An 87275-nucleotide genomic window follows, 5' to 3' on the forward strand; every position below is an offset into this window, starting at 1 on the left:
ATCCCGGGTACGCCGGGTCTGCAGCACCGCATCGGCGGGCTGGAGAAGGCCGACGGCAAGGGCAGCATCTCCTACGACCCGGACAACCACGACCGGATGGTCCGGCTGCGCCAGGCCAAGATCGACGGTGTCGAGGTGCCCGGTCTCGAGGTCGAGGACCCCGGCGGCCACGCGGACGTGCTGGTGCTGGGCTGGGGTTCGACGTACGGGCCGATCGGCGCCGCGTGCCGGGCGATCCGCAAGAGGGGGCAGTCGATCGCGCAGGCGCACCTGCGGCACCTGAACCCGTTCCCCGCCAACCTCGGCGAGGTGCTGGCGCGGTACGGGACGGTCATCGTGCCGGAGATGAACCTGGGGCAGCTGTCGCTGCTGCTGCGCGCCAGATACCTGGTGGACGTGGTGTCGTACACGAAGGTGGCCGGCACGCCGTTCATGGAGTCGGAACTGGTCGACGTGTTCTCCGAACACCTGGGCACGACGTTGGCGGAGGCGGCCTGATGACCACTGTGGACCTGGAACTGGGGCTCAAGCCGAAGGACTTCAAGTCCGACCAGGAAGTGCGCTGGTGCCCGGGCTGCGGGGACTACGTGGTGCTCAACGCCATGCAGTCGTTCCTGCCGTCGCTGGGGCTCAAGCGCGAGAACATCGTGTTCATCTCCGGTATCGGGTGCTCGTCGCGGTTCCCGTACTACATGAACACCTACGGCATGCACTCCATCCACGGCCGCGCCCCGGCCATCGCCACCGGTCTCGCCGTCACGCGGCCGGACCTGTCGGTGTGGGTCGTGACCGGTGACGGCGACGCGCTCTCGATCGGCGGCAACCACCTGATCCACGCGCTGCGCCGCAACGTGAACCTCAAGATCCTGCTGTTCAACAACCGGATCTACGGGCTCACCAAGGGCCAGTACTCGCCGACGTCCGAGACGGGGAAGCTGACCAAGTCGACGCCGATGGGGTCGCTGGACCACCCGTTCAACCCGCTGTCGCTGGCGATCGGCGCGGAGGCCACGTTTGTCGCGCGGACGTTGGACAACGACCGCGCGCAGCTGACGTCGATCCTCACCGCCGCCGCCCAGCACCGCGGGTCCGCGCTGGTGGAGATCTACCAGAACTGCCCCATCTTCAACGACGGCGCCTTCGACGTGCTCAAGGAACCGGGTGAGAAGGAACAGCGCCTGATCCCCGTCGAGCACGGGCAGCCCATCCGGTTCGGGCCGGACCGCGAGCACGCCGTCCTGCGCAACGACCGCGGCGGCCTGGAGATCGGGCCGTATGACGAGAACAGGGTGGTCGTGCACGACGCGACGACCGACGACCCGGCCTACGCGTTCGCGCTGTCCCGGCTGTCCACACAGGACCTCGCGCACACCGTGACCGGGGTCTACCGCAACGTCGACCGGCCGACCTACGACGACCAGGCCCGTGCGCAGGTGAGCGCGGCGACCGACGCGAAGCCCGCCGACCTGCGGTCACTCCTCCGGGGTCGCGACACCTGGACGGTCGGCTGAGCAGCGCAGCCACACCGGACTCCGCGTCCCCCACTCCCATTCCCGGTACGCGCGCACGACCAGCGCGTGGAACCGCCGCCGTGCGGCCGGGCCGGCGTCGACGAGAACGACCGCCGGCCTGAGGCTGCGTGGCACGCCCTGATGCGTCATCTCGGCCTCCTTCACGCGCTGTGGCCAGGATGCGAGCCGCGCCTCGAATCTCGCTCGCAACACGGATGAGAACTCGCGGTAGCGGTCCCTTTACCACGAGTGGCGATGATGAGGACCGGCTGTCGAGCGGCCTTCCAGCCGCATTCCAGCGGCGGTGAGGAAACTCACAGGGAGCCCTGCCACTCGAGCCACTGGAGGGAGCGGAACCATGGTGGAACTGAAGATCTGGACGACACGCCAGCGGTTCAAGGTCGCCGCCCTGCCCAAGCGCGTCTACGAGCTGGTCGCCGACATCGAGGGCTGGCCAACGGTCTTCGACACGGTGGCCACCGTCGAGCCACTCGGGATCGAACGGGCCTGCGAGCGGTTCCGGATCGTCGAGCGGTCGGGGAACTCCTGGGTCTCGGTGCGTGAGGCGAACCCGAGGCGGCTGCAGGTGCGGTACCGGCGGACCGACGCCCCGACGCCGCTCGAGTCGATGGCCGGCGTGTGGCGGATCGAGCCGAAGGCGGTCGGGGTGGTGGTGGCCCTCGACCACTACTTCAGCGTCGCGGACGACGACGCGGAGACCGCGGCCGAGGCGGGGCGGCGGATCACCGCCATCGGCGCCGCGATGCTCGGCTCGCTGCGGCGGACCGCGGAGTTCGGCGTGGTGACACACCACCTCCCGACCCCCGCCGACCGAGCGGCCCAGGAAAGGAAGGCCTCATGACCTCGTTCGCAGATCTGCCGGTCGGCTCGGTCGACGTGCTGCCCAGCCGCGCCGCGGCGAGCTGGCCCGACCGCGCCGCGCTGCGCACGTCCAGCAGCACGGTGACGTTCGCCGAGCTGGACCGTGCCGTGTCCCGGCTCGCGTTCGGGCTGCGGCAGCGGCTCGGTGGTGACGGGTTGACCGTCGTCGTGGCCGCGCTGCCCGGCACCCACTTCCCGACGGCGTTCTACGCGATCGTCCGCAGCGGCAATGTGGCGGCGCCCGTCACCCCGGACATGCCCGCCGACGCGTTCGCCGATTTCCTCGCGGTGACCCGGGCTCGGGCGGTGGTGCTGGGACGTGCGATGTACGAGCGGGTCCGCTCGGTGCTGCCGGATTCGTTGGAGCTGGTGCTGCTGCTGGACGCGCCTGCCGAGCCTGGTGTGCTGACGTGCGCCGAGCTGTCGACCGGTGGGTCGTTGCTGGTCGAGCCGCGTGACCGGGACGAGCGGGCACCGGCTGCCATCCTGTCCGGGCTGGTGACGCACGAGGCGCTGAAGGTTCGTGCGGCCGCCGTGAACCTGACCGCGGACGCGGTGATCCTGACCACGACCCCTTCGTACGACCCGGTCACCCTGAGCGCGGCGCTGATGACGGGCGCGACCCAGGTGTTGTCCCGTCACGACGACCTGCCGGCCTACCGCCCGCCCACGCACGTGTTGACGGAAGCGGGTTTGACGGCTGCCTGACCTCGCGGGCTCGCGCTGCTCGGCGCGAGCCCACGACGGTGTGGTCTCAGGGCTGGAGGATCTTGTCGTCCGGGGTGTCCGCGAACAGTGAGTCGATCTCCGTCGCGTACTTCTGTGCGATGGGCTTGCGGCGGAGCTTCATGGTCGGGGTCAGCTCGTCGCCGCCCGGCTCCCACGTCGACGGGAGCAGTCGCAGGCGCTTCACCTGCTCCACCCGTGCCAGCTTCTGGTTGCCTTCCTTGACACCGGCCAGCACCGCGGCGCGCAGCTCGGGGTGCTCGACCAGCTCGTCCGGTGACGCGCCGCCGAACCCGTGCTGTTTCGCGAAGGCCGCCGCCGAGTCGGGGTCCAGCACCGCGATCGCCGCCACGTAGGGCCGGTCGTCGCCGATCGCGACCACCTGGCCGACCAGGGACGTCGCCGCCTTGATCGCGTTCTCGATGTTCGAAGGGGACATGTTCTTCCCCGACGCGTTGATGATCAGTTCCTTCTTGCGGTCGACGATCCTGACGTACCCGTCCGCGTCGACCTCCGCGATGTCGCCGGTGTGCAGCCACCCGTCGGCGTCGATGGTCTCCGCCGTCTTCTCCGGGTCGTTGCGGTAGCCGCGCATGATCGTCGGGCCCTTGGTGAGCAGCTCGCCGTCCTCGGCGATCTTGATCTCCATGTCCTTCACCGCGCGGCCGACCGTGCCGAGCTTGGTCTGCCCCGGCGCGTTCGCCGTGGTGGCGCCGCCGGTCTCGGACATGCCCCACACCTCGTACACCGGGATCCCGAGGCCCCAGAAGAACTCGAGGATGTCCGGCGAGATCGCCGACGCGCCGGACGCCGGGCCGGTCACCTCGTCGAGGCCGAGCTTGTCGCGCAGCTTCGCCAGCACGAGCTTGTCCGCGACCCGGTGCTGCGCCGCGAGCACCGGCGGCAGCGGACGTCCCGCCAGCTTGTGCCGGGCCGCCTTGACGCCGGTCTCGATGGCCCAGGTCGCGATCCGCCGCTTGGCGCCGCTCGGCTCCGCCGCGAGCCCGACGTCGATGGCCGCCTTCAGCTTCTGCCACACCCTCGGCACCGCGAAGAACGAGTGCGGGCGCACGTCCTGCAGCGCCTCGGCGAGCTTGGTCAGGTCGGCGACGCACGTGACCTGGATGCCGAACAGGATCGCGAAGTACTGCGCGGTCACCCGGTCCGCGATGTGCGCGGCGGGCAGGTAGGACAGCACCCGGTCGCCCGCGTTGGCGTTGAACAGGATCCGCACCGCGTCCGCCTCGGCGATCACGTTGGCGTGGGTCAGCTCGACGCCCTTCGGCGGGCCCGTGGTGCCGGACGTGTAGATGATCGTCGACAGGTCACCCGGCTCGACGGCCTGCCACGCGGCGTCGAAGTCGAAGTCCGGGTCGCCCTTGGCCTCCAGATCGGCCAGCGTCAGCACACCGTCCACATCGGACACGTCGTCCACGCTCACGATGTGCTCGACCCCGCCGCCCGCCTCCTGGACGCGGGGCAGGAACCGCTCGTCGCAGAACACGACCTTGTTCCCCGCGTTACCGAACAGGTACGCGATCTGCTCCGGCGTCGAGGTGTTGTAGATGGAGAACGGCGCCGCGCCGAGGTGCAGTGCGGCCGCGTCCACGAGGTGGAACTCGGGCCGGTTCGCGAGCATCAGCCCGACCGTGTCACCGCGCTTGACGCCAAGCGCCGCGAGCCCCGCGGCGAGCTTGCGCACCCGCTTGTCCCACTCGCGCCAGGTGATCTCCGTGGCGCCGCCGGGCGTGCGGATGATGACCTCGTCCGGTGTCTTCTTGACGAAATCCTGGAACGACGCGCACAAGGTGCGGTGCAAGGACGTGCGGTGCGAAGACGTCGTTTCGTTCATGTGCCACGCTCCGATGCGCCGGGGTCGGCTCCCGAGTAGGGCGTGATCGTAAGCACCAGTGATGGTCCACGTCCACGTCGAACCGGGCATTGACGACAAACGGAGGCTACTGTCACTATTGGCGACCGGTCAATAACGGTGTGCCAGAAACTTCGCGGCGGCGGCCTCGGTCACGCGCGCAGACGCGCGGGGCCCGCGTGGATCACCCCTGGTCGGTGCGCCAGGGCAGGTGGTCCGGCAGGTCGTCCGGGACCTTTCCAGTCCACTGTGGATCGCGGCGTTGCAGGAACGACATGATGCCCTCGACGGTGTCGGGGTTCGCCGCGCTGCCCGCGATCAGGCGGGAGTCCAGCCGCTGCACCGGGAACGGCGAGTCGGTCTGTGCCGCCCGGTAGAGCATCTGCCGGATCACCGCGACCGACACCGGCGCGGTGGTCCTGATCAGCTCGCGCGCCAGCTCGTAGGCCTTGTCGAGCACCTCGTCCGGCTCGTGCAGTGCGTGCACCATGCCCGCGGCGAGTGCCTCTGGCGCGTCGAACACGCGGCCGCTGACCATCCAGTCCATGGCCCGGCCCAGCCCGACGAGCCGCGGCAGGAACCACGTCGACGCGCCTTCCGGGTACAGCCCGCGCCGCGAGAACACGAACCCGAAGCGCGCGTCGGTGGCGGCGAGCCGGAAGTCCGCGGGCAGGATGATCGTCGACCCCGCGCCGACGGCCGCGCCCCGGATGGCCGCGATGACCGGCTTGTTCATCGCGAAGATCCGCATCGAGCACCGGCCCGCCGGCTCGTGCCACGTCTCGGCGTTGTCCGCGGACAGGTCCAGCCCACCCGCCGACAGGTCGGCGCCGACGCAGAAGTCCTTGCCCGCGCCCGTCAGCACCGCCACCCGTACGGACCGGTCGCGGTCGGCCTCGTCGAACGCCGCCGCCAGCTCGTCCGCCATCGTGACCGTGTAGCCGTTGCGGGCCTCCGGCCGGTTCAGCGTCACCGTCGCGATGCCGTCGGACACCGCATAGCTCACGTGTTCCACAGCGCTCACGTTAGTGCTGTGTCGGGGTTGTCCTCGCCGGGCGGGCTTTGCCTCCGGCGGCTCCTCGCCAGAGGGGCTGGTCTCCCGGGATGGCCGGCAGCCTCGGGAGTGGTGTGTGTGGCTCGCGCCCCGGCGCCTGCGCGCCTTCCGCGCTTCCGCGTTTTCCGTGGCGCCGGTGGTGCTGTGGAGCGCACCGGCCGCGGCTCGTCACGCCAGTGCCATCACGAGCAGATCCCGGCATGCCGCCCGGAGCTCGTTCTCACCGCCGCCGACGCGCGTCAGCTCGTGCAGCGCCAGCCCGTCGAGGTGGGCGACCAAGGTCCGGCCGCGCCGCTCCGGTTCGCTCGCCCCGGCCGCCGCGATGGTCTTCTCGGCCATCAGCCGGAACATCGTGCCGTACTCGAGCATCTTCTCCCGCAGCTCCGGGCGCCGCGTCGACTCCAGTGTCAGCTCGAAGCGGGCGAGCGTGCGTTCGCGGCCCACGGTCAGCCACCGGCGCATGACCGAGGTCAGCAGGTCGGTCAGCGCCTCCAGGTCCACCTCGCCGCCCCGGTCTGGCACGTCGCCGACGTCGAGCGCGTCCAGCTCGGCCATCCGCGCGAGCGCCGCGAAGATCAGCGACTCGCGGGTGCGGAAGTAGTACGAGGTGGAGCCCTCCGCCAGGCCCGCGATGCGGTCCACCGCGCGGTGGGTGAAGCCACGCATGCCCTCGCGCGCGATGGTCGCGATCGCTGCGTCGGCTATCACAGTTCGCCGGTCTGTCACGCCTTCACTCTACGGGTGTAGAGTCCACTACATCTGTAGAGGAGGGGTGTCATGGAAGCGGTAGTGGCAGGCGGGGGCATCGGCGGACTCGCCGTGGCGGCGGGGTTGAGCAGGCGTGGCTGGGACGTGACCGTGCTGGAGCAGACGTCGGAGTTCGGCGTCGTCGGGTCCGCGATCTCGTTGTGGCCCAACGCGTTCCGCGCGCTGGACACGGTCGGCGTGACGCTGGGTGCCGAGCGGCTCGGCGCCGCGGGCGGGCTGCGGGACTGGCGTGGCGGGTGGATCGTCCGCATGGACGACGACGCGGACGCGGTCGCGCACACGGCCAAGGCCGTCGTCGCGCACCGGCACGACCTGCGGACCGCGTTGCTGGCGCGGGTGCCGGACGCCGCGCAGCTGCCGGGGGTGCGGGTCACGGGCGCGCGGGTCGAGGGGGCCCGCGCGGTCGTCGAGCACGACGGCGGCGAACTGTCGGCGGACCTGCTGATCGGTGCCGACGGAGTCCACAGCCCGGTCCGGCGGGCGTTGTGGCCCGAGGCCGCGCCCGCGAGGTACTCGGGGCAGACGGCGTGGCGGCTGATCCTGCCGCGCCCGGAGATCCTCATGGGCGCCGGTGTGGCGATGTGGGCCGAGACGTGGGGGCCGGGCGCGGTGTTCGGCATGTTCCCGATGGCCGACGGCCGCGTGTACTGCTACGGCACGGGCACGGTCCCGCCGGGCACCCGCGGCCCGGACGGTGAACTGGCCGAGCTGCGGCGTCGCTTCGGTGACTGGTGCGAGCCGATCCCGACGATCCTGGCGGGGGCGACCGAGGAACAGGTGCTGCGCAACGACATCTACTACCTGCCCCGGCTGCCTGCCTACGTGCGTGGCCCGGTCGCGTTGCTCGGCGACGCGGCCCACGCGATGACGCCGAACCTCGGCCAGGGCGGCTGCCAGGCCCTCGAGGACGCGGCGACGCTGTCGGTCGCGGTGGAGACACAGCCCGATCTGGCCACCGCGCTGCGGCGCTACGACGCGCTGCGCCGCCCGAGGACACAGGCCATGGGGCGGAAGGCGTTGATGAGCCGGGACGTGTCGCACCTGTCGTGGCCACCGGCGAGGTCGGCCAGGAACGTCCTCCTGCGGGCCATGCCGAAGTCGGTGTTCATCAGGTCGCTGGCGCAACCGTTCAGCTGGCGCCCGGAGGAGGGTCTGGTCCGCGGTTAAACCGCGTGGCGGGCCGCCGCGGTTCGGGGATACTCCCGCCATGTTCCACGAACGGGCGATCGCCCACGTCACGACGTTGTCCTCGGGTGCGCCCGCGGACCCGTCGTGGCGCGTGACGCTGCACTTCCACCCGGACCGCCTCGTGGCCGGGGAACCGATCCTGCGGCTCATGGCGCGCGACAAGGTCTACCGGTCGCAGTTCGAGACCGGGACCAGCAACGGCGGTCTGACCGCACACCCCGGCGGCGACCGCTGGCGGTGGGAGAGCCGGATCTTCGACGGCGCCTACGACGACGCACCGGCCGAGGAACGGCCCAAGTACGGGTCGCTGAACTTCCGCGGCCGCCTGGTCGGCGGGTCGCCGCGCTTCGGCTCGGCCCACGTGCGCCTGCGCCCGCACACCATCGACCGGACCACGTTCTGCTACCCGGACAGCGTGTTCGAGCCCGCGCACTTCGGTGTGGGGGCACGGCTGACCACGCTGGTCGCCATGGCCGAGGCGGACGACAAGGACGCGCTCGACGACTACGTCGAGGCACACGTGCACGGCGTGCTCGACCTCGCGGCGGACGTCGAGGCCCTGGTGCTCGACCCCTGCTACCGCGGCACGGAGATCGAGGCCGCGGCTCAGGCGCTGGCGTGCCCGGTCGAATGGCACGGCGGCTTCACGCTGACCACCACCGAACTGCGCCGCCACCCCGGCTACCGCGGCCCGGAGTTCGTGGCGCTCGGCGAGTCCATCGCCCGCGACGGCCTGCTCGACCCCGGGGTCATCGGCGACGCGTCCCGCACCGGCGCGCACGACGAGCAGGCCCTGAAACGGGTCTGGCACTACGTGGCCCGGTTCGGCAGTCCGGAGATGTAACACCGATCGCACCGGCGGTGTGGTCGGCTGTGCCGCGTGGACCTGCTCGCCGATACGGCTGCCGAGGTGCTCGTGACGGGAGTGGTCGCCCTCGTGGTGGTCACCTTCAGCGAGCTGTGGCGGCCTGCCCGCAACGTGATCACAATCGTGCACGAGGCGGGCCACGCGCTGGTCGCGGTGCTGGCGGGCAGGCGGCTGTCGGGGATCCGGCTGCACTCGGACACGTCCGGGCTCACGCTCACCAGGGGCAAGCCGTACGGGCCGGGCATGGTGTCGACCGCGCTCGCCGGGTACGTCGCGCCGTCGCTGCTCGGGCTCGCGTTCGCGGCGCTCGTCGGGGCCGAGCTGACCGCCTCGGTGCTCGTGGTGTGCGGGGTGCTCCTGCTCGGTGTCCTGGTGATGGTGCGCAACGTGTACGGGTTCTTCTCCGTGCTGCTGACCGGCGCCGTGCTGTTCGGGGTCGCCTGGTGGACCAGTCCCGTCGTGCAGGCCGCGTTCGCGCACCTGATCACGTGGTTCCTCCTGCTGGGTGGTGTTCGTCCGGTCGGTGAGCTGCAGAGCAAGCGGCGGCGCGGGTGGGCGCGGGACTCGGACGCCGACCAGCTCGCGCGGCTCACCGGGACGCCCGGCCTGTTGTGGGTGGGCATGTTCTTCTTCGTCAACCTGGGTGCGCTGGCACTCGCGGCAATGTGGTTGTTGGGGTGAGGCAGACTTGGGACATGACTGTGGTGTCCGAGTCCGTTTCGTCCGTTGTCGCCTCGTGTGCGTCCGCCGCGTACCGCGCCGCGCCGTCCTTGGCCGCGGCACCCGACTCGGCGATCGACGGTGCGCTGTCGGCCATGGCGGCCCGCCTCCGGTCCTCGGCCGACACGCTGATGGCGGCGAACGAGGCGGACGTGTCGGCGGCCGAGTCGGCAGGCATGAGCGCGGGCCTGCTCGACCGGCTGCGCCTTTCCCCGGAGCGCCTCGAGTCGATGGCCGCCGCGCTGGACCTGCTCGCGTCCACGCCGCACCCGCCGCGGTCGGAGTTCGTCCGTGACCTGCCCGGCGGCCTCAAGCTGTACGAGCGCCGCCGCCCGGTCGGGGTCATCGGCGCCAACTACGAGGCCCGCCCGAACGTGACGGTCGACGTCGCGTCGCAGCTGGTCAAGTCGCGCAACGCCGGTGTCCTCCGCACCGGTGGCGCGGCACTGAGCTCGGCGACGGCGCTGCTCGAGTCGGTCGTGGCCCCCGCGCTGTCGGCGGCGTCCCTCGACCCGGCCGCGATCCAGCTCGTGCCCACGCCGGACCGCGCGGCCGCGTCGGCGCTGGTGGCGCAGCCCGCCCACGTCCCGCTGGTGATCCTGCGGGGGAGCGGCGACACGACCCGCACGCTGGGCGAGGAGGCCGCGCGCCACGGCGTGCGCACACTGGCCCACGCCGACGGCGGCGGCGTGCTGTACGTGGACGTCGACGCGGATGTGTCGCGGGCGCTGTCGCTGGTCCGCGAGAGCGTCGACCGGCTGGGCGTGTGCAACCGGCTGAACCTGCTGCTGATCCACTCGTCGCTGCACGACTCACTGCTGCCCCGCGTGGAGTCGTTGCTGGCGGACCTGAAGATCGCGGTCTCGCTCCCACCCCACAACCACCCGATCGGGTACGAATGGGCCCTCGACTCCGACCGCGAGGCGACGGTCACCGTGCTGCCGGTGACGTCGGCACAGGAGGCCGCGGAGGTGGCGAACGCGGAGACGTCGGGCCTGGCGGCGTCGATCGTCACCACGTCCGAGCCCACGGCGACGGCGTTCATGGACGCCTACACCGGCACGGGCGTCTTCTGGAACGCGACGACCCGCCTGCTGGACGGCTTCAAACTGCTGGCCGTCCCGGAGACGGGCATCAACATCGACAAGGTGCCCGGCCCCCGAGGCCCGGTCACCTACCCGGACCTGTGCCTGCGCCAGTACGCCATCGTCCCGGCCTGACTTCCTGGGGTGTGCCCTCCGGGGCTCCTCGCCGGAGGGGCAGGTCTCTGGGATGGCAGGGAGCCCCTTGGTGGCGGGCTTCCGCCCTGTGCTCGGTTCACCTTCGTGCCGTGAAAGGCGCTTTTCGGGGCTGTGGCGGTGTCATGAAGGGCCCCTTCATCACACCGGGCGTTACGAAGGGGTCCTTCATCACGGTGAGCGCAACGAAGGGGCCCTTCATCACAGCGGACGTTATGAAGGGGTCCTTCGTCGCGCCGGACGTTACGAAGGGGTCCTTCGTCGCATCGAGCGCAACGAAGGGGTCCTTCGTGGCATCGGGCGCCAAGACCGAGTTGTGCTCGGTGACGACACCCTCCGCGTCCGGCGGCTGCCGATCTGACCTCAGTCCCGGGGCTCGGCCAGGGACTCGCGGTGGATGACCTCCGCAGGCACCTCTTCCACGCGAGGTGACGGCTGCGGTGCGTCCAGCGCCATCGTGATCGCCCGCGCGCCGATCTCCACCAGCGGCAGCCGGACCGTGGTCAGCGGTGGGGTGACATCCCGCGCGATGGGCATGTCGTCGAAGCCCACCACCGACACGTCACCCGGCACCGACAGGCCCCGCTCCCGCAGGGCCGACAGCGCACCGATCGCCATCGAGTCGTTCAGTGCCACGATCGCCGTCAGGCGAGGGTCCGCGTCCAGCAGGGCGGCGGTGGCCGCCGCGCCGCCGTCGCGGTCGAACTCGGCGTAGGCGATCCGCTTCGACGGCAGGGTCCGGTGGTGTTCCCTGGCCGCGCGCCGCAGCCCGGCCAGCCGGTCCGTCGTCGTGGTCAGCTGGCGCGGGGCCGCCACCACACCCACGTGCCGGTGCCCGGCCGAGAAGACCGCCGACCCGATCAGGTAGCCGCCCTCCTCGTTGGCGGGCATGACCGCGTCGCCGGCGAGCTTGTGGCGGCCCACCACCGACACGCGGCCGCCGGTCGCCATGTACGCCGACAGCTTCGCGTTCAGCGACTTCGTGAACGCCGGGTCGTGGTAGCCCGAACCGGCCAGGATGATCGACTCGACCTGGTGGGCACGCAGCAGCTCGACGTACTCCAGCTCACGATCGGGGTCGCGGTACGAGTTGCAGATGATCACCAGGCGCCCCTGCTCGGACGCCACCCGCTGCAGACCACGCGTGATCTCCGCGAAGTACGGGTCGGACACGTCGTGCACGATCACGCCGACCGTCGTCCGGTGGGAGCGGGCCAGGAGCTGCGCGTGCGCGTTCGGCACGTACTGCAACTCCTGCACCGCGCGCAACACCCGCTCGCGCAGCTCCTCGGACACGATCTTGGGGCTGCCGTTCACGATCCGTGACACGGTCGCAGCGGAAACCCCGGCCTTGCGCGCCACATCGGCAAGCGTCGCCATTGCCAGACCTCCGCCGTTGACACCCAATACTCTGCCCGCCTAGCGTCAGGCTACTAGGGAAAGCCCTTTCCCCGCGCCTGGAGGCGTGATTACCGCCAGTGTCCATTGTGCGGCCCCGCAACAGCAAGGCCGCCACGCCGAGGGGTACCGATGCGTGATCCACTGCCCGGCGCGGTAGGCGTCTCGAAACTCTGTGTGTACGACACCGCGACCCCCGACGGCCTCCCGGGCGGCACCCCCCACCTGCACCTGTGCTGCACCGAGGCGTACGTCGTCATCGGCGGCACCGGAGAGGTCCAGACCCTCTCCGGTCAGGACGGCTTCGCCGAGCACGAGCTGCGCCCCGGCACGGTCCTGTGGTTCACCCCCGGCACCATCCACCGCCTGGTCAACCACGGTGGCCTGGAGATCATCGTGCTGATGGCCAACACCGGCCTGCCGGAGGCGGGGGACGCCGTGCTGACGTTCCCGCTCGACGTCGTCCGCGACCCCGAGCGCTACGCCGAGGCGGTCAGCCTGCCGGACGGCGGCGCCCCCGGCACCGACATCACCACCGCGTACCGCCGCCGCGACCTCGCCGTGCGGGGCTTCCACGAGCTGCGCGACGGCGGCAAGCTCGACGAGTTCTACGAAGCGGCGGTGCGGCTCAAGCAGCCGCTCCTCGGCGACTGGCGCGAGCGGTGGGAGCAGGGGGCCCGCGAGGCCGCGGAGCGGACCGGCCGCCAGATCGCCGCCCTGATCGACAACGACCCGGCCCACCTGCGGGAATCCCGGGTGAGCACGAAGCCGGTGCCGGACGAGGTGGGCCGACTCGGCATGTGCGGGCTCCTCAACACGTACCGTTACGACTGATCACAGGAAAGCCCTTGCCTCCGCCGGGTTCGGACAAATAGCATCCTAGGAAAGCGCTTGCCTGGCAAAGTGGCCCTCGGCGGGAGGACTTTCGTGCGCAACCGGAGACGCGTCATCACGTTGGTAACGGCCCTGGTGCTCGGCCTGGTCGCGGCACCGTCCGCGGTGGCCCAAGCCCGCTTCACCGTGCTCGTCTTCTCGAAGGTCAACGGCTACTACCACGACTCCATCCCCGCCGGTCAGCAGGCGATCACCGAACTGGGCGCCGAAGAGGGCTTCGAGGTCGTCGTGAGCGACGACGCGACCCTGTTCACCGACGCAGGCCTCAGCCGCTTCGACGCGGTCGTCTTCAACAACACCAACGGCCGCGACGGCGCCATCCTCGACGCGAACCAGCGCGCGGCCTTCGAGCGCTACATCAGGGCGGGCGGCGGCTACGCGGGCATCCACGCCGCGAGCGGCACCGAGTACGACTGGGCCTGGTACGGCCGCCTCATGGGCGCCTTCTTCGACAAGCACCCCGCCATCCAGCCGCTGAAGGTCCAGGTCGACGACCGCGCACACCCGTCGACCAGGGAACTGCCGCAGACGTGGGAGCGCACCGAGGAGCCCTACGACTTCCGGAGCAACCCGCGCGGCGGCGTCCACGTACTCGCGAGCTACGACACCCGCAGCTACACCGGCCACACCATGGGCGCCGACCACCCCATCTCGTGGTGCCAGAACTTCGAGGGCGGCCGCTCCTGGTACACCGGCCTCGGGCACGCCGCCGCCGACTACGGCGACCCCGCGTTCCGGTCCCACATCCTCGGCGGCATCGAATGGGCCGCGGGTGCCGTGCCCGGTGACTGCGGCGCCACCGAGGACGACCGGTACGTCAAGACCCTCCTCGATGGCGACACCGACGACCCGCTCGCCATGGAGATCGACAACTCGGGCCGCGTCTTCTACATCCAGCGCGGCGGGCAGCTGAACGTGTACGACCCGAAGAAGGGCTACAGCCACGAGGCGGGCAGGTTCGACGCGTTCGTGCTCCACACGCACGGCATGCACGGCCTTGTCCTCGACCCGCACTTCGAGGACAACGGCTACCTCTACGTCTACTACTCGCCACGCACCAAGGGCGTGAACCGCCTGTCCCGCGTCCGGTTCGACGAGTTCACCAACACCGTCCGCGACGAGAAGGTCCTGCTGGAGTTCTTCTCCCAGCGCGAGATCAACGCCCACGAGGGCGGCGGCATGGCGTTCGACAGAGAGGGCAACCTGTACCTGTCGACCGGCGACAACGTCGACCCGTGCTGCGAGGGCTTCGCCCCCATCGACGAGCGCGCCGGCCGGAGGAACCAGGACGCGCAGGGCACCTCGGCCAACACCAACGACCTGCGCGGCAAGATCCTCCGGATCCACCCCGAGGACGACGGTACCTACACGATCCCCGAGGGCAACCTGTTCCCGCCGGGCACGGACAGGACACGCCCGGAGATCTGGGTGATGGGCCTGCGCAACCCGTACCGCCTGCACATCGATCCGGAGACCGGCTGGGTGTACTGGGGCGAGGTCGGCCCGGACGCGCAGAACGACAACGCGCTGCGCGGTCCCATGGGCTACGACGAGTTCAACGTCGCCAAGGAGGCGGGCAACTTCGGCTGGCCGCTGTGCATCGGCCACAACCGCGCGTACGTCGAGTACGACTTCACGACCGGCCAGTCCGGCCAGCCGTACGACTGCGCGGGCGGCCCGGCCAACAACTCGCCCAACAACACCGGCCTGACGAAGCTGCCGCCCGCGCAGCCCGCGTGGCTGCCCTACCCGTACCGCGTGTCCGACGAGTGGCCAGAGCTGGGCACCGGCGGGCGGCTCGCGATCGGCGGCCCGACCTACCACTACGACCAGGAGCTCGAGTCGGAGACCAAGTTCCCGGAGTACTACGACGACACCACGATCATCGCCGACTGGACCCGCAACGCGATGTTCGAGGTGAAGCAGGACGACGGCGACGGCGGCACAGCGGGGAACGCCGTGTCCCTCAACAGGTTCCTGCCGCGCGGCGGTTTCCTGCGGCCCATCGACATGGAGTTCGGCCCGGACGGTTCGCTGTACGTCATCGAGTGGGGCACCAACTACGGCGGCTCCGGCCGCGGCGACCCCAACTGGGACTCGGGCATCCACCGCATCGACTACATCCGCCCCGGCGAGCGCGCACCGATCGCGAAGGCGTCGGTGAGCCCGTCGTCCGGGAAGGCCCCGCTGACGGTCCGGTTCACCGACAAGTCGACCGACCCGGACGGGCACGCGCTCACACACGAGTGGGACTTCGACGGCAACGGCACGGTCGACTCGACCGCCGCGAACCCGACCCACACGTTCACCGAGAACGGCACGCACCTGGCCCGCCTGATCGTCACCGACCCGACGGGCCGCCGGGAACCGGTGAACGTCAAGGTGACCGTCGGCAACACCGCGCCGAAGGTGACGTTCCAGTCCCCGCGCGACGGCGAGGTCTTCGACTGGGGCGTGCCGATTCCCTACCGCCTCAGGGTGACCGACGCCGACGGCGGCGTGGACTGCGAGGAGCCGCTCGTCAAGGGCGGTGTCGGGCACGCACGTCAGGTGCACGTGGTGAGCCAGGTCCGGGGCTGCGCCGGGGAGCTGGTGCCCTCGATCGTCGACGGGCACACCGCGGCCGACGACCTGACCTACGTCCTCGACGCGAGCCACACCGACACGGGACGGCCGAAGCTGACCGACCGCGCCACGGTCACGTTGCAGCCGCGCCGCAAGGAAGCCGAGCACTACGACCGGTCGAACGGCATCCGCGTGGTCCGCAACGACGCCGGCGGCGGGCTCGTCTCCGGGGTCTCCAGCGGTGACTGGCTGTCCGTCACCCCGGTGAACCTGAGGAACGTGGGCAGCCTGACGTTCCGGGTGGCGAGCAGCGCCAACGGTGGGACCATCGAGGTCCGGTTCGGCGCCCCGGACGGTCCGCTGCTCGGCTCGGTCGCGGTGCCGGTGACCGGTGGCGGCCAGACGTGGACCGAGGTGACCGCCCCGGTCGTCGACCCCGGGAGCACGCACGAGTTGTTCCTGGTAGCGAAGAATCCCGGCGCGACCGGGGACCTGTTCAACGTGGACTGGTTCGAGTTCGGCTCGCGGAGCGGAGCGGCGGAGCGGGCGCCGTCTGGACTGACGAGCACGGAGGCCCGGCGAGGAACGAGTCCTGGGTCTCCGCGCGCAGGAGGGAAGACGGCGTCTAGCGGAGCTGCGTAGCGACATAGAAGGCAGAGGAATGATGACAGTGACCAACGAGACCCGGGCCGATCCGGCACCCCCGACGCCGGCCCGTGAACCGGTGCGGAGGATCGACATCGGTACCCGGCTGCTGCGTCTGGTGGACGCGATCTGGCGGCCCGCCGCACTGCTGGCGCTGATCTTCGTGGCGTGGTGGGTGATCACCGCCCAGGGCTGGGTGGCGGACTACCTCGTGCCGACGCCCGTGCAGGTGTGGGAGCGGACGACACAGGACTGGTCGTCGCTGATGTACCACTCCTACGTCACGCTGTACGAGACAGTCGTCGGCTTCCTGCTGGCGAGCGTGCTCGGTCTCGCGACCGCCGTCGCGATCGCGTACTCGAGGACGCTGGAGCGCACGCTCTACCCGATCGTCCTGTTCGCACAGGTGATCCCGAAGATCGCGATCGCGCCGCTGATCGTGGTGTGGTTCGGCAACGACCTCGCCCCGAAGATCATCCTGGCGGTGCTGATCGCGTTCTTCCCGGTGGTCGTGTCGGGGGTCGCGGGCCTCCGGTCGACCGATCCCGAGTTGCTGGAGCTGTCCGCCACCATGGGTGCGAGCCGGTGGCAGACGTTCCGCAAGATCCGTTTCCCGAACGCGCTGCCGCACCTGATGGCGGGCGAGAAGGTGGCGGTGACGCTCGCCGTGGTCGGTGCGGTGGTCGGCGAGTTCGTCGGCGCCAGCGAGGGCCTCGGCTACCAGCTGATGATCGCGAACGGCAACCTCGACGCACCCCTGCTGTTCGCCGCGCTGATCCTCATGTCGCTCATCGGCATCCTCCTGTTCGTGATCGTCGAGGTGCTGGAGGCGCTGCTCATCCCGTGGCACGCCAGCCGCCGGTCGGCGACCCCGCTCACCACTTCCTGAAAGGTCGAACTCGATGAAGCGTTTACTCACAGGAATAGCCGCGGCAGCTCTGCTGGTCGCGGGCTGCGCCCCGAGCGGACAGGACAGCGGTGGCTCCGGCAACACCGAAGCTCCCGCCGACGCCACCGAGGTCACGTTCACCCTCAACTGGGTGCCCTACGGCGAGCACGCGCCCTTCTACTACGGGATCCAGAAGGGTTTCTACGCCGACGAGGGCATCGACCTGAAGATCGAGCCGGGCAGCGGCTCCGGCAACACGATCAAGGCCGTCGCCCAGGACCAGACGATGTTCGGCTGGGCGGACACCCCGCCGCTGCTCAACGCGATCACCTCCGGCATGCCGGTCAAGAGCGTCGGCGTGTTCCTGCAGAAGGGCCCGTCGTCCGTCGAGTTCCTGTCGGACAAGGGTTTCAAGTCCATCAAGGACCTCAAGGGCAAGCGGGTCGGCGGCACCCCTGGTGACGCCATGTACGCGACGTTCCCCGCGCTGCTGGCCGCGAACGGCATGCAGCCCTCCGACGTGACCGTCGTGAACATGGACGCCGCCAACAAGATCGCGCAGCTGGCCGAGGGCCAGGTCGACGCGATCATGGGCTTCTTCCACGACCAGGGCCCGACCATCGAGGCCCGCACCGGCAAGGAGGTGGACCACCTGCTGTTCGCCGACTCGGGGCTGAACCTGCTCGGCACCGGCATCGTGGTCAGCGACGAGACGCTGTCGTCGCAGAAGGACCTGGTCGGCAAGTTCGTCCGGGCCACGCAGAAGTCGTGGGCGGAGGCCGTGAAGAACCCGGAGGACGCCGCGAAGGCGATGGTCGACCTGGCGGAGAACGAGCCGCCGGAGGAGGTGCTCGTCAAGCAGCTCAAGCTCGCGGAACCGTTGCTGCAGCTGGACACCGCCGGTGCGCCGGGCGTCAACACCGAGGACCAGTGGACCGACACCATCGGCATCATGGCCGACAACGCGGGCCTCAAGGACGCGGGAGAGCCGTCGAAGTACTGGGACGGCAGCCACGCCGAGAGCGACGGGTCATGACGAGCGTGCTCACCGGGACCGCCGTCGACGTGAAGAACCTCTCGGTGCGGTTCCGTTCCAAGCGGTCCAGCACCACCGCGCTCGACGACGTCACCATGCGGGTCGAGGCAGGGGAGTTCATCTCGATCGTCGGCCCGTCCGGCTGCGGGAAGTCCACGCTGCTCAAGGTGGTCGCGGGTCTGGTGAAGCCGAGCGACGGCCAGGTGTCGCTGTTCGGCGACGAGGTGAAGGGCGCGCAGCGGAACATCGGCTTCGCGTTCCAGCGGGCCGCGCTGCTCGAGTGGCGCGGTGTGCGCAAGAACATCCTGCTGCAGGCCGAGATCCGCGGCATCGACAAGGCGAAGGCGGCCCGCCGGGCCGACGAGCTGATCGAGCTGACCGGCTTGGCGGGGTTCGAGAAGGCGTTGCCGCACGAGCTGTCGGGCGGCATGCAGCAGCGGGTGGCGTTGTGCCGCGCGCTGCTGCACGAGCCGCCGGTGCTGCTCATGGACGAGCCGTTCGGCGCGCTGGACGCGCTCACGAGGGAGCAGCTCAACGCCGAGCTGAACAAGATCTGGCGGGAGACCGGTACCACGATCCTGCTGGTCACGCACTCCATCGCCGAGGCGGTTTTCCTCGGCACCCGGGTGGAGGTGATGAGCCCGCGCCCGGGCAGGCTGATGCGGACCCTTCCGGTCGACCTGCCGAGGGAGCGGGACTACGCGCAGGTGATGACGGACCCCCGGTTCGGCTCACTCACCCGCGAGATCCGCCAACTGCTCGGCGCGCACGAATCTCACTAGAAAACGAGGAACATCGACATGACCGACAACGCCGGCCGCCGGACCATCGGCATCGTCCTCAACGGCGTGACCGGACGCATGGGCTACCGCCAGCACCTGGTCCGCTCGCTCCTGGCCATCCGCGACGACGGCGGCCTCCCGCTGCCGGACGGCACGGTGGTCTGGCCGGAGCCGGTGCTGGTCGGCCGCAACGAGCGCAAGCTCGCCGAGATCGCGGAGCGGCACGGGTTGTCCGACTGGACGACGGACCTGCACGCCGCGCTGGAGCGCGACGACGTCGAGATCTACTTCGACGCGCTCACCACCCAGCGGCGCGAGAAGGCGATCAGGCAGGCGATCGACGCTGGCAAGCACATCTACACCGAGAAGCCCCTCGCCATGGACCTCGCCGGCGCGCAGGAACTCGCGCGTGCCGCCGAGGCGGCGGGGGTGCGCAACGGTGTGGTGGCCGACAAGATCTTCCTGCCCGGGCTGCGGAAGCTGAAGCGGCTCGTGGACGGCGGCTTCTTCGGCCGGGTGCTGTCGGTGCGCGCCGAGTTCGGTTACTGGGTGTTCGAGGGCGACTGGCAGTCCGCGCAGCGGCCGTCCTGGAACTACCGGGCCGAGGACGGCGGCGGCGTCGTGCTGGACATGTTCCCGCACTGGCATTACGTGCTGGAGAACCTGTTCGGCCCGGTCCGCGCGGTGCAGGCGACGATCCGGACGCACATCCCGCGCCGCTGGGACGAGAACGGCGACGAGTACGCGGCCACCGCCGACGACGCGGCGTACGCGATCTTCGAGCTGGACGACGGCCTCGTCGCGCAGTTCAACTCGTCCTGGTGCGTGCGGGTGTTCCGGGACGAGCTGGTCGAGTTCCAGGTGGACGGCACGCACGGCAGCGCGGTCGCGGGCCTGCGCCGGTGCCGCGCCCAGTCCAGGGCCGCCACGCCGATGCCGGTGTGGAACCCGGACGCGCCGCCGTCGGTGGACGCGCGCGGCGACTGGGCGGAGGTGCCCGACAACGAGCACTTCGACAACGGGTTCCGCGTGCAGTGGGAGCGGTTCCTGCGCCACGTCGTGGCCGACGAGCCGTTCCCGTGGGACTTCGCCGCGGCCGCCCGCGGTGTGCAGCTCGCCGAGCTGGGCCTGCGGGCTGCGACCGAGGGCAGGCGGATCGAGATCCCGGAGCTGACGTGACCGCCATCGTGTTGCCGGGCGGGGAGCGCTACGAGCTGCGTGGCGCTGCCCCGTCCGGTGCCGGGGTGTCCCCGTCGACCAGCCGGATCGCGTACGCGGCCGCGCACGTCGTCGCGGATCCCCTCGCGGAGAACGTGCCCGGCGCGCCCGCGGTGGTGGACTGGGACGCGACGCTGAAGTTCCGGCACCACCTGTGGCGCCACGGGCTCGGCGTCGCGGAGGCCATGGACACCGCACAGCGCGGCATGGGCCTGGACTACCCGGCAGTGCGGGAGCTGGTGCGCCGGGGTGCGGCCGAGGCCAGGTCGGTCGGCGGCCGGATCGTGGCCGGGGTCGCCACCGACCAGCTGACCGGTCCGGCGACCGTCGCACAGGTGCTCGACGCGTACCGGGAACAGCTCGCGGACGTGCTGGAGGCGGGTGCGGTGCCGGTGCTGATGTGCAGCAGGCACCTCGCGGCCGCCGCGAAGGGGCCCGACGACTACGTGTCGGTGTACTCGGCACTTCTGTCCGAAGTGGACGATCCGGTGCTGCTGCACTGGCTGGGCCCCATGTTCGACCCGGCGCTGGCGGGTTACTGGGGCTCGGCGGATCCCCGCGCCGCCGCGGACACGGTGCTGGCGCTGCTGAAGGACCACGCGTCCACTGTGGACGGCATCAAGATGTCGCTGCTGGACGACGAGTTCGAGGTCGAGCTGCGCGGCAAGCTGCCGTCCGGTGTCCGGATGTACACCGGCGACGACTTCAACTACCCGAGCCTCATCGCGGGCGACGAGCACGGCCACTCCGACGCGCTGCTGGGGGTGTTCGCCGCGCTGGCGCCGCTGGTCGGCCCGGCGCTGCACAAGCTCGACACGGGTGACGCGGCCGGGTTCCGTGCCGCGCTGGACCCGACGGTCCCGCTGGCCCGCCACCTGTTCGGCGCGCCGACGCAGTACTACAAGACGGGAATCGTGTTCCTGTCGTGGCTTTCCGGCCACCAGGACCACTTCGTCATGGTCGGCGGCCTGCAGTCGGGCCGGTCGGTGGCGCACCTCGCGAAGCTCCTGGTGCTGGCCGACGAGGTGGGACTGCTGCCGCACGCCGACCTGGCCGCGGCGCGGGCACGATCGTTCTTCGCGACAGCAGGGGTGGCGCAGTGAGGCCGTTCTCGTTCAACCAGGCCACCGCGAAGTACTGGCCGCTCGTGGACGTCGTGAAGGGCTGCGAGGCGGCGGGTGTGCGGTACGTGGGCCTGTGGCGCGAACCGGTCGAGGAGTACGGCCTCGCGCGGTCGGCCCAGCTGGTGCGCGACGCGGGCCTGACCGTCACTTCCCTGTGCCGAGGCGGGTTCTTCGGCGCCGACGACTGGTTCGACGACAACCGCCGCGCGCTCGACGAGTGCGCCGAGCTGGGTGCGCCCGCGCTGGTGCTGGTGTGCGGCGGGCTGTTCGGCCGTCCGCTCGTCGAGGCACGCGCCCGGGTGGCGGCGGGCCTGGAGGCGCTGGCCCCGCACGCGCTGGACGTGGGCGTGACCCTTGCCGTGGAACCGATGCACCCGATGTTCGCCGCCGACCGCAGCGTGGTGGCGTCGCTGGCGGGGGCGCTGGAGCTGTGCGCCCCGTTCCCGGCGGCGGCCGTCGGCATCACGCTGGACACCTACCACGTGTGGTGGGACGAGCAGGTCCTGCCGCTGATCGAGGCGAACGGCGACCGGATCGCGAGCTTCCAGCTCGCCGACTGGGTGGTGCCGCTGCCCGCCGACGTGCTCGTCGGCCGGGGTCTGCCGGGCACGGGACACGTGGACTTCGCGCCGCTGGTCAAGGCCGTCCTCGCCGCGGGCTACGACCGCCCGATCGAGGTGGAGGTCTTCAACGAGGAGCTGTGGCAGCGCAGAGGAGAGGACGTCCTCCGCGACACGATCGCCGCGTACGAGTCGGTCATGGGCATGGCATCCTCGACCGGGTGAGCTACTCCAACCAGGCGTTGCCGCGCGAGTTCAGGATGGTGGGCGGCGGCTTCGGCAGGATGGCGCTGCCGTACGTGTTCCTGCTGATCTTCTTCGCCGTGGTCATGCTGCTGCTCGGTTCGGTGTTCGGCGGGCTCGTGGGCGGGATCATCGCCGCGGTCGTCGGTACCGGCGCGCTGGTCGGTGTCCTGTACGCGAAGTTCAACCGGCTGAAGCAGGGCACGACGGTCCGCTTCTCCGAGTACGGCGTGGAGCTGAGCGACACCCTGGGCTACCAGATCCGCCTCAACTGGCCGGACATCACGCGCATCGGCGAGGTCAAGAGCCAGATGTCGAACCCGACCGCGATCGGCGCCGAAGGCGGCCTGCAGGTCGGCGCGGGCGCGGTGCGGACGCAGGGCATCATCGGCTGGGGGCACCGGGTGCTTCCGCCGAACGCGCCCGGCTGGATGCGGCAGCAGCTGGCCATGGCGCCGGTCCACCCGCACGACGGCCGTCCCGAGGTGGCCATCCCGTTGAGCGGCATCGACCCGAACTGGATGCAGGGCGCCATGGGGCAGTGGGTGCGCATGTACCGGCCGGACCTGTTCGGCGGCTACCCGCAGTACGGCTACCCGCCGCGGTGACGGTCAAGGCGGCCGGTCTCGGCATGCACGCCGGGGAGCAGTGGCTGTTCCGCGGCCTGGACCTGGACGTGGCGGCGGGCGAGTGCCTCGTGCTCGTCGGCGACAACGGCAGCGGCAAGTCGACCGTCCTGCATCTGCTGTACGGACTCCGCGCCCCGTCCGAGGGCACGATCGAGGTCGCGGGCGAGGAACCGGACGAACGCGCGGTGTCGTTCCGCCGCAAGGTCGCGGTCCTGCTCGACGACTCCGAGCTGTTCGTCGAGCTGTCGCCTCGGCAGCACCTCGAACTGCTGCTGACCTCGTTCGACGCGGACGGCGCCGTGGCCGACTGGCTCGCCGCCGCGGGCCTTTCGGAACGCGCTGACGTGCACGCCTACTACCTGTCCGCCGGCCAGCGCCGCCGCCTGCTGCTGCTCGGCGCGGTGGCCAGACCGCACGAGGTGCTGCTGCTGGACGAGCCGGAACGGGCCCTCGACGGCCAGGGCAAGGAGTGGCTGGCCGAGTTGGTCGAACAGGAGCGCGCGGCGGGCCGGACGGTCGTGCTGGCGACGCACCACCCCGCGCTGCTGGAGGTGGCGGACCACGTGGTGCGCCTCGGATGAGGGCATTCGCCCGCCGATGGCTGTCCGGCGACGAACGCACGCTGGGCGCGTTCCTGGTGGTCGGCGTGCTGACGATGGCGTTCTTCCGCCTGGACACGCTGCGCGCCGAGCTGGGGTCCGGCGCCGATCCACTGGCATTGCTGGTGGTAGCCACGGCCGTCACCTGGTGGTCACTGCTGCCCAGATCCTTCGTGTGGCGCGACCCGGCGGACCTGACGTGGCGTGACAATGCCGACACCCACCGAGCCCACACCGACCGAGCGGCGATCGTGTCGCAGCGGTTGACAGGCCACTGGCTGGGCCGCGTGCTGGTGCTGGGTTACCTGCTGGCGGTGCTGGCAGCCGTAGTGGCGGCACCCTTGCTGTGGGTACTGGCCGGTTCATCCGTGCTGGTGGGTGCCGCGTTCCTGGCGCTGTCGGTGGTGCGGACGGCCCCGGCGCGGCTGGAATGGGTGGTGCCGCTGGTGCTGGCGGGCGCGGCCGTGGCGCTGGAGCCGGGCCCTTCGCTCCTGTTCGTGACGGCAGCGGCACTGCTCGTGGCCGGCACCTTCCTGTTCCGCCCCGGCACACCGCCGATAGCCGACGCGAGCAGGCAGACGCTGGTCGACGGGTGGCGGGACCGGGTGCTGCGGGTGAGCGGCGTCCAGTTCATGGACCTGGCGCTGATGCTGCCCGCCGCCCGCCCGGCCGGCGGGCTCCGGCTGACGAGCGGCCTCCGCCTGGCGTGGCTGGGCGTGCTGGGCCGGACACGACACGTCCCGACCGCGGTCCTGCTGGCGGTGACCGCGGTGGCGGTGCACAGAACGTTCCCTGCGCTGCCGGGCCTGCCGGTGTTCGCCGTGTTCGGCTACGCGTCACTGGTGCCGCTGGTCGCGGGCCTGGGGGAGCTGTGGCGCTCCCCGGGCCGGCGCCGGTGGGCAGGACTGGGCGACGTGGCACTGCGGTGGCACCACCTGCTGGTGGCAACGGCCCTGGCAGCGGTGTGGGCCGTCCCGGTGTGGCTGGCGGGCGGCTGGACCGCGGAGGTGCTGTTCACCGTCCCGGTACTGGCCGCGGCCACGATCCGCACCATGACCCGCCGCCCCCCGACGTACGACAACCTGATCCCGGTCGACACCCCGATCGGCGCGCTGCCCCTGCGGCTGATCGCCCAGACACTCCGCGGCCCCGACCTGGGCGCGGTGGCGCTGGTCCTCATGGTGGGCACACCGTGGTGGGCAACGTCGCTGGTGGCAGCCGCGGCGATGGCCATGGCCGTCCTGCGCTGACCGGGTGATGCCCTGAAGACGCTTTCGGGGCGTTGGGCCTGGTTGGGGTGTTCGCCGGTGGCTTGTGCCCTCCGGGGGCTCCTCGCCGGAGGGGCAGGTCTCTGGGATGGCCTCTCGGTTTTGCAGTTCTTCTTGCGTTGGGTGCGGGTCTGCCTGCCATCCCGTCGACCTCCCTACGGGCTATCACACCGGCTCAAGGGGGCGGTTCCAGCGTTTGGCGCCGGTTTGGGTTGTTGGTGCCCCCTTGAGCCGGTGTGATCGGGCTTCGCCAGGTCGACGGGATGGCAGGGAGCCCCTTTGCGCGGGCTTCCGCCCGTGCTCGGTTGGCCTTCGTGCCCTGAAAGGCACTTTCAGGACGTGGCCCGATGGCATGAAGGGCCCCTTCATCACACCGGGCGCAACGAAGGGGTCCTTCATCACGGTGAGCGCAACGAAGGGGTCCTTCATCACACCGGGCGTGACGAAGGGGCCCTTAATCGCACCGGGCGCAACGAAGGGGTCCTTCATCCCACCGGGCGCTACCGGCGGCCGACCCGCCGTGCGCCTCCGGGGACGTGCACGGCGCACCGGGAAAGGTGGTGACCGTCACCGCGGCTTGCGTACTGATCGACATGGCGGGATGGTGTCAGCGCGAACGCCGCCCACGCTCGGCATTTACCCACGCCAGCCCAACCGCGCCGGGCAGATACGCGCGGGCTACGATCGCCCGTGAATCACGGTAAGGCGTGGTTGCAGACTCGCAGGAGGCATGGAGTGACGGCAGTAGCCCCGAAGCCGATCGCAACGCGGCCGTACCCGGCGCGTCCGGCAGCCAAGGGTTCTTACCTGCTGCAGCTGTTCCGGGAGACCGATCCGAAGAAGATCGGCGTGATGTACCTGGTCACGGCGTTCGCGTTCTTCATGATCGGCGGCGCGATGGCCATGCTCATCCGCTCCGAGCTGGCGTTCCCCGGGCAGCAGTTCCTCTCGCAGGAGCAGTACAACCAGCTGTTCACCATGCACGGCACGATCATGCTGCTGCTGTACGCGACGCCGATCCTCTTCGGCTTCGCGAACTTCGTGCTGCCGATCCAGATCGGCGCGCCAGACGTCGCGTTCCCGCGCCTGAACGCCTTCTCGTACTGGCTGTTCCTGTTCGGCGGCATCATCGTGATCTCCGGCTTCCTGACGCCGGGTGGCGCCGCCGACTTCGGCTGGTTCGCCTACACCCCGCTGTCGGACAAGATCCACTCGCCCGGTGTGGGCGGTGACCTGTGGATCGTCGGACTGATCCTGTCCGGTCTCGGCACCATCCTCGGTGGCGTGAACATGCTGACCACCGTGGTCTGCCTGCGTGCGCCGGGCATGACGATGTTCCGGATGCCGATCTTCGTGTGGAACATCTTCATCACGTCGATCCTGATCCTGATCGCGTTCCCGATCCTGACCGCGGCGCTGTTCGGCCTGCTGGCGGACCGCCAGCTCGGTGCGCACGTGTTCGACCCGGCCAACGGCGGCGTGATCCTCTGGCAGCACCTCTTCTGGTTCTTCGGCCACCCAGAGGTGTACATCGTGGCGCTGCCGTTCTTCGGCATCGTCTCCGAGATCTTCCCGGTGTTCAGCCGCAAGCCGCTGTTCGGCTATCGCGGCCTGGTCTACGCGACCCTGGGCATCGCGGCCCTGTCCGTGGCGGTGTGGGCGCACCACATGTACGCCACCGGCGCCGTGCTGCTGCCGTTCTTCGCGTTCATGACGTTCCTCATCGCGGTCCCGACCGGGGTGAAGTTCTTCAACTGGATCGGCACCATGTGGAAGGGACAGCTGACCTTCGAGACACCGATGCTGTTCAGCGTCGGCTTCCTGGTCACGTTCCTCTTCGGTGGTCTCACCGGCATCCTGCTGGCCGCGCCCGCCATCGACTTCCACGTGTCCGACACCTACTTCGTGGTCGCACACTTCCACTACGTGCTGTACGGCACGATCGCGTTCGCGACCTTCGCGGGCATCTACTTCTGGTTCCCGAAGATCACCGGCCGCTACCTCGACGAGGGCCTCGGCAAGCTGCACTTCTGGACCACGTTCCTCGGCTTCCACGGCACGTTCCTCGTGCAGCACTGGCTGGGCAACGAGGGCATGCCGCGCCGGTACGCCGACTACCTGGCCAGCGACGGCTTCACCACGCTGAACACGATCTCCACGATCGGCGCGTACATCCTCGGTGCCTCGACGCTGCCGTTCATCTGGAACGTGTTCAAGAGCTACCGGTACGGCGAGATGACCACGGCCGACGACCCGTGGGGCTACGGCAACTCGCTCGAGTGGGCCACGACCACCCCGCCGCCGAGGCACAACTTCAAGGAGCTGCCGCGGATCCGGTCCGAGCGGCCCGCGTTCGACCTGCACTACCCGCACGCCATCGAGGACGCCCACCGCGACAAGTACGTGGGTGCCTTCAGCGGCAAGCACAAGGCCGCGTTGCCGGACGCCCCGTCGGAGAAGCTCTCCCACGCGATGGAGGACGAGCCGTCCGACAAGCCTGACAAGCCCGTCGACAGCGACTGACGCCCGGTGACCCAGCCACCCACGAGCACGCCGGTCCTGATCACCGTGACGGGACCGGACAAGCCGGGGGTTTCCTCGGTGCTGTTCGCGGTGCTCACGCGCCACGGTGTCGAGATCCTGGACGTCGAGCAGGTCACGATCCGCGGTCAGCTGGTCCTCGGGGTGCTGGTCGGTACCGACCACGACCCGGAGGGCCTGCAGGAAGCGGTCGAGCAGGCCATGGCGACCGTGACGATGCACGTCACCGTCGAGGTCGGCGCCCAGGCGCAGTCCTCGGCCCGGCTCGGCTCCAGCCACGTGCTGGTGGTGCTGGGCCGCCCGATGCCGGCGCGGGCGTTCGCCGAGGTCGCGCGCAGGCTCGCCGCGCTGGACGCGAACATCGACGCCATCCGCCGCGTCGCCGACTACCCGGTCACCGGCCTCGAGCTGCGGGTGTCGGTCGCGCAGGACACGCGGGACGCGGACGCCGAGCTGCGGTCCGCGCTCGCGGACGTGGCCTCCCGCGTCGGCCTGGACATCGCGGTCGAACGCGAGGGCCTGACCCGCCGCGCGAAGCGGCTCGTGGTGTTCGACGTCGACTCGACCCTGATCCAGGGCGAGGTCATCGAGATGCTCGCGGCGCACGCGGGCTGCGAGGACCAGGTCCGCGAGGTCACCGAGGCCGCGATGCGCGGCGAGCTGGACTTCGCGCAGTCCCTGGAACGGCGCGTCGCGTGCCTGGCAGGGCTGCCGGAGTCGGTGCTCGACGAGGTCGCGGACTCCCTGCAGCTGATGCCGGGCGCCCGCACCACGGTCCGCACGCTCAAGCGCCTCGGTTTCCGCTGCGGCGTGGTGTCCGGCGGGTTCACCCGGATCATCGAACGCCTCGCCGACGACCTGGGCCTGGACTTCCACGTCGCCAACCACCTGGAGATCGCCGACGGCAAGCTCACCGGCCGGGTCGTCGGCGACATCGTCGACCGGGCTGGCAAAGCGGCCGCGCTGCGCAAGTTCGCCGCCGAGTTCGACGTGCCGCTCGCCCAGTGCGTGGCGATCGGCGACGGCGCCAACGACATCGACATGCTGTCCACCGCGGGCCTCGGCGTGGCGTTCAACGCGAAGCCCGCGCTCCGCGAGGTCGCCGACACGGCGCTGTCACACCCGTACCTGGACGTGGTGCTGTTCGTGCTGGGCGTGACCCGTGCCGAGGTCGAGGCCGCCGACGCGGCCGACGGCCTGCCCCTGCCCAGGCTATGACCGGCGCGGTTCTCGATCCGCTGGCCGCGCGGTACGCGGAGTGGCTGGGCATGCCCGCGGCCGCCACCAGGGAAGCGATCGACGACGACCCCACCGAGGTCCGCGCCATGCCGGTGGTGCTGCGCATCGAACGCGCGGAGCCCCCGTCCCGCACCCCGCTACTGGAGGCAGCGGCCGCCGCCGCGGTGGCGGTGTGCCTGGACCCCCGAGCCGACGACGAGTGGCACGAGCCGCTGGTGTCGTGGATCGACCTCGCCATCCGCAAGGTCGCCCGCCGGGCCCGCGGCGCGCACTGGGAAGCGGTCCAGGCCCTCCCCGGCGTGACGATCGAGGTCGACGGCGCACAGGTGAGGGCGCTGGTGCCGGGCAAGGTCGTGGAGATGCCGAAGGAGGTCACGCGCCTGCAGATCTCGGGCAGCGAACTCCCTGTGGACGAACCGGGCCCGGTCCCTGACGACGTCCCGGTCCTGTGGCTGAACCCCACGGTGCCGATGACCGCGGGCAAGGCGGCGGCCCAGGTGGGCCACGCGTCGATGCTGCTGGCAGCGGCCCTGCGCGCGGACGGCCAGGAGTCCTACTTCGACGACTGGAAAGACTTCCGCTGCGCGGTCCGCACCCCTTCCCGACAGGGGTGGGCGGCCCTCCACCCGGGTGACGACCCCCTGAACGCGTGGCGCCACCGCCACGTGGTGGCGGTCCGGGACGCGGGCTTCACGGAAGTAGACCCGGGCACGGTCACCGTGCTGGCCCAGCTGCCCTGACGAACGAACCGCCCGTCGTCAGTGGACGCCGCCGAGGTGGCCGCCGTCGACGCGGATGGTGGCGCCGCTGACGCAGTCGGCGAGTGGGCAGGCAAGGCAGGCCACCGCGGCCTGCCCTGAAGCTGTTGTATGCCGCCATAATTCAGAGGTGCGTGTCGACATCGCCCAGATCACCCCGTCCACGCCCCCGACGGCCATCGCCCACCACTCCGACGACGTTCTGGTGTCGGTGGTGCTCGACCGGCGGCAGGAGTGGTGGCGGCGCAGGATCTGCGCACTAGCCCTGTCCGGCCGGGTCCCGGCGGGGTACGTGCCCGCCCTGCTCGACGTCGTGCGTGACAGTCGGGTCACCACCGAGATCCGGGTCGCGCTGCTGGAGATCCTCCCGCTGTCGGACGAGTTGCTGACCTGGTTGCGCACCGCCGCCGACGACGCGCTCGCCCTCGCCATCATCCGCACGCGGGCTCGCTTCGGCGACACCACCGTGGTCCCGGACCTGGTGCGGCTGATGGAAAGCGAGTGGCATCACCGCCGCATGGTCGCCGAGCAGGGCATCGACATGCTGGGAGAGCGGGCGGTGCTCGACGCGCTGGGTTTCGACTCGGCCCTGTCCCTCATGCTGTTCGGCGACACCCCCGCCACCCGGGTGCTCGGCGTGCGCTGGGCCGACCCCGACATCACGCAGGCCCTCGCCGACGAGGAGCGGATGGTGGCCCGCGAGGCCTACGACCGGCTGGCGGACGTGTCCGACAACCACGGTGAACTGTTCCGCATGGTCGTCGACCGCGCGCCAGGTCACCTCTGGGCGCTGGCGGTCCTCGCGGCGCGCGGCGAACCGATCGACGACCAGTGGGCGGCTCTCGGCAGGCCGAGGGTGGACGTGCCAGGCCTGCCGGCGGACGTACGCGCGGCGATCGTCCGCCAGTACGTCCCCGGCACCCGCGAGACCGATCCGCGGTGGATGTTGGAAGCGGCGTGCCTCCCGGCCCCGGAGCCGGAGGACGTGCTGACGGAGGCACTGGCCGCGCTGGCCCCCTTCACACCGGCGACTCCCGTGACGGCGGGCGACCACCACCAGCAGGGCGAGGGCACCTACCACGTGGTCGACACCGCCGCGGGCCGTGTCATGGTGAGCACGCTGGGCCGGTTCTACTGGGCCGACAACATCCCGGACCTGCCGGGTTTCCGCCGCATCGACGACACCCTGGGCGCGATCGTGGTCACCGGGCTGCCCGTGTACTTCTTCGGTCACCGCGAGCCGCTGACCGTCCACGACCTGGTGTTCTACTGGCAGGACTGACCTGTTCGCAGCAGGCCCTACCGCACGGCTTGCTTCACCAGATCCGCGATGCGGGCCTCGACCTCGGGCGTGATCTCGGTCAGGGCGAAGCTCGTCGCCCACATCTCGCCGTCGTCCAGTTTCGCTTCCTCCTCGAAGCCGAACGTGGCGTAGCGGGTCTTGAACTTCGCCGCGGGCTGGAAGAAGCAGACGTTCTTGCCGTCCAGCTGGTACGCGGGCATGCCGTACCAGAGCTTCGGCGCCAGCACCGGGGCCGTGGTCGTGACGATCTCGTGGACGCGTTCGGCCATGGCACGGTCGGCGCCGGTCATCTCGGCGATCTTCGCGAGCAGGTCCCGCTCCGCCGCGGCCGCCTTGTCCGCCTTCGAGCCGCGGCGCGACTCCTTCTTCATCTGCTGGGCGTGCTCTTTCATCGCGGCCCGCTCTTCGGCCGAGAAGCCCTCGTACGTGTTGGTCATGGCGATCACCTTTCCGGGGTGGTTGAGGCACATCAGGATTCCGCCGAGACCGAGCTGGTCTCCCAGGCGAAGCCGTCGGGGTCGGTGAGCTGCTCGGGTGCGCCGCCGAGCGCGATGCGGTGCGATCCGCTGCCGTCGGGGGCGACACCGGCGTCCTTGGCGAGCGCGCGGCGCCGGTACAGCCCCAGCTTGACCGCACCCGGCGCACTGTCGAACTCGATGTACATGTTGCGGAAGCTCTTCGCCACGGTGAGGCCGTGGTCGAGGTAGAACTGCTTGCTCGCGGCCACGTCGGCGGCGCCCAGCAGCAGCACGATGTCGTCGTATCTCGGCGCGGCCGGGCCAGTGTTCTTCTTGTTCGGGGTCGCGACCTTCCAGATCGTCCCGTCGGGGGCCTGGAACACGCCGCCGTAGCCCCAGAAGGACTTCTTGGCCGGCTTGAGCACGGTCGCCCCGGCGTCGACGGCGGCCTCGAACAGGGCGTCACCGTCGGCGGGCTGCGCCACGATGAGCGACAGGCTGAAGCCGCGGAAGCCGTCGGTCGGTTCCTGCGAGGCCCGCACGCGCACCCGGTGGTCGGACCCGAGGACGGCGGCGTAGAAGGTTTCTGCGGCCGCGATGTCGGCCACTTCGAGGGTGATGGTGTCGATCGATGTCATGCCCAGAACGCTATGGCGGTGCGGTGACCTGCGCTTCTCGATTCCTGACCGGTATTCCTCAGCAGGTGTCGGGCCCGTTGACGCGGATCGCGACCAGCGAGTCGAGCAGGCGCGTGGGCAGCCGGTTGATCAGGTAGTGCGGCGGCAGCCGTTCCAGCCACGCGAGGAAGTGCCCGGACACGGCGTAGAGGTGCAACGTGAAGTGCCGGACGTCGGTCTTCTCGCCGAGCACCACGTCCTCGGCGACCCAGCCCGCGTCGTCGAAGCGCAGCTCCGCCGCGAAGTACATGGTGGTCGCGTCGGGCGGCTGGACGAACAGGGCCGCGTGCCCCTCAGCGGGACGCGGGCCGGTACCGACGTAGTCGGCACAGTGCGGGACGGTGCTGACGGGGTCGAAGGAGACCTGGGTGGAGCGGGCCACCGGGGTGGGGTGGCCGGGGACCGAGCAGGCGGCCAGCAGCACGACCGCGAGCAGGAGAGTTCTGGTCAGGACCACTCAAGCAGGGCACGCCACGCGGCGGCGGGGACGACGAGCGTGGGCCCGTCGGTGTTTTTGGAGTCCCGCACGGCGGTCGCCTCATCGAGGAGCGCGACCTCGACGCAGCTGTCGTTGCCGCCGCCTTCGCCGCCGCTGAAGCTGCTCTTACGCCACTTCACAGTGTTCGCCTCTTCTCAGCTCGACCACAGTTCGTCGGCAACCCGATCGATCAGCGCGACCGACTCGTCGGGGTCCAACGCCATCGCCCGGAGGCGGGCAAACCGTAGTCTAGCTGGCTCGACGAACTCGGATTTGTCCTGACGTTCGTCGCCGAGGGCATGCATCGCATGGCACATACTGGGATGGCCGGGCTGTGGGAAGTCGAGGACGTTGAAACCGCCATAGGCCGCTTCGGACGAGAAGGCCGACGCGGGAAGCACGCGCAGGGTCACCGTCGGCAGTTCGTTGATCAGCGCGAGGTGGCCGAGTTGGGCTCGCATGACGGCCGGGCGGCCCACGGGGTTGCGCAGGGCGAACTCGTGCACGACCGCTTCCAGGACGAGCGGGTGTTCCTCGTCGGTGAGCCGTTCCTGGCGCGTCAGGCGGACTTCGAGCTGGTTGGCGATCCAGTCCTCGGTCCGCTGCCTGCTGCCCGAGGTGAAGACGGCCCGGGCGTATTCGGCTGTCTGCAGGAGGCCCGGCACCAGGGTGACTTCGTAGACGCTGATCCGGGTCGCGGCGGTCTCGAGCGCGATGAAGTCCTTGTCCGAGATGCCGTACTGCTTCCACCAGCCCGGGGCTCTGGCCTGGCGGATCATGTCGAGGACGTCGTCCATGCGCTGGTCGTAGACGTCCATCATCGACTTGAGCAGGTGGACGTTCACCCTGCCGATGCCGTTCTCGAAGCGGCTCAGCGCGCTCCTCGTGATCTCCAGGCGCGCCGCCGCCTCGACGACTGTCAGCCCGGTGTGCTGCCTGGCCAGGCGGATGCGCCGGCCGACCTCCTGGCGCAGCACGACCGGGCTGATGTGTGTGGCCACAAGACCAGGGTCCACGCGCACGCCCGCGCGTGGGATCTCACCACCCGATCGAGCTACTTCTTCCGTTGCCACACGACGAAAAGGCCGTCCTCGACCGTCGTCATGGCTTCGATGAAGGCGTCGTTGTCGAAGTCCGGCAGTGATTGCAGACGGCTCATCAGGTCGTCGGCCGACGGGTGGCCCGCCGGGACGGCGCATCCGCCGCCGCCTTCGGCGACCAGCAGGAAGAACACGTCTTCCTTCCACGGGCCTTCCGGGGTGGTCCTGATCGCGACCTCCGACAGCTTCGCCCAGGTCACCGACTCCTCGGTGCCGTCGGCGAGTTGCCGGCGGACGCCATCCTCGTCGACCGTGATGCCGGTGTCAGCAGTGGACACGCATTCTCCTTTGATCAGTCCGCCGAGGTGTCGAGGCGGCCGAGCGCCGCCCTGACCACTTCGGGGTCGCTCGTCGTCCAGTAGCTCGGCAGCGACGAGCGGAGGAAACCGCCATAGCGCGCGGTAGCCAGGCGTGGGTCGAGGATCGCGATCACGCCGCGGTCGTCGGTGCTGCGCAGCAGGCGGCCGGTGCCCTGCGCGAGCAGCAGCGCGGCGTGGGTGGCCGCGACCGACAGAAAACCGTTGCCGCCACGGGCTTCCACGGCCCGCTGCCGTGCCGAGGCCAGCGGGTCGTCCGGCCGGGGGAACGGGATGCGGTCGACGATCACGAGTTGCAGCGACGGGCCGGGCACGTCGACGCCCTGCCACAGCGACAGCGTGCCGAACAGGCAGGTGGCCTCGTCCTCGGCGAACTTGCGCACCAGCAGCGCCGTCGAGTCCTCGCCCTGGCACAGGATCTCCAGGCTCGTCCGCTTCCGCAGCTCCTCCGTGGCCTGCTTGGCCGCGCGCATCGACGAGAACAGGCCCAGGGTGCGGCCGCCCGCCGACTCCATCAGTTCCTTGATCTCGTCCAGGTACGCGGGCGGCAGCCCGTCGCGGCCCGGCGGCGGCAGGTGCTTCGCCAGGTACAGGATGCCCTTGCGGGCGTGGTCGAACGGCGACCCGACGTCCAGCGACGTCCACTTGGGACCCTCGATGGACTTCTCCGTCGCCGCACCCGGCAGCTGCTCGCTCGGGCCGTTCTCGGGCGGCAGGCCCCACGACCGCGCCATGGAGTCGAAGTTGCCGCCCAGCGTCAGGGTCGCGGACGTGAGCACGGTCGTGGTCTGGCCGAACAGCCGCTCCCGCAACAACCCGGACACGGCCAGCGGCGCCACCTTGATGGTCGGCGGCCGAGGCGGGCCCATGCCGCTGTCGCCGGTGCGCCACACGACGTCGCGGCGCTGTGACACGTCGCCGTCCCACGCGTCGAGCAGCCGCACCGCGGTGTCGTGCACTTCCTCCAGTTGCGACAGTGCGAGCTTGCGCGCCGTCTGCACGTCGACGTCGCCGGACTTCTCCGAGCCCAGCCCGGTGATGCACGCGTGCGCGGCGTCGCGCAGCGCGGTCAGCGTGCCGGACAGCGGCTTCGGCATCTCGTCCAGCCGCCCGACCGGCAGGTCGTCCATGATGAGCGCGAGCCCGTCACCGGCCTCCAGCAGCCGGTCGGCGATCTCCTGGTCGACGATCCGCGCCGCGCGGCGGGCCGCCGCGGTGACGACACCGGAGGTCAGCTCCGCGGTGGCGACGGAGGTGACGCGGTCGACGAGGTCGTGCGCCTCGTCCACGATCACCAGGTCGTGCTCGGGCAACACCTGGTAGCCCTGCAGCGCGTCGATGGCCAGCAGCGCGTGGTTGGTGACGATCAGGTCCGCGCGCCCGGCCTCCTCGCGGGCCTTCTCGGCGAAGCAGTCCGCGCCCATGGGGCAGCGGGACTTGCCGAGGCATTCCCGCGCCGACACCGCCACCTGCCGCCAGGCCTGTTCGGACACGCCGGGCACCAGCTCGTCGCGGTCGCCGGTCTCGGTGTCCGACACCCACTCCCGCAGCCGCGTGACCTCCCGGCCGATCCGCGACACCGCGAACGGGTCGAACAGGACGGCGTCGTCGGGCTCGTCCTCCATGCCGCTGTCGAGCTTGTTGAGGCACAGGTAGTTGCGGCGGCCCTTGAGGATCGCGAACGTCGGCTTGCGGCCCAGCTCCTTGGCCAGCGCCTTCTCCAGGCGGGGCAGGTCGCGGTCGATGAGCTGGCGCTGCAGCGCGATGGTCGCGGTCGAGACCACGACCGTCCCCTCGGTCGCCACCGCGTGCCGCAGGGCCGGGACCAGGTACGCCAGCGACTTGCCCGTGCCGGTGCCCGCCTGCACGGCGAGGTGGTCGCCGGTGCGGATCGAACGACCGACGGCCTCAGCCATGGCAACCTGACCAGGGCGTTCGCTGCCGCCGACCGCGCCGACCGCGGTCGCGAGCAGCTCGTTCACTCCAGGTAGGTGGGTGGTAGACGGCACAGGCAGACGGTACCTCCGACCCCCGACAGTCCCGTGCAGCCACCCGGTTACCACGACCGGGTTGTCTGTGTGCACTGGCGAGTGGCTGCTCTGGCCCGCGGAGTCGGTGGCGGGTCTCCTCTGTGCCATGAGACTTCGCAGCACACTCACCGCGGCGTTCCTGACCGTCGCGGGACTCGGAATCGTGGTGGCACCGGCCCAGGCGTCCCCCGGCGACGCGGTCGCGGAGGCGTCGGCGGGCGCGCTCACCATCGGTGCGACCACCGTCGAACCGATCGCCGCGTGCAGCACAGAGGGTGAACCCTCCGGCCAGTCGGGTGAGGTCGTCGTGCCGAACGTGGCCACCTACTCCTCCGGCGAGTCGACCTGCACCATCGACGAGGCGGGCGAGATCGCGAAGACGACCGTGACCGGCGGCCGGTTCCGCTTCGACGCGCTGCGGCAGTACGGCGGCCCCAGGATCCGGCTGACCAGCTACACCGCGAAGTGCGAGACGACGCTGGCCGGCAGCAGCTCGTCGGTCCAGTTCTCCGGCCTGACCGGCGTGACGGTGCCGTCGCCGCTGCCGTCGAACTACGTCGTGACCATCCCGGGCGGCCCGGACGGCAAGCCGATGGCGACGGTGACGTTCAACGAGGCGCTGTTCCCGTCGCCCGCCGACGGCAGCATGACCGTGCACCTCATGCACATCCGCATGTTCCCGCGGGGCGGGCCGGCATCCGGGGACGCGTACGTCGGCACAGTGCGCTGCGCGCCCGTGTCCTGAGGTTCGTGGCGGCGCCGGTGACCTACCGGCGCCGCTTGATCTTGATGAGGTTCATGTCGGTGGCGGACGCCTTCAGGTCCCGGAAGTCCACCCCGAGGTCCGCCACCGCCCGCGCGGCGAGCGTCTTCCCCCGGTCGCACACGGCCTTCTCCTCCTTGTCGTTCAGCTCGACGCGGAACGAGAAGAAGTCGAGCGCATGGTCGTAGGCCAGCGACCCGGTCCCGCTGAACCCGGCGGTGAGCACGTCGTGCTCCCCGGCCGCCGCGCGTAGTCGCGTCCGGCCGTCGTCGTCCAGGTCGGTGAACCGGCCGCGTACCAGCACGCGGTAGGTGTGCTCCTCGGTCATGCGCTCTCCTTGCGGACGATGAAGACGTACTCGGTGCTGTCCGGGGTGAACGGTTCGCGCGCGAACCCGCCGTACAGCGCTTCCAGTGGCAGGCCCGCGACGTCGATCAGGCCGAGCCATTCGTTCTTGGTCGCCCACCAGAGGGTGCTGGTGGTCCCGTCGTCCCGGACGATGTCGATCCGGTTCTCGCCGACGGAGTACCGCATGGTGTGCGGCGCGGGTTCGGTCTGGCGGACCCCGTCGAGCCGCACGGCGACGTGGTGGTCGAACGCGAAGGCGTTCCACGCGAACCGTCCGCCGGGTTTGAGTGCGGCGGCCACGTTCTCGAAGACCCGGCGCCGGTCGGCCCACGTCGGTACGTGCAGCAGCGCGCGGAACGGGCAGTAGATCAGAGCCGCGGGTTCGTCGAGGGTGAAGTCACGCATGTCGGCGTGGCGCAGGTCGAGCAGCGGGTCGTTCGCCTTGGCGAGCATCGCGGGCGACGAGTCGATCCCGATCACCTTCCGCTCGATCGCCCGCGCGACGGGTGTCGCGACCCGTCCCGTCCCGACGGCCAGCTCGACGACGGGTCCGTCGGCCTCGCGGGCGAGGTCCACGTAGAAGGGGATGTCCTCGGTCAGGTGCGCGGCCCACTCGTCGTACCGGTCCGCGAGTGCTTCGTCCCAGCTCACCCGGGCAGGCTCCCACCCGTGGGCCGGTGGCGGCCACTCAATTGCCACGCCAGGGGATCGTGTCGGCGAGGGTGGGATCGGTGAACGCGAGCACCGACTCGTCCAAGCGGCAGAAGTACAGGTTGTCGCCCCAGTCCTCGTACGCCTCGCCCGCGAGGAGCAGGAGCGGCCGCGCTCCGATCCGGAGGGAGACCTCGGCCAGGACGCCGCGCTCGCGGCGCACGGTCACGTCGTCGATCCGGCCGGTCGGCAGCTCGGGCAGGTGCCGCTCGCGGAAGATCCCGTCCGAACCCCCGGGACCGAGCGGTTGGGTCCACAGGCCCCACGCGTCGTCGTCCTGGTAGGTGACGACCGAGAGCACCTCGCCGTCCAGTGTCGCGTGGAGGCTGGACAACTGGAGGAACGGCGCGCGGGGGTCGTCGAACCGGGGCGGGTCCTCGAAGAACGCCATCTCCACGCCGGTCCACGCGCGCACGGTCCGGCCGCGCAGAGCGGTGAACTCCCGCTCGCGCTCGCTCAGCCACTCCTCGCCCACCACGGCGCGAGTATCGCGGCGTACCGGGGCGTCCGGCGAACGGTTTGCACCACGACCGCCACGAGCGTGCCCAGGGCTGCCAGTGCCATGTCCTTGTGCGGGTCCCACAGGTCGCCCTGCTGACCGTTGTACGACTCGGCCATGCCCGGTGCCATCACCGCGGCCACGCCCCACTCGAACAGTGCGCCGGTCCAGTCGTCGTACGCACCGACGAGTACAGCCAGCGCGCCGCGATCGTGTGCAGCGTCAGGAAGACCAGCGCACACACCCACACCCGCGGCGGCAGCCCCACGCGGCGGTGCACCACCGTCAGCGACGTGTGCAACGCCTGCTCGACCGGCCACGGCCCGGTGGGGTGTGCCCTCCGGGAGCTCCTCGCCGGAGGGGCAGGTCTCTGGGATGGCAGGGAGCCCCTCGGTGGCGGGCTTCGGCCCTGTGCTCGGTTGGCCTTCGTGCCGTGAAAGGCGCTTTCAGGACGTGGCCCGATGTCATGAAGGGGCCCTTCGTCACACCGGGCGTTACGAAGGGCCCCTTCATCACGTCGAGCACAACGAAGGGGCCCTTCATCACACCGGGCGTTACGAAGGGGTCCTTCATCACAGTGAGCGCAACGAAGGGGTCCTTCATCGCGCCGGGCGTTACGAAGGGGTCCTTCATCACGCCGAGCACAACGAAGGGGGCTTTCGTGGCATCGCTGCTGTCTCGACAGCGTCTTTCAGGGCAGGTCAGCCGACGTGTGGCGTGCCGGTCAGCGTCACGCCCGCTTCGCCTAGCCGAGCGAGTGCGGACTCCACAGTGGACGCCGCCACCCCGGCCGTCAGGTCCAGCAGCACCCGCGTCCGGAACCCGGCGGCGGCGGCGTCCAGGGCCGTTGCCCGCACGCAGTGGTCCGTCGCGATGCCGACCACGTCCACATCGGACACGTCGTGTGCGCGCAGCCAGTCGGCGAGCGTCGTCCCGTCCGGTGTGGCGCCCTCGAAGCCCGAGTACGCCGCCGCGTGGGCGCCCTTGGAGAACACCGCCTGGATCCCGGCGACGTCCAGTGCCGGGTGGAACGACGCGCCCGGCGTACCGGCCCGGCAGTGCACGGGCCAGGTGTCCACGAAGTCCGGCTCGTCGGAGAAGTGCCCGCCGGGGTCGATGTGGTAGTCCCTGGTCGCCACGACCTGGTCGTAGCCGCCGTACAGACCGGAGATCGCCGCCGCGACCGCCGCGCCGCCCGTCACCGCGAGCGAACCGCCCTCGCAGAAGTCGTTCTGCACGTCGACCACAATGAGTGCTGTCATCACTTCTCCACGTACACGGTCGGGATCGCCGGCTCGCCCTGGGACAGCTTGAGCCCCTCCCACGGGAGGCTCACCAGTCCGTCCCGGACGCGTTGCCTGCTCTCCTCAAGACTGGGCAGCTCACCGGCCGGTTGTCCACCCCGGAGCAGCGGCACCTGCAGCTGCCGGTCGTGCGGCTCCTCCTCGACGGCCGCGCCGACCACGTACACGACCTCCTCGAGCGCCGTCCCGGTCGGCTTGTGCCGCCGCAGCGCCGCCTTGCGCCCGGCCTTGGACTCCTTGTGCGAGCTGCGTTTCGCCACCGGCCGCCCGTCGACCTCGACCAGCTTGTAGACCATCCCGGCCGTCGGCGAGCCCGAGCCCGTCACCAGGGAGGTGCCCACGCCGTACGCGTCCACCGGCTCCGCGCGCAGCGCCGCGATCGCGTACTCGTCCAGGTCGCCGGACACCACGATCCGGGTGTTGCGCGCACCCAGCGAGTCCAGCTGCTGGCGGGCCTGCCGCGCCAGCACACCCACGTCACCGGAGTCGATGCGGATCGCGCCGAGGCCAGTGCCCGCCACCTCGATGGCCGTCTCGATGCCCTGGGTGATGTCGTACGTGTCGACCAGCAGCGTCGTGTCCGTGCCGAGCGCCTCGACCTGCGCGGTGAACGCGGCGTGCTCGCTGTCGTGCAGCAGCGTGAACGCGTGCGCGCACGTGCCCGCGGTCGGGATCCCGTACCGGCGCTTCGCCTCCAGGTTGGACGTCGTCGCGAAGCCGGCCAGGTACGCGGCCCGCGCCGAGGCGACCGCCGCCTCCTCGTGCGTGCGCCGCCCGCCCATCTCGATGATCGGCCGCCCGTTCGCGGCGCTCACCATCCGCGCACCGGCCGACACGATCGCGCTGTCGTGGTTGAGGATCGACAGCACCAGCGTCTCCAGCACGACCCCCTCGGCGAACGTGCCACGCACGGTGAACAGCGGCGAGCCGGGGAAGTACAGCTCGCCCTCCGCGTAGCCGTCGACGTCGCCGGTGAACCGGTAGTCCGCGAGCCAGTCCAGTGTGGCCTGGTCGAGGACGCCGGACAGCTGCGCCAGCTCGGCCTCGCCGAACGTGAACCTGCTGATGGCGTCCATCACGCGCGCGGTGCCGCCGACCACGCCGTAGCGGCGTCCGCTCGGCAGCCTGCGGGCGAAGGTCTCGAACACGCACTCCCGCTCGGCGGTGCCGTCGGCGAGGGCCGCGGCGAGCATCGTCAGCTCATAGTGGTCCGTGAGCAACGCGGTGCTGGTACCGGTCATGAGGCCTGAGCCTAGACATGCCACCATGGATTTATGTCGGTTTCCATGTCGACACCCGTCGAGCGGGTCGAACCGGTAGCGGCGGAGTTCACGGCCGAGGACAAGCCGTGGCAGGCCATCGTGTGGAACGACCCCGTGAACCTCATGTCGTACGTGACGTACGTCTTCCAGAAGCTGTTCGGCTACTCCCGTGAGCAGGCGACGAAACTCATGCTTGACGTGCACCACAAGGGGCGGGCGATCGTGTCCTCCGGTTCCAAGGAGAAGGTGGAGGGCGACGTCGCGAAACTGCACGCGGCCGGCCTCTGGGCGACCATGCAGCACGAGTCGTGATCCCCTGGGAGCGGGTGGGCGACACCGTCACCACCAAGGTCGACCGGCAGGAGTCGGCCGTGTTGCGCACGGTCGTGCAGCAGATCGACGAGATGCTGAAGGACCGGCAGGCCGAGGCGCCCCAGGACGAGCTGGCCGAGCTCACCGGCATCCGCACCGGCCCGACCACCGCGCCGGACGACCCGATCCTGTCCCGGCTGCTCCCGGACTTCCACCGCCTCGACAACGAGGACGCCGACAAGCAGGACCGGGACTCGGCCGCCGCCCTGCGGTCCCTGCACGAGCCGGAGCTGCTGGACCTGAAGACCGGCGTCGCGGGTGTGCTGCTGGACACGTGCCCGCCCGGTGGCGGCGTGGTCGAGCTGTCGCTGGAGCAGGCGGACGCGTGGCTGTCCGCGCTCAACGACGTCCGGCTGGCGCTGGGCACCACCCTCGGCGTGTCCGAGGACATGCCAGACCAGCTGCCCGACGACGACCCGCGCGCCCCGCACCTCGGCATCTACCACTGGCTGACGTGGATGCAGGAGAGCCTGGTCGCCGCGCTGACCGGCGCTGATGGATAACTCGATCACCGACGTCGCCGGGGTGCTCGTCGGTCATCACGAGCGGACCGGGGACGGCTGGGCGACCGGCACCACGGTCGTGCTCCTCCCGGCGGGCACCACCGGGTCGGTGGACGGCCGGGGCGGCGCGCCGGGCACCCGCGAGACCGACCTGCTCGTGCCGGAGAACCTGGTTCAGCAGGTCGACGCCGTGTGCCTGTCCGGCGGGTCCGCGTACGGGCTCGCGGCTGCCGACGGCGTGCTGCGCTGGCTGTCCGAGCGCAACCGCGGCCTGCGGATCGGGCAGGGCGAGCACGAGGTCGTGCCGATCGTGCCGGGCGCGGTGCTGTTCGACCTGCCGAGGAGCGACTGGGGCAACCGGCCTGACGCGTCCTTCGGGTACGCGGCCTGCGAGCACGCCGCCGTGGACTTCGCCGTCGGCACCGTCGGCGCCGGTACCGGCGCGAAGGTCGGGCAGCTCAAGGGCGGCATCGGGACCGCGTCGGCGGAGGTCGACGGGTTCACCGTCGGCGCGCTGGCCGCCGTGAACGCGGCCGGTGACGCGGTCGACCAGCGAACCGGGGTGCCGTACGCCGCCGACCACGAGGTGGCCGGCGAGTTCGGGGTGGTGTGGCCGAACGCGCCGGGCGTGCTCCCGGACGTGGCGCCGACCGACCTGAACACCACGATCGGCGTGGTGGCCGTGGACGCGGACCTCACGAAGACCGAGTGCCGCCGCCTCGCGGTCGCGGCACAGGACGGGCTGGCCCGCGCGGTGCGCCCCGCGCACACGATGTTCGACGGGGACACCGTGTTCGCCGTCGCGACCAGGGCCCGCTCGCTGGGGACGTTCGAGGGCCCCTTCGGCCCGGTGGGACGGGCGGCCGCGCTGGACCGCCTGTGCACGGCCGCGGCGGAGGTGTTCGCCCGGGCCATGGTGCACGGCGTGCTGGCCGCGACGTCGCTCGCCGGACTGCCCGCGTACCGCGACGTGTGGCCGGTCTCATCAAGTGGGAGCCCGGGTTCCGGCCAGTAAGATTGGCCGCGTGCTTCGGATACGCCGTGACCTGGTCGACGCCATCGTCGCGCACGCCCGCCGGGACCACCCGGACGAGGCGTGCGGCGTCATCGCCGGACCCGAGGGTGCGGACCGGCCGGAGCGTTTCATCCCCATGCTCAACGCGGCGCGGTCGCCGACGTTCTACGAGTTCGACTCGGCCGACCTGCTGAAGCTGTACCGGGAGATGGACGCGAACGACGAGGTGCCGGTGGTGATCTACCACTCGCACACCGCGACCGAGGCGTACCCGTCGCGGACCGACGTGTCGTACGCGTCCGAGCCCGAAGCCCACTACGTGCTGGTCTCCACCCGCGACGAGACCGACGAGTTCCGCTCGTACCGGATCGTCGATGGCGAGATCACCGAGGAGCCGGTCGAGGTCGTCACGGAATACCCGTCGGCCACAGAGGCGTTTTCCGAGTAAGTCCCCCTTTTGCTAGCGGAGGTTTCACATGGCGGTCACCGTCTCCATCCCGACCATCCTGCGCACCCACACCGGTGGTGAGAAGACGGTCGAGGCGAACGGCAGCACCGTGGCAGAGGTGATCGACAACCTCGACTCCAACCACGGCGGCATCAAGGGCCGCCTGGTCAAGGAGGGCACGCTGCACCGCTTCGTGAACATCTACGTCAACGACGAGGACGTGCGCTTCTCCGGCGGCCTCGAGGCGTCGGTGGCCGACGGTGACAACGTCACCATCCTGCCCGCGGTAGCCGGCGGCTGACGTTGGCCCGCTACGACTCACTGCTGGACGCCCTCGGCGACACACCACTGGTGGGTCTGCCACGGTTGTCGCCGTCCCCGGACGTCCGGCTGTGGGCGAAACTCGAGGACCGCAACCCGACCGGCTCCGTGAAGGACCGCGTCGCGCTGCGGATGATCGAGAAGGCCGAAGAGGGCGGTGTGCTCCGTCCTGGCTGCACCATCCTGGAGCCGACCTCGGGCAACACCGGCATCTCGCTGGCCATGGCCGCGAAGCTCAAGGGCTACGGCCTGGTGTGCGTGATGCCGGAGAACACGTCCGAGGAGCGGCGACAGCTGCTGCAGGCGTACGGCGCACGGATCGTGAACTCCCCGGCCGCCGGTGGCTCGAACGAGGCGGTCCGCCGGGCCAAGGAGCTGGCGAAGCAGAACCCGGACTGGGTCATGCTGTACCAGTACGGGAACCCGAACAACGCGGGCGCCCACTACCACGGCACCGGCCCGGAGATCCTGCGTGACCTGCCGGCGGTCACCCATTTCGTGGCGGGCCTCGGCACCACGGGCACGCTGGTGGGCGCAGGCCGGTTCCTGCGCGAACAGAAGCCGGACGTACAGGTCATCGCGGCAGAGCCCAGGTACGGCGAACTGGTGTACGGCCTGAGGAACCTGGACGAGGGCTTCGTGCCGGAGCTGTACGACCCGGAAGTCCTGACCGGCCGCTACTCGGTGGGCTCGTACGACGCGCTACGCCGGACCAGGGAGCTCCTGGAGACGGAAGGCATCTTCGCGGGCATCTCCACGGGCGCGATCCTGCACGCGGCGCTGGCGGCGGCGGACAAGTCACTCCGCGCGGGCAAGACCGCGGACGTGGTGTTCATCGTCGCGGACGGCGGCTGGAAGTACCTGTCCACGGGTGCCTACAGCGGCTCGGTCGACGAGGCGGCGGCCCGCCTGGACGGCCACCTCTGGGCGTGAGCACCGGCGAGGCTGTGGACAACCCGCTCCGCGACGGCCGTTTCCGTCGGTGTCGTGCCGTAGCGTGGTGACCGGGGGCCGGAGGCCAGGCCGGGGACTAGCATCCGGCGGCGTGAAAGCCATCGAGGTCATGCGCGAGGCCGAGATCCCCGCCGCCCCCGACCAGGTCTGGGCCGTCGTCTCGGACGCCGCCCGCGCGGGCGACTGGTTCGACTTCGCCGACCGCACCGAGGTCGTCTCCGGCGAGGGCGTCGGTCAGGTGCGCACCCAGTACGGGCACTGGGGCCGTCGTCAGTCCGAAGTCGACCAGAAGCTCACCGAGTACGAACCCGGCCGGGTCCTCGCCTGGAAGCACGTCGCGGAGCGGATCGACGGCAAGCCCGCGCCGAAGTTCGCCGCCCGCACCGAGTTCCGCATCGAGCTGGCAGCCAGTGAGGGTACCGCCACCACCGTGCGGCTCCGCTCGGTCCAGACCCCCGGCGGACCGGTCAAGGGCTGGCTCATGCGCCGCATCGGCACCAAGGACATCGAGCGCAACATGGACCGCTCACTGGAACGCCTGAACGGACTCCTCGCATGAAGGTCATCGGCCTGCTCGGCGGCATGAGCTGGGAATCGTCGGTCGAGTACTACCGGATCGTCAACGAGCGCGTCCGCGAACGGCTCGGCGGCCTGCACTCCGCGCACTGCGTCATGTACTCCGTCGACTTCGCCGAGATCGAGCGGCTGCAGGTCAACGGCGAGTGGGACGAGGCGGGCACCCGGCTCGCCGAGGCCGCCGCCGCGCTCGCGATGGCAGGCGCGGACTTCGTGGTGCTGTGCACCAACACCATGCACAAGGTCGCCGACCAGATCACGGTGCTGCCGCTCCTGCACCTCGGTGACGCCACCGCCGCCGCGGTCAAGGACGCCGGCCTCACCCGGATCGGCCTGCTCGGCACGGCGTTCACCATGGAACAGGACTTCTACCGCGACCGCCTCGCGTCCCACGGCCTCGACGTCCTCGTCCCGGACGACGACGACCGCGCCGAGGTCCACCGGATCATCTACGACGAACTGGTCGTCGGCGTCGTCCGCGACGACTCCCGCGACGTCTACCGCAAGGTGATCCAGCGCCTCGCCGACCGCGGCGCGGAAGGCGTCATCCTCGGCTGCACGGAGATCGAGCTGCTCGTCACCCAGGCCGACAGCCCCGTCCCGGTCTTCCCGACCACCCGCCTGCACGCCGAGCTCGCCGCCGACCACGCCCTGGGCCTGGCCTCGATACCAGGGACTTCTCAGGGTTGAACCGGACGCGCGGACCGGGATTCCCACGTAGCCTCGAGGACGTGAGCACCTTGCCCGCCCCGGCGCAGAAGCCCAAGAACCCGGTCAACCGCATCCTGCCGCCCAGGCCGCTGCAGGCGCTGATCGTGATCGGCTCGTTCACCGTGCTGCTGTACCTGATCGAGATCGTCGACGCCGCCATGTCCGGCAGGCTCGACCAGTTCGGCATCCAGCCGCGCGCGGTCGGCGGGCTCGACGGCATCCTGTGGGCCCCGCTGCTGCACCACGGCTGGGGCCACCTGCTGGCCAACACGTTGCCGGTGCTGGTCTTCGGCTTCCTCGCGATGTCCAACGGCGTCGGGCAGTGGGCCGCCGTGACGCTCACCGTCTGGCTGTTCAGCGGCATCGGCGTGTGGCTCATCGGCGCCGACGGCACCACGATCGGCGCGTCCGGGATCGCGTTCGGCTGGCTCGCGTTCCTGCTGGTCCGCGGCATCTTCAACCGCGCGTTCGGGCAGATCCTCGTCGCCGTCGTCCTGTTCCTGTACTGGGGCAGCACGCTGCTCGGGGTGCTGCCGGGCAACCCGGGTGTGTCGTGGCAGGCACACCTGTTCGGCGCGATCGGCGGCATACTCGCGGCGTGGCTCGTATCGATGGCAAACAGAGCGACCCGATCGGAATCTTCGACTCCGGCGTCGGCGGCCTGACGGTCGCACGCGCCATCGCGGACCAGCTGCCTGCCGAGCGGCTGCGGTACGTCGGCGACACCGCGCACAGCCCGTACGGCCCGCTGCCGGTCGCGGACGTGCGCCGCCACGCGCTGGCCGTGGCGGACGACCTGGTCGCCAGCGGGGTGAAACTGCTGGTCATCGCGTGCAACACGGCGTCGGCCGCGTGCCTGCGGGACGCCAGGGAGCGGTACGACATCCCGGTCGTCGAAGTCGTGGTCCCCGCCGTCCGCCGTGCCGTCGCGACCACCCGCAACCGGCGCATCGGCGTCATCGGCACCGTCGGCACGGTGCGGTCCCGCGCCTACGACGACGCGTTCGGCGCCGTGCCCGACCTCACGGTGACCAGCGCCGCGTGCCCCAGGTTCGTGGACTTCGTGGAGCGTGGCATCACGTCCGGCAGGCAGGTGCTGGGGCTGGCGCAGGCGTACCTGGAGCCGCTGCAGCAGGCGGACGTGGACACGGTGGTGCTCGGGTGCACGCACTACCCGCTGCTCACCGGGGTCCTCCAGATCGTCATGGGCCCGGACGTGACGCTGGTGTCCAGCGCGGAGGAAACCGCGAAGGACGTCGTCCGCGTGCTGACCGAAATGGACATGTTCGCCGAGCCAGACGCCGAGCCCCGCCACGAGCTGGCCGCGACCGGTGAGCCGGACTCGTTCGCACGGCTGGCAAGGCGGTTCCTGGGGCCCGACCTCGGTGCCTTCGCGGCCACCCGTGTGTAAGGCTGTCGGTTGTGCTGTTGACCGTGCTCGGCTGCTCCGGCAGTACCCCAGGTCCCCGCTCGCCGTCGTCCGGTTACTTGATCGAGGCCGACGGTTTCGCACTCGGCGTCGAGCTTGGCAACGGCACGCTCGCCGAACTACAGGCCGTCCGCGACCCGTTCACACTGGGCGGGCTCGTGTTCTCCCACCTCCACCCGGATCACTGCGCCGACTTCACGGCGCTGACCGTGTTGCGGCGCTGGCACCCGGCCCCGCCGGTCGATCCGTGTGCGCACCGGCTCGCGGTGCACGCACCGAAGGAGGCCCCGACGCGCTTCGCGGCCGCGTACGCGCCGGACCGCTCGGAGCTGGACGTCGAGGACCTCACCGATGTGTACGACTTCCACCCGCTGGCCGCGGGTACGCGCGAGATCGGACCGTTCACGGTGACCGCGGCGCAGGTCGCCCATCCGTGTGACGCGTACGGCTTCCGGTTCACGCATGGTGGCGTCACGCTCGCCTACACCGGCGACAGCGGGGTGTGCTCGGCACTGGACACGTTGGCGGCGGATGTGGATGTGCTGCTGGGCGAGGCGTCGTGGACGCATGGCGACCACCCGACCGGGGTGCACATGTCGGGGGTGGAACTGGGCTCGCTGGCGACGAGGGCCCGGGTCGGCCGGTTGTTGATCACGCACGTCGCGCCGTGGACGGATCCGAACGCCGTGCTGGCCGAGGCCCGGTCCACCTATTCGGGCCCGGTGGAGCTGGTCAGCAGGGGCGCCAAGTACGACCTGTCCACAGGCGGGCGCTGACCCTCCCGTTTCTGTCGGTGCACGTCGTTACGCTGGATTCCGGGGGCCGGCGGCCGCCCCCGAACCCCACCCCCCCAGGCCGTCACTCACCGTTGCCAGCTCCGCCATCCGGCTGGTCCAGCGCGTTCATGATCTTGACGGCGGCAATTGCCAGGTAGACTTCGGCTTCGGTCCGCAGGTCGCGGGCCGGGGGAGGGACGACGCGAAGGAACGCCGTGTCCCACGTCGCCGAACGCAAACCGGCCCGCCGTCAGATCGACAAGTTCGCTGTGCGCCGGGCACAGCTCGCCAACTCCGCGCTCCGCACGCTCTCGAAGCTGGGCTACGCGGGCACCAGCCTCCGGGACATCGCGGAGAACTCCGAGTTCTCGCACGGCGTCCTGCACTACTACTTCCGCGACAAGGTCGACCTGATCACCTACTGCGTGCGCCAGTACAAGGCCGCGCAGGTCGCCCGTTACGACCAGGTCGTCGCCGTGTCCACCACCCCGGGTGAGCTGCGGGCGCAGTGGATCGACGCGATGGTCACCACCCTGCGCCAGGACGCGCCCATGCACCGCCTCTGGTACGACCTGCGCAACCAGAGCATGTTCTCCGAGTCGTTCCGCGACGACGTGCGCGCGATCGACTCGAGTCTCGAGCGCATGATCGGCCGGATCTTCGCGCACTACGCGGACCTGGGCGGCCTACGGCTCGCGGCGTCGGCCCACCTGGCCTACGCCCTGGTGGACGGCGTGTTCCAGAACGCGTTGCTGGGGCACCTGTCCGATGACGAGCGTGCCGCCGCGGACCTCCCCGACCAGCTCGGGTTCATCCTCGACCGCGTGGTGCGGTGACGGCCTGCGCAGCACCAGCCAGCACAGCAGCCCCACCGGGATGATCAGCCAGCACGACAGCAACCGGTAGACCAGCACGGTGGTCGCCGCGGCCGCCTCGCCCGCGCCCGCGGAGATCAGGCCCGCGAGCAGGCTCACCTCGATCACGCCGATCCCGCCCGGGGTCAGTGGCACTTGCCGCACGATCTGCACGGTCAGGTACACCGCGCCGATCTCCACCAGGCTCACCGGCAACGCGAACGCCTTGGCCGCCGAGTACAGGCACAGCAGGTCGGTGAGCCAGTTCGCGACCGCGGCGCCGAGTGCGAGCGTCCAGTGCCGCCCGTCGACCTCGCGTGAGCTGGTGATCGCGTCGGTCAGCGGTCGCAGCAGCAGCGCGAGCCGCGGCCAGCGCGCCATGACCGGGCGGTGCGCGCGTGGTCGGTGCGGGTGGATCTGCCCGCTGGACTGCCACGCGAACAACCCGACGAACGCGATCAGCGCCGTCGAGATAGCCACCGCGAACGACGCGACGCCCGGCTTCTCCTGCCACGCCGTCCCGAGGTGCACCGCGCCCGCGGCGAGCGCGCCCGTCGTGTACAGGAGTCCCAGTGCGGCAAAGGAAAGCAGGCCCGACAGCACCATGACGGTCGCGGCCGTGCGCTTGCTGGCGCCGTCGGTGCGGAACTGGCGGAACGCGTACGCCGCCGAGATGGCCGAGCCCGCGGGGAGGCTGATGGCGATGGCGGACCGGCTGAAGGACAGTGCGAGCGCGCGGTGGCGCGGCATCCGCACGCCGAACGCGAACAGCAGGCGGCGCTGCTGGCGGGCGAACATGCCCATCGACACGAACTCCGCGACCACGGCCACGGCGAGCCAGCTGGTGTCGGCGTTCGCGAGCACGTCCCCCACCGCCGAGATGCTCGGCAACCTGCCGTGCAGGCTGAGCGCGGCGACCACCAGGACGAGCACCGCCGCGGCGGCCTTCAGCACCCCGGCCAGTACCGGATGTCTTCTGTGCCTCTTGGCCTGTTGGTCCCCCTCGGACATGACCGCCTCCGATTTCAACCTACGTTGAATGGTCCTCCGTGCTGGCCGTGCGGTCAATCGGAAACAGGAGGCCGAACGGGGTAACGTCGACCACAGTGCATAGGCTTCCCGCGTGGCACGTAGCGATGGCAGGAACGACGACCAGCTCAGGGACATCAAGCTCACCCGCGGTTTTCAGATCTGGCCGGCCGGCTCGGTGCTGGTCGAGTTCGGCAAGACCAGGGTGCTGTGCGCGGCGAGCGTGACCGAGGGCGTACCGAGGTGGCGCAAGGGCTCCGGGCTCGGCTGGGTCACCGCGGAGTACGCGATGCTGCCGTCCGCGACCAACACCCGTGGTGACCGCGAGTCGGTCAAGGGCCGCGTCGGCGGCCGCACCCACGAGATCAGCCGCCTCATCGGCCGCTCGCTGCGCGCGTGCATCGACCTGGCCGCGCTGGGCGAGAACACGATCGTGATCGACTGCGACGTCATCCAGGCCGACGGCGGCACCCGCACCGCGGCCATCACCGGTGGCTACGTCGCGCTGGCCGACGCGGTCACGTGGCTCGGCGCCGCCGGCCGTCTCGCCGACCCGCAGCCGCTGTCGTGCGCGGTGCAGGCGATCAGCGTCGGCGTCGTCGACGGCCGCGTGCGGCTGGACCTGCCGTACGAGGAGGACGCGCGCGCGGAGGTCGACATGAACGTCGTCGCCACCGACGCGGGCACGATCATCGAGGTGCAGGGCACCGGCGAGGGCGCCACGTTCACCCGCTCCACGCTCGACCGCATGCTCGACCTGGCGCTCGCGGGCTGCGCGGAGATCAACGCGCTGCAGACCGCGGTACTGGCCGAGCCGTACCCCGGCGAGCTGCCCACCCCGAAGGCGGTCAAGTCGTGACCACACAACTGCTTGTCGCGTCGCGCAACGTCAAGAAGCTCCTGGAGATGCGGCGCATCATCGAGCGCGCGGGCATCGAGGGCGTCACCGTCGTCGGCCTCGACGAGGTGCCGCCGTTCGAGGAGGCCCCCGAGACCGGTGCGTCGTTCGAGGACAACGCCGTCGCCAAGGCCCGGGACGCGGCCGCCGCGACCGGGCTGCCCACCGTGGCCGACGACTCCGGGATCGCCGTCGACGCGCTGAACGGCATGCCGGGTGTGCTGTCCGCCCGCTGGGCCGGCAGCGCGCGCAACGACCAGGCGAACCTCGAGCTGGTGCTGGAGCAGGTCGCGGACGTGCCGGACGAGCGCCTCCGCGCACAGTTCGTCTGCGCGACGGCGCTCGTGCTGACCGACGGCACGGAGATCGTCGTGCGTGGCGTCTGGCCGGGCACGCTCGTGCGCAAACCCCGTGGCACCAACGGTTTCGGCTACGACCCGATCTTCGTCCCGGAGGGCGAGACCCGCACGTCGGCCGAGCTGCTGACCGACGAGAAGGACGCCATCTCCCACCGGGGTCGCGCGCTGTCGCTGCTGCTGCCGCACCTGCGCAGCCTCGGCGACCGCTGACTCACGCGCCGGGCAGCTTGCCCGCCAGCGCGCCGGCGGCGGCCGTCACCGAGTTCGCGCTCGTCCGCCACCCCGACCCCAGGGGGTGCTCGGTCAGCAGGACCACGACGTAACGCCACTGCGCGCCCACGAGCCCGCTGCTGTGCAACACCATCGCGTGGTCGTTGTTGCCCCAGCCCTGCTTGATCGCCCACTGGAGGTCGAGCCCGTCGGGGATCCCGAAGTACTGGTCGAAGTCGTCGGCCGCGTACTGGGGCGCCCGCCCCAGCGCGTCCACGATCAGCTCGCGGTCCTCGGTCGGCATGTCGTTCATGACGTACTGGTACACGCGCACCATGTCGTTCGCGGTGACCTTGACCTCCCCCCACTTGCCGGCCAGCTCCGGCGCCTCGGTGTTCTGCAGGCCGACCAGCTTCGCGACCCTCGGGACGAGGTCCGGACCCAGCTGGACCCAGAACGAGCTGGCGATGTCGTCGTCGCTCGCCGACAGCATCCGCACGAGGCGCTCACGCCGCGACTCGCTCACCCCCTCGTGCAGTGCGTCGATCGCGATCAGCAGCTTGACCAGTGACGCGGACCGGAACTGCTGGTCGGCGTTGAGCGACAGCGGTGTCCCGCCACTGACCCGGTCGAAGACCACCGCGCCCAGTGTCGTGTTCGGCTCCACCTCCCTGGCCGCCGCCTCCACCGCGGCCGGGTCGATCGCCGAGGGGGCGCTCGCAGGGGTGGTGGCGGTCGCAGGCGTGTCCTGCCGCGCCGGGGGCGGCGCGGGCACGGCCGTCTGCGGCAGGGGCAGCGGCTGAGGTGGCTCCACGGGTGCCGGCGCCGCCAGGATCACGGGGTCACCGACTGACGCGGTCGGACGCGTTCCGCAGCCGGTACCGGTCACCACGGTGGTGGCGGCCAGGACGGCGAGGATCGCGACGCGGCGGACGGCGTTGTTGAGCATGCACTGAATACGCCGCCTGGTTCGGCAAAGTTGACCCGATCGAGCGACAACTTTTCGCACGTCTGTGACGTACGGGGGCCGCACCCGTCAGGTTGCCCGCGATGCTGTTTCAGCTGTGTATCAGGAGGAATCAGACTTTCAAGTCCCGACGCAGCTTCGCTACGTGACCGGTCGCGCGCACGTTGTACATCGCCTTCTCGATCTTGCCGTCCGGGTCGATCACGAACGTGGAACGGATCACACCCATGACCGTACGCCCGTAGTTCTGCTTCTCCCCGAACGCGCCCCACGCGGTCAGCACCTCGCGGTTCTCGTCCGACAGCAGCGGGAACGTGAGCCCCTCGTCGGCGACGAACTTGGCGAGCTTCTCCGGTTTGTTCGGCGAGATGCCCACCACGGCGAAGCCCGCGTCGTTCAGTGCGGCGAGGTTGTCGCGGAAGTCGCAGGCCTGCTTGGTGCAGCCGGGCGTGCCCGCGTTCGGGTAGAAGTAGACGACGACGCGCTTGCCGCGGAAGTCGGACAGCGACACGGCGTTGCCGTTGCTGTCGGGCAGCGTGAAGTCGGGGGCGGCGGCGCCCTCGGCGAGTCGGTTGCTCATGGCGGGGACGTTATCCGGTGGCACCGACAAAGGTCAGACGGTGCCGTCGAAGATGGGGATGGCGCTGGCCGCGGACGAGGCGGCCCGCACCGCCACCCGCACCACGCACGGCTTGCCCGGCACCCCGAACGCCACCGCGAACCGCAGCGTCTTGCTCGGCAGTACCTCGTCGATCGCGCCCACCACGCCGGTGTACCCCTGTGTCGAGTCGATGACCTGGTCGGTCGCGACCCCGTCCGCCGTGGCCACGAAGGACAGCTGGGCGGGCCGGTAGACCGTGTCACTGCCGTTGTCGATGACCAGGTCGAACGCGACCGCGCGCGCCGCCCTCGGGTACGCGGTGTCCGTCGGCGTGAACGAGGTCGGCGCCGACACCGTAAGGGTGATCCCCTCACCGAGTGACCGAACAAGACCCCCCGACGCGAGATCGGACCGCTCCGCGGCGGCGGTGGGGGCCGGCGCGCCAAGCGACTGGCGCACGCTGTCGTCGATGTCGGCCGCGTGACCAGCGCCGCAGGCCGTCAGGACCAGCAGAACGCATGCCGCGACCGCAAGTCTGACCACTGGCACGGGAGCCCCTTCCAGGGGGAGATCGGTACGTCTGAATGCACTATGCCGGTGCGGCAGCTGGTGCAGGGGTCAATTGCCGGAGCTGGTGTCATGCCGTGGCCGAGCTGTGACCAGAGCGGCACCGGGAGTGATCGTCACCACGTCAGGCAGCAAGCGCGAAGAACAGCACGAAGACCGCCACAGTCACCATGAACGCGGCGATCAGCCACCCGAAGTCCCGCCACGGTGAGATGGCCTTGTTGTCCTCGCCGGGCACGTAGACACCCCGCTCCTCAAACCGATCGACAAGCCGAACGACGAAGCGCGGTGCCCGCATGCGCACGACCTCCTCACCTGCCCGTCGAGGAAATGGTGTCACGCGATCGGACCACAGGCGTCATAGGGCTTTGCAACGCCGACATCGAACTCGGGCCGACCGACTACCGTCCGCTTCTCTCACCAACAAGACGGACCCCGATGACGTGGTCGGTGTGCTTCCCGGCAGCTATCCGCGTCCCAGTCCCCAGCTGTCCGTCGAACAACGCCCCGCAACATGGCCCTCGCCCGTCGTAGGGCCCGCTGTGCTCGAGCTGAGACGCTGGGCACCTCGACCGCTGCGGTGCCTATACGGTCACCGTGGGTGAGATCGTAGCGGGGAGCGCCCTGGATGGCTTGGTTCGTTGCCCCTGCACCCGGCTACGCTGTCCCCGCACCACCCCGGGGGCCGTAGCCCAACAGGCAGAGGCACTGGATTTAGGTTCCAGCCAGTGAGGGTTCGACTCCCTTCGGCCCCACGTAGTCTGACCAGCGGAAACATGCAACTGAGCCGCCACCAAGTAGCCCATGGGTGCGAAACGGGTGCACACATTCCACTCAAGGCGGTGGCCTGAGAGCCTCCATGCGGCTGATGTCGCTAATCATGTCGGACCACGACTAGGCGCTTCCCGAGTGAGAAGTCGTTGGACGGTCGCCTGCACTGCGGCTGTTTAGGTGCCCACCACTTTCTGCAAGATGGTGATCGTGATGAGGGCCGCTCCCCAGCCGCCCACGACGCCGCCCACGGAGCTGGCGCCAATTCCAACGATCACAGCGACGAACAGGATGAATGCCCAGCGCATTGGCAACCGGTCGTCGGGCGGGCTTGTGCGGTCGTGCTTGCGTGCGGCCATCACAACCACTCGCCCGGGAGTTCGATCAGCTCGGCGATTCGCTCCTTCATGTCGCGAGAAGCAATGTCGTCACCTCTCAGCACCGCGTGGACATCTGCGGACGATTGGCCCGTGAACCCACCTATGTCCGCATCGGTGAGGCCGATCCGGCGCAGCAGTCGAAATACGGCTGTGAACCGCTGCTTCTCCAATGCGATTTGCATGTCGAGTGGCATCCACAGCAGGGTGGATGCGGAATTGTCCGCGACGCATGGTGATGGCCCGGTGCGAAGGCGTTGAGTGCTGTGCGCAGTTGGCACGATGTGCTGGTGCTCCGACGAGGCGCCCCGACCAGCTGCAGGCGCATGGAGGGCCGAGGTGACCTCGATGTGCTGGACCGAACTCTGGGAGCCTGCGGTCCCAGTGGGCGCGCTGAACGGTTGAGTGAGGAGAGCGCTCGGAATAGCGCACGTGGAGTGCCCGAGGATCTCGACCACGGTGCGAGCGGGCGGACCGTCGAACCACATTATCGCCACTCGTTGTCGGTAGACACCGAGGTACAGCTCAGGTGCCGTCCTCCACAACAAGATCCTGCGCAGGATACCGCTGAGGAGCGGTGCCGCTGGGATCACGTTCTTGATGAACAGGTTTCTCTCGCGAGAGAACATGTCTTTGGCATGAAAAAGTGGACGTTCATCGGGGTGGCCATGGGCAATCCGCTTCAACATGGTTCGGAACTGTCCGTCCGTTGCGCAGCGGAAGCGGACCTTCGCGGTAATTTTTCGGCCGTTGTCCAGGTAAAGCTCCATGTGGCGTCGCTCGACCTGGACACGCAGGCCCGGAATGCCTGTCACCACGTTCCCTGAGCTCATGGGCAGGACTCGGCCGAGGAGCGGAACGAGGCAATTCGCGTTCGGCACACCGATCGTCAGCATATCGGTATGCGGATGGGTTACGGCGACGAACGAGTGTGTCTCGCGTCCGAAAACACGACGCAGCCAGGTCATCTCGGACCAGGCGAGAAGTATGCTCGCCTCAAGGTACTGCTGTACTGAGCAGTCGCTGTCGGGAATCGGGCGCACACCTGAACGACGAACGCTGTTAAGTGTCTCGCCGGTACACAGCATTCGCTGCGCTACGAGGGGGTCATCAGGAAACGTGGACACGTGTCTCACTCCCACGCAGCGTCGCCCGGCCGACGCTGCAGAGGCGTATGTGCCACGGCAGCAGAAGGTTGTCGAAACAGCGGTGCCGCGAGTAGGCAGCTTTGGAGGCACACGCTCCCGTCCGGGACTGGAGGAGCCTCAGTGGCAGCCGTTCTGCCGCCTGAAGCATAACCCATAGGGTGACCACTACCCGCGCACGCACTGCCACAGTGCAGCGCCGCGAGATCGAGCACGGAATACGCCCACAGAGGCCGACCAAGATCGACTTCACAACCGCTCGTCGGCATGTGAGTGTGTTCGAAATCCACGCACGTTGGCAGGGGACCTACGCCGATCTTGCCTAGTGTGGGGGGCGCCGTGTGGCTCTCTAACCCCGGCATCCCTGCACACGACCACCGCGTTGGTGCGAGCTGGCGCAGCGGCTCGGTGGGAGCTGCGGCGCTGCGCCGGCTGTGGACGGAAGGCCGGGCCGTCACTCCCCTGGCTAGTCGTTGCCATCAGTGCATTGACAGCGCCAGTAGCGATCATCCGGCACTAAGCCACCTACCGTTGGGTGCGAGTTTGGGTGCGAACGAGCCGCCATTGATGCCTCAGATGCCTCGACTCGGCCTTCTAGAGTTTGCGTACGCCCAGGTCGCACGCTGAAGCCGCAGTTTGTAGTCGATTTAGGTTCCAGTCGGTGAGGGTTCGAATCCCTCCGGCCCCACCAGCTCTGATCAGCGGAAACATGCGGTTAGACCGCCATAAAGGTAACCGTTGGGTGCGAAACGGGTGCGTACATTCCACTCAGTGAGGTGGCCCGTGTATGTGGAGGCGTCAAGCGGCCGATGTCACTAGCCGTGTCATACCACGACCGGGCGCCCCACCGAGCGCGAAGTTGTCGGGCGGTCGCTCGCACTGCGGCATGGGAGTGCGTGGGGGAGCAGGGTCGTGTGACGTCTCGGTGACGTTCGTACGCTGGTATCGAGCGGGATCCACCTCCTGCTGGTGCCAGTGAGCCGAGCAACGGTGGACGCTACCGTATCCACGCCCCGTTGAAGCTGATGAAGCTAATGTTCGTGTTGTGATCATTCCGGCTCCCGATGACGTGCACCAGGTCCTTGAAGATGCCATCCGTCGTACTTACGAGAAGGAACGGTCCCTGTTCGACGATTGTGCGCACGAACGCTCGATAGTTGCTCAGATCTGCCGACACCTCGCCGGCCTCGTCGAGGCACGAGACGGCTGGGAATCGAGGTGGTCAGTTGATGTCGAGTACAACCGCCACCACATCTACCCGTGTCGTGGGCGGTACACCTCGAAGCAGTTGCCCGGCCTCAGCGAGAATGCGGTGTATCCGGACTTGATCATCCACGACCGGCAGGCCTCGACAAGGGACCACAACCTGCTTGTTCTGGAAGCCAAACACAACCCGAACCCGGCGGACCAAAAGAGGGAACATCGAAAGCTTGAAGCCTTTCTGGGTGATTACAAGTATCGCCATGCGGTCTTCCTCAAGTTCCCGCGTAGGGAGGCGCCGCAGTGGGAATGCATCGCGGACAAAACGTCGGGCCGCGTCTAGCGTTCCTCCCTCTGTTGAAATTCCAGGCGACAGCCTCCCAGCTCACCGTCACGGCAAGCCAACTCAGATGTCACCCATCCGTGCAGCAGACCCATGCGGTAGCCCGAGTGTGTCCTTGAGGCATCAAGCGGGACTGCCCCCGGTTCGGTTGACTCCTTGATGTGCCCACGGTTCGGGGGTTGGCGCAGCGGCTACCGGCGGCGAGGGTGAGGCGGTGGTGGGAGCTACCTGGCTGCGCCATGTCGGCGTGATAGAACTTCGGTCAGTGACTTGGTTAACGACGTGCGGGTCACCACCGATACTGGATCACGGGTGCGCAGCGTGCTCAGCCGACGGCGGCATGCCGTGTCCAGCAGCGTGAGGAGTTCCGTGAAGGCCAGTGAGACCACCCTGCGCAACTTGCTGCAGGGAGAGCGACAGTACGTCGTACCGCTCTACCAGCGGCCGTACAGTTGGGAACGCAAGGACCTGGATCAGCTGTGGCAGGATCTCATCGGCGTTGTGGACAGCGGGGGAACCGGATCTCATTTCCTCGGCTCGGTGGTGCTCGCTCCGAGTCCGGGGAACACACCGGCCGGTGTCCAGGTGTGGTTGGTGGTGGATGGTCAGCAGCGGCTGACGACATTGTCGATCTTGTTGTGTGCGATTCGCGATCACGTGCGCGGGGAGGATGCGCGGCTGGCCGAAAAGATCGACGACTTGTATCTGTTCAACAGGTTCGCCGACGGTCAGGAGCGCTACACGCTGTTGCCGACCCAGGCAGATCGACCGTCGTGGATCAAGTTGCTGGAACGTGCGCCGGATGCTGGCGGCACCGATCGCCTCGGTGAGGCTTACCGGTTCTTCCGTAAGGAGCTGGCGGCTGTTGACGACCCTGAAGACCCGCACGACATTGCTCGTATCGAGCAGGCGATCGCCGGCCAACTGAGTATCGTGGAGATCGCTGCACATCCAGACGACAATGTGCACCGCATCTTTGAGTCGCTGAACCACACGGGTCAGCCGCTCACCCAGGCTGACCTGCTGCGCAACTACTTGTTCATGCGCCTCCCGACCCGTGCCGAACACGTCTACGCCCACCAATGGTTGCCACTCCAGCAGGGGTTGACTACGAAGCAGCTTGAAGAGCTGGTGTGGCTTGACTTGGTGCTACGAGGTGACGATCGCGCTACCCAGGACGCCGTGTACCAGTCCCAGCAGCATCACCTGGGTAAGTTGTCAACTGAAGCCGAGATCGAGGTGTGGATCACCGAGCTGCACCATAAGGCGCGACTCTTCCGCCGTGTGTTGGCGCCTGATACTGAACCGAATCCGGTGCTTCAACGAGCGCTTGACCGGCTCAAGCGGTGGGCGGCGCAGGTAGTGCATCCCATCGCGCTGCTGGTGATGGTGGCCCACGATTCCGGGCAACTCGACGTGCGAGCGGCCGCACGTGCGTTGCGTGTCGTGGAGAGCTTCCTGGTCCGCAGAATGATCGTCGGCATCGCGACTACCGGAACCAACCGAATCCTGATGACCTTGGTCAAGGAGTTGGGTGACGCGGCGCCGACCGCGGAAGCGATTACCCGCGTGTTGTCGGGTCAGCGTAAGAAGTTCCCAACTGACCAGCACGTGCGTGAAGCAGTGCTGGTGAACAACTTCTACTGGATCGGCCGTGGTCCACAACGCACCTTCGTACTGCGCTGCATGGAGGAGGATTACCACCATGGCGAGCCGATCGACTTCACCAAATCCACACTGACGATCGAGCATGTCCTGCCGCAATCCATGACACAGGAGTGGCGCGACATGCTCACCCCGGAGCTGACCGGTGACGAGACAGTTGAAGAGCTGCACGCCAAGCTCGTACACACACTCGGCAACCTCAGCCTGACCGCCTACAACGGGAAACTCGCCAACGATGGCTTCGCCACCAAGCAACAGATCCTCGCCGATAGCGGCCTCGCCATGAACCGCGAAATCGCCGACGCCTCGCGCTGGGGCGCCAAGGAGATCCGCGACCGCGGCCGTGCCTTGGCCGAACGAGCGCTACAGATCTGGCCAGGACCCGACAGCAGCGCTGACACCACGCCCATCGAGACCCGATGGTGGCGGATGAACCAGATCCTTGCCTGCATCCCCGCCGGACGCTGGACCAGCTACTCTGAGGTAGCCGAGGTGATCGGCAGCCACCACATGCCGGTAGGCGCACGACTGGGTAGCGCCACCGTCCCCAACGGTCACCGCGTGCTCAGGTTCACCGGCGAGATCTCCCCGGACTTCCGCTGGCCCGACTCCGATCGCACCGACGACCCTCTAGCGGTCTTGCAGGCCGAGGGCGTCAGGTTCGACTCCAAAGGCCGAGCATCGGCTGACCAGCGGCTGACTGCGGCGGAACTGGCGGCCTTCGCAGATCTCGACGTCGACGTTCCGGAGGCGCAACACCATATCGATGTCTGACACAACCCTCGCCCCGAAGGCTGGCATACGAGACCGACGGGCGTGGGTGCGAGATTGGGTGCGAACAGTCGCCCTCTCATGCCTCAGACACCTCAATCCGCTCTTCGGTTGCAGCTGTTTGCCCAGGTCACCTAGCGTGCCACGCTGTGTAGTCGATTTAGGTTCCAGCCGGTGAGGGTTCGAATCCCTCCGGCCCCACTAGTTCTGACCAGCGGAAACGTGCAATTGTGCCGCCATCACGCTAACCCCGTGGGTGCGAAACGGGTGCATATTCCACTCAATGCGGTGGCCCGAGCGTGTCCTTGAGGCATCAAGCGGCTGACGTCTAGCTATGTCATACACGGCCGGCGACCGGTCGCCCCACCGAGCGCGAAGTCGTTGGACGGTCGCCCGCACTGCGGCATGAGCGTGCGTTGAGGGGCGTCCGCGCTCGTCCATACAATCCGGCTTGCGTGACTGGCCCGTCGCGCACATGCTCCCGCGCGAGCGGCTGGGGAGATGCCCGGCCTGGTGGCGGCGGCGATCACTGAGTGCCGGGCGCGCACGGGACAGCTCCTGCCGCTGCCCGACGGCGAGCGGGTCGGCTGCGAGATCGTCCCGGACGCCGACTATATCGGGATGGGGATGGTGGCCGTGCCGACGGTGACGTGATGGTCGACGGACCGGAGGCGGCCTGGCCGCGCTGGCTGGCTGCCACGGGCTGCCTGCTCACCGTGCACCCGGAGGCCACCGATGCCTGAGCCACCAACGGATTTCTTCCAGGAGATGAGCGCTCCGACACTCTGTTCCCGGTGGCCCGAGGCTGTGGGGTTGGTGCTGCGCGGGCGCACGACGCGCGTCGTCGTGCCGGTCGCCCCGGTGGCCGGCACCGTGATCTCGGTGGTCAACCAGGTCGAAGTGATCATCGGCGGGCACGCGAACGGGAGTCACCTGGCCGCGGATCGCCGTCACCTATGTGGTGCCCTACAGCGTGGCCAGCGTGGCCAGCGTGGCGAACTTGTCGGCTGCCGCCGTATTCATCAACGGTGAGCCGTTGTCGACGGTGAACATGGTGGAGTGCCGGCCAGTGGCGCCGTTCCACCTCCCGGTTCACATACCTGCGTCGTCTTCCAAAGTGGAGACAGCTGTTGCCAGCGAGTCGAGTACATATCGTGGCTTGGTCTGGATTTCGGGGAACCTCTCGAGTGCTCTGATCTCCAGCTGGGACAGGTTGCGTGACATCACCACCGGCCCGTTGTCGCCCTGGTACTTCAGTACGAGGATCGATCCGGCCCGCAGGCATCCCTGAGGTATGTCCTGGAGGCTCGCGATCAGCCGGGCCACGGCCTCGGCGGTCCGCACGTCGACGTCTGCCTGGCGTCCGTCGATGGTGACCAATTCCAGCGCGCGTTCGACCTTGATGCGTCGCTTGGTGACCTCGTCGGAGGTCAGCCACGTCTTGAGTTTGGCGGTGGTGCGCCGCCACCAGGAACCGCGTTGGATCGATTCCTGCTCGGGACGTTCGTAACCGAGGAGTTCGACGATGTCGTCGAGCGCGGCGAACGCCGCCCGTGCGACGAGTACGTCGTCCGTGTCGAGATACGCCTCCACGGCGATGGCGTGCTCAGTCGCCGGATCGGGAGGGGGCTGCTCGAGGGGTGCGTACGACGGCAGCGCATCAGGGCGTTGCGGTCCATGGGGTCTGGTCGAGTAGGAGAAGGGGGTCGGGGCCAGCGCGGTGGCAACCGCCCGGGGGGCTGTCGACGTGGCGAAGTCCGACAGCCGGTGCCCGACGCCGGCGACGACGGTGCTCAGCAGGACGCATCCGAGCACCACGAGGGTGATGAGGAGGCCGATCCGGAGGCCGCTCGCGCCGGAGTTCTGCGTCGCGATGAGGGCCAGTGCGGGCGCGGCGGGGAGCGGCAGCACTCCGAAGACGCGCATGGGGCGGAAGCCGTACCCGATCACCCACCTCTGCACGAGGCTCCACAACAGCACCAGCGGCCCCAGGACCCGGTAGGAGTCGGCCAGCGCGATGTACCGCTGACGCTGCTTGACGAGCTGCACCGTCGCGGCGTGGTCGTCGTTGCCGCTCGTTCTCAGCATCGCGGCGAGCTGGTCGTACGGATCCGGCCGGTAGACGTGTCCGAGTGCGTTGCGCAGCAGAACCAGCCGGTGGTTGACCCGCCGGTCGTCATCCAGCTCGATCGGTTCGCGCAACGCGTCGTAGCGGAAGTCGTGCAGGTCGATCAGACCTGTCGCGTCCCAGAGCTTGTCGTTGTCCGCGAAGGTGGCACAGCGTGCGTGTCGCAGCGTTACGGCCCCTCGTGGCGGGACTGCCACGTCCAGCCGCAACTCCTGTGTGATCAGGCCATATGCGTAGATCGCCGTGGTATTCAGTCGTCCGCCGACTTCGGCGCCCTGAAAGTCGACCTGCCGTCCCACCTCTGCGCTCCGCAGACGGATCTCGCCTCGCGACACGAACGGTTGCCTGCCAAAGCCGCCTGCGCACACCAGGTCGCGTCCGATGCGTGCGTTCTGCAGGTCGATGGTCGGCTTGAGGGACATGTCCCGCCGGTACCAGCCTGGATTGACGAACCGGCTCCATCGCAGGTCGAGGTTGGCGCCAATGTTCGCCTCGGGCAGGTAAACGGACCCGTACACCTCGGCGGAGCGCATGTCCAGGTTGGCTCCGGTCGTGACTCGCCAGCCCTCGACGACATCGCCGTTCCGGTTCGACAGCACCGCCTCGTCGAACCTGATGGCGCCCCGCACGGCGACGTCCACGATGCGAATCTGCCCCGCGATGCGCGCTTCCCGGCCGTCGATGTCACCGTCGATCCGCGTACCGGCGAGGTGGAGGGCACGATGCCGGTAGGGGCCCGGCGCGTCGACGGCCACATCGGTGAAGGGCTCCAGCCCGTCCGACATGTCGATCGTACTGCCGGTGAGCCGGACCGAGTCACCGACGTGCGCGTTTACGATCCTTACCGTGCCGGTCGATTCGAAACCTTGGGTCAGGTCCACCACACCCGACACCTGGGCTCGGTCGGCGACGATCGTCGCACGTCGGTCGACGTACTCGCCCGACGGTGGGGCGTCCGAAGTGGAGGTGAGCAAGGCTCCGCGCGCGGAAAGGTCGCCGCCTATCCGCGCGTTCGTGAGAATGATCGGTGCGTCGGCGTGGAAGCGGCGTGTTTCGCTTGCTCTGCACAGGAAATCGCCACCGATCAGTGCTCGCTTCGCGTCGAGGACACCATGCAGGGACGCGCCGTCGAACTCGACGTTGCCACCTGTGCGCAGGCCTCTGATGCGCGTTCTGCCATCGACCTCGACAGCTGTGCCGATCAGCGACTCGCTGAGCCGCAGCCGGTCGGCGCGCAGTGCATCGCCATCTGGATTCACCAGTCTGCTTCGGCGGAGATCGAGCGAACCGCCGATGTCGCCGTCGGTGAGGTCCACGGAGCCCTGCACGAGGCAGTTGACGATGCGGACATCGTGCTTGCTGTGCAGACTTCGCCCGTCGAGCCCCGGTAGTACGCAACCCTTGAGTTCGATTCCGGTCAGGCGAGCCTGCCGTAGGTCGGGCGCGACGTCGAACCGGCAGTCCACGAACTCGAGCGCGTAAGAAAGGTCCACCGCCTGAAGGTCCAGTACGCCGATCACACGGGTGCCGGTGAACCTCAGCACTGGCCTGGCGAGCCTGCGCAGCTGCCCGGCGTCGGTCTCGAACGCGGTTATCCGCCGGACCGCGTCCTCCGCGCGAAGTCGCACCGGCTCCGGAGACGGCTCTTCCCGAGCGTCGGCTCCCGGTTCGTTCGGCTGCAATTGTCCGCCCCCTCAGCCACCACGGCACTCAGACGAAGGCCTGATTGTAGGGCGAGGCGGCGAGGCAAGCCGTCATCCGGTTCCGCGCTGAACGACAAGGCCAACCAATCAGCGCTGAAACTGCACCACAGCTCTGCTCATACCGATTCCGACTCGTCATGGGCTACGACAGACCGCACGAGTGGCACAGGGCGGTGCCCAGCGGGCTCAGTATGTGGAGCGAGGCGCGGCCGTCGCGTCGGGTCATGATGAGTCCGGCCTCGCACAGTGCCGTGGTGTGCAGGCTGACTATGGCTGCGGACAGCCCGAACGGTCATGCGATGTCGTTGGTACTGCACATTAGTCTGCGCCCTCGAGGTGCACGTTCTGTGCTCGTCGAGCTATCTCGAAAATCCGGGTGGGGCCTGGCGATCAGTCGGCCGAGCGGTGAAGGTTGGGGCGGGGGTGGGGGCGTGAAGTACTTGTCCGGCCAGTGTCACAACGACATCGCGGACCCCATCCATGGGAGCCGACATGACCACCTTGTCCCGAAGAACGCTGCTCACCGGCACCGTAGTGGCCCTCGCGTCCGCCGCTCCGGCCGCGGCCATCGCCGTGCCGCGGGAAGCTGGCGCGTCGACGGTGATCGAGTGGAGCCAGGCCCTGCTGCGGATCGTGCGCACCCCCGGCGTCCAGCCGCCGACCGTGCACCCGACCCGGAGCTTCGCGATGGTGCACGCCGCCATGTACCGCGCGGCCACCCTGAGTCCCTCGACCGCACTCGTCGCCGCCGTGGCCCAGGCAGGCCATGACGTGCTCGTCGTCCTGTATCCCTCCGCGGCCCCGGACCTGGACGCGGTGCTGCAAGCCCAGCTCGCCACCGCACACGACACCGCGCGGGGCATCCGGATCGGGCGAACGGCGGCACGCCGGATGATCGAGCTCCGGGCTGCCGACGGCTCGACCGCCACGCCCCCTGCGATCCCGCCGGGCACCGAGCCGGGCCAGTACCGGCCGACGCCGCCTGCCTTCAACCCGCCCGTGTTCACCCACTGGTCCGCTGTCACGCCCTTCGTGCTGGACCGGGCCGACCAGTTCCGTCCCGCGCCGTATCCCGACCTCACTGGCACGCGGTACGCCGACGCCATCAACGAGGTCGCCGACATCGGCAGGGACACCAGCGCCACCCGCACCGCTGAGCAGACGGTCCAGGCCCGGTTCTGGCCCGGCCCGATCCAGAACTACTGGAACGAGATCGCACAGTCGGTGCTGCGCACCACAGGGCTGATGAAAGCGACCAGGGTGTTCGCCCAGCTCAACCTGACCTTCGCCGACGCGGCGATCGCCTTCTACGACGCCAAGTACCACTACCGGGTCTGGCGTCCCGTCACCGCGATCCGCATGGCCGACACCGGCGGAAACCCCGCGACGACCGCCGACCCGACGTGGAGCAGCCTGCTCACCTCCTCCGCCCCCAGCTATCCCGGCGGGCACAGCGTGGTCGGGCAGGCCGGCGCGACCGTCCTGGCCGCGTGCACCGGGCAACGGCACCGGCTGGTCGTGACGTCCGAGGTACTGCCGGGTGTGGTGCGCACCTTCGACCGGCTCCAGGACGCCGCCGACGAGGCCGGTATCGCCCGGTTCCTCGGCGGTGTCCACACCAGACTCGACCACGAGGCGGGGCAGCGCCCCGGTGCCCATGTCGCCAGGGCGGTACTCGCCAGGACATGAGCTTGGCATCGCCCGCACGTCGGTCTCCAGAGCCGACACCTCGGCGGGGAAAGGAGCTGCTGCCGATCTGCTTGGCATACCCGGGCCGCGCCAATCGGCCACACCGGCAGCGATCTGCCGCGCGAAGAATGACGACCACACAGCGAGTCGCACATTGGCTATGAGCGCACGTCGCCCGACCACCTTGGTCGACCGCTCCGCGGCATGAGCGGACGGGTTGCCCCTGCGAAACCACTGGTGAACCGACTTACTCCGCTGATGTACTGACGTGCCACCGTGAGTGGGCCACGTGACGGAGGTAGTAGTTGTGACGGGTTATGACGCGCTTGCCGAGGTGTACGAGTGGCTCATCTCCGATGCGAAGCTGGCTCCGGCCGAGTTCGCTGCGTCGTTCGATGACGTCCTCAGTCTCCTGCCGTCGAACGCTCACGTCCTCGATTGCTCGTGCGGAACCGGACAGTTAGCGGTTGGCCTCGCCGGTCTTGGCATCCAGGTTGTCGCAACTGATGCCAGCGAAGCGATGGTTCGTCGGACTGCGGAGTTGTCTGAGGAGTTCGGTGCATCTGTCCGGACAGTGCGGGCGGACTGGGAAGAGTTGCCCGACCATTTTGATGACGTCACCTTCGACATGGTGTTCTGCGTTGGCAACTCGCTGCATCATGCCGTGGGCGCGAGAGGCAGGGTTGCTGCTCTGGAGTCGATGTCACGGCTTCTGCGCCGTGGCGGGCGCTTGGTGCTCACCTCCCGCACGTGGGAACTCGTGAGGGCCAAAGGTTCCCGACTGGACATCAGTGACCGACTCGTTCGCCGGAACGGTCGCGATGCCGTCGTGGTCTACCGCTGGGAGATTGCACCGCTTTGGGAGGAGGAGCACCACATCGAGATTGCGGTCGCGCAAGTTGATGCGGCTGGGTCGGTTCTTGTCCGCTCGGAACTGCTGTCGTGCTGGCCCTACCGATACGACGAACTCGAAGTCGAGTTGCACCGGGTCGGACTTCGGATGAAAATGAGCACGTTCAACCCTGAGGCCGAGAACTACATGGTGGTGGCGAGCAAAATATAGAAATCGGGCTCAACTACCCGGAAAGCCCGTTTCGATCATTCGCTCATCGGCATGAGCGGATGGCCGTTCCGAAGTAACGAGCGCCAGATGAGCACAGAGCAAGTCTGATGCCGTACTCGTCAGTGCTTACGCCCTGCGACTCCTCGGTACATGCGCATCCATGCTTGGAGCGTTGGCCGCGACCTTTCGGGCTCGCCGAAGAGCTCGAGAGCTCAGACCCGTGCTCGCGAGAACGGACGGACCAGGTGACCACTTTGTCCGAGGCGGAAGGCAAACGGCCAGCGCACTCACAGCGCCCGCAGCGACGCCATCTGGCACTCACCACCAACCGTTGGGTGCGAGTTTGGGTGCGAACGAGCCGCAACCGATGCCTCGGGCGCCTCGCCCCGGCCCTCTAAAGTCTGCGTACGCCCAGGCCGCACGCTGAAGCCGCAGTTTGTAGTCGATTTAGGTTCCAGCCAGTGAGGGTTCGACTCCCTTCGGCCCCACCAACTTTGACCAGCACCGATGATGGTCGCATATAGACACAGTTCGAATTTGGCGTGGCATCGGGCGTGCTTCTCCCGGAGGCCCGGATCTGGCTCGTGCCAGGCTTATGGGTTGTTCGTGAGCATGCGAGCGCGGCGGGCTTTCTCGACGAGTGCGTCGGCTGCCCTGTTCGCCTTCTTGACCTCATCTTTGGTAGCGGGAGTGTGACCATACCCGCCTTCGTCTTCAGTCTGAGCAATGTTTGCAGGTGCTTTGCGGCATCTTTGTCCGCAGAAGCCAGCAACGTTGTCGCTTCATCGTGACTTTCGCCGCGGGCGTGCTTGCCGAGGCTGCTGCAGCAGATGACATCTGCAGCGGCGATGCCAGCGTGTACGCACAATGTCACATAGGCGTCGGCGACTTCGTCGTCTTCGTCTGCGAAGTCTTGAATTGTCTCCGCCGCTGTGATGAATTGGTTCGCCTTGTTCAGTCGGCCCTTGGCGATCGCTGCTGAGCAAGGTTTCGTCCGCACGTCAGCTGTTTCCTCTCCGCAACTGTTTGTTCAGCCACGAGCGACTGCCTGCCACGGTGAGTCCTTCCCGTAACGCATCGTCCAAGACGGGTTCTTCGCGTCCTCTCGTGGCGATCTCGCCCTCTGTGAACTCCAGTACGCGAACGTCATTGCCGAGCCATTTGGTTACCTTGGTTGCCAAGGTGTTTACTTGGTCTTCCCACTCGGGCTCTGTGGCTACATGCGGCCGCACTAAAAGTAGATCTATGTCGCTGGAGGTTGTCATTTGGCCGCGAGCGGCAGATCCGAACACCGCGGCATACACAGGTGGGATTCGCCACGACTTCAAGAGGTCTTCGAGACTTGCTAGGAACGTCTCTTGTATTCGAGCTAGCCCGACGATGTGCTGTGCGGCGAGATGATCCTGATTGAACCGGTATGCGAAGGCGTTGCCAATCCGTTCGGACAGCACGATTCCTTGGCTGTTCAATCGGCGCAAAACCTTGCGGATTCCTTCCTCTGAATGTTGCGTCAAGATCCTGTGTACTTGTCCTGTTGTGAACGTGGCACCTTGCCTTGCGAGAACCGTGAGGACGTCACCGTCCAGTGTGGGTGTGATCGTTGCCAGCGGCCGGTTCAACTCCACCGGGGACCTCCTCGGGAGGACAACTATAGTGCGTATTCATGTATAAAAGTGTGCCTACCCGTACTATAGTGGACCTAGGTGACGTTGCCTAGCGGGCAGCCGCGCGCCGCGCGCCGCGCGTCCGTGCTCGGTTGGGCGACTGCGAACTTGCGGTGGCAACAGGCGATCACTCGAAGTGGCCGACGTGCGTCGATCGACCTCAGCGAGTGTGTGCGAACACGGGACCCGAGCACGCAGTCGGTCAGGGCCGTGCGCTTGCCGTACCTCTTCGTCAGGCCTTCGGTTCTCGTAGGGTGTGGTCGATCCCGGCCACCACATAGCCGCGGCTCGCGAGGTCCTCGGCCAGAGCGGTGAAGGAGCTGCGGGCCGCGTGAAGCCGGGGGAGAGCACCACGAGCGGCAACCCGCGTTTGCCTCCCGCCGGATCGGCGTCGGTGTAGGTGTTGGTCCTGGTCGACATCACCGTGGTCGCGGAGGCCGCGGACGGTGTCGAGGCGGTCGAGCTGGCCCGCAGGCTGCGCCCGGACGTGTGCCTCGTGGACATCCGCATGCCCCGTCTCGACGGCATCGAGTACGTCTACGGCGCGCTGCGGCGGTGCGGTCGGCTTCATCCTGAAAGACGCCGGCCCTGCGCTGCTCGCCGAGGCCGTCAGCCGCGAACGTCGGGTCGGGATCGCCTCCTGGGCCTGGGAGAACGGCATCGTGAAGGACACCTGACGCCAGTGGCCGCCGACGGGCAGGTGACGGCGCGGCGGGCTGCCGGAGGGTTCGCTCCGGCAGCCCGCCGCTCGTGATCAGTCGCGTACCGCCAGCACGTGGCCGTAGCCGACCGAGATGGCGTCGACGCCCGTCAGCGGGTCGGCCGCGCAGTTCGCCGCTCCCGGCGCGCACACCACCGTCGGGGTCGAGCGGTCGGTGGCTGTGCCGTCGCCGACTCGGCCGTCGACGTTGATTCCCCAGCTCACGGCTGTGCCGTTCACCACCGCCGCACTCTGGGTGGTTCCCGCCGAGATCGCGCTCACGTTCGACAGCGGGTTGCTCGCGCAGTCGGTCGCGTCCACCGCGCACACCCGGACCGTGGTGGACCGGTAGTCGGTCGTGCCGTCGCCCAGTTCGCCGGAGTAGTTGGCGCCCCAGCCCACCACCGTGTGGTCGGACAGCAGTGCGAGGTTGTGGTGGTCGCCCGCCGACACCGCGATCGCTCCGGTCAGCGGGTTGGTCGCGCAGTTGGTCGCACCGACCGCGCACACCGGGGCCGGGGTCGTCTTGTTCCGACCCCACGTCAGCACGGAACCCGTCGACAGCAACGCCACCGTGCGTTCCGCGCCTCCGTCCACAGAGGACACGCCGGTCAACGGGTCGGCCGCACAGTCCACCGCGCGGGACGCGCACACCAGCACGGGTGACCGGCGGGTGGTCGTGGTGCCGTCGCCAAGCTGACCCGAGTCGTTGTCGCCCCACGCCACCGCGCGGCCGTCGGACAGTACGGCCACGCTGTGGTTGCCGCCAGCTGCGATGGCGACCACGCCGGTCAGCGGGTCGGCCGTGCAGTCGGTCGCACCGACCGCGCACACCGGGACCGGCTTGTAGCGCGTGTTCGACGTCCCGTCGCCCAGCTGGCCGAGCCAGTTGTCGCCCCAGGCCAGGACCTGGCCGTTCGACAGCAGGGCCAGGCTGTGGTTCCCGCCTGCCGCGATGGCGATCGCGCCGGTCAGCGGGTCGGCCGCGCAGTCGGTCGCGCCCACCGCACACACGGGGTGCGGCACGCTGCTGTGGGCCGACGTACCGTCACCGACCTGCCCGTGGCCGTTGAAACCCCACCCCAGCACGCTGCCGTCAGCCCGCAACGCCAGGCTGTAGCCGCTCGAGCCGAACCCGTCGGACCCGCCGCCAGCGGCGACGGCGGTGAGGTCGGCGAGCTGGTCGGTCGCGCAGTCGGCACTACCCGGGGCGCACACGGCGGCAGGCCGGGCCTGTCCCGGCACGCCGTCACCGAGCTGTCGACCGGACCCGTCACCCCACGCCAGCACCCGGCCGTCCGGCAACAGCGCGGTGCTGTGGCTGCTGCCCGGCGCGAGAGCGGTGACGCCGGTCAGCGGTGCGGCAGCGCAGTCGGCGGTGGCGGTGGAGGCGCACACCGGTACCGGTGTGCCGCGGTTGGTCGTGCTGTAGTCGCCCAGTTGGCCGTCCTCGTTCTCGCCCCAGGACAGCACCTGCCCGCCGCCGAGCAGCGCCTGGCTGTGCAGCCCACCCGCGGCGATGGCCGAGACACCGGTCAGCGGATCGGCGCCGCAGTCGGTCGCCCCCACCGCGCACACCTGGACCGGCGTGGTGCGATCGGTCGTGGTGGTGTCGCCTACCTGGCCGTAGCCGTTGTGCCCCCACGCCAGCACGGTCCCGGCGGTGGTCAGCGCCAGGCTGGTGCCCCACAGACCGTCCTGGCTCTGGACCGCGCCCCCGGCGGCGAGGCCGGTGACACCCACCAACGGGTCGGCCGCGCAGTCGGTCGCGCCCGGCGCGCACACCGGCGCCGGCGTGGTCCGGTCGGTCATCGTGCCGTCGCCCAGCTGGCCGGTGAGGTTGCTGCCCCACGACACGACCGTGCCGTCGGCGCGGCGAGCCAGGTTGTGCGCCCCTCCGACGGACAGGGTCGTGACGTCGTTCAGCGGGTCGGCGGCGCAGTCGGTGGCGCCCACCGCACACACGGGTGCCGGTGTGTCCTGGTCGTTCGTGGTGCCGTTGCCCAGCTGGCCGAACGCGCCGTCGCCCCAGGACAGGACGGTGCCGTCGGTCAGCACCGCGACGCTGTGCCGCTGACCGGCAGCGATGGTCGCGACGTTCGTCAACGGGTCGGCAGCGCAGTCGGTGGCACCGACCGCACACACCGGCCTCGGCGACGTCGCGTAACCCGTCGCGAAGTGCCCGAGCTGACCGTGTTCGTTGCTACCCCAGGAAAGAAGAGTGCCGTCGGCCAGCAAACCGAGGCTGTGCCTCTCGCCCGCCGCGACGGCCGCGACGTTCGTCAGCGGGTCGGTGGTGCAGTCGGTCGCGCCCACCGCGCACACCGGCACCGGGGTGCCGCGGTCGGCGTTGATGCCGATGCCCAGCTCCCCCGAACCGTTCCTGCCCCAGCCCAGAACGGTGTTGTCGGCCCGGAGGGCCAGTGTGTGGCCCCCGCTCGCGACGAGACTCGTCACGCCGGTGAGCGGGTCGGACGCACAGTTCGTGGTGCCCTGCGCGCACACCAGCGTCGGTCTGCTCCGTTTGCTGGTGTCTCCGTTGCCCAGCGCGCCGTCGCCCCGGTTTCCCCACGACAGCGCGGCCGAACCCGAAGAACTGCCGAGCGGTTGCGCGGTCGCCGGTGTGGTCAATCCCCAGGTGGTTATCGCGGAAGCGAGAACTGTCACGGTCGCCAGAGAGCGCATTGTCGTCGTGCGAATTGCGATCACACCCCTATTGCGTGCGCCAGAAGGCGCGCATCACCCCAGATAAACGTACGAATGCTATGGGCACCCGGGTGGTCTGGACAACGAGCCGCGGCGTAGTTGCGTGGTTATTGCGTGTGGCAGGCTTCTCGCGTGGCGGCGTGAGGTAGGAGGTCGAAGGTGAGGGCACTCGGGGAGTTAGACCCGAGACACGTCGGACCGTTCCGGTTGGTCGCCGGTCTCGACACGGACGAGATGGGGCCGGTGCTGCTCGGCGGCGCGCCGGATGGCCGGCTCGCCGCGGTCAAGCTGGTCAGCCCGCACCTTGCCGCCGACCCCGGGTTCTCCCAGCGGTTCGCTCGTGAGGTGGCGGCGTTGCGGCAGGCGGCCGGGGACTCGGTCATCGACGCCGGGCCTGCCGAGCGCCCTCCGTGGCTGGCCGTGGAGTTCCTGCCCGGTGTGTCACTGCGCCAGGTGATCGACCGCGGCGTCCTGTTCGGCGAGGACGCGGTGGTGCGGCTGGCCGCCGGGCTGGTCGGCGCCCTGACCGGACTGCACGGTGCCGGTCTGGTGCACCGCGACCTGACACCCGTCAACGTGCTCCTCGACGAGGACGACGTGCGCGTGGTCGACTACGGCGTCGCCCGGGCCCTCGACCACGACGTCAGCCTCGTGGTCGGGACGGCCGCGTTCATGGCGCCGGAGCAGGCGGGTGGTCGGCCGCCGACCACGGCGACCGACATCTTCTCGCTCGGTGCGGTGCTGCACCTCGCGGCCACGGGCCGTCCCCCGTTCACCGGCGCGACGCGGGCCGAGACGTTGACGCAGGTGGTGGGGGCACAGCCGGTCCTGTCCCCGTCGCTGCCGTCGCGGGTGCGTGCGCTGCTGGCCGCCTGCCTCGCGAAGGAACCACACCAGCGCCCGACGCTGGACCAGCTGCGCGCGATGATCGGCTCGATCCCGCCGGTCGCGCAGCCGTGGCCGCCGTTGGTGCGGCAGCTGACCGGCGAGCAGCGCACCGAGATCGGGCGCCTGCTCGGCAACGTGACCGCGCCCGCTGCCCCGCCGACCGTGCGCGTGGCACCGGTCGTCGTGCCCGCCGCCCCGCCGCCACCCCGGCGCACCAGGCGCGAACGTGAGCGTGAACCCGAACGCTGGAAGCCGGACATGTGGGCGGTCGTCTCCGGCGGGGCGATCGTGGTGGCGATCGTGTTCGCCATCGTCATGTTCAACGTGCTCACACCGGACCGGCCGATCAGGGCGAGTGAACAGTCCCCGACCGCCCCGACCACCACGACGACCGAGGAAACCACGACGACGACCGCCACCACGACGACGACGGTCGAGGACGAGCCGCCGTTCGGTGAGGTCACCGGGCTGGCCGGGAAGTGTGTGGACGTCGCCGGGGCACGTACCGACAACGGCACCCCCGTCCAACTCCAGGAGTGCAACGGGACGGACGCCCAGCAGTGGGAGTTCACACCGGACGGCACCATGGAGGCGCTCGGCAAGTGCCTCGACGTGAGCGGTGGCGCCACCAACGACGGCACGACGGTCCAGCTCTACGACTGCAACGGCACCAAGGCACAGCAGTGGGTCGTCACCACGGAGGGCTGGATCCTCAACGCGGGCTCCAACAAGTGCCTCGACATCCCGGGCAGCGCCACCAACGACGGCACCCAGCTGATCATCTGGACCTGCCACGGTGAGGAGAACCAGATCTGGACCCCACCTGTCTGAGTGACGTCACCAGGTGAGCTCCGGTTCGTACGGGGTGGGGTCCATGCCCTTCGCGTGCAGCCATTCCCGGTTCAGGTGTGTTGTGCGGTATGGGGTGCCGTCGTCGGTGACCATCGTCGCCACCGGGCCTTGTTCGTGCATCGTGGTCGTCAGGTGGTGGATGCCCCACAGGCTCGTTCCTGTTGCCGGGCCTGCGTTGACGCCCTTCTCGTGCAGCCACAGCAGAGCGGCGGCTGATGCCGCGTCGGGGACCGGGATCACCAGGTCGATCACTCCCGGGTGGAATCCTGGTTCCACTCGTGGGCGGCCGATGCCCGGGATGCGGGACGGCATGCCGGTGCCGTAGTCGCGGGCGCCGGTCGCCCATGCCGGGAAGTACGCGGAGTTCTCCGGGTCCACCACCGCCAGTTTGGTCGGCAGGCCTTCCCTGCGGATGTGGCGGCCCAGCGCTGTCGCCGTGGCGCCGGTGCCCGCGCCCACCACTATCCACTGTGGAGGTTCCGGTAACTGGGCGAACAGTTCGTCCGCGATGGTCGGGGGCCAGGCCGCCACCGCTGGTTCCGCGGCTGTGAAGTGGTCCAGGAAGTGGGCTGCCCAGCGGTCTGCCAGCGCCCGGCCTTCCTGCTGCAGTGCTGCCGGGGGTTGTTCCGCTCGTTGCCAGCGGCCGCCTTCCTTTTCTATGCGTGCCAGCACTTCTGGATCTGTCTTCGCGGGAACTATGGCTGTGGAGCTGAGGTTCAGCAGCGTTGCGAAGTGGGCGGCCGCGGTCGCTACCGGGCCCGCTGTCGCCGTGATCACCTGCGTTGTCGCGGTGATCTCGCCGCTGGCGATGGCGTGGCAGAACATCGCCGCGACGGTCCGGTGTTTGGTGCTGCCGGTGGGCAGGGTCGTCTCGTCCTTCAGGACGACCTCGGTCCTGCCCACCCGCAGTGTGCGCAGTGGGGTCTCGGTGTGTGCCGATCTGATCTTGCGGATTGACTCGGCCGCCCACGTGCTCATGGTTCGAATTTAGTGCTGTGTCCGCTTGCGTTGGCCGGGGGTGGGTTCGTGGTTTGTCCTTGCCGGACGTCTTCGCCTGACGACTTTGCCTCCGGACGGGGTTTGCCTCCGGCGGCTCCTCGCCGGAGGGGCAGGTCTCTGGGATGCAGGCAGCCTCGGGTGTGGTGTGGGGCTTGCGGCCCCCGGCGCCTGCGCGCCCTCGCGACGTCCCGTTGTCGCTTCTGGCTTAGAAGGACACTCGTTCCACGCTGTCTGCCCTCAGCACCGACTGCTGGTCGAACTGTTCCTTGTAGTCGGTGCGGATTTCTTCCAGTTCGCGGTTCGCTGTCCGGTCGCCGAACGGGTACAGGATGATCAGGACGTACGAGTCCTCCTTGCCGCCCATCCACTGGCCGTGTGCCTCCAGCCAGGTGAGGCCGTCCGGGAAGGCCGGGGTGACCTCCTTGTCCAGGAACAGTTCGAAGTCCGCCGGGGTGATCGGGGTGCCGTCCGGACGGTTGCCGCCGAAGTACAGCTCCGTTCGCTTGTACGACTCGCCTGGGGCCGGGGCCGGGGCGGCCGCCGACGTCGAGTCCGAGGCCGCTGTGGTCGCGCCCGCGGTCCTCATGCCGAGGAGCAGTGCGGTCAGGATGCCTGCCACCGCTGTGCGTCGTGTCGTCATGGGGACATTCAAACCGCGGACGGCCTGTTCGCACAGGGTGTTCCACCTGGCGGTTACTGTCTTGCGCGTGAGAGCTGAAGGCACGTTCACCGCGCACGAGTTCACCGCCGTCGACGCCAAGCCCGCGTTCGAGGTGCGGACCGGGACCGAGGTCGGCGTGTCGACCATGGAGAAGCGGTACGCCGGTCAGGTCGACGGGCGGTCGGCGACCTTCTTCACCGCCGCGTTCGACCAGGCCACCGGGGTCGGCACCTACGTGGCCATGGAGTCCTTCGACGGGTCGCTCCGCGACGTCACGGGCACCTTCAACTTCGCGCACCTCGCGTCCACGCGCGGCGCCGACCGGATCGACGAGGCCTTCGTCATCGTGCCGGGCAGCGGCACCGGTGGGCTCACCGGCATCGGCGGGTCCGGCGGGCTCACCGTGGACGCCGACGGCACGCACCGGGTCTGGTTCGACTACACACTCGAGAAGTAGCGCTTCACCAGCTCGAGCAGTGCCGCTGGTCCGTGCGGCCACCGCCACCGTCGCGCGGACGGCCTCGTCGTGGCGTACCGGTGAGAGGTGGTCACTTCGACTGCGGCAGCTTCACCGATCCCTTCCTGGTCCGCCCGGCCGACGGCGGTGGCACCACCGGACCAATGTCGCCGTCCGGGGCCTCGTCCAGGTCGACGATCACCGGCGCGTGGTCGCTCGGGCCCGTGCCCTTGCGGGCATGCCGGTCCACCCACGCCGCCCGCACCCGGCCCGCCACCGGAGCCGACGCCAGCACGAGGTCGATGCGCATCCCGAGGTCCTGGTGGAACATGCCTGCGCGGTAGTCCCAGTAGGTGAAGACCCGCTCGTCCGGCCACCGGTCGCGCACCACGTCGCGTAACCCCAGGTCGACCAGGGATGTCAGCGCGGCCCGCTCCGGCGGCGTGACGTGCGTCTGCCCGACGTAGGCCGCCGGGTCGAACACGTCCGCGTCCGTCGGCGCGATGTTCATGTCGCCGCACAGCATCGCCGCGTCCGGTCCCGCCGACACCACTTCGCGCAGCGCCCCCAGCCACGCGAGCTTGTACCGGTAGTGGTCGGAGTCCGGCTCCCGCCCGTTCGGCACGTACAGCGAGTGCACCCGCACCCCGCCGCAGGTCGCCGCGACCGCCCGCGCCTCGGGGTCCGGGAACCCCGGCGCTCCCGCCACGCCGATGGTCACGTCGTCGAGGCCGGCCTTCGACAGGATCGCCACGCCGTTCCACCCGGGCTGGCCCGCGATCGCGAACTCGTACCCGCGCTCCGCCAGCTCGGCACCGAGTAACTCGCCGAACGCGGCGTCGGTCAGCTTGGTTTCCTGCAGGCACACCACATCCGGCTGCCGCTGGTCGAGCCAGGGCAGCAGCCTCGGTAGCCGCTGCTTGACGGAGTTCACGTTCCATGTCGCCACTCGCACGCCACAAACGCTAGCCCCACCCACCGACAGTTCGCCGCGCTACCGCCGCCACCTGGGGAAACGGTAGGCGCGCAGCCGCTTGTCCATGCGTGTCAGCGTCACCGCGTCCGGCGGCCAGTAGGTGGCGTCCACGATCCGGTCCAGCGTCTCCCAGCACTCCTCGCGGTGCCGCCACGCCGAGTCCAGCAGCCGTCGCCGCAGCACGGCCAGCCGCACCAGCATGGGGAACGCGAGTGCGGGCAGTGCCGAGTCGTTGGTGGACTGCGCGTCGAACACCGCGGTGCGGAACGCGGTCACCGCGTCGGCGAGCGTGTCCCGGGCCGCCCGGACGTCGCGCGACGGTTCGGGCGTGGTCGTCAGCGCCACGGTGATCAGGCCCGCCACCGCCGGGCGGATGTCGTCGGGCCACTGCACCGCCGCGGCCGCGGCCGGCAGGGTCGCCGCCAGCGCGAGCCCGGCGACCCGCGTGATCGGAGCCGTGTCCAGCGCCGCCAGCAGCGGCTGCGGATCGGTACTGACCTCGTGGACGTCCGGGAGGTCGAGCAGTGCCAACAGGTCCGGGTCGGGTGCGACGACCGGTTTCGTCGACCGCAGCAGGTCCGCCACCGCGGCCACCAGCTCGTCCCGGACCGGGGCGTCCGGCTCGGTCAGCAGCCGGTGCAGTGCCGGCGTGACGGTGCCGCCGCTGGCCGGGCCGTCCGCGGCGACCGGCGGCAGCTCCCACGGGCGCCTGCTGAACCGGGGATCCGGTGTCGTGTAGCTCATGTCGTGGCCGCCGCGATCGTCCGCACCGCCGCACCCATGGCACGACTGTACGACACAACGTCTCGCACAACCGCCGAGGTCGTCGACCTCGGCGTACATCTTGATCTCCTGGGGCTCGTCGGTGAATGCTCACCTCCACGTCGGAGGACCGGCGGCCGGTTCGACACCGCGAGGGCAGAAACTTGAGCGAGCCACGCAGCCGGTGGTCCATGATCGCGGTCTTCGCGCTGCTCGGGGCCGTCACGCAGACCCTGTGGGTCACGTACGCGCCGGTCACGGACGCGGCGGGCCGGTACTACGACGTCGGTGACGGCGCGATCGGCTGGCTCGCCAACGTGTTCCCGCTGCTCTACGTGGTGCTCGCGATCCCGGCCGGGATCGTGCTCGACCGGTGGTTCCGCGGCGGGCTCGCGGCGGGTGCGCTGCTCACGGCGACCGGTGCCGTGGTCCGGATCCTCGGCGACACGTACGTGTTCGCGCTGGCCGGGCAGCTCGTCGTGGCCGTCGCGCAGCCCCTGGTGCTCAACGCCATCACCGGTGTCGCCGGGCGCTACCTCGCGGAACGGCACCGGCCCACCGGCATCGCGGTCGGGTCCGCCAGCACGTTCGCCGGGTTGATCGTCGGGTTCGGGCTCGGGGCGGTGTTCACCGAGGACGTGCGCACCCTGCTCGTGGTGCAGGCCGGGCTGGCCGCGGTCGCGGCGGTCGCCCTGGTGTCGGTGCTGCGCACGCCGGCCGAGCACCGCGCGGAGGTCGCGCCCGCCGGGTTCGGCGCGCTGCGGATCGCGTGGGGCGACCCGTTCATCCGGCGGCTGTGCGCGCTGGTGTTCGTGCCGTTCGGGGTGTTCGTCGCCCTGTCGACGTTCGCGCAGCCGCTGCTCGAGCCCGCGGGAGTGGCGGAGGAGACGGCGGGGCTGATCCTCATCGCCAACGTGGTGGCGGGTGTGGCCGGGTGCGCCGTGGTGCCGGTCTGGGCTTCCCGCCGAGGGCGTGAGCTGGCCGTGCTGACCACGTCGTTGCTGGTCACGGTCGTCGCGTGCGTGGTGCTCGCGCTCGTGCCGGGGGTGGTCACCGGGTTCGTGGCGCTCGCGCTCATCGGATTCGGGCTGCTGCCCGCGCTGCCGATCGTGCTGGAGCTGACCGAGCGGCGGGCCGGGCGCAGCGAGGGCACGGCCGCCGGGCTGATGTGGCTCGCGGGCAACCTCGGCGGGCTGGTCGTCGCGGCCGTCGTCGGGGTGCTCGTGGGTGAGCCGTTGCTCGCGTTCCTGTTGCTCGCTGTGCTCAGCCTGTTGACGTTGCCACTTCTGCGGTCCTTCAGCCGGGTGAGTACGTCCGAGCCAGCGCGGCCACCGACCGCGTGATCCGGTCCCGCAGCTCGGCCGGTGCCAGCACTTCGACGTCCGCGCCGAAGCCGAGGAACAGGCGGTGCGCGTGGCCCATCTTCTCCACCGGCACGGTCGCGGTCACCCAGCCGTCGGGGTCCGGCGCCGACGCGGTCTCCTCGACGGCCCGGTGGATGGCCGGTTCGACCGCGTCGACCAGGTTGCCCCGCAGTTCGGGGGAGACGCGGATGGTCGCGGTGCCGACGTGCCGCCGGGCGTCGAAGTCGTCGAGGTAGGACTGCCAGAACGCGGCGAGGTCGAAGTCGGCGGGGCGGCGGCAGTCCTCGTCGAGCACCGTCAGCTCGCGGATCTGGGAGACCCGGTACGTGCTGATCCGCTTGCCGGCGGCCACCAGGTACCAGCGACCTGCCTTGAGCACGAGGCCGTACGGGTCCAACGTTCGGGTGACCTCGGTCGGGGCGCGCCAGCGGTGGTAGTGGATGTGGATGCGGCGCTCCCGCCACACCGCGTCGGCCGCCGCCGCGAGGGCCGGGGTGTCGTCCGGCTCGGCGTACCAGCTCGGCGCGTCGAGGTGGAAGCGCTGCTGGATGCGGGTGGCGCGGTCGCGCAGCTCCGGCGGCAGGGAGGCGGTGAGCTTCAACCAGGCCGCGGCCACCTCGGCGCCCAGCCCGAGTTCGCGCGCCGGGCCGGGCAGGCCGGTGAGGAACAGCGACTCCGCCTCGTTCTCGGTGAGCCCGGTCAGGCGGGTGCGGTAGCCCTCGAGCAGCTGGTAGCCGCCCGAGTGCCCGGCCTCGCCGTACAGCGGGACGCCTGCGGCGTGCAGCGCGTCGACGTCGCGGTACACCGTGCGGACGGAGACCTCGAGCTGCTCGGCGAGCTGGGCGGCCGTCAGCCTGCCCCTGGTCTGCAACAGGAGCAGTAGCTGGACGATCCGCGCCGCGCGCACGGTGAGAAACCTTAGATCAACTGACATTCGGTGTCAGTGGATGCGCCATAACGTGCGCGGCATGACGAACAACTTCGACTTCCTCGTCGGCACCTGGAACACCACCCAGCGCAAGACGAAGCCGTTCGACGGCGACGACACGTGGGAGTCCAGCGACGGGACGATGGTCAACTACTCGCTGTTCGACGGTGCCGCGAACGTCGACGAGGTGGACCTGCCCGGCTTCGGTTTCCGGGGGATCTCGTTGCGGGTGCAGGACCCGGTCACCCAGGACTGGTCCATCTACTGGGTGAACTCCCGCGACGGGAAGCTGGCGCTGCCGCCGGTGGTGGGGCGGTTCGACGAGCACGGCGTCGGTGAGTTCTTCAGCGACGAGGAACTGCAGGGAAAGCAGATCAGGGTCCGGTACCGCTGGTCGGGGATCGCGGAGAAGACCGCGCGGTGGGAGCAGGCGTTCTCGTTCGACGGCGGCGAGACCTGGGAGACCAACTGGGAGGCCGATTTCACCCGTTCGTAGTCGTGCGCGGCGGTGCGAGTGCGAGGGGTGCTCGCACCGCCGCGTCCGGAATGTCCGGCCGGTGCGTGGTGTTGCCGTGATCATGTCGTTCGTGATGACGGAACAGGAGCGCGAGGAGTTCCTCGCGGAGGTCCACGTCGGGGTGCTGGCGGTGGCGCGGGACGGCGCCGGGCCGCTCGCGGTGCCGGTCTGGTACCGGTACGAACCTGGTGGGGACGTGCAGATCTGGATGGAACGCCGGTCGCGCAAGTACCGGGCGATCGAGCAGGCGGGACGGCTGTCGCTGGTGGCGCAGACCGAGTCGTCGCCGTACAAGTACGTGTCGGTCGAGGGGCCGGTCGTGTGGACTGAGCGGCCGACCCGGGACGAGGCGGTCGCGATCACGTCGCGGTACGCGTCGCGGGAGCAGGCCGAGGCCTATGTGGACAGTGAGCTGGGGCCGGACTCGGTGCTGGTGCGCATGAGGCCCGAGAAGTGGCTCAGTAACGACCAAAGCAAGAAGTAGGACCTCGTCGAGGCGTGCGGCGGTTGCCTGCCCTGGCTCGATGTCGGTGTCGCGTCACAGGTCGTTGAAAGGTGGTGCGTAGGCGAAAGGGCCTCGGACCGTCGAGTCGTATGTGGACAGCGGCCGGGCCTGGAAGTGGTCGGCCCACTCGGGGACCGGAGGGGTGATGCCGAAGTTCGCCGCTGGTTCGAAGCCGAAGCGCGGGTAGTAGTCGGTGTGGCCCAGCAGGACCACCACGGGTTCGTCCAGCGCGTCCGCCGCGGCCAGGACCGCGTGCATCAGTGCGGTGCCCACGCCTGACTTCTGCGCCGCCGGGTCCACGCCCAACGGCCCCAGTCCCAGCGCGGGGACTTCGCCGACGTGGGCCCTGGTGCACACCACGTGTCCGACGACCTTCCCGCTGAGTTCCGCCACCAGCGACAGGGGCGGCAGCCACGCATCCGAGGCCCGGAGTGCCGCCACCAGTCGTGACTCCACCTCGCCTGCGAAGGCCGCCTTGTGGATCTCGGCGATCGTGGGTGCGTCCGACTCGTGTTCTCTTCTCACCAGCACGGCGGTCACTCTCGCACACGTGGTGGTCGGATTCATCCGCGTTTTGCCCGGATCGCCAGTAGTTCCGGGGCCAGGATCGTCACCGCTCCAGGTTCGACCAGGACCAGGCCTTCCTCGGTCAGTGTGCGCAGGGCTCGGTTCACCGAAACCCTTGTCAGGCCCAGGGTTTCGGCCAGGCCCTGCTGGGCCCCCGGCAGTCGCACGCGCGACCTCGCCGAGCGGGTCAGCCAGGTCGCCACGCGTGTCGTGGCGTCCGCGTAGCTCGTCAGGGTCAGGTCTTCCTGGGTCTGGCGCAGCTGTCCTGCCAGGTGGGTCAGGACGTGGTGGCGTACCGCGGGCACGTCCACCAGTGCCAGGAACTCGGCCGCCGGGATCAGGGTCAGCCGGGACCGCGTGACGGCCAGCCAGGTCGCCGTGTGGCCGCCGCCGTCCAGTACCGCCGCCTTGTCCACCGCGCACGGGGCCGGGAAGTCGCCCAGTCGGCGCCGGTGACCGCCGGCTGTCTCGTGGACCGCCGCCAAGGTGCCTGTCTCCACCACTATCAGGTGCCTGGCCGGGGCGCCTCGGGTCGCCACCACCTCGCCTGGTGCCACCTCGCGTACCGGCGACACCGCTGCCAGGTGGGTCAGGTGCGCCGCCGGCAGCGTGGCCAGCAGTGGGACGTCGGCCAGCATGGAGGCAGTATCGCCTGATACAGCCCAGGGTGGTGCCGGTGGCCTAGCGTCGGCGCGTGATCGTGCTCGAGCTTGCCTTCGACGACAGTCCCCAGCGGCTTGCCGCTCGGCCCGCGCATCGACAGCGGCTGGCTGAGCTGCACGCGTCCGGTGTCCTGGTGATGGCCGGGCCCTTCGCCGACGATTCCGGTGCGTTGCTGGTGTTCGCCGGTGATCGGTCCTCTGTGGACGCCATCGTGGCGGCCGATCCGTACTACTCCGTCGACGGGGTGCGGGTGGCCGGGTTACGGGAGTGGCTTCCCGTCCTCCCGTAGGCCGGGGGCCGCGTCGCGGATCAGGGACAGCAGGGTGGTGCTCAGCACCAGGTGTACCTGGTTGCGGGTCAGGTCCTGGCGGACCAGCCACTCCCGGGCGGCTGACTTCACCATGCCGCCGTACGAGCGGACCATCGCTCGCAGCTCCGGCGCCGCCGCCGACAGCCTGGCCGCCTCCAGCACGCGGTCGGCGGCCAGTTCGTCCGCGTCCGCCAGGATCTTTTCCACCTCCGGGTCCTGGCCTATCGCGCCCGTCGCCGCCAGCCACGTCTTGCTGTTGCGGGCCACGCCGTCCAGGAACCAGTCGACCGCCGCTCGGATGCGGGTCTCCAGCGGGCCCTCCGGCAGCTGCTCTATCGCGAACCTCGGGATGGTCACCATGCGGCGCACCACCTCCAGGTACAGCTCCCGCTTGGTGCCGAAGTAGTGGTTGATCAAGCCGCGCGCCACCCCCGCGCGTGCCGCCAGCTCCGTGGTCGACACCGCCGCGTACGGGCGTTCGCCGAACAGGTGCATCGCGCACACGAGGATCTCTTCGCGGCGCTCGTCGGGTTCCAGCCTGCGCCTGCGGGGGGCGGCGGTCACGTCGTCACCGATCTGTTGGCGGACGGTCAACAACCCGGAGTATAGGAGCGGTTGCCGTAGTTCAACCTGGTGAACGTGTCGGTCGCGGCCGCCAGCTCCGCCTCGTCGAGCAGCCTCGGGGTGCCGAGCGCCGCCGCCCTGGCGTACACGTCCGACAGCCACTCGACCAGCTCGAGCCGCTCGCACGCCTGCTCGATCGACGCGCCGGTGGCGACCGCACCGTGGTTGCGCATCAGCACCGCCGACCGGTCCGCCAAGCCTTCGACGACCGACGCGGCGAGCTCCGGTGAGCCGAACGTCGCGTAGTCCGCCACCCGCACCACGCCGCCGAGCCGCACGGTCAGGTAGTGCACCGGCGGGAGCACGTCGTGGGTGAGGCCGACCGCGACCGACGCGGGGGAGTGGGCGTGCGCGATGGCGCCGACAGCAGGGAATGCCCGGTAGACCGCGAGGTGCAGCGGCAGCTCCGACGTCGGCGGCAGGTCACCGACCGCACCTCGCCCGAGTGCGAGACCAGGGTCAGGTCACCCGCCCTCAGCTCGCCCAGCACCGTGCCCGAGCCCGTCACCAGCACGTCCGGCCCGGCCCGCGTCGACAGGTTGCCCGACGTACCCGTCACCAGACCCCCCGCTGCCAGCCGCCGTCCGGCCTCGACCAGGCGATCAGCCGTGGGCACCAGGGCTCCCGACGAGCGTCCGCAGCTGGGACAGCAGCTCGCTGCGGCTGGACGCGCCGAGCCGCTGCCGCATCCTGGCCACGTGGTGCTCGACGGTCTTCGCGGAGATGAACAGCCGGTCGCCGACGTCCTTGTACGTCATCCCCGACACCACCAGCTCCGCGACCTGCAGCTCCCGCTCCGACAACGTCACCTCGGGGATCGACGACCGCGGTTCGTCCGGCACCGTTCGTGCCGCCACCGGCTTGCCCTGCAGCAGCCGGGCGCAGTCGAGCAGCCGCACCATCGCCTTGCGGTCCGAGGTCCGGGTCGCGGCCCGGCCGGCGAGCCGCGCGGCGTCCCACGTGAACCCGGCGGCGTGCAGCCCCCGGGACGCGTCCTCGACGGCGTCCGGGTCGACCTTGCCCGCCATCAGCTCCACCCAGCAGCGGCCCGCGGCCGCGACCATGCCGAACTGCTCGTCCTTCGCCGCCGCCCGCTCCATCGCCTCGACGTGCTCCTCCGCGACGTCGACCTCGTCGGCGATGACGGCCGCGTGCAGCCCGCCCCACCACAGCGGCGTCGCCCACAGCGGCGGGTTGCCCAGCCCTTTCAACAGTGTGCGCGCCTGGTCGAGGTGGGCGGACAGCCGCGCCTCCTCCCGCAGCCGGGCCGCGGCCACCATCAGCTCGCCCAGCGGCAGGATCGTGAACAGGTCCATGGGGTGGCGCAGCAGCGCCTCACCGGCCTGCAGCCACGCCCGGCCCAGCGTGTTCGTGTCGCCGGCACGCCGGGCAACGCCCAGCTCGATCGCCACCGCGAACAGCCAGTCGCGGGGCTCGAGGTGCGCGCCGCGCAGCGCCGTGAGCTGCTCGGCGGCGGCCGTGAGGTTGCCGCGCACCATGGTGATCCACGTGCGCAGCAGCTGGTGGCGGGTCGCGAGCGGCGCGCCACCGGTGCCCGCCGCGACGGCACGGTCCACCAGTGAGGACGCCGTGCTCAGCTCCCCGTAGTGCAGCGCGAGCAACGCACCCAGCGCGGCCGGGCTGTCCGGCAGCAGCACACCGCGGCCGACCGGTTCGAGCAGACCGGACGCGCGCACCATCATCGACAGCGCGGTCGTGGGTGTCCCCGCCACCGACTCGTGCAGCCCGTTCGACATCAGCGTGAGCGCGCTCGACAGCGAGGTCGGCGGCCCGTCGGACGACGCCTGCCCGCGTACCTCCCGCGCGTCCGCGAGGTCACCGATGCCCAGCAGGCCGAGCGAGGCGAACTGCTTGCCCTCCTCGGTGCCCGACCACCGGTACAGCTGGGCGCTGCGGAACAGCTGGCCCCGGTGCGCGAGCGCCGCCGCGGCCACGCCCGCCGCGTGCCGCCGCCGCGCGGCGGACTCCGTGGTGATCACCTCGTCGGCCAGGCGCAGCGCGCCGTCCAGGTCACCGGCCAGCGCGAGCGCCTCCGCCCGCAGCGCCGCGACCTGCAGCGGCGGCCTGCCCGCGGTCACCGCCGCCTCGTACAGCCGCGCCGAAAGGGCCGGATCGACGGGCAGGGCCTCGGCCGCGGCCGCCTCGAACGCCGTCGCCGCGGCCGCGCCGCCTATGCCCGTGCCCAGCAGCGGCCGGACCAGCGCCAGCACCTGACCGCCACGCGCGAGCTGCAGCTCCGCGAGCCGCTGGCGCATCCACGCCCGCCGCTCCACCGGCACCAGCGCGCGGATGGCCCGCCGCGCGATCGGCAGCAGTGCGCCCGCGGTGCCGACGAGCCCCGTCGACCGGGCCGCCTCCACGATCTCGCCGACCGCGGCCGCGTCCCGGTCCAGCAGGTCGACCAGCAGGTCCAGGTGCAGGCCGACCCCGGCGTCGGCGGCCAGCATGAACCGCAGCACGTCGTTGTCGAGCCGCGCCAGCTCGGGCCGGAACTCGGCGAGCGCGGCGACGGGGACCTCGGCCTTCGTCCCCGGCTTGTCCGGGCCGAGCGTCCGCGCCAGCCGGTCGACGAACCCCGGCACGCCGCCGGTCTCGGTGTGCACGAACTCGGCCAGCGCGTCCGTCCGGCGCCCGGCCGGGAGACACGCCCTGACCTGCTCTTTCGTGAACGGGGCGGGGATCAGCTGTTCCTGCGCGAGGTCGAGCAGCTCGGCGAGCGCGGCCGGCCGGGGCCACGGGCGCGCGGCCACGACCAGCCGGGTCCGTGCCGCCGCGTCCCGCAGCTGGGCGAGGTCGGCGTCGTCGAGCAGGTGGGCGTCGTCGACCACCAGCACGTCGTCGGTGACCTGGTCGAACGGCCCGGTGTGCACGGCCGCGCCGAGGACCGCGGCGAGGTGGTGCAGCAGGGTGGTCTTGCCGTAGCCGCCGGGCGCGACCACGGACACGTGGCCCCGCTGGTCGGTGGCCAGCGCCTCGAGGTGCCGCGCGGCGGCGTCGTCCAGGATCGGCGTCACTCGTCGTCCTCGTCGGGGTCGATGCGGCGGCGGCGCCGGGGCGGGTCGTCGGTGGCGACGGCACGGACATCGGACCGGTCAGCCCGGTCGGCCCGGCCTGCCCGGTCGTGTTTCCGCTCGCGATCGTCGTCGTCGCCCGCGAAGTCCCAGGAGCGCTGGTCGCGGTCCAGTTCGTCGACCTCGGCGCCACCGCCCCGCACGCGGCGGGTGAGGCGGGCGAGGCCGCGGGCGGGCGGGTCGAGCGCGGGGATCTCGACCGGCGGCCGGGGCGGCGGTGGCCCGATGTCGGCGACCTCCGGATCCATGTCGTCGAACCGCATGAGGTCAGTGTGCTGGGTGACCCCGGTCCCCGGCGTGACGGTGGGGGTCACCGGGACCGGGCTCGCCTGGACGGTCGGCTTGGCGACCCGGCCGCCCGCGAGCGCGGCGCCCCTGGCGATCGCCGTGGTCGGGTCGTCGGCCGTCACCACCCGCACCCGGATCGCCGCCGACACCAGCTCCGCGATCAGCGGCACGTGTGCGGACCCGCCGACCAGGACGACCGCGCGCAGCGCGTCCTTGTCCGCGCCCTCGACCGCGCGGTGCAGCACCTGCACGGTGTGCTCGACGACCGGCCGGATCATGCCGTCCAGGTCGGTGCGGTTGACCACGACCGTCGCCTTCCGCAGCCCCGGCGGCGCCGGGATCGTCACGGCCACCGCGGTGGACAGCCGCTCCTTCGCCTCGGTGCAGGCGGCCCGCAGCGCGGCGAGTGCGGCCGGGTTCTCCGGCAGCTCACCCAGCTCGGCGGCGACGTGCTCGGCGAGCAGGTCGTCGAACAGGGCACCGCCGAGCACGTCCGCGCTGTCCGCGTGCGCACGCAGTTCGAACCCGAACGCGCCCCGCCGCAGCACGGCCGCCTCGAACCGGCTCGCGCCGAGCGAGTACACCGCGACCTCCTGCCCGACCTCGACGCGGTCGGTCGCCGCGAAGGCCTCGGCGGCCGCGACCGGACGGGGGAGCAGTGTCAGCTCGGGGAGGTTCAGCTCGCGCAGCGCCGCCTGCAGCACGGTCCGGCGGTGGACACCCCAACCCACCGGGTGGGTGACCACCAACTGGCTGGCCGGAGTGCCCTCGAACGCCTCCACGCGGTCGACGACCCACGCCACGAGCGCGGCCGCGAGTGACTCCGCGGGGTAGTGCCTGCCCCCTAGGGCGAGGGGGACCTCGTCCCCGATCCGGTCGAGGAAGTCACGCGCGACGCGGTCGGGCGCCAGGGCGCCGCCGCGGATGGCGGCCGCGCCGACTTCGACGGCATCGTCGCCGGTCAGGAGTAGTACGGATGCGACTCCCGGCTGCTCGGAGTCCGTTTCGAGGGGCACGACCACGGGCTCGCTCCAGCTGTCGCGCTGGTTGCGGCTGACCGCCGCGATGGTGTGCGCGGTGCCGAGGTCGATCCCGAGGGCGTACGGCATTGCGGGCGTTACCTCCGTCCGTGCGGGCGGGCTATGTCGTACCAGGGGCCGGGGCCCCGTAGGGAAACCCCCAGTGGGTCCATGGGGCAGCCCCTAACCCCCTAACGAGTGAGTCATTGTTCGCCCTATGGGGCGAAACGACAACTCGGAGTGATCCCCGATGCCCCCCTCGGGCCGCTCTCCCTAGGTTGATCACCGCACGGCGCCGCGGCGTGTCGAGCCGCACCTCTCCACCACGACTTCGCCGCGCGCCAGTACTGAATTCGCTAGGAGAAATTCGTTGTCCTTCTCGATAGAGACCCTGCAGGACTTCGCGTTGACGCTGATCAACGACGAAGCCGCGAGGGCTGCCTACGCCGCCGACCCGGTCGGCGTGCTCAACGAGGTGGGCCTCTCCGAGTTGACGCCCGCCGATGTGCAGGAGGTTCTTCCCTTGGTCGCCGACAGTCTGCCCCCCGCCGGCATGCCCGCCGACGCTTCCGCTGACGCCAAGGCCGATGCGTCGGCCGAGGTTTCGGCCGACGCGCCGATGGACGGCTCGTGCGCCGACGACACGCCTGTCGAGGTGCCCGGCGCCGGCGATCTACCGGGCCTCGGTGCCCTGCCGGGGCTGGGTGACCTGCCGGGCCTGGGTGACCTGCCCGCAGTCGGTCTGCCCGAGCTGCCGGGTCTGAGCGATCTGCCCGGCGCTGGTGTGCCCGAGCTGCCGGCTCTGGGTGACCTGCCCGCGGTCGG

Annotated in this window: 88 protein-coding genes, 1 tRNA gene and 4 pseudogenes (1 of these 93 running past the window's edge); 53 read left to right on the forward strand and 40 right to left on the reverse strand. The window is 69.8% G+C overall.

Going from position 1 to position 87275, the window contains the following annotated elements; translation table 11 throughout:
- A protein-coding gene (locus FHR82_RS02100) for a 2-oxoacid:acceptor oxidoreductase subunit alpha (protein ID WP_311770827.1) crosses the window boundary here: on the forward strand, positions 1 to 498 show its final stretch. Its footprint begins 1380 nt before the window's first position; the window shows 498 of its 1878 coding nt (coding positions 1381–1878); its start codon lies off the left edge, out of view; it ends in the stop codon at positions 496 to 498.
- Positions 498 to 1511 (forward strand): 2-oxoacid:ferredoxin oxidoreductase subunit beta, encoded by a 1014-nt coding sequence (locus tag FHR82_RS02105; protein WP_184808496.1) that lies wholly within the window; start codon positions 498 to 500, stop codon positions 1509 to 1511. Before FHR82_RS02100 ends, FHR82_RS02105 begins: the two co-directional genes overlap by 1 nt.
- Here the strand turns inward: FHR82_RS02105 and FHR82_RS02110 are convergent.
- Positions 1473 to 1661, reverse strand: coding sequence for a hypothetical protein (locus FHR82_RS02110; protein WP_184808497.1), 189 nt, complete (start codon positions 1659 to 1661; stop codon positions 1473 to 1475). The genes FHR82_RS02105 and FHR82_RS02110 overlap by 39 nt on opposite strands.
- A 208-nt stretch (positions 1662 to 1869) precedes the next feature.
- Here FHR82_RS02110 and FHR82_RS02115 point away from each other — a divergent pair, with 208 nt between their 5' ends.
- Both FHR82_RS02115 and FHR82_RS02120 read left to right on the forward strand, forming a co-directional pair.
- Positions 1870 to 2373: an SRPBCC family protein gene (locus FHR82_RS02115; RefSeq protein WP_184808498.1), complete on the forward strand. Its 504-nt coding sequence runs from the start codon at positions 1870 to 1872 to the stop codon at positions 2371 to 2373.
- Positions 2370 to 3101 (forward strand): class I adenylate-forming enzyme family protein, encoded by a 732-nt coding sequence (locus FHR82_RS02120; RefSeq protein WP_184808499.1) that lies wholly within the window; start codon positions 2370 to 2372, stop codon positions 3099 to 3101. Before FHR82_RS02115 ends, FHR82_RS02120 begins: the two co-directional genes overlap by 4 nt.
- A 46-nt stretch (positions 3102 to 3147) precedes the next feature.
- Here FHR82_RS02120 and FHR82_RS02125 read toward each other — a convergent pair whose 3' ends face one another.
- From FHR82_RS02125 to FHR82_RS02135, 3 genes are all read right to left on the reverse strand, one after another.
- On the reverse strand, positions 3148 to 4971 hold the full coding sequence (locus FHR82_RS02125; protein WP_184808500.1) for an AMP-dependent synthetase/ligase: 1824 nt from the start codon (positions 4969 to 4971) through the stop codon (positions 3148 to 3150).
- A gap of 202 nt (positions 4972 to 5173) precedes the next feature.
- Positions 5174 to 6013, reverse strand: a complete 840-nt coding sequence (locus tag FHR82_RS02130; protein ID WP_184808501.1) for an enoyl-CoA hydratase-related protein — start codon at positions 6011 to 6013, stop codon at positions 5174 to 5176.
- A gap of 198 nt (positions 6014 to 6211) precedes the next feature.
- Complete coding sequence (locus tag FHR82_RS02135) at positions 6212 to 6769, reverse strand: TetR/AcrR family transcriptional regulator (protein WP_184808502.1); 558 nt, start codon at positions 6767 to 6769, stop codon at positions 6212 to 6214.
- 51 nt (positions 6770 to 6820) lie between these two features.
- Here FHR82_RS02135 and FHR82_RS02140 point away from each other — a divergent pair, with 51 nt between their 5' ends.
- The 4 genes from FHR82_RS02140 to FHR82_RS02155 are packed head-to-tail and all read left to right on the forward strand — an operon-like array spanning position 6821 to position 10807.
- Positions 6821 to 7978 (forward strand): FAD-dependent monooxygenase, encoded by a 1158-nt coding sequence (locus FHR82_RS02140; protein ID WP_184808503.1) that lies wholly within the window; start codon positions 6821 to 6823, stop codon positions 7976 to 7978.
- A 40-nt stretch (positions 7979 to 8018) separates the two neighbouring features.
- Positions 8019 to 8843: a DUF3626 domain-containing protein gene (locus tag FHR82_RS02145; RefSeq protein WP_184808504.1), complete on the forward strand. Its 825-nt coding sequence runs from the start codon at positions 8019 to 8021 to the stop codon at positions 8841 to 8843.
- A 36-nt stretch (positions 8844 to 8879) separates the two neighbouring features.
- Positions 8880 to 9548 (forward strand): M50 family metallopeptidase, encoded by a 669-nt coding sequence (locus tag FHR82_RS02150; protein WP_311770828.1) that lies wholly within the window; start codon positions 8880 to 8882, stop codon positions 9546 to 9548.
- A 14-nt stretch (positions 9549 to 9562) separates the two neighbouring features.
- A complete protein-coding gene (locus FHR82_RS02155; RefSeq protein ID WP_184808505.1) occupies positions 9563 to 10807 on the forward strand; it encodes an aldehyde dehydrogenase family protein in 1245 nt (414 codons plus the stop codon).
- A 381-nt stretch (positions 10808 to 11188) separates the two neighbouring features.
- Here FHR82_RS02155 and FHR82_RS02160 read toward each other — a convergent pair whose 3' ends face one another.
- Positions 11189 to 12205 carry a LacI family DNA-binding transcriptional regulator gene (locus FHR82_RS02160; RefSeq protein WP_184808506.1) on the reverse strand — a complete coding sequence of 339 codons (1017 nt, stop codon included), beginning with the start codon at positions 12203 to 12205 and terminating at the stop codon, positions 11189 to 11191.
- 150 nt (positions 12206 to 12355) lie between these two features.
- Here FHR82_RS02160 and FHR82_RS02165 point away from each other — a divergent pair, with 150 nt between their 5' ends.
- The 15 genes from FHR82_RS02165 to FHR82_RS02235 all read left to right on the forward strand — a co-directional run bounded on the left by FHR82_RS02165 (position 12356) and on the right by FHR82_RS02235 (position 30495).
- The gene (locus FHR82_RS02165) at positions 12356 to 13057 is read left to right on the forward strand and encodes a cupin domain-containing protein (RefSeq protein ID WP_184808507.1); all 702 of its coding nucleotides are present in this window, start codon (positions 12356 to 12358) and stop codon (positions 13055 to 13057) included.
- 93 nt (positions 13058 to 13150) lie between these two features.
- Positions 13151 to 16324, forward strand: coding sequence for a ThuA domain-containing protein (locus tag FHR82_RS02170; RefSeq protein WP_184808508.1), 3174 nt, complete (start codon positions 13151 to 13153; stop codon positions 16322 to 16324).
- A 22-nt stretch (positions 16325 to 16346) separates the two neighbouring features.
- Complete coding sequence (locus FHR82_RS02175; protein WP_376706380.1) at positions 16347 to 17216, forward strand: ABC transporter permease; 870 nt, start codon at positions 16347 to 16349, stop codon at positions 17214 to 17216.
- A 13-nt stretch (positions 17217 to 17229) separates the two neighbouring features.
- On the forward strand, positions 17230 to 18252 hold the full coding sequence (locus tag FHR82_RS02180; protein WP_184808510.1) for an ABC transporter substrate-binding protein: 1023 nt from the start codon (positions 17230 to 17232) through the stop codon (positions 18250 to 18252).
- Complete coding sequence (locus tag FHR82_RS02185) at positions 18249 to 19034, forward strand: ABC transporter ATP-binding protein (RefSeq protein WP_184808511.1); 786 nt, start codon at positions 18249 to 18251, stop codon at positions 19032 to 19034. Before FHR82_RS02180 ends, FHR82_RS02185 begins: the two co-directional genes overlap by 4 nt.
- A gap of 18 nt (positions 19035 to 19052) precedes the next feature.
- Complete coding sequence (locus FHR82_RS02190; protein WP_184808512.1) at positions 19053 to 20213, forward strand: Gfo/Idh/MocA family protein; 1161 nt, start codon at positions 19053 to 19055, stop codon at positions 20211 to 20213.
- Positions 20210 to 21355 (forward strand): dihydrodipicolinate synthase family protein, encoded by a 1146-nt coding sequence (locus tag FHR82_RS02195; RefSeq protein WP_184808513.1) that lies wholly within the window; start codon positions 20210 to 20212, stop codon positions 21353 to 21355. The genes FHR82_RS02190 and FHR82_RS02195 overlap by 4 nt, the downstream gene beginning before the upstream one ends.
- On the forward strand, positions 21352 to 22161 hold the full coding sequence (locus FHR82_RS02200; protein WP_184808514.1) for a sugar phosphate isomerase/epimerase family protein: 810 nt from the start codon (positions 21352 to 21354) through the stop codon (positions 22159 to 22161). The genes FHR82_RS02195 and FHR82_RS02200 overlap by 4 nt, the downstream gene beginning before the upstream one ends.
- On the forward strand, positions 22158 to 22787 hold the full coding sequence (locus tag FHR82_RS02205; protein ID WP_184808515.1) for a hypothetical protein: 630 nt from the start codon (positions 22158 to 22160) through the stop codon (positions 22785 to 22787). Before FHR82_RS02200 ends, FHR82_RS02205 begins: the two co-directional genes overlap by 4 nt.
- Positions 22784 to 23389 carry an ABC transporter ATP-binding protein gene (locus FHR82_RS02210; RefSeq protein WP_311770830.1) on the forward strand — a complete coding sequence of 202 codons (606 nt, stop codon included), beginning with the start codon at positions 22784 to 22786 and terminating at the stop codon, positions 23387 to 23389. The genes FHR82_RS02205 and FHR82_RS02210 overlap by 4 nt, the downstream gene beginning before the upstream one ends.
- Entirely contained in the window at positions 23386 to 24657 is a 1272-nt protein-coding gene (locus FHR82_RS02215; RefSeq protein ID WP_184808516.1) for a hypothetical protein, read from the forward strand. Before FHR82_RS02210 ends, FHR82_RS02215 begins: the two co-directional genes overlap by 4 nt.
- Positions 24658 to 25410: 753 nt before the next feature.
- Entirely contained in the window at positions 25411 to 27198 is a 1788-nt protein-coding gene (gene ctaD, locus FHR82_RS02220) for an aa3-type cytochrome oxidase subunit I (RefSeq protein WP_184808517.1), read from the forward strand.
- Between the two features lie 6 nt (positions 27199 to 27204).
- Positions 27205 to 28434, forward strand: a complete 1230-nt coding sequence (gene serB / locus FHR82_RS02225) for a phosphoserine phosphatase SerB (RefSeq protein ID WP_184808518.1) — start codon at positions 27205 to 27207, stop codon at positions 28432 to 28434.
- Complete coding sequence (locus FHR82_RS02230) at positions 28431 to 29195, forward strand: peptidyl-tRNA hydrolase (RefSeq protein ID WP_184808519.1); 765 nt, start codon at positions 28431 to 28433, stop codon at positions 29193 to 29195. The genes serB and FHR82_RS02230 overlap by 4 nt, the downstream gene beginning before the upstream one ends.
- A gap of 148 nt (positions 29196 to 29343) precedes the next feature.
- The gene (locus FHR82_RS02235) at positions 29344 to 30495 is read left to right on the forward strand and encodes a hypothetical protein (protein ID WP_184808520.1); all 1152 of its coding nucleotides are present in this window, start codon (positions 29344 to 29346) and stop codon (positions 30493 to 30495) included.
- A gap of 17 nt (positions 30496 to 30512) precedes the next feature.
- Here FHR82_RS02235 and FHR82_RS02240 read toward each other — a convergent pair whose 3' ends face one another.
- Genes FHR82_RS02240 through FHR82_RS02270 form a run of 7 tightly spaced genes read right to left on the reverse strand, consistent with a single transcriptional unit; the run spans position 30513 to position 35555 of the window.
- A complete protein-coding gene (locus FHR82_RS02240; protein ID WP_184808521.1) occupies positions 30513 to 30953 on the reverse strand; it encodes an iron chaperone in 441 nt (146 codons plus the stop codon).
- A gap of 32 nt (positions 30954 to 30985) precedes the next feature.
- Complete coding sequence (locus tag FHR82_RS02245; protein WP_184808522.1) at positions 30986 to 31612, reverse strand: VOC family protein; 627 nt, start codon at positions 31610 to 31612, stop codon at positions 30986 to 30988.
- Between the two features lie 58 nt (positions 31613 to 31670).
- A complete protein-coding gene (locus FHR82_RS02250) occupies positions 31671 to 32108 on the reverse strand; it encodes a hypothetical protein (protein ID WP_184808523.1) in 438 nt (145 codons plus the stop codon).
- A complete protein-coding gene (locus FHR82_RS02255) occupies positions 32099 to 32269 on the reverse strand; it encodes a DUF397 domain-containing protein (RefSeq protein ID WP_184808524.1) in 171 nt (56 codons plus the stop codon). Before FHR82_RS02255 ends, FHR82_RS02250 begins: the two co-directional genes overlap by 10 nt.
- 15 nt (positions 32270 to 32284) lie before the next feature.
- A complete protein-coding gene (locus FHR82_RS02260; protein WP_184808525.1) occupies positions 32285 to 33130 on the reverse strand; it encodes a helix-turn-helix domain-containing protein in 846 nt (281 codons plus the stop codon).
- A 53-nt stretch (positions 33131 to 33183) separates the two neighbouring features.
- Complete coding sequence (locus FHR82_RS02265) at positions 33184 to 33507, reverse strand: hypothetical protein (protein ID WP_311770831.1); 324 nt, start codon at positions 33505 to 33507, stop codon at positions 33184 to 33186.
- 14 nt (positions 33508 to 33521) lie between these two features.
- Positions 33522 to 35555, reverse strand: a complete 2034-nt coding sequence (locus tag FHR82_RS02270; RefSeq protein WP_311770832.1) for an ATP-dependent DNA helicase — start codon at positions 35553 to 35555, stop codon at positions 33522 to 33524.
- Positions 35556 to 35682: 127 nt separating this feature from the next.
- Between FHR82_RS02270 and FHR82_RS02275 the strand changes: the two genes are divergently transcribed.
- A complete protein-coding gene (locus FHR82_RS02275) occupies positions 35683 to 36321 on the forward strand; it encodes a hypothetical protein (protein ID WP_184808527.1) in 639 nt (212 codons plus the stop codon).
- 22 nt (positions 36322 to 36343) lie between these two features.
- Here the strand turns inward: FHR82_RS02275 and FHR82_RS02280 are convergent, their stop codons facing one another.
- The 6 genes from FHR82_RS02280 to FHR82_RS02305 form a co-directional block, all read right to left on the reverse strand.
- A complete protein-coding gene (locus tag FHR82_RS02280) occupies positions 36344 to 36667 on the reverse strand; it encodes a DUF6204 family protein (protein ID WP_184808528.1) in 324 nt (107 codons plus the stop codon).
- Positions 36664 to 37338 (reverse strand): class I SAM-dependent methyltransferase, encoded by a 675-nt coding sequence (locus tag FHR82_RS02285; RefSeq protein ID WP_221463262.1) that lies wholly within the window; start codon positions 37336 to 37338, stop codon positions 36664 to 36666. Before FHR82_RS02285 ends, FHR82_RS02280 begins: the two co-directional genes overlap by 4 nt.
- Before the next feature lie 37 nt (positions 37339 to 37375).
- Positions 37376 to 37876 (reverse strand): hypothetical protein, encoded by a 501-nt coding sequence (locus FHR82_RS02290; protein ID WP_184808529.1) that lies wholly within the window; start codon positions 37874 to 37876, stop codon positions 37376 to 37378.
- A complete protein-coding gene (locus tag FHR82_RS45130) occupies positions 37855 to 38139 on the reverse strand; it encodes a DUF2238 domain-containing protein (RefSeq protein WP_221463263.1) in 285 nt (94 codons plus the stop codon). Before FHR82_RS45130 ends, FHR82_RS02290 begins: the two co-directional genes overlap by 22 nt.
- A gap of 459 nt (positions 38140 to 38598) precedes the next feature.
- A complete protein-coding gene (locus FHR82_RS02300) occupies positions 38599 to 39162 on the reverse strand; it encodes an isochorismatase family protein (RefSeq protein WP_311770833.1) in 564 nt (187 codons plus the stop codon).
- Positions 39159 to 40442: a nicotinate phosphoribosyltransferase gene (locus FHR82_RS02305; RefSeq protein WP_184808531.1), complete on the reverse strand. Its 1284-nt coding sequence runs from the start codon at positions 40440 to 40442 to the stop codon at positions 39159 to 39161. Before FHR82_RS02305 ends, FHR82_RS02300 begins: the two co-directional genes overlap by 4 nt.
- Positions 40443 to 40487: 45 nt before the next feature.
- On the opposite strand from FHR82_RS02305, the gene clpS reads away from it, so the two are divergent.
- From clpS to FHR82_RS02365, 12 genes are all read left to right on the forward strand, one after another.
- Entirely contained in the window at positions 40488 to 40775 is a 288-nt protein-coding gene (clpS, locus tag FHR82_RS02310) for an ATP-dependent Clp protease adapter ClpS (RefSeq protein WP_184808532.1), read from the forward strand.
- Positions 40772 to 41338: a DUF2017 domain-containing protein gene (locus FHR82_RS02315; RefSeq protein WP_184808533.1), complete on the forward strand. Its 567-nt coding sequence runs from the start codon at positions 40772 to 40774 to the stop codon at positions 41336 to 41338. The genes clpS and FHR82_RS02315 overlap by 4 nt, the downstream gene beginning before the upstream one ends.
- Positions 41331 to 42353 (forward strand): P1 family peptidase, encoded by a 1023-nt coding sequence (locus tag FHR82_RS02320; RefSeq protein WP_184808534.1) that lies wholly within the window; start codon positions 41331 to 41333, stop codon positions 42351 to 42353. Before FHR82_RS02315 ends, FHR82_RS02320 begins: the two co-directional genes overlap by 8 nt.
- Before the next feature lie 10 nt (positions 42354 to 42363).
- The gene (locus tag FHR82_RS02325) at positions 42364 to 42801 is read left to right on the forward strand and encodes a M67 family metallopeptidase (RefSeq protein ID WP_446471750.1); all 438 of its coding nucleotides are present in this window, start codon (positions 42364 to 42366) and stop codon (positions 42799 to 42801) included.
- A gap of 28 nt (positions 42802 to 42829) precedes the next feature.
- Positions 42830 to 43102 carry a MoaD family protein gene (locus FHR82_RS02330; RefSeq protein WP_184808535.1) on the forward strand — a complete coding sequence of 91 codons (273 nt, stop codon included), beginning with the start codon at positions 42830 to 42832 and terminating at the stop codon, positions 43100 to 43102.
- Between the two features lie 2 nt (positions 43103 to 43104).
- The gene (locus FHR82_RS02335; RefSeq protein ID WP_184808536.1) at positions 43105 to 44055 is read left to right on the forward strand and encodes a PLP-dependent cysteine synthase family protein; all 951 of its coding nucleotides are present in this window, start codon (positions 43105 to 43107) and stop codon (positions 44053 to 44055) included.
- 112 nt (positions 44056 to 44167) lie between these two features.
- On the forward strand, positions 44168 to 44635 hold the full coding sequence (locus FHR82_RS02340; protein ID WP_184808537.1) for an SRPBCC family protein: 468 nt from the start codon (positions 44168 to 44170) through the stop codon (positions 44633 to 44635).
- The gene (locus tag FHR82_RS02345) at positions 44632 to 45342 is read left to right on the forward strand and encodes an aspartate/glutamate racemase family protein (protein ID WP_184808538.1); all 711 of its coding nucleotides are present in this window, start codon (positions 44632 to 44634) and stop codon (positions 45340 to 45342) included. The genes FHR82_RS02340 and FHR82_RS02345 overlap by 4 nt, the downstream gene beginning before the upstream one ends.
- Before the next feature lie 41 nt (positions 45343 to 45383).
- Entirely contained in the window at positions 45384 to 46028 is a 645-nt protein-coding gene (locus tag FHR82_RS02350) for a rhomboid family intramembrane serine protease (RefSeq protein ID WP_184808539.1), read from the forward strand.
- On the forward strand, positions 45971 to 46774 hold the full coding sequence (gene murI, locus FHR82_RS02355) for a glutamate racemase (RefSeq protein WP_184809262.1): 804 nt from the start codon (positions 45971 to 45973) through the stop codon (positions 46772 to 46774). Before FHR82_RS02350 ends, murI begins: the two co-directional genes overlap by 58 nt.
- Before the next feature lie 11 nt (positions 46775 to 46785).
- Positions 46786 to 47568 (forward strand): MBL fold metallo-hydrolase, encoded by a 783-nt coding sequence (locus tag FHR82_RS02360; protein WP_184808540.1) that lies wholly within the window; start codon positions 46786 to 46788, stop codon positions 47566 to 47568.
- A 215-nt stretch (positions 47569 to 47783) separates the two neighbouring features.
- Complete coding sequence (locus FHR82_RS02365) at positions 47784 to 48404, forward strand: TetR/AcrR family transcriptional regulator (protein ID WP_184808541.1); 621 nt, start codon at positions 47784 to 47786, stop codon at positions 48402 to 48404.
- Between the two features lie 90 nt (positions 48405 to 48494).
- Here FHR82_RS02365 and FHR82_RS02370 read toward each other — a convergent pair.
- Positions 48495 to 49589 (reverse strand): annotated as a pseudogene (locus FHR82_RS02370) (lysylphosphatidylglycerol synthase transmembrane domain-containing protein); the annotation flags it as partial.
- On the opposite strand from FHR82_RS02370, the gene rph reads away from it, so the two are divergent.
- Positions 49546 to 50310 carry a ribonuclease PH gene (gene rph, locus FHR82_RS02375; RefSeq protein ID WP_184808542.1) on the forward strand — a complete coding sequence of 255 codons (765 nt, stop codon included), beginning with the start codon at positions 49546 to 49548 and terminating at the stop codon, positions 50308 to 50310. The pseudogene FHR82_RS02370 and the gene rph overlap by 44 nt on opposite strands.
- Positions 50307 to 50918 carry an RdgB/HAM1 family non-canonical purine NTP pyrophosphatase gene (gene rdgB, locus FHR82_RS02380; RefSeq protein WP_184808543.1) on the forward strand — a complete coding sequence of 204 codons (612 nt, stop codon included), beginning with the start codon at positions 50307 to 50309 and terminating at the stop codon, positions 50916 to 50918. The genes rph and rdgB overlap by 4 nt, the downstream gene beginning before the upstream one ends.
- Position 50919: 1 nt before the next feature.
- On the opposite strand, the gene FHR82_RS02385 is transcribed toward rdgB, so the two are convergent.
- The 4 genes from FHR82_RS02385 to FHR82_RS02400 all read right to left on the reverse strand — a co-directional run bounded on the left by FHR82_RS02385 (position 50920) and on the right by FHR82_RS02400 (position 53351).
- The gene (locus tag FHR82_RS02385) at positions 50920 to 51867 is read right to left on the reverse strand and encodes a serine hydrolase (protein ID WP_184808544.1); all 948 of its coding nucleotides are present in this window, start codon (positions 51865 to 51867) and stop codon (positions 50920 to 50922) included.
- Positions 51868 to 51997: 130 nt separating this feature from the next.
- Positions 51998 to 52465 (reverse strand): thioredoxin-dependent thiol peroxidase, encoded by a 468-nt coding sequence (gene bcp, locus FHR82_RS02390; RefSeq protein ID WP_184808545.1) that lies wholly within the window; start codon positions 52463 to 52465, stop codon positions 51998 to 52000.
- 33 nt (positions 52466 to 52498) lie between these two features.
- Complete coding sequence (locus FHR82_RS02395; RefSeq protein ID WP_184808546.1) at positions 52499 to 53035, reverse strand: hypothetical protein; 537 nt, start codon at positions 53033 to 53035, stop codon at positions 52499 to 52501.
- Positions 53036 to 53177: 142 nt separating this feature from the next.
- Entirely contained in the window at positions 53178 to 53351 is a 174-nt protein-coding gene (locus tag FHR82_RS02400; RefSeq protein WP_184808547.1) for a hypothetical protein, read from the reverse strand.
- Positions 53352 to 53734: 383 nt separating this feature from the next.
- On the opposite strand from FHR82_RS02400, the gene FHR82_RS02405 reads away from it, so the two are divergent.
- Positions 53735 to 53808, forward strand: a tRNA-Leu gene (locus FHR82_RS02405).
- 192 nt (positions 53809 to 54000) lie between these two features.
- On the opposite strand, the gene FHR82_RS02410 is transcribed toward FHR82_RS02405, so the two are convergent.
- Complete coding sequence (locus FHR82_RS02410) at positions 54001 to 54183, reverse strand: hypothetical protein (RefSeq protein WP_184808548.1); 183 nt, start codon at positions 54181 to 54183, stop codon at positions 54001 to 54003.
- Entirely contained in the window at positions 54183 to 55328 is a 1146-nt protein-coding gene (locus tag FHR82_RS02415; RefSeq protein WP_184808549.1) for a hypothetical protein, read from the reverse strand. The genes FHR82_RS02410 and FHR82_RS02415 overlap by 1 nt, the downstream gene beginning before the upstream one ends.
- Positions 55329 to 56391: 1063 nt before the next feature.
- Between FHR82_RS02415 and FHR82_RS02420 the strand changes: the two genes are divergently transcribed.
- The 4 genes from FHR82_RS02420 to FHR82_RS02435 all read left to right on the forward strand — a co-directional run bounded on the left by FHR82_RS02420 (position 56392) and on the right by FHR82_RS02435 (position 60357).
- Positions 56392 to 56889: a hypothetical protein gene (locus tag FHR82_RS02420; protein ID WP_184808550.1), complete on the forward strand. Its 498-nt coding sequence runs from the start codon at positions 56392 to 56394 to the stop codon at positions 56887 to 56889.
- 369 nt (positions 56890 to 57258) lie between these two features.
- Positions 57259 to 59328: a GmrSD restriction endonuclease domain-containing protein gene (locus FHR82_RS02425; protein WP_184808551.1), complete on the forward strand. Its 2070-nt coding sequence runs from the start codon at positions 57259 to 57261 to the stop codon at positions 59326 to 59328.
- A 498-nt stretch (positions 59329 to 59826) separates the two neighbouring features.
- On the forward strand, positions 59827 to 59979 hold the full coding sequence (locus FHR82_RS02430) for a hypothetical protein (RefSeq protein ID WP_184808552.1): 153 nt from the start codon (positions 59827 to 59829) through the stop codon (positions 59977 to 59979).
- 81 nt (positions 59980 to 60060) lie between these two features.
- Positions 60061 to 60357 (forward strand): hypothetical protein, encoded by a 297-nt coding sequence (locus tag FHR82_RS02435; protein ID WP_184808553.1) that lies wholly within the window; start codon positions 60061 to 60063, stop codon positions 60355 to 60357.
- 60 nt (positions 60358 to 60417) lie between these two features.
- Here the strand turns inward: FHR82_RS02435 and FHR82_RS02440 are convergent, their stop codons facing one another.
- Entirely contained in the window at positions 60418 to 63081 is a 2664-nt protein-coding gene (locus tag FHR82_RS02440; protein WP_184808554.1) for a hypothetical protein, read from the reverse strand.
- Between the two features lie 567 nt (positions 63082 to 63648).
- Between FHR82_RS02440 and FHR82_RS02445 the strand changes: the two genes are divergently transcribed.
- Complete coding sequence (locus tag FHR82_RS02445) at positions 63649 to 64845, forward strand: vanadium-dependent haloperoxidase (RefSeq protein WP_184808555.1); 1197 nt, start codon at positions 63649 to 63651, stop codon at positions 64843 to 64845.
- Between the two features lie 6 nt (positions 64846 to 64851).
- Here the strand turns inward: FHR82_RS02445 and FHR82_RS48255 are convergent.
- A pseudogene (locus FHR82_RS48255) lies at positions 64852 to 64971 on the reverse strand (NAD(P)-dependent oxidoreductase); the annotation flags it as partial.
- A 181-nt stretch (positions 64972 to 65152) separates the two neighbouring features.
- Between FHR82_RS48255 and FHR82_RS02450 the strand changes: the two are divergent.
- A complete protein-coding gene (locus FHR82_RS02450) occupies positions 65153 to 65908 on the forward strand; it encodes a class I SAM-dependent methyltransferase (RefSeq protein WP_184808556.1) in 756 nt (251 codons plus the stop codon).
- Between the two features lie 1001 nt (positions 65909 to 66909).
- Here FHR82_RS02450 and FHR82_RS02455 read toward each other — a convergent pair.
- On the reverse strand, positions 66910 to 67533 hold the full coding sequence (locus FHR82_RS02455; protein WP_184808557.1) for a nucleotidyltransferase domain-containing protein: 624 nt from the start codon (positions 67531 to 67533) through the stop codon (positions 66910 to 66912).
- Positions 67534 to 67987: 454 nt separating this feature from the next.
- Between FHR82_RS02455 and FHR82_RS47220 the strand changes: the two are divergent.
- Positions 67988 to 68183 (forward strand): annotated as a pseudogene (locus FHR82_RS47220) (response regulator); the annotation flags it as partial.
- 143 nt (positions 68184 to 68326) lie between these two features.
- Here FHR82_RS47220 and FHR82_RS02465 read toward each other — a convergent pair.
- The gene (locus FHR82_RS02465) at positions 68327 to 70903 is read right to left on the reverse strand and encodes an RCC1 domain-containing protein (protein ID WP_192772868.1); all 2577 of its coding nucleotides are present in this window, start codon (positions 70901 to 70903) and stop codon (positions 68327 to 68329) included.
- Between the two features lie 234 nt (positions 70904 to 71137).
- Here FHR82_RS02465 and FHR82_RS02470 point away from each other — a divergent pair, with 234 nt between their 5' ends.
- On the forward strand, positions 71138 to 72697 hold the full coding sequence (locus tag FHR82_RS02470) for a serine/threonine-protein kinase (RefSeq protein ID WP_184808559.1): 1560 nt from the start codon (positions 71138 to 71140) through the stop codon (positions 72695 to 72697).
- A 6-nt stretch (positions 72698 to 72703) separates the two neighbouring features.
- On the opposite strand, the gene FHR82_RS02475 is transcribed toward FHR82_RS02470, so the two are convergent.
- Together FHR82_RS02475 and FHR82_RS02480 are read right to left on the reverse strand one after the other, a co-directional pair.
- The gene (locus tag FHR82_RS02475; protein ID WP_184808560.1) at positions 72704 to 73696 is read right to left on the reverse strand and encodes a pyridoxal-phosphate dependent enzyme; all 993 of its coding nucleotides are present in this window, start codon (positions 73694 to 73696) and stop codon (positions 72704 to 72706) included.
- A 226-nt stretch (positions 73697 to 73922) separates the two neighbouring features.
- Complete coding sequence (locus FHR82_RS02480; RefSeq protein WP_184808561.1) at positions 73923 to 74357, reverse strand: DUF3574 domain-containing protein; 435 nt, start codon at positions 74355 to 74357, stop codon at positions 73923 to 73925.
- Between the two features lie 67 nt (positions 74358 to 74424).
- Between FHR82_RS02480 and FHR82_RS02485 the strand changes: the two genes are divergently transcribed.
- Positions 74425 to 74835: a DUF3224 domain-containing protein gene (locus FHR82_RS02485; RefSeq protein ID WP_311770834.1), complete on the forward strand. Its 411-nt coding sequence runs from the start codon at positions 74425 to 74427 to the stop codon at positions 74833 to 74835.
- Between the two features lie 91 nt (positions 74836 to 74926).
- Here the strand turns inward: FHR82_RS02485 and FHR82_RS02490 are convergent, their stop codons facing one another.
- Positions 74927 to 75790: an exodeoxyribonuclease III gene (locus FHR82_RS02490; RefSeq protein ID WP_184808563.1), complete on the reverse strand. Its 864-nt coding sequence runs from the start codon at positions 75788 to 75790 to the stop codon at positions 74927 to 74929.
- Positions 75791 to 75829: 39 nt separating this feature from the next.
- A complete protein-coding gene (locus tag FHR82_RS02495) occupies positions 75830 to 76555 on the reverse strand; it encodes a hypothetical protein (protein ID WP_184808564.1) in 726 nt (241 codons plus the stop codon).
- Between the two features lie 209 nt (positions 76556 to 76764).
- Between FHR82_RS02495 and FHR82_RS02500 the strand changes: the two genes are divergently transcribed.
- Entirely contained in the window at positions 76765 to 77916 is a 1152-nt protein-coding gene (locus FHR82_RS02500; RefSeq protein WP_184808565.1) for an MFS transporter, read from the forward strand.
- Here FHR82_RS02500 and FHR82_RS02505 read toward each other — a convergent pair.
- Positions 77870 to 78844, reverse strand: a complete 975-nt coding sequence (locus FHR82_RS02505; RefSeq protein WP_184808566.1) for a helix-turn-helix transcriptional regulator — start codon at positions 78842 to 78844, stop codon at positions 77870 to 77872. The genes FHR82_RS02500 and FHR82_RS02505 overlap by 47 nt on opposite strands.
- Positions 78845 to 78905: 61 nt before the next feature.
- Between FHR82_RS02505 and FHR82_RS02510 the strand changes: the two genes are divergently transcribed.
- Together FHR82_RS02510 and FHR82_RS02515 are read left to right on the forward strand one after the other, a co-directional pair.
- Complete coding sequence (locus FHR82_RS02510; protein ID WP_184808567.1) at positions 78906 to 79361, forward strand: hypothetical protein; 456 nt, start codon at positions 78906 to 78908, stop codon at positions 79359 to 79361.
- Between the two features lie 61 nt (positions 79362 to 79422).
- Positions 79423 to 79866 carry a pyridoxamine 5'-phosphate oxidase family protein gene (locus FHR82_RS02515; protein WP_446471751.1) on the forward strand — a complete coding sequence of 148 codons (444 nt, stop codon included), beginning with the start codon at positions 79423 to 79425 and terminating at the stop codon, positions 79864 to 79866.
- A 54-nt stretch (positions 79867 to 79920) separates the two neighbouring features.
- Here FHR82_RS02515 and FHR82_RS02520 read toward each other — a convergent pair whose 3' ends face one another.
- Positions 79921 to 80418 carry a GNAT family N-acetyltransferase gene (locus tag FHR82_RS02520; protein ID WP_184808568.1) on the reverse strand — a complete coding sequence of 166 codons (498 nt, stop codon included), beginning with the start codon at positions 80416 to 80418 and terminating at the stop codon, positions 79921 to 79923.
- A gap of 32 nt (positions 80419 to 80450) precedes the next feature.
- A complete protein-coding gene (locus tag FHR82_RS02525) occupies positions 80451 to 81092 on the reverse strand; it encodes a Crp/Fnr family transcriptional regulator (RefSeq protein WP_184808569.1) in 642 nt (213 codons plus the stop codon).
- Between the two features lie 56 nt (positions 81093 to 81148).
- Here FHR82_RS02525 and FHR82_RS02530 point away from each other — a divergent pair, with 56 nt between their 5' ends.
- Positions 81149 to 81406, forward strand: a complete 258-nt coding sequence (locus FHR82_RS02530) for a YciI family protein (RefSeq protein ID WP_184808570.1) — start codon at positions 81149 to 81151, stop codon at positions 81404 to 81406.
- On the opposite strand, the gene FHR82_RS02535 is transcribed toward FHR82_RS02530, so the two are convergent.
- The 4 genes and pseudogenes from FHR82_RS02535 to FHR82_RS02555 all read right to left on the reverse strand — a co-directional run bounded on the left by FHR82_RS02535 (position 81377) and on the right by FHR82_RS02555 (position 86540).
- Positions 81377 to 82021: a TetR/AcrR family transcriptional regulator gene (locus FHR82_RS02535; RefSeq protein ID WP_225943971.1), complete on the reverse strand. Its 645-nt coding sequence runs from the start codon at positions 82019 to 82021 to the stop codon at positions 81377 to 81379. The genes FHR82_RS02530 and FHR82_RS02535 overlap by 30 nt on opposite strands.
- Positions 82018 to 82667: pseudogene (locus tag FHR82_RS02540) on the reverse strand (class II aldolase/adducin family protein). Before FHR82_RS02540 ends, FHR82_RS02535 begins: the two are co-directional and overlap by 4 nt.
- Entirely contained in the window at positions 82654 to 85086 is a 2433-nt protein-coding gene (locus FHR82_RS02550) for a helix-turn-helix transcriptional regulator (RefSeq protein ID WP_184808573.1), read from the reverse strand. Before FHR82_RS02550 ends, FHR82_RS02540 begins: the two are co-directional and overlap by 14 nt.
- Positions 85083 to 86540, reverse strand: coding sequence for an Hsp70 family protein (locus FHR82_RS02555; protein WP_184808574.1), 1458 nt, complete (start codon positions 86538 to 86540; stop codon positions 85083 to 85085). Before FHR82_RS02555 ends, FHR82_RS02550 begins: the two co-directional genes overlap by 4 nt.
- A 280-nt stretch (positions 86541 to 86820) precedes the next feature.
- On the opposite strand from FHR82_RS02555, the gene FHR82_RS02560 reads away from it, so the two are divergent.
- Positions 86821 to 87275: IniB N-terminal domain-containing protein (locus FHR82_RS02560; protein WP_221463266.1), on the forward strand; the 455-nt coding region annotated here is incomplete at its 3' end.

The organism is Actinophytocola algeriensis, assembly GCF_014203735.1.
Taxonomy (GTDB): Bacteria; Actinomycetota; Actinomycetes; order Mycobacteriales; family Pseudonocardiaceae; genus Actinophytocola; species Actinophytocola algeriensis.

Excerpts from the sequence above, each read along its gene's own strand:
- FHR82_RS02280 (WP_184808528.1), bottom strand. The coding sequence starts at position 36,667 with ATGACCGAGGAGCACACCTACCGCGTGCTGGTACGCGGCCGGTTCACC.
- FHR82_RS02165 (WP_184808507.1), top strand. The coding sequence starts at position 12,356 with ATGCGTGATCCACTGCCCGGCGCGGTAGGCGTCTCGAAACTCTGTGTG.
- FHR82_RS02105 (WP_184808496.1), top strand. The coding sequence starts at position 498 with ATGACCACTGTGGACCTGGAACTGGGGCTCAAGCCGAAGGACTTCAAG.
- FHR82_RS02435 (WP_184808553.1), top strand. The coding sequence starts at position 60,061 with ATGCCTGAGCCACCAACGGATTTCTTCCAGGAGATGAGCGCTCCGACA.
- FHR82_RS02475 (WP_184808560.1), bottom strand. The coding sequence starts at position 73,696 with ATGAGCACGTGGGCGGCCGAGTCAATCCGCAAGATCAGATCGGCACAC.
- FHR82_RS02160 (WP_184808506.1), bottom strand. The coding sequence starts at position 12,205 with ATGGCGACGCTTGCCGATGTGGCGCGCAAGGCCGGGGTTTCCGCTGCG.
- FHR82_RS02495 (WP_184808564.1), bottom strand. The coding sequence starts at position 76,555 with ATGAGCTACACGACACCGGATCCCCGGTTCAGCAGGCGCCCGTGGGAG.
- FHR82_RS02305 (WP_184808531.1), bottom strand. The coding sequence starts at position 40,442 with ATGACCGGTACCAGCACCGCGTTGCTCACGGACCACTATGAGCTGACG.
- clpS (WP_184808532.1), top strand. The coding sequence starts at position 40,488 with ATGTCGACACCCGTCGAGCGGGTCGAACCGGTAGCGGCGGAGTTCACG.
- FHR82_RS02525 (WP_184808569.1), bottom strand. The coding sequence starts at position 81,092 with ATGCTGGCCGACGTCCCACTGCTGGCCACGCTGCCGGCGGCGCACCTG.
- FHR82_RS02155 (WP_184808505.1), top strand. The coding sequence starts at position 9,563 with ATGACTGTGGTGTCCGAGTCCGTTTCGTCCGTTGTCGCCTCGTGTGCG.
- FHR82_RS02320 (WP_184808534.1), top strand. The coding sequence starts at position 41,331 with ATGGATAACTCGATCACCGACGTCGCCGGGGTGCTCGTCGGTCATCAC.
- FHR82_RS02145 (WP_184808504.1), top strand. The coding sequence starts at position 8,019 with ATGTTCCACGAACGGGCGATCGCCCACGTCACGACGTTGTCCTCGGGT.
- FHR82_RS02555 (WP_184808574.1), bottom strand. The coding sequence starts at position 86,540 with ATGCCGTACGCCCTCGGGATCGACCTCGGCACCGCGCACACCATCGCG.
- FHR82_RS02110 (WP_184808497.1), bottom strand. The coding sequence starts at position 1,661 with ATGACGCATCAGGGCGTGCCACGCAGCCTCAGGCCGGCGGTCGTTCTC.
- FHR82_RS02510 (WP_184808567.1), top strand. The coding sequence starts at position 78,906 with ATGACGAACAACTTCGACTTCCTCGTCGGCACCTGGAACACCACCCAG.
- FHR82_RS02330 (WP_184808535.1), top strand. The coding sequence starts at position 42,830 with ATGGCGGTCACCGTCTCCATCCCGACCATCCTGCGCACCCACACCGGT.
- FHR82_RS02190 (WP_184808512.1), top strand. The coding sequence starts at position 19,053 with ATGACCGACAACGCCGGCCGCCGGACCATCGGCATCGTCCTCAACGGC.
- FHR82_RS02240 (WP_184808521.1), bottom strand. The coding sequence starts at position 30,953 with ATGACCAACACGTACGAGGGCTTCTCGGCCGAAGAGCGGGCCGCGATG.
- FHR82_RS02500 (WP_184808565.1), top strand. The coding sequence starts at position 76,765 with ATGATCGCGGTCTTCGCGCTGCTCGGGGCCGTCACGCAGACCCTGTGG.
- FHR82_RS02245 (WP_184808522.1), bottom strand. The coding sequence starts at position 31,612 with ATGACATCGATCGACACCATCACCCTCGAAGTGGCCGACATCGCGGCC.
- FHR82_RS02185 (WP_184808511.1), top strand. The coding sequence starts at position 18,249 with ATGACGAGCGTGCTCACCGGGACCGCCGTCGACGTGAAGAACCTCTCG.
- FHR82_RS02115 (WP_184808498.1), top strand. The coding sequence starts at position 1,870 with ATGGTGGAACTGAAGATCTGGACGACACGCCAGCGGTTCAAGGTCGCC.
- FHR82_RS02275 (WP_184808527.1), top strand. The coding sequence starts at position 35,683 with ATGAGACTTCGCAGCACACTCACCGCGGCGTTCCTGACCGTCGCGGGA.
- FHR82_RS02410 (WP_184808548.1), bottom strand. The coding sequence starts at position 54,183 with ATGGCCGCACGCAAGCACGACCGCACAAGCCCGCCCGACGACCGGTTG.
- FHR82_RS02430 (WP_184808552.1), top strand. The coding sequence starts at position 59,827 with ATGCCCGGCCTGGTGGCGGCGGCGATCACTGAGTGCCGGGCGCGCACG.
- FHR82_RS02125 (WP_184808500.1), bottom strand. The coding sequence starts at position 4,971 with ATGAACGAAACGACGTCTTCGCACCGCACGTCCTTGCACCGCACCTTG.
- FHR82_RS02400 (WP_184808547.1), bottom strand. The coding sequence starts at position 53,351 with ATGCGGGCACCGCGCTTCGTCGTTCGGCTTGTCGATCGGTTTGAGGAG.
- FHR82_RS02140 (WP_184808503.1), top strand. The coding sequence starts at position 6,821 with ATGGAAGCGGTAGTGGCAGGCGGGGGCATCGGCGGACTCGCCGTGGCG.
- FHR82_RS02445 (WP_184808555.1), top strand. The coding sequence starts at position 63,649 with ATGACCACCTTGTCCCGAAGAACGCTGCTCACCGGCACCGTAGTGGCC.
- FHR82_RS02385 (WP_184808544.1), bottom strand. The coding sequence starts at position 51,867 with ATGCTCAACAACGCCGTCCGCCGCGTCGCGATCCTCGCCGTCCTGGCC.
- FHR82_RS02345 (WP_184808538.1), top strand. The coding sequence starts at position 44,632 with ATGAAGGTCATCGGCCTGCTCGGCGGCATGAGCTGGGAATCGTCGGTC.
- FHR82_RS02215 (WP_184808516.1), top strand. The coding sequence starts at position 23,386 with ATGAGGGCATTCGCCCGCCGATGGCTGTCCGGCGACGAACGCACGCTG.
- FHR82_RS02230 (WP_184808519.1), top strand. The coding sequence starts at position 28,431 with ATGACCGGCGCGGTTCTCGATCCGCTGGCCGCGCGGTACGCGGAGTGG.
- FHR82_RS02120 (WP_184808499.1), top strand. The coding sequence starts at position 2,370 with ATGACCTCGTTCGCAGATCTGCCGGTCGGCTCGGTCGACGTGCTGCCC.
- FHR82_RS02180 (WP_184808510.1), top strand. The coding sequence starts at position 17,230 with ATGAAGCGTTTACTCACAGGAATAGCCGCGGCAGCTCTGCTGGTCGCG.
- bcp (WP_184808545.1), bottom strand. The coding sequence starts at position 52,465 with ATGAGCAACCGACTCGCCGAGGGCGCCGCCGCCCCCGACTTCACGCTG.
- FHR82_RS02480 (WP_184808561.1), bottom strand. The coding sequence starts at position 74,357 with ATGACGACACGACGCACAGCGGTGGCAGGCATCCTGACCGCACTGCTC.
- FHR82_RS02175 (WP_376706380.1), top strand. The coding sequence starts at position 16,347 with ATGACAGTGACCAACGAGACCCGGGCCGATCCGGCACCCCCGACGCCG.